Here is a 115,343-nt window from a genome sequence, read left to right on the forward strand (position 1 = left end):
CCTTCGGAGGTTTCGATCTGGTCGGCGCGCTGCAGCGTGCGGTTGATGCGCTTGACCAGTTCCGGTGCCGCATTGGCCGGATAAAGCGACTGGTCAGGATACATCGCCGAGGCGGTGTTGGCGTCGGCGGCAACCTGCCAGCCCGACAGGTAGATCGCCTTCAGTCCGGCGCGCACCTGCTGCATCGCCTGGTTGCCGGACATGGCGCCGAGCGCGTTGACGAAGTCCTCCTCGTGGATGAGCTTCCACAGCCGGTTGGCGCCCATTTCGGCGAGGCTCTGGCGGATCTGCACCGAACCGCGCAGCCGCTTCACATCCTCCGGCGAATAGGGGCGTTCAATGCCGTCGAAGCGACCTTCCGGCGCCGATGGGACGAGGTTGTAAAAATCAGTCATTGGTCACTCCGAAGGATTGCTGCGATGTGTCCGGGCGCCAGTTGTCTGGGCCTCGGGATGTGACTGAATTTACATTGCGGCGCGAAATGAGCCAGAGAATTCAAAGAAAACGGCCGAATATAAGGGAAAACCTGTGTTGTGTTTGACAGGGAGCTGCTGTAAATCTGTCATTGTTGTAAAAGGGCGACGGAGCGAAATTGCCGCGAAAGTCGTGTAAATTCCTGTCAAGGGCAGTCGATGGCTGATCAGAAGATATTCGCTGGGCCGCGCATCCGCCGCATCCGCAACGCCAAGGGCCTGACCCAGACGGCGATGGCCGAGGGGCTCGGCATCTCGCCGTCCTATCTCAACCTGATCGAGCGCAACCAGCGGCCTTTGACCGTGCAGCTGATCCTCAAGCTGGCGTCCGTCTACAAGGTCGATCCGCACGAACTGCAGGGCGAGGCAAGGGGGTCTGTCGCCGCCCTGAAGGAAGTGTTCACCGATCCCCTTTTGGTTGGCGAATTGCCGGGCGATCAGGAACTGATCGAGCTTGCCGAGGCGGCGCCCAATGCGTCGGCGGCTGTGATAAAGCTGTTTCGTGCCTATCGCGAACAGGCCGACCGCCTGTCCGACCTCAACGAGTTGCTGGCGCGCGAGGGGCGGGCGACGGCGCTTTCCGGTGCCCGCCTGCCGATCGACGAGGTGCACGAGATATTCGAGCGGCGGCCGAACCATTTCGCGGCGCTTGAAGAAGAAGCCGCGGCGTTCACCTCAGTGCTCGATCCCGGTGACGACCTGTTCGGTGCGCTGAAGGCCTGGCTGAAGCGCGAATACGGCATCGTGGTCAAGGTGCTGCCTGTCGCCACCATGCCGAACTGGCGCCGTCGCTATGATCGCCATTCGCAGCGCCTGTTCCTGTCCGAACGCCTGTCGCCGTTCGACCAGCTGCGCGAGGTCGCGATGGAAGCCTGCCTGATCCGCATGACGGTCGCGGTCGCCGGCGAGATCCAGGCGCTCAAGCTGAGCACGGACGAGGCCCGCCGCCTCGCCCGCTTCGAACTTGGCCGCTATGCGGCGCATGCGCTGATGATGCCCTACCAGGCCTTCCATGCGGCTGCCGTGCGCGCCCACTACGACATCGACGTCCTGCGTTCGCGTTTCGGCGTCTCCTTCGAGCAGGCGGCGAACCGGCTGACCATGCTGCAGCGGCAAGGCGCGCTCGGGGTGCCGTTCTTCATGCTGGAGGTCGACAATGCCGGCAACCGCTTTCGCAAGGCCGGTAGCCAGGGCTTTCCGCAAAGCCGCTTCGGCGGCGGCTGTCCCAAGCTCCCCGTGCACGTCGCCTTCACCCAGCCCGGCCAGATTTTCGTCGAGGCGGTGGAACTGCCCGACGGCGCCGAGTTCCTGTGCATTGCCCGCACGCTGGAGGGACCGCAAGGCGCCTTCTCCGAGCGTCCGCGCCGCACGGCGCTGCTGCTCGGTTGCGACATCGGCTTTCGTGACGACATCGTCTACGGCGCGGCACTTCCCGGCGCGGCAACCACCGCAAAGGTCGGCAACGTTGCGGCGACGCCGGTCGGACCTGCCTGCCGGCTTTGCGAGCGTGTCGGCTGTCTGGCGCGCGCCGAACCGCCGGTGACCCGTCCGCTCGGCCTCGACGAGATGGTGACGGGCTTGAGTGCCTTCGACTTTCAGTGACGCTGTGGCAAGGTGCCACAATTATCGCCGGTCTCTGGCTCACCCCTGGCCTTCGCCTTTGCGTTACGCGAACAGGGTACTTTTCTGTCGTCCCTTGCGCATCGTCCCGTCCACAAAAGCTCGACAGTCGCGCCCATGACCGACACAGCATCATCGCCGAGCCTTGTTTCATCGCCCGCCCCGCAGCGGGAGGAGCGGATCGGCTTCCTGCTGGTGTTCCTGTCGGCGCTGATGTGGAGTTTTGGCGGCACCATCGCCCGCTTCATCAGCGTCGACGACAGCTGGACCGTGGTGTTCTGGCGCTCCGTGTGGGCTGCCGCCTTCCTGCTCTGCTTCATGGTCTGGCGCGACGGCTGGCGCGGCACGCTGAAATTGTTCCGCGACATGGGCCTTCCAGGCCTTGCCGTGGGGTTCTGCTTCGCCACCGCATCGACCGCGTTCGTCGTGGCGCTTGCCTACACCACCGTCGCCAACATCCTGTTGATGCAGGCCGGCGTGCCGCTTCTGGCGGCGCTCTTTGCCTGGGCATTGTTTCGCGAAAGGGTGACTGTTTCGACCTGGCTGGCAATTGCCGCCGTCATCGCAGGCGTCGCCATCATGGTGTCGGAATCCCTTGACGGCGCCGTCTCGCCGATCGGCGACGGGCTGGCGCTGCTGATCGCGTTCATGTTCTCGATCGCCACCGTCATCACGCGGCGGTTTTCCAGCGTGCGCATGACGCCGGCGACCTGTCTCGGCACGATCCTGGCGGCGGGCTTTGCCGCCTCGCGGGCCTCGACCTTTACTGTATCGGCCGGCGACATGGGCTTTCTCTTCGCCTTCGGCGTGGTCAATCTCGGCCTCGGCCTCGCCTTCTTCGCCACCGGCGCACGGCTGATCCCGGCGGCCATCGCGGCGCTGCTCGGCACGTTCGAGCCGATCCTCGGGCCGATATGGGTCTGGCTCATTCATTCCGAGGTGCCATCCGGGCGCACCATCATTGGCGGCGCGGTGGTGGTCACGGCGCTGCTCGTCCATATCGGGCTCGAGTTCAAGCGCCAGACACGGCCCCAGCGCGCGGGGGTCACCGGGGTGCCATCGCCTAATTGACGCGGCCTGCAGCTTTGCCATTGACAACGTCGTTGCCGCGCGGGCAGGCTGGGAATACGGCAACAACAAGACAGGCGTATCTTGCCAAGTCTCCATGCCGGTCAGATCGAGACCGGACCACATCGTCGTATCTCTGCCCACGCCACGGCGAAAGCCTCTGACGGCATCGGCACGCCACCCAGGCCGAGACAGGGACACGGAGCCATCACCTGCCGCGCATCGAACCACCCCCATGGTGCCGGCAGTTCGCGCTTGTCGCCCCCTGGAAAGCCCAATAGTCTGAAACAAATGCCCGGTCGCGCGGGGTCCGCGACGAGCCGGCGAAGGAACACTCATCAAAGGAGAATAGCATGATCCGCAAAGCGCTCTGGCTTTCGGCGACCTCGGCATTTCTGACACTCTTCGCTGTCGGTAGTCACGCGGAGGACCGTGTCGTCAACGTCTTCAACTGGTCGGATTACATCGACAGCTCGATCATCGACGATTTCACCAAGGCAACCGGCATCAAGGTCGTCTACGACACCTTCGATTCCAACGAAATCCTTGAAACCAAGCTGCTCGCCGGCGGCAGCGGCTACGACGTCGTCGTGCCCAGCGGCAACTTCCTCGCGCGCCAGATCCAGGCCGGCGTGTTCCAGAAGCTAGACAAGTCGAAACTGCCGAACATTTCCAACATGTGGGACACGGTTTCGGAGCGAACCGCCAAATACGACCCCGGCAACGAATACTCGATCAACTACATGTGGGGCACGGTTGGTATCGGCTACAACATCAAGAAAGTGCAGACAGCGCTCGGCACCGACAAGATCGACAGCTGGGACGTGTTCTTCAATCCCGACAGCCTGGCCAAGTTGAAGGACTGCGGCGTCTACGTGCTGGACTCGCCTGCCGACATCATTCCGGCGGCATTGAAATATCTCGGCCTCGACCCGAACAGCACCTCGCCCGACGATATCGCCAAGGCCGAGGAGGCCTTGCTGAAGGTCCGGCCTTACATCAGAAAGTTCCATTCTTCCGAATACATCAACGCACTTGCCAACGGTGATATCTGCCTGGCGGTCGGCTGGTCGGGTGACGTCTTCCAGGCCCGCAACCGCGCGGTCGAGGCCAAGCAGGGCGTCGAGATCGGCTATTCCGTGCCGAAGGAAGGCGCGCAGATGTGGTTCGATCAGATGGCGATCCCTGCCGATGCGCCACATGTCGCCGAGGCGCTCGAGTTCATCAACTACATGATGAAGCCGGAAGTTATCGCCAAATCGTCGAACTACGTGCTTTACGCAAACGGCAACAAGGCCTCGCAGCAATTCATCGACAAGGCACTGTTGGATGATCCTTCGGTTTATCCCGATGCCGAGACCATAAAGAAGCTCTATACGGTCTCTCCCTACGACCCCAAGACCCAGCGCGTCATCACACGCACCTGGACCAAGATCGTCACTGGCCAGTAGGCAATCCGACACGGTCCCGGCAGCCCCCTGCCGGGACCGATTCTTTTCCGGGGCAAGAAGCAAGAACCAGGACGGAGTGGGACATGAAATCGCTTGGCAGCATCCGCAGGGATTTCGCGCCATGGAATGATCCGAACGCCAAGCCATACATCCAGTTCGACAACGTCACCAAGAAGTTCGGGGACTTCACCGCCGTCAACAATCTGTCGCTGACCATCTTCGAGCGCGAGTTTTTCGCTTTGCTCGGTGCCTCCGGTTGCGGAAAATCGACGCTGCTGCGCATGCTCGCCGGCTTCGAGGAACCGACGTCCGGCCGCATCCTGCTCGATGGCCAGGATTTGCGCGGCATCCCGCCCTATCGGCGGCCGGTCAACATGATGTTCCAGTCCTATGCCCTGTTTCCGCATATGACCGTCGAGAAGAACATCGCCTTTGGCCTCAAGCAGGAAGGCATGTCCGCGCCCGATATCGAAAAGCGCGTCGCCGAAATGCTCAGGCTGGTCAAGCTAGAGCAGTTCGCCAAGCGCAAGCCGCATCAACTGTCCGGCGGACAGCGCCAGCGTGTCGCGCTTGCCCGCTCGGTCGCCAAGCGGCCGAAGGTGCTGCTGCTCGATGAGCCGCTTGGCGCTCTCGACAAGAAGCTGCGCGAGGAAACGCAGTTCGAACTGATGGACCTGCAGCAGAATCTCGGCCTGACCTTCGTCGTCGTCACCCACGACCAGGAGGAAGCCATGACCATGGCCGATCGCATCGCCATCATCGACAAGGGCGAGGTGATGCAGGTGGCAACGCCGGCCGAAGTTTATGAAGCCCCGACCTCGCGCTTTGTCGCCCACTTCGTCGGCAACGTGAACATGTTCGAGGGCAAGGTTGCCGAGCGGACGGCAAAGACAACGCGCATCGCCGGCGCCAGCGGAGCCCAGATCGTCGTCGACAACGCCGTCGACACCGCCCCGGGCGCCGACATCGTCTTCGCCATCCGGCCGGAGAAGATCAAGATTTCGTCCAAGAAGCCGGTCGATGCCGTCAATGCGCTGGAGGGCGAAGTCTACGACATCGCCTATCTCGGCGACATGACCGTCTACCACGTCAGGCTCGACGACGGGCAGATGGTGCGGGCGAGCACGATGAACGCGGCACGCATCACCGAGGATCCGCTGAGCTGGAACGACCGGGCCTGGGTTTCTTTCCGGCCCGACGCCGGCGTCGTGCTGACGCGATAGGGGGCGATCATGTCGAACGCCGCCGTTACCGCCGCATCAGCCTCCCCGGCAACCAGTGCCGGAAAATCCATTCTGGCCAGGTTGGGGGCGGCCTTCGTCGGCCGTCTGGTCATCATCATCCCCTATGTCTGGCTGCTGTTCTTCTTTCTCATCCCCTTCATCATCGTCTTCAAGATTTCGCTGTCGCAGACGGCGATCGCCATGCCGCCCTATACACCGGTGCTTGATTTCAGTGGCGGCATTTCCGGTTTCTTCGGCCAGCTGAGGCAGCTCAGCATCGATAACTACGTGTGGTTGACGCAGGACGCGTTGTATTTCAATGCCTATGTGACAAGCCTTATCATTGCCGCGATCTCGACAGTCCTGACGCTGCTCGTCGGCTACCCAATCGCCTATGGCATGGCGCGCGCCCCGGCCACCATCCGCCCGACCTTGCTGATGCTTGTCATCCTGCCGTTCTGGACCTCGTTCCTGATCCGGGTCTATGCCTGGATCGGTATCCTCAAGCCCGAGGGCCTGCTCAACCAGCTGCTGCTCGCCACCGGCATCATCAGCCAGCCGCTGATCATCCTCAACACCTATACGGCGATCTTCATCGGCATCGTCTATTCCTACCTGCCCTTCATGGTGCTGCCGCTCTATTCGTCGCTCGAAAAGATGGATTATTCGCTGATCGAGGCGGCCAAGGATCTTGGCTGTCCGCCGACCAGCGCGTTCTGGAAGATCACCTTCCCGCTGTCACTGCCCGGCGTCATCGCCGGCTGTCTGCTGGTGTTCATCCCTGCCGTCGGCGAGTTCGTCATTCCCGACCTGCTTGGTGGATCGCAGACGCTGATGATCGGCAAGACGCTGTGGAACGAGTTCTTCGCCAATCGCGACTGGCCGGTGTCGTCGGCCGTTGCCGTCATCCTTTTGCTGTTGCTGACCGTGCCGATCATGCTCTTCCAGCAAGCCCAGGCACGTGCCCAGGAGCAGGACAAATGAACACCACCTGGAGCCGCTTCAACGTCACCTCGATCGTGCTGGGCTTTGCCTTTCTGTACCTGCCGATCGTCCTGCTTATCGTCTTTTCTTTCAACGAGTCGAAACTGGTCACCGTCTGGGGCGGCTTCTCGACCAAATGGTACGTGTCGCTGTTCCACAACCAGGGCCTGATGGACGCCACCTGGGTCACGGCACGCGTCGGCGTCATTTCGGCCACGGTGGCGACCGTGCTCGGCACGCTGGCGGCGCTGACCTTGACGCGCTACACGCGGTTCAGGGGCAGGGTGCTGTTTTCCGGCATGGTTTTTGCGCCGCTGGTCATGCCGGAAGTCATCACCGGCCTGTCGCTGCTGCTGCTCTTCGTGGCCGTCGGTCTCGACCGCGGCTTCCTCACCGTCACGCTCGCCCACATCACCTTGACCATGTGCTTCGTCGCCGTCGTCGTGCAGTCGCGCCTGATCAGCTTCGACCGCTCGCTGGAAGAAGCCGCGATGGATCTTGGCGCAACGCCGGTGAAGACCTTCTTCCAGATCACGCTGCCCGTCATCATGCCGGCGATCGTGTCCGGCTGGATGCTGGCCTTTACGCTTTCGCTCGACGATCTGGTCATCGCCAGCTTCACCTCCGGGCCTGGGGCCACCACGCTGCCGATGAAGATCTACAGCCAGGTCCGCCTCGGCGTGACGCCGGAGATCAACGCCGCCTGCACCATCCTGATCGCCGTTGTCGCGGTCGGCGTCATCATCGCTTCGATCGCCAACAAGCGGCGCGAGGTGCAGCGTCAGCTCGACGAACAGGCCGCGCAACGCGGGTGATGCGGTCTATTCCCCCGAAACGCCGCGGCTGATCGGGGAAATGAACGGCGTGCTCCAGGTCCCGCCGACAAAGAACGATGACTGGTTGGGGCCTTGCTGGCCGTTGGTCTGCCCTGCCGCCTGGTCCGCCTGAATGACACCGCCGGACAGGGCCAGTCCCCGTCCCGCGTAGGACGCGATCCCGGACAGCCAGATCTTGTGCTTCGCCGAATTGGCTTCGGCCTTGTCGATCCGCGCCACGCCTTTCGAAATGCTGGCCTTGATCTCGGCGCCGTCGATCGGCAGCGTTCCGTCGGAGACGTCGTCGAGCGCGAAGAAGCCGCCTTGTTCGGTGTGCTTGAGGAAGGCCGGCAGATTGAACCTGCTCAACGCACCGGGTCCGAAGGTTGCCGTGACCGAGCCGTCGGCATTGTCGAAGATGGAGTCCCAGGTTCTGCCGGGTCCCTTTAGGATGACCGAGACGGTTCCCGTGCCGACCGGCACCAGCCGCGTCATCCCCGCCGCGGTGGCGAAAGCACCGCCGTCTATGTCGGAGGCCAGCAGCCGGATCTCGACCTGCGTGCCTTCCGGTTTGCGGTCGAAACGAAGGCTGCTCTGGATGTTGCCGCCGAAGGCCGATGCATCGGAGATATCGAAGACGGAAAGTCCGTCCTTGACCTGGGCGGTGGCGGCGACGTCGGCGAGCTGAATGGTGCCCGCCGTGGCGTGCGCCGCCGACAATCTGAGATCAAGGTTGATCCGGTCGGCGAAACTTGTGTCGATTTCGGCCGGGCCGGTCCCTGCGGTTGGCGCCAGCGGCGTGAAGGCGGACAGGAACGACCTGAGGTCCAGTGTATCGAAGGCGAGCGTGCCGGAGATCACCGGTTGTGCCTCGCCGAGCGAGAGGTCCAGCGCCCCCATCCCCGGATTGTTGTCCAGGGAGATCGCGGTGTTATCGAACTTGACGCGCCCGGCCGTCGCCGTGACCTTGCTCGAAATGCTGACGGAGCCGATCGCGGCGCCCGGAGCGATGCCGGCCTGCGCCCATTCCAGAACCCGGCGCAAGGACGGCGCCGAGAACTTCGCCTGACCATCGAAATAGGCGTTTTCGGACATGCTGGCGGTGCCGTCGAAAGAGAAGGTCGCGGGCGCTGCCTTGAAGGACAGCGTGAGCGGTGCCGTGCCGCCGGCAAACAGCACCAGCGGCTTCGCCGAGGCAACGTCCAGGGCGACGCTTTCGCCGCGCCAGATCCCGGTCGCCGACAGCGTCGCATTGCTGTTCATCGCCGCCCAGGTCGCCTGGCCGGTCAGGCTGCTCAGCACCTCGACATCCTTGCCGCCGACGGAAGCCACCATGCGGCCGTCACGGAACTCCACCGTGCCGAAAGTGTCGGCCGGCAGCTTGTCCAGGTCCGGCTTGGCGGGGTCGGCATTGACCACGCCGCGCGCCGTGTCGATGGAACGCGCAATGCGTCCACCGGTCGGGACGGCGGGCAGGAAGAGGCCGGTCGCCATACGCTGGACCCGGATCGTCGGCCGCACCAGCCGCGCCGTCGAAAACACCACATCGCCACGCAGTGCCGCCATCGCGGAGAGATCGACCTCGACCCGTTCGGCCTCGACGACCGGCGGTGCGTCGGTGTCCGTCCATTGCGAAAGCGTCACATCGGTCAGGATCGCCCGGAAATTCGGCCAGACCTCGATGCGCGGCGAGCCTTCGATGGCGACCCGGAAGCCGCTCCACGCACTCATTTCCCAGGCGATGCGGTCGCGCACGATACGGGTGGAAGCGATCAGCGGCAGGGCGGCGACGATCAGCGCGATGACGATCACGGCGGTGCCGATCGCCCATACGCCGCGCCGGATCAAAGGGGATGGCATCTCGCCTCGTATGCTTTCATTCCGACAAAATCGCCTGACGGGTGTAACCCCAGTCGTCACTACGACTTAGGGCTGACGCATTTCAAGTCTTTATGGCCCGGCGATGGCATTTGCGCACATCTCGCCGTATCGGCCGAACAAAATCTTGCACAAAATCTTGCTCTGCTGCGCTGCGATATGCATAAGCGATGCAGCCTGATGCATGTGGCCCAAAGCCTGCGCCGAGAGGGTTCGCGGCGGTTTTGGGACAGCGGCGTGCATAAGCAGAGTTTAAAGCGTGTTGCATGGATTCTCTCGGACGCGACACGCTTTAAGGAGGAACGATCATGGCTGCCGACGCCCCGCTCTGGACCCCGACGCAAGACCAGATTGACGCCGCGCCGCTGACCGCTTTCATGAAGGCCGCCATGGCGAAAGCCGGCTTGCCCTTCCCCTCCTACGCCGACCTTCACCGCTGGTCGGTCGACGATCGCGAGGCATTCTGGAGCCTGCTGTGGGATTTCTGCGGCATTGTCGGCGACAAGGGTGAGCTCGTGCTCGTCGACGGCGACAAGATGCCCGGCGCCTCCTTCTTCCCTGACGCAACGCTGAACTTCGCCGAGAACCTGTTGAAGAAGACCGGGCCTGGTGACGCAATCGTCTTTCGCGGCGAGGACAAGGTCGAACGCCGGCTGTCGTGGAACGAGTTGCATGCGCTGACCTCGCGTTTGCAGCAGCTTTTCCTGTCGCTCAAGGTGAAAAAAGGTGATCGCATCGCGGCGATGATGCCCAACATGCCGGAGACGGTTGCCGCCATGCTGGCCGCCGCCTCGATTGGCGCCGTCTGGTCGTCCTGCTCTCCCGATTTCGGCGAGCAGGGCGTGCTCGACCGGTTCGGTCAGATCGAGCCTGTCATCTTCATCGCGCCCGACGGCTACTGGTACAATGGCAAGGCGATCGAGGTCGCCGACAAGATCGCCGCGGTTGCGGCCAAGCTTGGCACGGTCCGCAAGGTTCTGGTCGTCGACTATCTCGGCACCTCGACCGATGTTGCCGCAACCATCGACAAGGCGGTGGCGCTGGAAGAGGCACTGTCGCCGTTTGCCGCCAGGCCCGTCGGCTTCGAGCGGCTGCCGTTCGCGCACCCGCTCTACATCCTGTTTTCTTCCGGAACGACCGGCATTCCCAAATGCATCGTCCATTCGGCCGGCGGAACGCTGATCCAGCATGTCAAGGAACACCGGCTGCATGCCGGGCTGATCGAGGGCGACCGCTTCTTCTACTTCACCACCTGCGGCTGGATGATGTGGAACTGGCTGGTGTCGGGCCTCGCTTCAGGCACCACGCTGCTACTCTACGATGGCTCGCCCTTCTATCCCGACGGCAATGTGCTGTTCGACTTCGCCGATGCCGAGAAGATGACCTTTTTCGGCACCTCGGCCAAATTCATCGATTCCGTGCGCAAGGCCGGTCTCGAGCCGATCCGCACGCATGATCTGTCGACCGTGCGTGCGATTTCCTCCACCGGCTCGCCGCTGTCGCCGGAGGGTTTCCGCTTCGTCTATGACGGCATCAAGAAGGATGTCCACCTGGCCTCGGTCTCCGGCGGCACCGACATCGTCTCCTGCTTCGTGCTCGGCGTGCCGACGCAACCGGTGTGGACCGGCGAGATCCAGGGTCCCGGCCTCGGCCTCGCCGTCGATGTCTGGGATGACGACGGCAAGCCCGTCAGGCAGCAGAAGGGCGAACTGGTCTGCACCAGGGCCTTTCCGGCGATGCCGATCGGCTTCTGGAACGACCCTGAGGGCAAGAAGTACCAGGCGGCCTATTTCGAGCGCTTCGACAATGTCTGGTGTCACGGCGATTTCGCCGAATGGACCGACCATGGCGGCCTGATCATCCACGGCCGTTCCGATGCCACGCTCAATCCGGGCGGCGTGCGCATCGGCACGGCGGAGATCTACAATCAGGTCGAACAGATACCCGAGATTCTGGAGGCGCTGTGTATCGGCCAGGATTTCGACAATGACGTACGCGTCGTGCTGTTCGTGCGGCTGGCCGCGGGCGTGCGGCTCGACGCGGATCTGGAAAAAAGCATACGGGCGAAAATCCGCACGGGGGCGAGCCCCCGCCACGTGCCGGCCAGGATCGTCGCCGTTACCGACATCCCGCGTACCAAATCAGGCAAGATCACCGAGCTGGCGGTGCGCGACGTGGTGCATGGCCGCGCCATCAAGAACAAGGAGGCGCTGGCCAATCCCGAAGCGCTGGAGCTGTTCAAGAACCTGCCACAGCTGGCCGAGTGACCGGGCAGGCGTCATGGTTAACGAAATCTGTCGTTGGAATTTACCTAGATTTCATGAGTGGTACACATTCGTAAACTTTTCGCCGCGCCGGTAAGGAGTTGTTAAGGCCCGGCGTCGATAGTCGCATGTAACTTGAGGGAGAAATCCCGTTCCTCCACATCCCCGGAGGATCTGAATTCGCTCAAGCCCCCGTTGTGACAGCAATCCCATCTCTTAAGGCGTCCTTTGGGCGCCTTTTCTTTTGCCGGGGCAATTCCGGGAAAGTGCGAAACGGTCTTCCGTCCGGAATTGCGTGGGCGCGGTTATTCCGCGAGCACGCGGGTCGACGGAAACGCGACCTCGACCAGGGTGCCTTCCCCCGGCGTCGAATTGATGGTGAACCGGGCGCGGTTGGCCTCCACCATCGCCTTGGTCAGCGGCAATCCAAGCCCGGTTCCGTCGCCGCGTCCGCGCTTCAGGGCGTTGATCTGCTTGAACGGCTTCAGTGCCTGCTCGATCTCGGCCTGGCTCATGCCGATGCCGGTGTCGCGCACCCGCATGACGACGTCGCCCGACGTCTCATAGGCGGTCGAGACGATCACCTGGCCGCCAGCCTGGGTGTAACGGATGGCATTCGACAGGATGTTGAGCGCGATCTGGCGCACGCTGCGCAGGTCCGCCACCACTTCCGGCAGCCGCGAAGCGAAGCTGGAGCGGATGATGACACGTTCGCGATTGGCCTGCGGCTGCATCATTGCCACCGTCTCGGCCAGCGTGTCGTTGAGCGACACCGCCTCGTAAGCCATCTCCTGCTGGCCGGCCTCGATTTTCGAGATGTCGAGCAGGTCGTTGACAAGGTCGAGCACATGATTGCCCGAGCGGTTAATGTCGCGCAGATAGTCGCGGTAGCGGTCGTTGGCGACAGGGCCGAACTTCTCGTCGACCATCAATTCGGAAAACCCGATGATGGCATTGAGCGGCGTGCGGATTTCGTGGCTGATGCGAGCCAGGAAATCGGTCTTCTGCGACGACGCGCGTTCGGCCACCGCGCGTGCCTGCGTGAGGTCCTCTTCGGCCCGCTTCCACTGCGTGATGTCGCGCACGACGGCGCAGAAGCCGCTGTCGCTGGGCAGCCGGCCGATGGTCATGAACAGCGGAATGAAGCGCCCTTGCGCCTCGCGCCCGATCACCTCGCGGCCGTCATTCATCACACTCGCCACGCCGGGCTCGGACAGTCCGTTGAGATAGTCGCGCGCCGCGCGCTGGCTTTCGATGGCAAACAGCGAGGCGAACGGCTTGCCGGTCACCTCGTCGCTGTCGAAGCCGAACAGCGCTTCGGCCGGACGGCTGATCGAGCGGATGGTGCCGTCGCGAGCGATAAGCACGACGCCGTCGGTCGCGGTGTCGATGATGGTGCGCATCTCGGCGATGCGTGCCTTGAGCTCCGAAACGTCCGGCTGTGTCTGCTCGTCGCCAACGGCATGCAGGGCCGCCGGCGTGTCATCCTCGCCGGAGCGGCGCACGACCAGCATCAGCGCCTTGCCGTCGCGCCAGGGAACCGAGCGCAGGATGGCCTCGATCGGGAATTCCTGTCCGCCACGGGTCTTCAGCCGAAGCGCGCGATCGGTGCCGTCGGAAGCGCCGTCGTCGGCGTAGGGGTCGGCAAACAGTGCGCCGAGGCCACCAGCATCCGCCAGGTCATCGAGCGCCTCGTAGCCGGTCAGGTCGAGGAATTCCTCGTTCGCATAGTGCAGCTGATCGCCCGAATGGATCAGCAGCGGCACCGGCAACTTGCTGAGAAGCGAGGTATCAGGGTCCCGGTTTTCATCCCCGGCCGAAAACGCCGACGGCACGAACCCTTCGACCTTGAGCGGCGGCACCTGCAGGCGTGGCCGCTCGACGCGTGCCTCCAGGGCATCGCTCGCGTTGTCAGTCTCGTCGGCGGACGCAACGGCCGGTTTGTCAGGCGAGGCGGCGTCCTCGTCGGACTGCGCCCAATCCTCATTGTCCTCGGCGTCGCGAAAATCCGCCGACGTCATGCTGTCGTCGTCCGCTGCCGGGCCGTTCACCTGTGGTGTGCCGCCGGCCGCCGGTTGCGCTTCAGTGTCGCGAGCCCCGGCTTTGGCTGGACCCGCCTTCTCTTCCGCGGATACCGGCTCATCGTCGCTGTTGTCGGCGACATAGGTCGGTTCATCGTCGCGGTCGGCAAGGTCGAGCAGCGAGCCCGAAGGATTGGACCGGACTGTTTCCTCTCCCGCCGTCTCATCTGGATGTGCGCCGTCGAGCCGTGCCAGATCCTTTTCGTCCTCGGCATCGATATCGGCGGGCTCGGCTGCGCTTGCCTCGTCCGCGGCGTCAGTCGCCGGCTCGAGGTCCGCATCCACTGGTCCAGCATTCGGGGCGGCGGCGTCCTCTATGGGACCACCATCTTGCGTCGACAGGCTCGTGCCGGCCGCTTCGGATGGCAGCTCCGCTTGCCCTGCCGGCCCAGGCTTTTCGGCTTCCGGCGGTTCGACCGGGGAACTGTCCTTCTTCAGCCGTTCGCCGATCTCGCGGAACGCACTGCGTTCGAGTGTCGACAGGCCCTTGTCGTTGGCTGGCTGGCGATGTTCGGCCAGCCGGATCACCTTGTCGGCAAAGCGCCGTTCTGGTTTCGGCACGATGGTCAGCGCCGGCACCTCGCCCTTGAAGGGATCCGATGCCCTCGGCTCTTCAGCTTTCGGCGCCTCCGGCGCGGATTTGACGGCTTCCGGCGCCGCCGGCGTCTGGCCATTGGGAACGAGCGCCATGCCGATGGCCTCGGGATCGACGACCGCGTCGCCGGTGCGGGCAACGCCGAAGCCGCGGAAACCCTCGAAGGCACGGCTGCGGCCATAGACGGGCAGGGCGGCCAGGTCGACAGGGATCTTGAGATCGGTGCCGACGACCGGCCAAAGCACGGAGCGTCCGGACCAGGTGTCGCGCCGCTCCAGCAGACCGGCGATCTCGCCGGAGGCATCGAGGCCGAAGGCTGCAGCGACATCCTTGAAACGCCGGCCGATGACGTCGGCTGCGGGCTTGCCGACGATCTCGGCGAATTCCGGCGACAGCGCGCTGAACTTGCCGTCGGCATCGGTGCGCCAGACGAAGCGTATCGGCGCCGCGGTGCGGTCTATCGCCGGGGCGGCCGGGGTCGCGATCGGCGAGGGGGCTTGGACATCATTCCGTCTCGTGCTTTCCTCGGGGCGCTCCGGGACGGCCGATCCAGCCGGCGCTTTGGGTTCGGGCGCGGCCGGTTGGCGCGCCTGTTGCCCCTCGTCCTCGTCGGTGTTGAAGTACCAATGATCGTGTTGCGCCGGCGTGCTCCCTGCCGCCGGAGCTTGCCCGGCCGCGGCGACGATCTCATGCAGTTCCGATGCCGGGACAGCTTCGGCCGGTTGCGTGGCGCCCGGTTCGTCCGTCGCTGTCTCGGTGTGCTGGCTCGGCTCCGACTGGACAACAGCGTCGCCAGCCGGCGCGGCCTCGGCAATGGGTTCGGGGCGTTCGCCGGTTGTGGTCCTTTCGTCGAGTTGGTCCTCGTCGATCACCACCAGCAGATGCCGTTCCTCGGTCAATCTTGCCAGACCAGCCGGAAAGGACGCCGTGCGGCCGGGAACGAGGCGCTTGACGATGCGGTCGCTCTCCGCTGCGACGTCAGCGACGAGCGCAGTCAGCGTCCCGGGCAAGATGCCCAGGGCCGAAAACCCTTCCGATGCCGCCTCGATGTTGCCCTTGGCATCGATGAAGGCGATGAAATGGCCGTCTTCGGTGAAGCCGCTGATGGCGCGAGCGGCGATCTCGCCGGCACTGCGCGAACCTGTCTGTGCCGCCGGCACCGCCAGCATGATCGCTTTCTCGGCGTCCGGCATGGTCACCGCGCTGGCCAGGAAGCCGACCGCGCGGCTGGTCATGCCGGTTGCCAGCCGCACCATGATGGCGCGGTCGCGGCCGATCTCGGGAAATCCGCTTGTCGCCATGATCTGGCGTCTGGCGATCAACGGCAACCGCGCCGAGGCACCGATGATGGCCTCGATTTCGGGATAGCCGAACACCGCCGCACCTGGCCCGTTGGCCCAGATTACCTGCTCCAGATCCTCCGACAGGATCGCGATCGCGTCGCCGGCGGCAAAGCGCTGGCGGACTGCATCGAGCACGGCGACGTCGAGGAAGGAATATTCGGACGGCATGCGCTTGGTGAACCCTCACGGAGCGGCGAATTTGCAGTTAACACTTTGTTAATAAAAGCCGGCGGCGCGAAGGTCCACAAGCCAGAACGTGCAAAGGCTGGAATTTGGGCTCTTGGTTAACGGCCCAAAAGAAATTTATGGTGCACTGCAACAAAGATATTGCAATGCACAAAAATTGCCTTTATATTGCCATCATACATGAACGAGACGGCTTTCTGTCAAAGCCGCTGCCGCTGAAAAGGATGGAAAATGTCCAGGACCAAGACCGCCGAGACCATCGAAAACGTTGAATTCCCGAGCTTCGACGCTTCCAAGGCCACCGACCAGATCCGCGCTTTCGCCGAAAAGGGCGTTGAGCAGTCGAAAGAGGCCTATGCCAAGCTGAAGACCGGTGCCGAAGAGACCCAGAAGGCTCTGGAGTCGAGCTACGAGACCGCCAAGACCGTTTCCAACGATCTGTCGCTCAAGACCATTTCCGCCCTGCGCGCCAATGCCGAGGCCGGCTTCTCGCATCTCGAAGCCCTGATCGGCGCCAAGTCGCTGTCGGAAGTCGTAGAACTGCAGACCGCGTTCCTGCGCAAGCGCGTCGAGATGACCGTCGAGCAGGCCAAGGACTTCCAGACCGTTGCCAGCAAGGCGGCCGAGGATGTCTCCAAGCCGATCAAGACAGCCTTCGAGAAGGCGATGAAGGAAATCAAGGTTGCCTAATATTTGCGCATGACCGGAAGATGCAACAAAAGGTCGCATTTTCTTAAAAACGGTCAGGTGTATGAAGGTAGCCATCAAGGAATACCCGGCGAGTGGAACCTCCTCCCTCTGCTCCCCGGGGTGACCAGCCAGCACCTCCTCCCGCTGGCTCGTAACAGGAAAAGGCCGGCACCTCCTCCCGCCGGCCTTTTTCTTTGTCCGACGAAAAGTCGACGGCGTTGTGGGGAAGCGACCTTTGCCGAGCAAAAGTCTTGAATTAAGATCCATTAGCCCGTAAGGACGCATCGCCGAACGACAGAGCGGATCACGGAGAGCGAACTTTGCACCTTGGTCTGGCTCGGCAAACGTGCCGTTGTAGCTCAGATGGTTAGAGCGCCGGATTGTGGATCCGGAGGTCGCTGGTTCGATCCCAGCCAACGGTACCATTGGCTGATTCCGTAAATCATTGATTTAATTTGAGAATGTCGCGCAAAATGCTCGAAGGAGCGCGACTCCTTCACGACGCCGCGATGCAGGCGTGGGAAGATTGGTTCACCTTAGCCGGATTTCGACCTTCGCGTGTTACCCATGGTCCGGTTTGTCCAGACTTCAATTTCCTTTTCACCGCGGTCTTGGCAGGCCAATGGCGTAGCGCTCTGCCCGGTCGAGGTTTTCCGCCAGGAATAGAACATGGCGACCTCATCGTTCTGTCCGACATCGCGTCTCTCACAAACGAGGGCTATTATATCGTCACACCAGGACGACGGATTCCCACAGTCTCCAATTTTCTAAAGTGGTGTCTGGAGCGCGTGTCGACACGGGCCAGGTGACGATCCGAAATTCGGACGCGCGCGCGAGGGCTCACCACGCCTGCTGAGGCGGACATTCGATCCTATGGCTTAGGCTCCCCGCCTTCCCTTGTGCCTCCACTCGAGGGCGGCAGTGCCGCGGAATCGACCAAGAGTCTGTTCCTGATCAGGCCCTTCGCAACTTTGCCATAACCCGACTTCGGCAATTCCGACCAGAATTCGTATCGCTTTGGCAGCTTATAGCGCGCGATTTTTCCGTCGAGCCATTCGCCGAGTTGCTGGACACTCATCCGTCCGCCTTCCGCGAATACGCACACTGCGACACCAATTTCTCCCCAGAGCGGATCGGGCACGCCGACCACCGCAACCTCCCGAATGTCAGGGTGCGCCAGCAGCTTCTCCTCGATTTCCCTTGGATAGATGTTCGAGCCGCCGGAAATATACATGTCTGACGCCCGGCCGGTAATATAGAGGAAACCGTCGCGGTCGAGATGGCCTATATCGCCGGTCCTGAACCAGCCATCGCGGAACGCATTTTCGTTTGCCTCCGGATTGTTGTAATAACCCGCGAATACTGCGGGGCCGACCACGCATATCTCACCTGTCTGTCCGGCCGGCAGTTCGACGCCTTCTGGGGTCATGATGCAGATCTGCATTCCAGTGCGTGCAAATCCGCAGGTGCCGCTCCGGGCCTCCAAGGGGCCGTCCGGCATATGCTGGCTCGGGGGCAGGACAGTGATGTTGCCGGTGACCTCACCCAGGCCGTAGTACTGAACGAGTACCGGCCCGAGCTTCTGCAGCGCGGCCGTCTGGTCGACGCGATACATTGGCGCGCCGGCATAGATGACGTAGCGAAGGCTGGAATGATCGTACCGGTCGACCGCCGGATGTTCGATCATCATCTTCAGAATAGTGGGTACCGTGAATAGGTTCGAAATACGCCAGGTCTGAACCAGCGACCAAGCTTCCTCGATGTCGAGACGGTCAGAGGAAAGCAGCACCGTCGCCGCGCCGCGCGCCACCTGCGTCAGTTGATGAACGCCGGCGCCATGCGACAACGGCGCCGCGACCAGGGAGGCGTCCGCTTCCGTGGTGCCCGGCATCAGGTCGCAAAGATGGTTGTTGACTACGAAAGTCATCTGGCCGTGAGTCAGAACAGCTGCCTTCGGCCGACCCGTGGTGCCGGACGTGAACAGGAACCAGCACGGATCATCGCGCTCGACGGCTGCCACCTCGACGCGTTGGCCCATATGGTCGTCAGCAAGCGCGTCGAAGTCAGGCCCGAACGATGCTGCGCCAATCGAAATCCAGAAGCGGATGGCCACCACACTCTCACAGGCCGCCTGATGATCCGGAAAATCCGCCGAGCAGATCATGCCGATGGCGCCGCTCACCTCAGCCTGGTATGCGACTTCTTCAGGGGTCTGTCGGAAGTTGGTTGGCACCCAGACCGCGCCAAGGCGAAAGCAGGCGAACATCGATTCGAACATCTGGTTGCAGTTCTTGGACTGAACAAGGATTCGGTCGCCTTTCTGCACCCCGAACCGGGTCTTCAGCGCATAAGCGATGGCGCAGATGCGGCGATTGAGTTCGGCCCAGGTCCACGTTCTTTCGCCCCAGATGAAGGCGATTCGGCCGGCATGCCGATCCGCTGCCTGGTCAACGAAGCCGGCCAGGTTCATGACGCGAAGTGATTTCGGCACCATCGGGCCATGGGTCATTTCACCCGCTCCAGGATCGATGCGTAGTTGGTCACGGCTGCGCCGCCCATGTTGAACACGCCAGCGATTTCGGCGCCACCGACTTGCATGCCGCCGGCTTCGCCCACAAGCTGCATGGCCGCCATGATGTGCATAGACACCCCGGTGGCCCCGAGCGGGTGTCCGCGCGCTTTCAGGCCGCCGGACGGGTTGACGGGAAGTCGGCCGGATCTATGAGCGGTGCCCTCCCGGACGATCCGCCATCCTTGCCCCTGCTCGGCAAGGCCCATCGCTTCATATTCTATGAGTTCGGCGATGGTGAAACAGTCATGCGTCTCGATGAGGTCGATGTCGGCAAGCCCAAGCTTCGCATCGGCGAGCGCTTTCGCCCATGCCCGCCGCGCGCCCGCGAATTCGGTCGGATCGCGCCTGCTCAGCGCCATGTGGTCGTTGGCATGGCTGCGGCTCCGGAAGCCGACTGCGCGGCGCAGGCTGGCGGCAGTTTGATCATCGGCGATGACCAGCGCAGCCGCTCCGTCGGACACCGGCGAACAGTCGGTACGCCGCAGCGGAGGGGCAACCAGCGGGTTGCGCTCCGAGACTTTGTTGCAGAAATCGAAGCCGAGGTCAGTGCGCATATGCGCATAAGGATTGTCCAGCGCATTGCGGTGGTTCTTTGCGGCGATGTGCGCGAGCTCTTCTGACCTGTCCCCGTAGCGACGAAAGTAGCCCTTGGCGATCTGCGCGAAGACGCCGGCAAATCCGGCCTCGGTCTCCGCTTCTTCTTTCCGGTAACACCCCGACAACAGGATATTGCCAATGTCCCTGGCGGGAAGGGCGGTCATCTTTTCCGCGCCGACAATCAGTGCGATGCGTCCACGGCCGGCTTCGACGAAATCCAGGGCGGCGTAAACAGCTGCACTGCCGGTCGCGCACGCATTTTCGTGTCGCGTGGCTGGCACTGCACAAAGCTCGGGGGTTCCCATGCCGACCAGCGCGGCCTGGAAATCTTGACGCGAGAACCCGTTGTTGTAGACGCCGACGAAAATTGCGTCGACGTCGCTTGCTGAAACGCCGGCGTGGTCAAGTGCGGGAATGGCGACCTCGGCCATCAGTGCCTCGGTGTCCGGCGCAGCGCTCCTGCCGAAAGGGGAGTGATGCCAGCCGACAATCTGCGCTTTACGCATTGCGGATAGGGCCCCGATTGACGCTCATGCGGTCGCTTTCAACGCAGTGCCGGCAGCCTCGCGCTCGAATTCGTGCAAGCCTGCCTCGAATGATGTGAGCATTTCCTCGATCTCCGCCTCGTTGATGGTAAGCGGCGGGCATATCATCAACCATTCTCCGAAAGAGCCGCCTGCGGTGCGGCGGGAAAACAGGAGCAGGCCATGATCCCGGCACAGCATCCCGATGCGCTCGGCCGCGCGCATTGCCGCCGGGAAAGGTTCCTTCGAGGAATTGTCGGCAACGATCTCGACCGCCATGTGCAGGCCTAGCCCGCGTACATCTCCGATTATGGTGGACCGCCCCTTCATTGCTTCGAGCCGTGCCTTGATGATTGCGCCAAGGCTGGTAGCCCTTGCCATCAGACCGTCGTCCTCCACGACACGCAGGACCATATCGGACGCTGCGCAACTAACGGGATTGGCGGAATAGGTATGGCCATGCTTGAAGCCGCCGGCACGCCGAACGTCGGAAACCATGTCGGCCGACGCCAGCACCGCGCCAAGCGGCGCATACGATCCGCTAACGCCCTTCGCCAGCGTGACGATATCGGGCCGGCAATCCGGCCAATGATGCCCGGCGAGAAATTTGCCTGTACGTCCTGCGCCGCTCATGATTTCATCATAGATGAGCATGACACCGTAGCGGTCGCAGACTTGGCGGACACGCGTCGAGTAGCTTGCGGGGGAGACAAGCGCGCCGGTGGAGACGCCGCCGACAGGCTCGATCATGAACGCGAGGACCGTCTCCGGCCCCTCGCGCAGGATCGTGTCCTCGAGCTGGCTCAGGCAGCGGTCGACGACATCTTCCGCAGTCTCGCCGGCAGGACGGCGGTAGATCATAGGAACGTCGACCTTCGGCATGTCGACGAACATCGGTCTGTAGGCGGCCGCATAGTCGGGGTCGCCGGTAATCCCCAGCAGGGCGGTTGTGGCACCGTGGTAGGAAGGGATGCGGCTGACGATCTTGTATCGTGAGTCCTGGCCCCGCGACACGGCGACTTGCCTGGCTAACTTGATCGCCGCCTCGTTGGCCTCGGAGCCACCGGAAACGAAGAATGCGGCGCCGTAGCCCCAGTCGCTCATGCGTTCCAGGCGGGCGGCAAGCCGTTCGTTGGGATCGTTGTCCCAGCGCATGCTGTGGGCATAGATGATCTTGCCCATCTGGTCGCGCATCGCGTCCAGAACACGGGGATGCGCGTGGCCCACATTGACGGATATGGCTCCCGACGAGCCGTCAAGCAGGCGTCGCCCGGTGCTGTCCCAGATATACACACCCTCGCCCCGAACAACTTTGGGGAACTCGACGGTTCCGTGCGGCGTGATGAAGTGTTGGTAGCGGAGGGTCATTGGACGCCTTTTCTGAAAGATCGGTTAGCCGGTCAGCGCACGGCCGGCGGCGGTGGGGCGGCCAGCAGTTTCGGGTCGGGGTCCATTCCGAACAGCATGCGATGGCGCGCGAAGGCAAGCCACTCGGCGACCACCTCGTCGTTCGATGGATCGCCGGGGAACTCCGGACCGAAAATCTCATCGATATAGATGCGTGTCATGATTTCGTCGGCGAAAGCGGTCGTCGCATGACCGACGAAGCTGTTGAAGCCTTGGGGCATTGGGCCCGGATCGTGCTTCCTGGCGATTGCCGAAAGCGCGTCCGCCCACGACGCTGTAAGCCCGAGCCACACGGCATTGGCCGCGTCGTCCTGGCGTTTCATCTGGAACAATGAGCGGAAGAGCTTCCTGCGCCGTCGGAATGTGCGGACGATCTCGACGAAAGTGGCTTTCATACCGGTGTAGAGATCTGGAAGTGTTCCACCTTCCGGCATTGCAGGGGCAATGTCCACGGCGGCGAATTCGGAAAAGACTTCCAGTGCGAGATCGCGCGTACCGTTGAAATGCACATAGAACGTTCCCACGGCAACGCCCGCCCGGCCTGTGACGGCCGCGATGGTCAGTGACGACAGATCATCTTCGGACAGGATTTCCAGCGCGGCGAGCTTCAATGCAGCTCGCGTGCGCGCGGCACGGCGCAATCCGCGCTCTCCATTGACGGCGGCCTTCAATTCGGTCGCCAGGCGGTCGCCAAGAGGAATCCGCTCAAGAGCCGAATCGTCGGCTTGAGTTGATTGGCTTCGGGGGGTGGCTGAGGGGCTCATCGATCAAACCGCAAGCAATGTGCGATCCGGCAACGCCTCGCCAACGAGGTGTTCGAAGCGGCTGGCCAGTTCGGTGAAACCGATCGCGTTCTTTTCGTCTCCCGACAGGTCCATGACGATCCGCCCGCGGTGCATCATCAGCACACGATCGGAATGTTTGAGCGCGTGGCTCAGATCGTGGGTTACCATAACAGTGGTGATGGACTGCGCGCGAACGATGTCTTCGGTAACCTCGGCGACGACCTTCGCGCGTTTCGGATCAAGCGCGGAGACATGCTCGTCCAGCAGCAGCAATCTCGGATTTCGGACGGCCGCCATGGCTACGGCGACTGCTTGCCGCTGCCCACCCGAAAGGGTTCCGGCCGCTTCCGAAAGGCGGCTTTCGATCCCCATTCCAAATTTGGCCAGCGCTTGTGTGGCCGCGTGTCGCACCGCGTCGCGGTCGTAGCGACGCAGCCCGAACGCCCGTTCTCGTCCCATGATCGCCAATGCGAAGTTCTCCTCGATACTCAGCGCGGAGAGCACGTTGTGCTCGGGGTTCTGACGCACAAGCGCGATCTTGTCGGCGCGCTTCCAAGACGGCTGTTCGCCGACGTCCTGATGGTCGAGTTGCAGCACCCCCTCATCGAGCAACAGCGTGCCCATGAGGATTGAAAGTAGCGTGGATTTACCTGCGCCATTGGACCCAATGAGCGCCACGCAACTGCTTTCCTCAACGTCGAGATCGATCGAGTCGAGCGCCGTCAGAACCTCCTTTTTGCCCAGCCCCACAAATCGTTTCGTTGCACCGCGCAGACGGACAGCCGATAGGGAAGGGTGCATTCCTGCAGCGCTGGAATCAGAAGAGTGGTGCAACACGATCATTCTCCAGGAACTGCATATGCTTGCGCCGGCGAGCCTGCCAGCCGACAAAACTCGTGACGGTGAAGATGCCCTTGCCGTGGATGCGGGCGGCGACGAACGCAAACACCAAGATGGCGGTGATGAGCTTGACCGCGTTGGGTGGTATGCCCATGCGCAGGCTGAGCGCGACGATGCATCGATAGATCACGACGCCGGCAACCACCGACAGGACGCCAGCGGCTATGCGGTCACTGCGCATCACGCTCATTCCTATCGTTAAGGCGGCCAGACCGACCACGATGACGCCGCCCTGGATCGAGACATCCATGAATCCCTGGCTCTGCGCCACGAGAGCGCCTGACGCGGCTGCGAGGGCGTTCGCGAGCATCAGTCCGATCACCTGATGCATTTCAGTGCGAATGCCCATGCTTCGGGCGGTCTGGATGTTGAGCCCGGTGACCCTGGTGGCCAGCCCGAAACCCGTTCCCAGCAGCCAGGTCAGGAACAGGCCGAAGAGCAGCGTCACGACACCGCCGACAAGAATCGTCGCGGCCTGGTTGCCGAGCGGAATTGCCTCGGCCCAGACAAACAATGTCTCGGCGCGGACGAGCGAAATGTTGCCCGTCCCCATCACGATGATGGAGACGGACCAGGCTGCCGTTGTCATGAGGATCCCGGCGAGCAGCACATTCATCTGTAGTACGACATGCAAGATCGCCGTCGTCAGACCGGCTAGGGCTCCCGCGCACATTCCAAGCAGCAGGGCGCTGACAGGGTCGAGCCCGAGTACCAGGCCAGTCGCCGACGCGGCTCCGCCAAGTCCGAAAGACCCTTCGAGCGTCAGATCGGGCAGGCTAAGCACGTTGATCGCAAGATAGACACCGAGCGCCAACGGACCATACAGAAGCCCGATCTGGAGGCCGAGAAACAGAACGTCGCGAATCATCTGCTTCCCTCAATAAACATGAACCGCTGAAGACAGCATATCAGCTGGAATGGTCAGCCCGAGTTCACCTGCCGCGGTCTTGTTTACTTCGAAACCCGCGATCTTTGGAAACACGACAGGCATCGTTGCGGGATCGGCGCCCTTCAGAACTTTGACTATGAGGTCCGACGCGATAATTCCGACGTTTTCGTAACTGTAGCTTCCCGCCAGCAGGGCGCCGCCCTTGACGCCGTCGGAAGTGCATCCAAAAACCGGCAATTTGGCATCCTTCGCCACCTTGAGGGCGCCAGCCACGCCGGAGAGCGTCGTCGTATCGCAAGGCAACCCGATTGCCTGGACACGCCCGACAAGGGATTGCGCGGCCTGCGTTGTCTCTCCGGCATTGGCTATGCCGGCAACCACATACTTAAGGCCCTTGGCCTCGATATGAGCCTTCTCCTTGGCAGCGAGCGGATCGCCCCCCGGGTCGCCGACCTTGTAGATCAAGCCGATGGTTTCGATCGAGGGAAGTATACGGACCATACCATCGACTTCTGCTTCGACGGGCAGCGGATCTGAGACGCCGGTCATATTGCCGCCGGGATTGTCCAGTGAGGCTACGAGGCCGGCTTCGAGAGGGGTCGACACCGCGACGAAGACGACCGGAACAGTTTTGGTGGCTTGCTGTATGGATTGGGCCGCCGCTGTACCGATGGCGACAATGACATCGCACCCGCCGCCGGCAAACTGCTGAGCGATCGTCTGCTGGGTCGCGGCATCGGCCTCGGGGTTCTGGATGTTCTGATTGATTTTCTCGCCGCCGACCTTCGTGAACCCGGCGCTCATGCCCCTCAATATGTCGTCGATCACCGCTGCCGAAGCGAAGCGGTTTACACAGACCGTCTTGCCCGAAAGGGCTGCGTCTTCGGCTTGCGCCGCATTGGCGGACAAAAGCGCCACGCCGATTGATGCTGTCAGAGCTAACTTCATTACGGTTCCCCTATTGTAGATTGCTCTTTTCATCCAAAAATGAACATGAATTCATATTCGGAAAGAGTCAAGCCATACAGACTCTCGATCCTTGTTTTGCCCGCTTTGTCGCGAAGCAACTGGGCATCGAATTACCCCTGCGTGAACTTGACATCCAAACATAGCAGATCGTATACCATCTGCAATAAGTTAATTGCGAAAGGAATCGCGGCGATCGGCTTGGCACCCGCGGGCGTCTCTGAGGAGGGAGCCAGATACATTCGGTCATCGGCCGAACTGGCCCGCCGAATCCGTCCGCCGGACGCCGACAACCGTCATTTCGCGCGTCTTGCGGCGCGCGGCAACATGAACGTCTCGTCCTAGCCACATCAAGACTATGAGAGTTGAGAAATGGACCTGCATTCCAACGACACCGGGCTTCTCCAAGCCCGAATTGACCTGGCGGCCCTGCATCGAATAGCGCACACTCATCAATGGAACGAATCGGTCGTGAACCACATGACCTTCATGGTTCCGGGTCGTTCCGATCAGTATTTGATCATCCCCTATGGCCTTCACTGGGATGAAGTCAAAGCGTCCGACTTCTTGATCGTCGATATGGAAGGCAAGATCGTAAGTGGGACGGGCGAGGCCGAAGTCTCGGCTATTTCACTGCATGGCCCGATGCATCGACGACTGCCCCAGGCGCGGTGCGTTCTACACACGCACCAGCCCAACCTCACTGCACTAACGGCGCTGCGTGACCAAAGGCTGCTGATGGTACATCAGGACGCCACGCTGTTCCACGGCATCGTCGCCTATGTTGAAACTTATGGAGATCTGCCTCTCGACGGCACGGCTGGCGAGATGGTGGCGGACGCCATGAACGAAGCGTTTGTCCTCCTGATGGCCAATCACGGTCCGATGGTCGTCGGCCACACGATCGCGCAAACTTTCCAAACGCTCTACTATCTTGATCGCATAGCCGCCGTTCAGCTAAAGGCCATGTCAACTGGTCGCGAGATTCAGGAGATCGGCGATGATCTGGCTGCAAAAATGGCTCCGATCGTTCGAGATGTCTATCTCGGCAGGGAAGCTCAACTCCATTTCGACGCCCGGAAACGTCTGCTGGATCGCGAGGGTGCCGACTATGCTACCTGACGCGGACAGGCCTCGTGGCGGTATAGAGTATCCGAGGCCGCATCCGAGGAGCGCGCTTTATGGCTGATAGCGTGTCAGCGCGAATGCAGGCGCTGACAACCGTCGTTCTGGTTGATCAGGTCGTCGATTCAATCGTGCAGGCTGCCGCCGAAGGCCGCTTTCTTCCTGGTGACCGGCTAAAGGAGGCGGAGATTGGGAGGGAGCTGAATGTCAGCCGCGTTCCAGTTAGAGAAGCGTTGCTCGTCCTCGAGAGCCACAAACTAGCGGTAAGCGCGCCCTACAAGGGCATGCGACTCGTTGAATTTGATGATCGGCAGCTCCGCAACATAGCATCGGTTCGGGCAAGTCTGGAATTATTGGCGCTCTCGGAGGTTCTGGATCGCTCATCCAAGGACGGCACGGTGCTTGATGGCGTCAGGCTGGCTGTTCAAAAAATGGGGCAGGCGGCCCAAGCCGGCGAGAGCTTTGCCGTTGCACGTCATGACATGGAGTTCCATCGACAGCTTTGCCTTGCCTCCGGTAACGAGGTCCTGTCGCAATTGTGGGAGTCGCTGTCGCTGCGTCTGATGGTCGTCCTCGGACTGTGTATCAGGGATATGGACCTGATGGCTCTTCATAGGAGCCATGTCGAGCTTCTCGACCTGTTTGCCAGCGGGGATCGCGTGAAGGCGAAAGCGGCCCTGCGCGCGCATATCGTCGAAGATCTGATGAACGTAGATTATCAAGTCATAGTGGATCGCTTGCGTGCCCGCAGGACTTCCCGTTAGCTGCTGGCTGCGCAACGCGGTTCGCTGGGCAACTCGGCGCGATGTCGGCCATATGGGCCAACTGAGGAATGTTCGAGCTGGTTTAGTCGGCGGCTATAGATGGCGCCGGTTTCTTCCGGACTTTTTACCGCATAATCCTCCCGCTCTCGAAAGCGGTTTGGCCACACCCGCCGAAGAGCCGCTCGTCATGCATCGTTTCGGCGAACTAGCCGTCAAGCTCTGGGCAGCCGAGGAACTGCTCGGCCGGGCGGGCAGGACGCTCAACGCAGCCGAACGGAAGCTCGAGACAGCGGCCGCGTCAATTTGGCGATTCGATCCCCACGAGCATGGATGCAGAGCGGAGGCGGGTCCGCAACCACTAGTCAGTTTATGAGTTTGCTGCCTAAATCCAATGAAGCGGTTTTCCAGGTTCCGTCCTCTGTCAGTGCGCGGGCATCCTCTGCGATCATCTCTATGAGCTTTTTCGTCGCCGTCGACATGGCGCGTTCGCGCGAAACTGCGGTTACCCAGCCCCATCTGGCATTTCGAATAGGTGCTGCGGATACCTCGTTGCGTTGGAGCAGTTCATGGACACCGCTGTAAGGGAGTACGCAGTAACCCGTGCCGTATTTCGTAAGGCTGGTCATCAACGAGTTGGTGTCGACTTCCAACTTTGGCTCAGACACGCGGCCGGCTCGCACCAGGATTTCATCCACAGCACGACGCAAGCCGTTGGGAAAGGGCGTCAGGATCAGGTTGTGCCCTGTAAGGGATTTTGCGGACACCGGCCGGGACAGATCCAGACCAACGTCCAGAGGGGCGATCAAAAGCAGGCTTTCGGTGACGAGCGGCATCTTTGTGAGAGCAGTGAAAGACTCCCTGTCGGAAAGAAGAGCCACGTCAGCGCCATCATTTACGATCGATTCCCGCACCATCATCGAGGTGTTCTCGGTTACGTGCACGCGCACGTCTGGATAAGTGCGGCGATATCGCGCGACCACCCGAGCGGTCAGCAGTCCGCTTAGCGAATTCGATGCCGCCAGCCGCACGGTTCCGACCGGCTCGTCGGCGGACGACATGATTTCGCTCTTGATCCTGCCGACGCTGGCAAGAAGGACACGTGTCCTCTCGACCAGCCGCTGGCCTGTTTCCGTAAGGACGACCCCGCGTGCCTTGCGTTTGAACAGCCTGGTTCCGAGTTCCTGTTCAAGAAGCCTGATCTGTCGGCTGAGTGCCGGCTGCGACACGTGAGCCCGCATGGCGGCGTGTGTGATGTTGAGAGTGTTCGCAACGTGCAGGAAATACTCGAGTTGCCGAACGTCCACGATTCTTCTCCTGTCTGGAAGCCTCTTCAGCCATACACAAATCTAATGGCTGCTATGTGGCTTTTGTCTTAGTGTTGATATCTGTCGCGCGCTAGTAATGCCTCCGATACCAAAACGCCACAATGCATCGCGCAGTCGTTAGGCTGGCAGCAGTTAGCGGCGAAAGCCATGGGAGGGGCCTTTGGGACGTGATTTGAGCGGCCAAACCGCCGTGGTGACCGGCGGCTCGCAAGGGCTCGGCCTGGCAATTGCGCAAAGATTGTTGGCCGATGGCGCCAACCTCAGCCTCTGGGACGTCGAGGAGGAAAATCTCCATCGCGCCGTGAGCGCGCTCGGCGACAGCAAACGCATACACACCTCGGTCGTCGACGTGTCTTCCGAAAAGCTGGTCGAAGCGGCGCGAGACGCGACGGTCGACCGGTTCGGAACCGTGTCCATCCTTGTCAACAACGCCGGCGTGTCAGGCCCTCACGCGCAAGCATGGGACCTGTCGCTATCCGACTGGCAACGGGTCATCGACGTCAACATGACCGGTGTCTTTCTCTGCTGCCGCGCCATCACGCCTACCATGCTAGCGAGCGGTTACGGCCGCATCATCAACATAGCCTCGGTCGCCGGCAAGGAAGCAAGCCCGTCAATCAGCGCCTACGCCGCGTCGAAGGCCGGCGTCATCGGGTTCACCAAGACGCTCGGGCGTGAATTGTCGGGGACGAAGATCACCGTCAACTGCGTCACGCCCGCTGCCATCAAAACGGCGATTTTCGACAGATGGCCAGCCGACTATGTCGCCACGCTGCTGGCGAAGATACCGATGGGCCGGTTCGGAATGCCAGATGAACTGGCCGCGCTTGTTGCCTGGATCGCCTCGCCCGAAGCGTCCTTCAGTACCGGTGCAACATTCGATCTCTCCGGCGGCCGTTCCGATTACTGAGTTGATGACCGGCTTGCCGTCATGAGCTCTTGGAAGAGGGGTTGGACATGCAACACGAGATAACCGCTACGAACCATACGAGCTTCACGGTCGCCGACCTCGGCAGGGCGATCGCACTCTTCCGCGACGGTTTGGGCTTCACCTTGACGTCGCGGGCCGGGCGCGATCCCGCATCCATCCAAACGATAACCGGAGTTGATGGCGCCGAAGTCGAGATAGCCTATCTCCACAGGCCCGACCAGACCGTCGAACTGATCGAGTACAGCGCTCCCGCCAATCGGGTCACCGTGCACGCACGGCCCTGCGATGTCGGGTTTGCGCATATCGCCTTCGATGTTCGCGACATCGACTCCGTCATCACGCACCTCGCCGTGTTCGGCGCTGTCCCGATCTCGCCCCCTTACGTCAACAAGACGGGAGGACCGAATGCGGGCGTTCGCGTCTCCTACCTGCGCACTCCCGACAAGATCACCATCGAACTGATCGAGAGGCCTGCCTGACGAGAAAAGCCTCGCGGCACCAGGCAAAGCCCGGCAAATCGCGCGGGTTGGTGCGACTGGGTTGGCTGCTTGATCGGTATTGCAAAGCATGGCCAGGCACACCGGAAGGGAATGATTTCTCGATATGGGTAGAGTGGACAATGACGAGACAATCCATAACCAAAAGGCATTTCTGCCATATGCTATTTGTGTTTGTTTTGAGATCCCTATCGTGGAAGTCTCCGATCAAGGCATCCGATGAAATGACAAAGAGATGCCGGAATCGGGAAGAACGCCAATCGCATCGCGCGTGCAGAGACCGAGGCTTCTCCAGCCGGGCGGCACTGCGTATGGCAGTGGATGGGGCATGATGAAAAATAAAAATACTGAATCAGTTCAGGCCGTCGGTCTCCGCCGCGAGATTGGCAAAACGAGAGCCAAGGCTCCGAGCAAGCCGAAGGGCGTGGCCGCCAATGATGGCGCACCCTATCCGCTGGCGACGCGCAATGCGCCGAAGCTCGATGATGCCGAACTGAAGCAGCTTCTCAAAACGATGCTGGTCATCCGCTCCTTCGAGACAACCACGAGCGCGCTGTTCCAGAGCGGTCTCGTGAAGGGCACGGCGCATTCGTCGGTTGGACAAGAGGCGGTCGCGGCGGGAGGCGGTTATCCATTGCTACGCAGCGACTTCATCGCCACGCATCATCGCGGACACGGCCACTGCATTGCCAAGGGCGCCGATGTTTCCCGCATGATGGCCGAGCTTCTTGGTCGCCGCGATGGCATCTGTGGCGGCCTCGGTGGCTCCATGCACATCGCCGACATCGGTCTTAACATCATCGGTGCCAACGGCATCGTCGGCGCCAGCATGGGCCTCGGTGTCGGCGCGGCCCTGGCGGCCAAGCAGCGCAAGTCAACCGACGCAGGCATCGCCATCTTCGGGGACGGTGGTGCCAACGAAGGCATTTTCCACGAGGCACTCAACATGGCGGCGCTCTGGAAGCTGCCCATCGTCTTCCTGTGCGAGAATAACCAATACGGACTTTCGACGTCATTCGCGGAGGCGACGGCCGGTGGTTCGATCTCCGCGCGTGCCGCGGGCTATGGCGTGCCGGGCGAAACGATCGACGGCAACGACGTGGTCGCAGTCTATGCCGCTGTCGACGAAGCCATCGCCCGCGCCCGTGCCGGTGAAGGGCCGACGCTGATCGAAGCCATAACCTATAGGCATGGCGACCATTCGATGCGGGCGAATCTTCCTGGTTATCGCGAAGACGAGGAAGTCGAGCGATGGAAGGCGATGGACCCAATCACGCGTTGCGCCAAGCTGATGAAGGATCGGGGTGCGCTGACGGACGCCGAATTTGCCGACATGGTGGCAGAAGCCGAAGCAACGATTAATGCGGCCGTCGAGTTCGCCAAGAACTCGCCGGAGCCCGATCTCGACATGCTCATGCCCGCCGTATCGGCTCCCTCGAACTCGGCGAATGCGATCGAGCCGGCGCCGGGCACGCGCGAACTCACCTATCTCGAAGCGCTCAAGGAAGCGATGGCGCAGGAGATGGAGCGCGATGAAAGCGTCTTCGTCATCGGCGAGGACGTTGGCCATATCGGCGGCACGTTCGGCGTAACGCGGGGGCTGTTCCAGCGCTTCGGCAAGGATAGGCTCATCAACACGCCGATATCGGAGATGGCAATCGCCGGCGCCGCGGTCGGTTCGGCGATCTGCGGGCGCAGGCCGATCGCCGAAATACAGATCTTCGACTTCGTTACCTTCATGATGGACATGATCGTCAATCAGGCGGCGAAATTGCGCTACATGCTGGGTGGAACGCCAACTGTTCCGGTGGTGTTTCGCGGCCCGCAGGGCGGCGGTATCCGGCTCGCCGCGCAGCACTCGCAATCACTGGAAGCGTGGTTCGCTCACGTGCCCGGCCTGATCGTGGTGGCGCCGTCGACACCCTACGACGCCAAAGGGCTTCTGATCTCGTCGATCCGTGACGACAATCCGGTCATGTTCCTGGAACACAAGCTTCTCTATCTCGGCCAGACAGCACCGGTTCCAGAAGCGCCCTATCAAATTCCAATCGGCAAGGCTGACATCAAGCGTGCCGGCACCGATGTCACGGTCATCGCGACGCAAGTGATGGTCGAGCGCGCCTTGTCCGCGGCTGAGGTTCTGGCGCGCGAAAACATTTCCGTCGAGGTGATCGATCCGCGCACCTTGCGCCCCCTCGACATGGATTGCTTCATCAACAGTGTGAAGAAGACGCATCGATGCGTCGTGGTGCACGAGGCCTGGCGAACGGGAGGACTTGGTGGCGAGATTGCGGCGCAGATCAACGAGCTTGCCTTCGATTGGCTAGACGCCCCGGTCGAGCGCCTCGGCGCGATGGAAGTGCCGATGCCCTACAATGATAAACTCGAACGTGCGGTCATTCCCAGCCAGAACGCGATCGCCGATGCGATCCGTCGCGTCTGTTACCGTTGAGATGAGACAGGCAACGCCAGGAAAACCGGGGCTCTGATGCCGATCGACATAGTGATGCCAGCGCTTTCGCCGACGATGGAGAAGGGTAACCTGATCCAGTGGCTGAAGGCCGTCGGCGATCCGGTACGTTCCGGCGACGTACTCGCCGAAATAGAGACGGACAAGGCCACGATGGAGGTCGAGGCTGCGGCAGACGGCGTTCTGTCGCGAATTCTCGTCGCGGCGGGCACCCAGGATGTGCCGGTCAGCCAGATCATAGGTTCGATGACCACCGAGGATGACGCCCGCCCGGAGAGTCCGGATCCCCGTCAGGTGGAAATGCCAACCGCAGCTGCTTCAGCCCCTGTTCCAACACCGACGGTCGCCCGGCAAGCGCTGGCGGCCCCACCACTGGCCGAGCCGTCGCCCATGGCCAATGGTAATGACGCCGGCCGTGTCTTTGCCTCCCCGATCGCACGCCGACTGATGTCAGAGGCCGGCCTCGATGCAGAGTCGATTACCGGCACGGGGCCGCATGGCCGGATTCTCGAACGGGACGTGGGTGCCGCTCTGGCCGCCCGCGAGGTCGACGCAAAAGCGAATCGAGAAGCAGCAGCCCAAACGCAGATGCCGGGTCTCCCGGCCACGGCGCCGGTGGCAGAGGCGACCGGCGACGACAGGATCAAGGCGTTGTTCGAGGCCGGCAGTTTCGTGGAGGTTCCCCACGATTCCATACGGCTGACGATTGCGCGTCGTTTGTCCGAATCCAAGCGGACGGTGCCGCATTTCTATCTGTCCGCCGATTGCATGATCGATCCACTGTTGTCGCTGCGGCAGCAGTTCAACGAGGCGGCGCCTTCGGGGCGCGACGGCGAGCGCGCCTACCGCCTGTCGGTGAACGATTTCGTGGTGCGGGCGTTGGCGCTGGCGCTTCATCAGGTTCCCGATGCCAACGTGTCGTTCTCAGAAGCCGCGCTGCTGCAACATCGCCATGCCGACATAGGTGTCGCTGTCGCTATCGCGGGCGGCTTGATGACGCCGATCGTGCGGCGCGCGGAAACGAAGAGCCTCGCCACCATCTCGAATGAGATCAAGGAGCTTGCCGCCCGCGCCAAGGCCCGCAGGCTCAAGCCGGAAGAATATCAAGGCGGCACGGCGAGTGTTTCGAACCTGGGCATGTACGGGGTCAGGAACTTCGCCGCGATCGTCAATCCGCCCCAGGCATCGATCCTGGCGGTGGGCGCCGGGGAGCAGCGCGTGGTCATTCGCGACGGCATGCCGGCGGTGGGCACGGTGATGACAGTGACGCTGTCAGTCGACCATCGCGCCATCGATGGGGCAACGGGCGCAGAGTTGCTCTCCGCGTTCAAGGTATTGATCGAACAACCGATGACCATGCTTGTATAGAGACATGGCTAACGTTTCACACGTCAAGAGGCAGCGGCCAATGACAGAGGTAGTCGCAATGGCATCAGTCAAGGACGGTTCTTCCACGGCCAGGGGGCCGGCGACGTTTGCCCTGAAGAATGTCGGCCAGGAGACGCTGGTGGTGGCCACCACCGTCCTGATCTTCAGCCTGTGTGCGATTCTTGTTAGCGGGTTCTTCACATTGGCGAACATTTCGACACTCGCGCGCAGTGTCTCCGTGCTCGGTATCCTTGGCGTTGGCATGACTGTTGTGGTCATCGGCCGTGGCCTCGACCTGTCGCAGGTCGCCGTGCTGGCGATTTGCGCGGCATGGTCGCTCAAATTGATAGGCCTCGGTTACGGCCTCGCGGCCGGGCTGGCCATGGGCCTTGGATTTGCGATCGCGGTCGGCGCTTTCAATGGTTTTGCCATTTCGATCATCGGCATTCCGGCACTGTTCACCACACTCGCTTCCGGAACCCTGGTCTACGGCATCGGCCGATGGCTGATGTTGGATGGGATCATCACCTATGCCCCGGAAAACCAGCCGCTGCTCCTTGCACTCGGTCAAGGCGAACTCCTCGGCATTCCGATTCCGCTGGTGATCTTCGCGGCCGTCGCGCTTGTCGGCCATTTGGTACTGTCGCGCACCACAGCCGGACGCTTCGTCTACGCCTTCGGCGACAACGCGGAAGCGGCCCGGCTCACCGGCGTCTCGGTCCGCGTGCTGACCATCAGCCAGTATGCGTTTTCATCGGCGGTGGCATTCCTGGCAGGTCTGGTCACGGCAGGATCCGTCGCGTCGATCAACACTAACGTGTTCAGTTCGAGCCTGATCTTCGATGTCCTGCTGATCGTTGTTCTGGGCGGCGTCAGCCTGAGCGGCGGCCGTGGCTCGATTGCCAGCGTGCTGGCCGGAACGGCGCTGATCGGAACCTTGCTCAACGCGATGATCCTGCTGGACGTCCAGGGCGACGTCCAGAACATCGTCAAGAGCGTCGTGCTGCTTGGCGCGATCACGCTCGATCGCAAACTGCATCCCCGGGACGAGGAGACGGCCCGGCAAGGAGATCTTTAGGGGAGGCGTCTTCCTCGACAAGATTGAAACAATCAAGGCGCGCTATCTCGGGAGGAGAAGATGACGTTGATCAACCACTGCAGACGGCTGGTGAAGCCGATTGCGCTGACTCTGGGTGCCATGCTGTGCATCTCGACGCTGCCTGCCAGCGCGGCTGACGGCGGCGCTCAATTGAAGGAAATATACACCAAGTCGATCGAAGGGAAGACCATCGCATTCCTGCCGATGACGTTGGGCGCACCGCTGATGGACACATGGGAATATGTGATCCGCACGGAAGCCGAACGCAGTAACATGAAGTATTCCGTCAAGGATCCAGCATGGAACAGCACCGCGCTGGCGCAGGCTTTTGAAGGCGCCATTGCCGACAAGCCAGACGTCATCATCGTGCAGAACCCGAACGTCCAGCTGCTGGTCAAGCAGATCAAGCAGGCGCAGGAAGCCGGCATCTACGTCATCCAGCTCAGCATGATGTCGAACACGTTGAGCGACGGCTATGTCGGCGGTGACTGGACCGAGCAGGCGGAAGTCACCGGCAAGGATATCGTCAAGGAGTGCGGCACGGGCAGTGGCAAGTCGGGCAAGGTCGTCATCCTGCAAGGCGAACTCACCTCGGCGCAAAACGTCTACATGACCAACGCCCTAATGAAGGAGTTTGCTAAGGACACCGCCATCCAGGTCGTCTCCAGCCAGGCGACCAATTGGGACGCTACCAAGGCCTATGACATCACCACGGCGGTGCTGCAGCAGCATCCCGATGTCTGCGCCATCTTCGGCCCTTACGACATCATGACCATCGGCGGCGCGCAGGCCGTCAAGAAGGCCGGGCTGACCGGCAAGGTCCTCGTCTACTCGAATGGCGGCGGCTACAAGGAAGGCTGTGACGCAGTCCGGGCCGGCCTGATCGACAGGTACATGGACTGGGATGCCTGGAACCAGGGTCGCGAGGTCATGGTCATGGCCAAGAACCTGTTGATGGCCGGTGAAAAGCCGGGCTCGCACAATGTCGCTTCGTTCTCCAGCTTCTTCTGGGTGACGAAGGACAATGTCGACCAGGCGCGCTGCACCGACATTCCCAAGAAGAGCTGAAGGCACACGATAAAACAGAGCGGGCGGCCGCGATGTCGCCCGCGAAGCCAACCTAGGGAGGGATCGGATGGCCGACACCAGCTTCAGGGAGACACTGATCCGTCTTCGCTACAAATGGTCATTCCAGCAGTTCGTGGCCGAACTTCTGCAAAAACGATGGATGGAGCCCGTGGTGCCGTTCACCGCGGCCGTGCTGGTGATACTGGCCTTTGCATTCCTGATCCCCGGTTACCTGTCGGTCGGCAACATCGTTTCGACAGCGCGTCAGTTCGGCGAATTCGGCTTTGTCGCCATCGCCATCGCGGTTGTCATCATCTCAGGCGGCATCGATTTGTCCGTCGGCTCGATCTTTGCCATGGCCAATTTCATCGCGCTGATGATGTTCAACATGTACGAGCTGTCGGCGCCGCTTTCGATCGCCGTGACGCTTGGCGCCGGCGCCCTTATGGGCGCGGTCAACGGCATGTTGATCGGTTATATAGGCCTTGGTGCTTTCCTGACGACGCTCGTCACCATGCTGATCTTCCGCGCGATCTTGAACCTGCTCATTCTGCGTTATTCCATGGAAATGGCTATCTCGACGGGCGACAGCCGTTTCTGGGACTGGCTCGGCGGCGGCGACCTGCTCGGCGTGCCGGCCAACATCCTGGCGTTGGCGCTGGTGGCGATCGTCGGCCACATTTTCCTGAGCCGGGGCCGGCCTGGCTGGTACATTGCCGCCATCGGAGCCAATCGCAAGGCCGCCCGCCACGCGGGCATCCCGGTCGAACGGCACCTCTTCCTCACCTATGTCATCTCGGGCGTGCTCACTGCCCTTGGCGGTGTGTTCTATGCCGCACGCCTGAACAGCCCGAGTTCCGACACAGGCGTCGGCATGGAAGTGTTGGCGCTGACCGCCGTCGTGCTGGGCGGTGTCAACCTTTCCGGGGGCAAGGGCTCCATTGGCCAGTCGCTGATCGGCACCACCATCGTCCTGGTGCTCATCAACGGACTGGTTCGCTTCGGCTTGGTCGGCGGTGCCACGTCGGCATTCCTCGGGTTCATGATGCTGCTGGCCGTCGGCGTCGACGTCAAATGGTCGCGCAACCGCAACAAGGCGATCGAAAAGATCTATGTCGTGCCCAGCTACTTCAAGCTTGGCGCGCGGCACGACATCGCGCCCGACAGCGGTTCGGCCTACGCGCTGAACAACCGGCTGCGCGATGCCGAAGCCATCGGTCTTGGCAAGCTCGACGGTCCGGAGGACGTCATCTTCGACCGCGAAGGCAATCTCTATTGCGGGACACGCGAAGGATTCATCTGGCGCTTCAGCGGCAAGGACCTGGAGACGCAGGAGATCTTTGCGCGGACCGGCGGCCGGCCGCTCGGCATGGCATTCGACCGCGACGACAACCTCATCATCTGCGTGGCGGGCATGGGGGTCTACGGCGTGCGTCCCGACCGGTCGGTCTACAAGCTCACCGACGAGACGACGCGCACCTTCGGCAAGGTGATCGACGATTCCCGCCTCGTGCTTGCCGACGATCTCGATATCGCGCCGGACGGCAAGATCTACTTCAGTGAGGCAACGCTGCGCTACACCGCCCAGACCTGGGCAACGGACGCGCTCGAGGGCCGCGGCAACGGGCGAATCATCGTCTTCGATCCGTCGACCGGCAAGACCAGGACGCTTTTGCGCGATCAGATCTTTCCCAATGGCGTCTGCGTCTCTCACGACGGGCAGTCGGTGCTTTTCGCTCTCACCTGGGCTTGCCGTATTGAACGCTACTGGATCGCCGGACCGAAGGCCGGCAAGCTGGAAACGCTGATCGCCGACCTGCCGGGCATGCCCGACAACATCAACAGGGCATCCGACGGCAGCTATTGGCTGGCGCTGGTCGGTCTGCGGACGCCGGCCTACGACCTCGCCATGGAGGATCCGGGATTCCGCACTCGGATGATCAAGCGCATTCCCAACGACGAATGGCTTTATCCCAACATCAACAATGGCTGCGTCGTGAAGTTCGATGAGAGCGGCAAGATCATCGAGACGCTCGGCGACATCGGCGGCAAGTCACACCCCTCCGTCACCTCGATGCGCGAGGAGCGCGGCTATCTCTATATCGGCGGCCTTTCCAATGACCGGATCGGGCGCGTCAAGCTTTCGGGTGTCGACGAGCAGTGGAACGGACCTGCAGCCTACTGGGGCGAGCGGACATGAGTGCGGCACAAGGGGCATCTCTATGAGCAGCGTGGTCGTCGACATCCTGAAGGAATTGCTGTTCCGCAACCGCGACCGGCGCGCCAATCCGGTGCTTGACGGTCCGATGCGGCCGAACTCCGGTCTCGACGAGTGCCCGGTGCTTAGCAACGCCCTGCGGGAACCGGACGACATCGCGTTTGCCGCCGACGGCAGAGCCTATGTCACGGCCGGTCGCACGGTCTTTCGTTTCGAAAATTCCGATTTCTCAAACCCGCTTGCCGTCGCCGAGTTTGACGGTCTTGCAACCGGTATCGCCTCGCATCCGAAGGGCGGCGTCGTGGTTTGCATTGCTGGGCAAGGCATTGCCTTCCTGGGTGGGCCCGACGAAGGCCGCATGCTCAGGATCGAGGGACAGCACGGGCTCCGATGCCCGACCGCGATCGTCGCCGGCGCGCAAGGCGATCTCTATGTCTGCGATGGTTCGCGGGACAATACCCCCGACCGCTGGGCCTTTGACCTGATGGAAAAGCGCCGTTCAGGCCGGGTGCTGCGCATCGACGGCGATACCGGACAGGTAGAGGTGATCGCCGAGCAGCTCGCCTATCCGAACGGCATCTGCTTCAGTCTCGACGGACAAGCCCTGGTCGTCACGGAAGCCTGGACGCATGGCGTGTCAAGGTTGCCGCTTCGGGCGGGCGGCCGCGGCAGTGCTCAGGCAATGATGCAGAACCTGCCGGGTTATCCGGCGCGAATCGCTACCCATGGATCCGGCTACTGCCTGACCATGTTCGCGTTGCGCACGCAGCTGGTGGATTTCGTGCTGACGGAGGACGCTTACCGCCGCAAGATGATTGAGCGCATCGATCCGGCCTTCTGGATCGCGCCTGCGCTACGCTCGGAGGGCCACTATCTGGAGCCGGTGCAAGGCGGCGGCCTCAAGAAACACGGCAGCCTCAAGGCATGGGCGCCGCCGCGATCCTACGGACTGGTGGTCTTCCTCGACGACGAATTCGAGCCTGAAGCGAGCCTTCATAGCCGCGTCGGCGGCGCCCGTCACGGCATTACCGGGGTAGCCACCGAAGGCGGCTCGGTGTTCGTGACCTCGAAGGGCAACGGCAAGATCATCCAGGTGACAGCAGGTCCGAAGCAATGACGACGGAAAGACATGAAGAACCGATGCTGCGCGTGGTCAAGGGCACCAAGGTCTACGGAGGCGCGCGGGCGATCACCGATGTCGATTTCGACATCGGGCGTGGTGAGATCCATGGCCTTGTCGGTGAAAACGGCGCAGGCAAATCGACGCTCTGCAAGGCGTTGGCCGGCGCGATCACGCTATCATCGGGTGAGATCCTGCTCGACGAACAGAGACAGGTCTTCGCCACTCCGGCCGACGCGCTCAAGGCTGGCATCGTCATGGTCTATCAGGAAACCAGCCTGATCCCGACCATGACCGTGGCGCAGAACATCATTCTGGGTCGCGAAAAGTACATGACCCGGCTGCGCGGCATGTATATCGCCGCCCAGCAGTTGCTCCAGTCGATGAATTTCCATGTCGACCCGACAGCAATGGTCTCGACCCTCGGCGCGGCGCAAAAGCAGATGGTAGAGATCGCGCGCGCCGTCCACCATCGCGCCCGGCTCATCATCTTCGATGAGCCAACCGCAACGCTGACGCCCGAAGAAAAGCTGCATTTCTTCGACCTCATCCATAGGCTCAAGGCCGAAGGCGTCGCTATCATCTTCATTTCACATGCCCTTGAAGAAGCGCTGGAACTGACGGACCGTGTCACCGTGCTGCGCGATGGCGAGTGTGTTCACACGGGACCGACGAAGGATCTCACCCGTGAAATCCTCGTGAGGCATATGGTCGGTCGCGACCTGTCGCAGACCTACTACGCGGATGCGCGCAAGCCCGACATCAAGCAGACGCGACGGAAGAAAGTCCTTTCGGTCCAGAACGTCATCATGGGCAAGATGGTCCGCAACATGTCGTTCTCGGTCTACGCCGGAGAGATTACCGGGATTTCGGGGCTGATCGGCTCAGGCCGCACCGAGATCGCCAAGGTCGTGGCCGGAGCGCTGAAGCGCAACTTCATCTATGGCGGCATGATCTACCTGAACGGCAAGCCGATACGATATCGCATACCCCGCCAGGCGATCGCCGACGGCATCGTCTATGTCACCGAGGACCGCAAGCTGAACGGCTTCTTCGAGACCATGCGGATCGACGAGAACATCTATGTCGGACGATTGGCGACACCGGAAGGGCGTTCAACATTGCTGTCGCGCCGCGAGCAGACCCGGGTCGGGACCGAGTGGGTTCAGCGCATGAAGATCCGCGCCATCAACAGCCGCGCCAAGATTGTCGAGTTGTCGGGCGGAAACCAGCAGAAAGTTGTGGTGGCGAAATCGCTCGTTCAAAATCCTAAGGTCGTCTTCTTCGACGAGCCTACCCGCGGCGTCGATGTCGGCGCCATCCAGGAGATCCACGACTTCATCCGCTCGCTCGCCGCGCAAGGCATCGCGGTCGTCGTCATCTCGTCCTATCTCCCCGAGATACTCAGCCTCTCCGACCGCATTCTCGTCGCAAGGCAGGGCCGCATCGTTGAGGAATTCTCAGCCGCCGAAGCGACCGAAGAAAAAATCATGTACGCCGCAATCCACTGAGGTCAAGGCCATGTCGAAGATGCTGGAACAGCTTTTTTCCCTCTACGGCAAAGTTGCCCTGATCACCGGTGGGGGGCGTGGCATTGGCCAGGAAACGGCGCTGATGCTCAGTCAGGCCGGGGCAAAGGTAGCCGTTCTAGATCGTGACGAAAGCGCCGCGAAAGACGCGGTAGACGCGATTGTCTCGGCGGGTGGCGAAGCGGTCGTTCTGGTGGCGGATGTTTCCAAGCCCGAACAGATCAAGCAGGCGTTCGCCACCGCGCTCGACCGCTTCGGCCGGTTGGATATCCTCGTCAACAACGCGGCTCTGGTGAGACGCATTCCAGCACTGGAGACCAGCATCGACGTCTGGCGCGAAGTGATGGACGTCAACCTGAATGCGGCCTTTTTCTGTTCATGCGCCGCGGCCGAGCCAATGACAGCGGCCGGCGGCGGCGCTATCGTCAACATCGCATCGATCATGGGCATCTCCGGAGGAGGCATCTATCCGATCGCTTCCTATCATGCGAGCAAGGGCGGCCTTGTCAACCTGACGCGCGGCCTGGCTGTCGAATGGGCATCGCGGGGTATTCGCGTCAACGCTGTCGCGCCGACATGGGTCCGAACTGAGTTCACCAAGGCGCTGCTCGACGATCCGGAAATGTCGAAAACGCTGCTCGACCTGATGCCGCTTCGAAAATTCGCCGATACAATCGATGTCGCCGCTGCGGTCTTGTATCTGGCTTCACCTGCCGCGAAGGTGGTTACCGGCCATGTGCTTGCGGTCGATGGCGGCTACCTGGCCCGCTAAAATCTCGTAGTGCAATAGGAATTGCAAACGAGGCCTCTGCTGTCCCTGCATCAGCTTCTAGGTGCATGCCTTAATCAAACATCGCCGGGTCCGCGACAATCGGAACTGCGCCGATCAGCTCGAGACAGTACGGCACGGCGGGGAAAACAGCATTCAGGCACACGTCGATAGATGCCGGCTTGCCGGGCAGATTTATAATCAGCGAACGGCCGCGCACTCCAGCGGTCTGACGTGAAAGGATTGCGGTGCGGACCTGGCGCAGGCTGGCCTGCCGCATGAGTTCGCCAAAGCCGGGAAGCTCCTTGGTGATAACCTGCTGCATGGCCTCTGGGGTAAGGTCTCTCGGAGATGGACCGGTCCCTCCAGTCGTCAGGATCAGATCAACGCCGCATTGGTCGCAAAGCTCGATGAGCACATCCCGGACACTTTCCACGCCGTCAGGGACTATGCGACGGATGAAGACGCACGGCGATGCTACGACACGACGAAGCCAACGCTCGATTGCTGGACCGCCAAGGTCCTCGTAGTCGCCGCGGCTTGCACGGTCCGAGACCGTCACGATTGCAATCTGGGTCATTTTTTCCGTTCGAAATCCATCTTCAGATCGAAGTGGCTGCTTGCCAGCCGGGCTTGCCATGGGCGTATCCATCGACGCGCGTGCTGGGCAGATCGAGGCACGAAAGGATGAAGCGGGCAGCCTTGGGATCCTCTCTCCCGTCGGATGCCGGAGGTGCCCGCCAGCTCTGTTCGGACCGCGATCGGCGATCACCTGAACCGGACCGGCAGGGGCAGCTGCAGTCCTCGCCGACCGTTGCGGCCGAGCAGCTATGGCCCGGTCTGCACCGGGGACAAACTGAGTTGCCGCATCGAAAATGCGCCTTCCTTCGCGGTGTTCGCGATGTCGTCGAACAGGAGTGCGACATCCAGGTAGACGCTACGGTCCCGTTCGGTAGCCCCCATTTCGTCAAGGTCCTGCAGGAAGAAAAGAATGGCTTCGATGCGTTCGCGTTGGCTGCGGGCATTGGCAAGATGTTCGCGGGCGGTTCGTCGGATCTCCAGAGCTGCAAATCGCGCCAACATCTCGTCGAGCCTGGAGTGGCACTTACAATCCAGCTGGGCGTCCTTGATCAAGATTGCCAGCCGGCCGAAAACGGCCATGTCGGCAAATCGCCGGATGCCATCGTCAATGCCACTCGATGGAACGTTCCATTTCATATCTTGTTCGCTCCTGTTGCAAGGTCAATCACAACCTTGCTGGCGTCCGATCGAACCGTTGGCGCGGCGCGAGGGGAAACGTTTCGCGGCCGATCGCACAACGGACGGAGCGGTGCCTTCTTATCCACCGATCCGGTCTCGAAAACTGGTTTGATTATAGTCACCCGTTTTGAAACCTGTTTGCGTTTGAGCAAATACGGGGATCGATCACCGGCGGTATTGCCTTCGGGTCGGCTTTTTTCGACCACCGACCTTGCGAACGGCGAAGCAGAACGAGGATCTCGCATCGGCCATCGCCGTGGAGGAATTGTTGCATGGCTACTGACGGGAGCGCGCTCGCTGTCGATGCGAGGCGGATGCCGGCGCCGTTTCGGCCATTTTTTCTCATCGCCGGTCTGGACGCGATCGTAGGCGCGGCGGTCTGGCTGCCCTCGGCGTTCGGAATACAGGCCATCGGCCCAACCGGGATTTCTCCCGGCGATTGGCATCGTGACGTGCTTCTGTTCGGGATGGTTCCAGCCATCCTGACTGGTTTTCTGTTGACGGCGCTGCCCCGATGGACAGGACGTCGTGCGGTGTCGCCCCTCACCACGCGTTTGCTGGTCGCTCTATGGCTGTGCAGCCGGGGCACTTTCCTGTTTCTGTCGCTTTCGGCCGGACTTGCCCTCTCGGCGCTGTTGGTCCTGACACTCCTCTTGATCGCGGCGGGACATGTGATAGCCAGCCGGGACCGTCGCAACCTGAAGATAGTGTTTCTGCTGCTTGTCTTTTGTGGCGGCAACGTGCTCACGGCAGCGTCCTGCCAGGTAGAATTTGCACTGCGACTGGCCCTGGCTTCGATCATCGGCCTCCTCATGATCATTGGAGGACGGGTCGTGCCGGCTTTGACCATGGCTTATATCGAAAGCGCCGGCGGCCGGATCTTCATCGATCGCTCTGCTGTTTTGGAGTACGCGGCAGCCGTCGTGGCGGCATGCGCCCTTGGTTCGTGGGTTGTCGCGCCGCAGGCACAACTCACTGGCCTTGCCTGCGCCCTTGCCGCCTGCACTCAGGTGATGCGAGTCGCCCAGTGGAAAGGGTGGCGAATGGTGGCGTCGTCGTCAGTTCTCGCTCTTCATATCGGGTACGGCTGGATCACCGTCGGTTTCGGGCTTCTGGCGATCCACATTTTCGCGCCTGCAAGGCTGGGGCAGGCGGCTGCCGTTCATGCCTGGACGATCGGCGCCATCGGCACGATGGCTCTCGCCATCATGGCGAGCATGATCCGCAAGCACAGCCGCCGCGCCTTCGAGACCTCGGTTCCGGCGACAGGCGCCTTCGTGACGATGACAATTTGCTGCCTGTCGCGCCTCCTGGTCGAATTACTGCCCGTCTACGGCGCGGTTTTAACGGGTCTTTCAGGCACGTTGTGGGTTGTCGCCTACGGCCTGTTTCTCATGGCTTTCCGTCGAATGCTCTTACCGCAAATTTAAGGCAACGCCGGATTGCCGGAGCCAGAAAGGCAGGAGCCAGCCGGCATCGGTGGCTGGCAACCCACCTTGAAGAGGCATTCGTGCAAGGAAGGTCCTGTCCTCGAGATTCCCCTGAGAACAGGTCGCCATCTCATGTTCGGCGCTTCAGGCTTTCGGCTTGACTGAATTCTGGCGAGGTTTCTCGTCTAAATGCGTTTTGATCGGCGCGGGGCGTTGCCCGCGCAATCTATGACGCGATTCGAAAGAGGCGTACGCCAGCACGGCGAGGAAGGCAAAGACATCCAGCACCAAGACAGTGATCGTCGAGCTGTCCGTTGGCACACCTGTTCTCCTTCCTCAACTGGTTGAGGTGATGGCAAGAGTGACGGACAGGCGTTGACCTGGATCAACCAAAGGCAGTGATTGCCGCGACTTCGGTCAATCAGACTACGAAGTCATCGGCGTCTGGCCCGTCGGTAACGGGATCGTACCCGCATTCGGCGGCCAGCCGAGGAGCGTCATGAATCAGGACGATTTGGCCATGGACTTGAATGCCTGAGTTGCTCAGGCTGGACAATGCACGCGAAAAGGATTCACGAGTTATACCAAGTTCGGAGGCGATCAGCATCTTCTCAAACGGCAGGACTGCTTTGTCTGGAGTGCGCTGCCTCTGTGACAGGGCCAAGAGGTAACATCCGACACGCTGTATCGCGGTCCTCAGCTTGAGATTCTTGATCTGCCGAACCATGCGTCGGAACTGTTGTGCGAGGCTGCCGATCACGGCATGCGCCAGCAACGGATCTGCGTCGACGGCCGAGCGAAACGCTGCCGCATGAATCAACAGAAACCGCGAAGGCTCGGGCACCCTGGCCTGCATGAGATAAGGCGCACCGGTCAGCACAGCGGCAGGGATAATGAGATCCGGCGCCCGAACAGCCTCGATCAAGACTTCACCACCTTCGGCCGATCGTCCAAATAATTGCGCCGATCCCGCCAGCACGATCAGTTGGAAATTCGGCACGTCGCCTTGTTCGAACAAGACAGTGCCTGAGGACACGCTGTGCACCATTGCATTTTGCAGCAGGTCGGTCCGCCGGGACGCGGGTAGCCCCCGAAACACCGGGAGCGCTTCCGGTGCCAGTTCCTCATACGTCATGTCCCCCAACAAAATTTATCTTCTCCGATTTGAGGCTTGCCGTCGTCTCCGCATGGTCCGTGACAAATGTCACGTCGCGCCTTGATTTGGATCAATGCTGGATGACGGCGCCTTGGCCATCTTGGCCCGTGAGCGGGCGAGAGTCCGATCCTTGAGGCCAACTGTCGAAGGGGCAGCTGACAATGAAAACGCCCGTGTATCCGAAGTCCGGTCAAATCCTGGGCGCCAGCACGGCAGCATTTACGGTCTGCTTCGCGGTCTGGACCATTTTCTCCATCATCGGCATTCGCATCCGCCAGGAACTCGGCCTCAGCGAGACCCAGTTCGGCCTGCTCGTCGGCACGCCGATCCTGACGGGGTCTCTGCTCAGAGTCGCGCTTGGCATCTGGACCGACCGCTATGGCGGCCGGATGGTCTTCACGGCGAACATGCTCGCCGCCGCTGTCGCGACCTTTCTGCTGTCTTATGCCCACACTTATCCGCAAATGCTGGTGGCTGCCCTCGGCGTCGGTATAGCCGGCGGCTCCTTTGCAGTTGGTGTTGCCTATGTGTCGCGCTGGTTCCCGCCGGAGAGGCAGGGTACGGCGCTTGGCATCTTTGGTGCCGGCAATGTCGGCGCCGCGGTCACCAAATTCCTCGCTCCCTTCGTGCTCGTCGCCTTCGGATGGCAAACCGTGGCGCAAGTCTGGGCAGCGGCCCTGGTCGTCATGGCCGTCATCTTCTGGCTTACGACGCAGGACGACCCCATTATCGTCGAGCGGCGGCGATCCGGGATCAAGCCGAAAAGTGCGTGGCTCGAGCTCGAGCCCCTGAAGAATGTGCAGATCTGGCGCTTCGCGCTCTATTATTTCTTCGTTTTTGGCGCCTTCGTCGCGCTCGCGCTCTGGCTGCCGCAATATCTCATCAATGTCTACGGCCTCGACATCAAGACGGCCGGCATGATCGCAGCCTTCTTCTCGGTTCCGGCGAGCCTCTTTCGGGCCTATGGCGGACACCTGTCCGACAGCTTTGGCGCGCGGCGCGTGCTCTACTGGACCTTCTTGGTCTCGGTCGTGGCGACGTTCATTCTGGCCTATCCGCCGACCGACTACGTGGTCCACGGCATCAATGGCACGATCTCCTTCCACCTAGAGATGAGCCTCGTCGGCTTCATCATCGCAATCTTTGTGCTCGGCTTCTTCATGGCCCTCGGCAAGGCCGCTGTCTACAAGCACATCCCTGTCTACTATCCCGACCATGTCGGTTCGGTCGGCGGACTCGTTGGCATGATCGGCGGCCTCGGCGGTTTCGTCCTGCCGATCCTGTTCGGCTTGCTGCTGGACCTGACCGGCCTCTGGACGAGCTGCTTCATGGCGCTCTTCGTGCTGGTTTCCGGCGCGCTGCTGTGGATGCATATGGCCATCCGCCAGATGGAACGCGGAGCCGTTGGCGAAGCCCTCGCCAAGCTCCCGCCCTTCCCCGAAATGCAGGACATGCCCGCGCCTGTGGCCAAAACCCGGACGGGCGGTGCACTTACCGACTGGCGTCCGGAGGATAGAACCTTCTGGGTTGAAACCGGCCGCCGCATCGCACAGCGCAACCTGTGGCTTTCGATCCCGGCGCTTCTCCTTTCGTTTGCAATCTGGCAGGTATGGTCCGTCGTCGTCGCCAAGCTTCCGCTCGTCGGCTTCACCTTCACCACCGACCAGCTCTTCTGGCTCGCGGCCCTGCCCGGAATCTCGGGCGCGACACTGCGTATTTTCTATTCGTTCATGGTGCCGATCTTTGGCGGCAGGCTCTGGACGACCCTCACGACCTGGTCGCTCCTCATCCCGGCGGTCGGGATCGGCTATGCGGTGCAGAATCCTGACACGCCCTATGTCGTGCTGTTGATGCTGGCGTTGCTTTGCGGCCTGGGCGGCGGCAACTTCGCCTCTTCCATGGCCAACATCTCGTTCTTCTTCCCGAAGGCGGAAAAGGGAAACGCCCTAGCGCTCAACGCTGGCCTTGGCAATCTCGGCGTCAGCGTTGTCCAGTTTGTGGTTCCGCTGGCGATCACGGCTGGGATCTTCGGTTGGTTCGGCGGCGATCCGGCCATGGTCAAGGGACCGGCGGGCGAGGCGCCGTTATGGTTGCAGAATGCCGGGTTCGTATTCGTGCCGTTTATAGCGGTCTCTGCCTTTGCGACCTGGTTCGGCATGAACGACATCGCTTCGGCCAAGGCATCCTTCACCGAGCAGGCCGTGATCTTCCAGCGCCGGCACAACTGGATCATGTGCTGGCTCTACACCGGTACCTTTGGCTCCTTCATCGGCTATTCGGCTGGTTTTCCGCTGCTCACGAAGATGCTGTTCCCGGACGTCAACGCGCTTCAGTTCGCCTTCCTCGGCCCGCTCGTGGGCGCCCTGTCTCGCTCGGGCAGCGGCTGGCTGGCTGATAAATACGGCGGTGCGCGTGTCACCTTCTGGGCCTTCGTCCTGATGATCGCGGGTGTTGCGAGTGTTTTGTGGTTCATCGGCATCAAGGATCAACCCGGTGCATTCCTTGGGTTCTTCGCCGCGTTCCTGCTGCTGTTCTTCGCCACCGGTGTCGGCAACGCCTCCACCTTCCAGATGATCCCAGTGATCATGGCCAAGGAAATGGGCCGCTTGATGCCCGCGGCCGACGCGGAAACGCGTCGCAAGCAAGCGGAGAAGGAGTCCGCCGCCATCACCGGCTTCACCTCGGCTATTGCTGCCTTCGGCGCCTTCTTCATCCCGAAGAGCTATGGCACCTCGATCGCCTTGACGGGCGGGCCGGACGCCGCGCTCTGGGGTTTCTTGATCTTCTACGTGAGCTGCCTGGCTATCACCTGGGCCGTCTATACCCGTAAGGGCGGCCTTCTTCACGACATCGAGCGTGCCAAGCGCGGTGCGTCCGTCCATCCGGCGTAGCCGAATAATCAAGAGGCAAAAGCAATGTCGCATTTTCTCGACCGGCTAACCTTCTTCCGCAAGACCGTTGACAGCTTCTCGGACGGCCACGGCATCGTCACGAACGAGGATCGCTCCTGGGAGGACGGCTACCGCAAACGCTGGCAGCACGACAAGATCGTGCGCTCCACCCATGGCGTGAACTGCACCGGCTCCTGCTCGTGGAAGATCTATGTCAAAGGCGGCATCGTCACTTGGGAGACGCAGCAGACCGACTATCCGCGCACGCGGCCCGATCTTCCCAACCACGAACCGCGCGGCTGCGCGCGCGGCGCCTCCTACAGCTGGTACCTTTATTCCGGCGCGCGGGTGAAATACCCGATGATCCGCGGCCGGCTGCTGAAGCTGTGGCGTGCCGCGCGCGCCACCATGCCGCCCGTCGCCGCCTGGGCCTCGATCGTCGAGAATGCGGACAAGCGGAAATCCTACATCTCTATCCGCGGCCATGGCGGTTTCGTGCGCGCGACCTGGGACGAGGTGAACGAACTCATCGCGGCGGCCAATGCCTATACGGTAAAGGCTCATGGTCCCGACCGTGTCATCGGCTTCTCGCCGATCCCGGCCATGTCGATGGTCTCCTACGCGGCGGGCTCGCGCTACCTGTCGCTGATGGGCGGCGTGTGCATGTCGTTCTATGATTGGTATTGCGACCTGCCGCCGGCGAGCCCCCAGACCTGGGGCGAGCAGACCGACGTTCCTGAAAGCGCCGACTGGTACAATGCCGGCTTCATCATCGTCTGGGGTTCCAACGTGCCGCAGACACGCACGCCCGATGCGCACTTCTATACCGAAGTTCGATACAAGGGCACGAAGAGCGCGGTCGTCAGCCCGGACTACGCCGAGGCGACCAAGTTCGCCGACATCTGGCTCAACCCGAAGCAGGGGACCGACGCCGCGCTGGCACTTGCCATGGGCCACGTCATCCTGCGCGAATATTACCTCGATCGCACGGTTCCGTATTTCGACGATTACGCCCGCAAATACACCGACTTGCCGTTCCTGGTTCGCCTCACGGAACGCGATGGCCGGTTTGTTCCAGAACGGCTCCTGCGGGCTTCGGAGATCGCTGGTGGTCTGGGCGAGAGCAACAATCCGGAATGGAAAACGGTCGCGATCGACGAGGCCACGGACGCCCTCGTCTCGCCGCGCGGTTCGATCGGCTATCGCTGGGGCGAGGGCGCCAAATGGAACCTCGAGGAGAAGGACGGCAATGGCCAGGACATTCGGCTCAGGCTGACGCTTGCTGGTAAGAAATCCAAGATCGTACCTGTCGATTTTCCGTATTTTGGCGGGCGCGCCACCGAGCATTTCGTCTCGACCGATCATGGTGAAATTCTCACCCGCAACCTTCCGGTCCGGCGGATCAAGCTGAGCGACGGCTCCCAGGTGGCAGTCGCCACCGTGCACGACCTGATGATGGCCAATTACGGCCTCGACCGGGGCTTCGGCGGCGATCACGCGGCCAAGAGCTATGACGAGGATGTGCCGTTCACGCCCGCTTGGGCGGAGCGTATCACTGGCGTGAACCGCGATGCGATCATCACGGTTGCGCGTGAGTTCGCCACCAATGCGGAAAAGACCAACGGCCGCTCGATGGTGATCCTCGGCGCGGGCGTCAATCACTGGTACCACATGGACATGACCTACCGGGGGATCATCAATCTCCTGGTTTTCTGCGGAGCCATAGGCCAGTCAGGTGGCGGTTGGTCGCATTACGTCGGGCAGGAGAAGCTGCGACCGCAGACCGGCTGGACGCCGCTTGCTTTCGCGCTCGATTGGAACCGGCCGCCCCGGCACATGAACTCGACCTCCTTCTTCTATGCGCAGACCGACCAGTGGCGCTACGAGACCCTGACGGCCGCCGAAATACTGTCGCCGACCGCGCCCGAGGGCGACTGGAACAAGAGCTTTATCGACTACAATGTCCGCGCCGAACGCATGGGCTGGCTGCCCTCGGCGCCCCAGCTGAAGCAGAACCCGCTGGCGATCGCCGCCAAGGCCAAGGCCGCCGGCCTCGAGCCGAAGGACTATGTCGCCAAGGCGCTGAAATCCGGCGAACTGGAACTGTCCTGCCACGACCCCGATGATCCCGCCAACTGGCCGCGCAACATGTTCGTCTGGCGTTCGAACCTGCTCGGTTCATCCGGCAAGGGACATGAGTATTTCCTCAAGCATCTGCTCGGCACCACCCACGGTGTGATGGGTAAGGACCTCGGTCCGGAAGGCGCGGTCCGCAACACCGAAGTCGTCTGGCACGAGACGGCGCCGCAGGGAAAGCTCGACCTCCTGGTCACGCTGGACTTCCGCATGTCGACCACCTGCGTCTACTCCGACATCGTGCTGCCAACAGCGACCTGGTACGAGAAGAACGACCTCAACACGTCCGACATGCATCCCTTCATCCATCCGCTGTCGGCGGCGGTGGATCCGGCATGGGAGTCGCGCTCCGACTGGGAGATTTACAAGGGCCTCGCCAAGGCTTTCTCGGAAGTGTCGCCCGAGGTGCTGGGCATCGAGCAGGATGTGGTTCTCACTCCGATCCAGCATGACAGCCCGGCCGAGATGGCCCAGGCCCTCGACGTCAAGGACTGGAAGCTCGGCGAAGTCGAGCCGATCCCGGGCAAGACAATGCCGTCAGTGGCGCTCGTCACCCGTGATTATCCCAATCTCTACGCCCAGTTCACGGCGGTGGGACCGCTGATGGCGAAAGTGGGCAACGGGGGCAAAGGCATTTCCTGGGACACCAAGCACGAAGTCGAGGCGCTCGGAGCGCTGAACGGCGTGCACATCGAGGGTGCGGCCAAGGGCTTGCCGAAGATCGAGACCGACATCGACGCCGCCGAGGTGATTCTCATGCTCGCGCCGGAGACCAATGGCGAGGTCGCGATCAAGGCATGGGAAGCCCTGTCGGCAATCACCGGCCGGGAGCATGCACACCTTGCCTTGCCGAAGGAAGACGAGAAGATACGCTTTCGCGATATCCAGGCGCAGCCGCGCAAGATCATCTCTTCGCCAACCTGGTCCGGCATCGAAAGCGAGAAGGTCTGCTACAACGCCGGCTATACCAACGTCCATGAATTGATCCCGTGGCGGACATTGACCGGCCGCCAGCAGCTCTACCAGGATCACCTCTGGATGCGGGCCTTCGGCGAGGGGCTAGTCACCTGGAAGCCTCCAGTCGATCTCAAGACGATCCCGGGCATCAAGGATGTCCGACCCAACGGGCATAAGGAAATCGTCCTCAACTTCATCACGCCACACCAGAAGTGGGGCATCCATTCCACCTATACGGACAACCTGCTGATGCTGACGCTCAACCGCGGTGGCCCGGTGGTGTGGATCTCCGAGACCGACGCCAAGTCGGCGGGCCTGGTCGACAATGACTGGGTCGAGGTCTTCAACATCAACGGCGCGCTGACCGCGCGTGCCGTCGTCTCCCAGCGCATCAAGCCGGGCATGATGATGATGTATCACGCCCAGGAAAAGATCGTGAATACGCCCGGATCGGAGATGACCGGCAACCGGGGCGGCATCCACAACTCGGTCACCAGGACGGTGCTGAAACCCACCCACATGATCGGCGGCTACGCCCAGCAATCCTATGGCTTCAACTACTACGGCACCGTGGGTTCCAACCGCGATGAATTCATCGTCGTCCGCAAGATGGCCAATGTCGATTGGCTGGAAGGGCCGCTCGAGTCCGAAGCGCCGAAGGAGGCTGCAGAATGAAAATCCGCGCTCAGATCGCGATGGTGCTGAATCTCGACAAATGCATCGGGTGCCACACCTGCTCCGTCACCTGCAAGAACGTCTGGACCAACCGGGAAGGCGTCGAATACGCCTGGTTCAACAATGTCGAGACCAAGCCCGGCGTCGGCTATCCCAAGGAATGGGAGAACCAGAAGAAATGGAATGGCGGTTGGCGGCGCAAGAAGAACGGCCGCATTGAGCCGAAGATGGGTGCCAAATGGCGAATCCTCGCCAACATCTTCGCCAACCCGGACCTGCCGGAGATCGACGACTATTACGAGCCGTTCACTTTTGACTACGAACACCTGCATACGGCGAAAGAATCGAAGGCCTTCCCGACCGCTCGTCCGCGTTCGGCGATCACCGGCGAGCGCATGGAAAAGATCGAATGGGGCCCGAACTGGGAGGAGATCCTCGGCGGCGAGTTCGAGAAGCGTTCGAAGGACGTGAACTTCGAGGGCGTCCAGAAGGACATATACGGCCAGTTCGAAAACACCTTCATGATGTATCTGCCGCGGCTGTGCGAGCACTGCCTCAATCCGACCTGCGCGGCTGTATGTCCCTCGGGTGCCATCTACAAACGCGAGGAGGACGGCATCGTCCTGATCGACCAGGACAAATGCCGGGGATGGCGCATGTGCGTCTCCGGCTGCCCCTACAAGAAGATCTACTACAACTGGTCGTCGGGAAAATCGGAGAAGTGCATCTTCTGCTATCCCCGTATCGAGGCGGGGCAGCCGACGGTGTGTTCGGAAACCTGCGTCGGGCGCATCCGCTATCTCGGCGTGATCCTTTACGATGCGGATCGTATCGAGGCGGCCGCCAGCACTCCCGATGAGAAGGATCTCTATCAGGCGCAGCTCGACGTTTTCCTCAATCCGAACGACCCGGCCGTTATCGCCCAGGCCCGCGCTGACGGGGTTCCCGACAATTGGCTGGAAGCGGCCAAACTGTCGCCCGTCTGGAAGATGGCGATGGAATGGAAAATCGCCTTCCCGCTCCATCCGGAATACCGCACCCTGCCGATGGTCTGGTACGTACCGCCGCTGTCACCCATCCAGTCGGCGGCCGCCGCTGGCAAGATGGGCGTCGACGGCGACATGCCTGATGTGCGCAGCCTGCGCATCCCGCTCCAGTATCTCGCCAATCTGCTGACGGCGGGCAAGGAGGAGCCTGTTGCTCTCGCGCTCGAGCGCATGCTCGCGATGCGTAGCTACATGCGGGCGAAGACGATCGACGGCCGCCTCGACGAGTCGATCGCGGCGCGGGTCGGCCTGACGGGAACGGCTATCGACGAAATGTACAAGGTGATGGCGATCGCGAATTACGAGGATCGTTTTGTCATCCCGACGGCGCATCGCGAATGGAGTGAAGACGCGCAGGACATGCGCGGCTCCTGTGGCTTCTCCTTCGGAAACGGCTGCTCGGGCGGCTCCAGTGAGACGAACCTTTTTGGCACCAAGCAGACCAAGCGGCCAACGAACCCGATGGAGATCGCGTGATGACCGCCCCGGTTTCGAACAGGACCTTCAGGGCGCTCTCGGCGCTCCTTGCCTATCCGTCGGAGGACCTTTCCCCGGCGATCCCCGAAATTACCTCGGCGATCGAGGCCGAAGGGCTGATATCGGACGAAGCAAGGGAGCAACTGCGCCCTCTGCTTACCGATCTGGCCACTCTGGATCTGTACGATCTCCAGGAGCGCTATGTGGAGTTGTTCGACAAGACGCGCCGCCACTCCCTGCATCTGTTTGAACATATCCACGGCGAGAGCCGCGATCGCGGCCAGGCAATGGTCGATCTGGTCGAACATTATCGGCGCGGGGGGCTGCTCATCGCGGCGAATGAATTGCCCGATTTCATCCCGCTTTTCCTGGAGTTTCTGTCCGCTCGCCCGCTCGATGAGGCGCGCGGGCTGCTCAAGGAGACCGCTCATATCTTCTCGCTGCTCGAGGAAAGGCTGGCCAAGCGAAACGGAGGCTATGCTGCTGTGTTCGCGGCCGCGCTCTCGATCGTCAACGAAACGGCTGTTGTCGCCGACACAGTCGAGATCAATGACGAGCCCGACGACCTGGCGTCCATCGATGCCGCCTGGGAAGAAACAGCCGTCACTTTCGGCCCGGGAAATGCGACCGACGGCTGTTCCGTCGATCGGCTGAGAATCCAGATGCGCGCCGCGAACCGCGACGCGCGGCACAACGTGACCTGACCTGGAGGCAAGCGATGTCCACCGCAATCAACGACGCGCTTTTTGGCTGGTATCCCTATCTCTGCCTGACCGTCTTCCTGCTTGGGAGCCTGATCCGTTTCGACCGCGAGCAATATACGTGGAAGACGGGTTCGTCCCAGCTTCTGCGGCGGCGACAGCTCCGCTGGGGCTCCAATCTCTTCCATGTGGGCATCCTGGCGATTTTTGGCGGGCATTTCGTCGGTCTGCTGACGCCGATCTGGGTATTCGATGCGCTCGGCATCTCTCATAGCTTCAAGCAGGGGCTCGCCATCACGGTCGGCGGCATTGCCGGCATTGCCTGTTTTATCGGTATCGCGCTTCTCGCCCATCGTCGGCTGTTCGATGCCCGCATCCGCAACACGTCCGCCCCCGGCGACATCGCCATTCTGTTGCTGCTCTGGCTGCAACTCACTCTTGGCCTCTCCACCATCTTCGTTTCGCTCGGTCACATGGATGGCCACGAGATGGTGAAATTCATGAACTGGGCGCAGGGCATTCTCACTTTGCAGCCAGCGGCCGCGGCCTATGTCGCCGACGTCAACCCGATCTTCAAGGCGCATCTCCTGCTCGGTATGACCATCTTCCTGGTGTTCCCGTTCACAAGGCTGGTTCACGTATGGAGTGCTCCGATCTGGTATCTCGGGCGCCCCGGCTACCAGGTGGTGCGCACGCGTTTTGCGGGGCGGCGGGTGCCCACCCCCATGTCGCCAGCTCGGTCTCCTGCGTCGGTGCGGCCTGCAGTTGCTCGTCCCACCCGCCAACCTGCGGAGTAAGTCATGACCGCTCTCATCATCGATCACGCCGCCAGCCGCGCACCATCCTGCGAACATCCGCACGAGCACGGGCCCGCGACACCCGACACGACTCCGTCGCGCGAGCGCGTGGCGATGCCGCCAGTAACGGTCAATGGTGTGACGATCTCGCGTAAGGCGATTGCCGCCGAGGTGCAGAACTTTCCCGCGCGCAACCCCGGCGAGGGCTGGAAGGCGGCGACCCGAGCGCTGGTCATTCGCGAATTGCTGCTGCAGGAAGCGCGGCGGCTCGATGTCGGCGTCGAGCAGAAGACCGATGAGGACGGGCGCCAGGAAACGGTGGAGGACGCCCAGGTGCGCAGCCTCATCGAACACGAAGTTCGTGTTCCGGAAGCAGACGAAGAAACGCTGCGCCGCTTCTATGAGAACAACCTTCACCGCTTCGTGACGCCATCGCTCTACGAGGCCGATCACATTCTCATCGGCGCCCGCCGCGATGAAAGCGAAGCCTTCGCCGCGGCGCGAGAAAAGGCGCTATCGCTCAGAGCGGCGCTGGCAATTGCACCGGAGCGTTTCACGGCCCTGGCGCAGGACTGCTCGGATTGCCCATCGGGGGCCATCGGTGGCAGCCTCGGTCAGATCGGACCGGGCGACACGACCCCGGAATTCGAAGCCGCTCTGATCAATCTCGTCCCCGGCGACATCTCGCCTCCGGTGGAGACGCGTTACGGCTTCCACCTCATCCGCCTGACGCGGCGGATCGATGGCCGCCAGCTCCCGTTCGAGGCCGTGCGGGAGCGGATCGCCGCCTACTTGACCGAGCACGTCAATCGACAAGCGGCAGCGCAATACGTGTCCCTGCTCGTCGGCCAGGCGGATATACGCGGGATTGATCTCGACGGCTCATCTTCGCCGTTGGTGCAGTGAGGACGATGCGATGCTGGGGAACCTGATTGCCTCGCTGGATGACCCGAATGTCGCCATGGGTCTCGTCGCGGCATTCGACGAGCCCGCCTTGCTGGCCCGTTTGGCTGCGGCGGCTGATGCGTCCGGTCGCTTGCCAGCCGAGATCGTCGGCTCCGCCGTTCGTAATTTCGTGGACACCGCGTCCGATGAACATTGGACCCAGCTCATTGGTCTCATGAACCGGGCGGAAGATCCTGGCCTCGCGGCCATGCGCGCAATTCTCGAGAAGTCCCTACCGGGGACGAAGGCGGCCTGACGATGCGTGCACTACGCAATGGCTGCTTCGGTCAGGGCATCCAGATGGTGTCCTTCGAGACCGCGCGACAGGCGGCCGTTGCACTCGCTCAGCCGCTCTATCAGAAGGAAGACGTGTCGTTGGCGCATGCCGTAGGACGCATTCTGGCCGACACGATCGAAGCTCCGCGTGCACTTCCGCCATTCGACCAGGCGGCAATGGATGGATATGCGATCCGCCTTTCAGGCAAGAACGGCGTGCCTTTGGTCCTGCCGATTTCCGGACGCACCTGCGCTGGCGACAAACCGGACGTGTTGGCACCGGGGACAGCCCATCGCGTTATGACCGGTGCCGCATTGCCAAGCGGCGCGGATACCGTCGTCATGCAGGAGCACGCGACCCGCAGGGGTGATCTCCTGCAGTTCGGGCTCGACGTCGAAGCCGGCACCCATATTCGTCGGGTTGGCGAGGATGTAAAACAGGGCACGACTATCCTTCGTCCGGGCCGCGTGATCGGCTGGACCGAAGTTGCGCTTCTAACTGCGCTTGGCATTGCGACGGTTTCGGTTGCCTGCCCCCTGCGGATCGTGGTCGTCGTGACCGGTTCAGAGCTGCGCCATGCAGGCGAGCCACTTCCCTCCGGCGCCATTTACGACTCCAATGGCCCCATGCTCGCCGCGATGCTGGAAGCACCCAACGCCCATGTCTCGACGCTGACCGTTCGTGACGACCTGACCGCCATCACGCATGCGCTCGAAAGCATCGCGGGCTCGGCCGACCTTGTGATCGTCACCGCCGGCATGTCGGTAGGAGAAAAAGATCATGTGCGCGAAGCCGTCATACGTGCGGGGGGCCAACTCGACATCGTCAAGGTGGCGATGAAGCCTGGCAAGCCGCTGGCGTTCGGCACGCTTGGACGCGCGTATTTCGTCGGCCTGCCCGGCAACCCGCAAGCTGCGGCTTTTGGCGCGCTCGCCTTCGTGCGCCCGATGATGAAGGCCCTTCTTGGTCAAGCTCCAGCAACCCGCGTCACGGCCGAAATGAGCTTTACACACAGCCGCAAGCCGGATCGCACGGAACTGCTGCCGGTCCGCCTGAACGTCAAGCAGGGGCGATTGACCGCACATCGCAGCGGGCCGGGCGGCTCGCACAGAATGATGCCCATGGTGTTCGCCGACGCCGTTGCCGTCGTGCCCGGAGCATCAATGCGTGTCGACGTTGGCACACGCCTCGAGGTGCTTCCGTTCGACCAGCCGCGGTTCGAGGTTAACTGACGCAGATTCTTACGGGAAGGGAACTCCGCATGCAGACCGGCCGCCCTGGTTATCCAATCACCGCGATCGTTTATTCAGACGGTCCCAGGTTCGAGGCTTTTTTGCAGGAATTCACCGCAGCCATGTCCGAGCAAGGCATGCAATTGGCCGGCCTCATACAGCGTAGCGAGCGGAAACCGGGTCGCGTAAAATGCGACATGTTTCTGCGGGACCTCGCCACAGGCGTGCTTCACGCGATATCGGACGATCGAGGTCCTCACGCACGAGGCTGCGTATTGAATACCGACCGGCTGCTCCGCGCCTGCACGGCCGCCGAAGTGCAGTTGTCAACTCAAACCGATCTTCTGGTCCTCTGCAAATTCGGAAAGACCGAGGTTGAAGGCGGCGGGTTCAGGAGCCTGATCGCCAAGGCGCTCGAACTTTCCGTTCCCGTCCTGGTCGGCGTTCCCCTCATTAATCTCACACCATTTCGAGAATTCTCAGCCGATCTCGCACGAGAAATCGACCTGTCCCAGGTCGAATCCGATCCGTTCACGGCAGCGGAACGCCTGCTGTCGTATTGGCCGCCCTTGAGCGAGGCCCGGACCGAGGTTGCATGAATTCCGCGAAGGTTACAATTTGTCCTCGGCATGACAGAGCGCCAATCTAACAGGGATGCAATCCCTCGTGTGCTTGGCCGCGCAGGTAGTGAAGAACCGCATGGTTGTCGGGATTCATGCGAATGGCCGTGATGTCCGGCTTGGTCTTGTCGCAATCGCCCATCAGCACCGCCCGCCGGCCGAACGCGGGCGCGGAAGCGGAAGCGGAAGCGGAAGCGGAAGCGGAAGCGGAAGCGGAAGCGGAAGCGGAAGCGGAAGCTCCTCTGCCTCCATGGCGAGGAAGATTTATGCCCGTCAGCTTGACGAGGGCTTCCGACAGCGAGAGCGCCGGAAGCCCATGGGAAACCGCGCGCTTGCAGCATACCACGCCTCACGTCTTCGACGCGGCGTTTGAAATGGGCATGACGCGGGTTGGCTGCGCGACCGGTCTTCCCTCGCGGTAGAGCCGCTAGCCAACATAACTGATATTCCATGGACAGGTCTGTCTCGGCCTCTCCAAAAAAGGGATGTTCGTCCCAGCCCGATGCCGATCGCGCAGGTTCGCATCCACGGATCGACATCGGCCGGTCTGGGAGGTCCGAGATGGGGAAGATGCGATTGTCGCAAGAGGGCGTGGTGTTCGCGCTGGCCGTTGCGATGTTCGCGATCTTCGCGCTCACGCTCAACAATTTCCTGACCGCCGGCAACCTCATCGCGCTCGTGCGCAGCGTCTCGATCCTCGGCATCCTCGGGCTCGGCATGGGGCTGGTGGTCATCGGCCGGGGAATAGACCTTGCAATGGTGGCCACGATGGTGGTCTCGCTGTCGTGGGTCTTGTCCATGGCGCAGGCCGGCACGCCGTTCGAAACCGCCCTGGCATATGGCTTCCTGCTGGCTGTCGCCATTGGCTTGGCGAGCGGCATCCTGATTGCCTATGCGGACATCCCGGCGATCTTCACGACCCTGGCCATGGGGCTGGTGATCTACGGATCCGGGCGCGCCTTCCTGTTTCAGATCGACGTGCAGAACACCCCGGCGGGCGTCGCCTGGTTTGATTTTCTCGGACGCGGCTTGTTGTTCGGGCTGCCGATGCCGATCGCCGCCTTCGCCGTGCTTGCTGCGCTGATTGCCCTGCTGCTTTTGCGCACACGCTTCGGCCGGTTCATCTATGCGGCCGGAGACAATCCGCTGGCGGCCCGCATCACCGGTTTGCCACTGCGACCACTGATCGTGGTGCAGTATGTCGTGAGTTCGCTGATCGCCTTCCTTGCCGGCATCGTCATGGCGGCGGCCGTGTCCGGCATGAGCACCCGCGTCTACAACTCCACCATGATCTACGACGTTCTGCTCGTCGTGGTGCTGGGTGGAATCAGTCTGAGCGGCGGACGCGGCGGCGTGCGCAACGTGCTGGTGGGAACGCTGCTGGTCGGCGTGCTGCTCAACGGCATGACCATCCTCGACATCACCTACACCACGCAAAACCTGATCAAGAGCCTGATCCTTCTGCTCGCGATCATGGTGGACAGTTTCATCAACCCCAGGGACGAGCAGACCTCGCAACAGAGCCAAGGGGACATCTGACTACATCTTTTGTTTGCGATTCAACGGGAGGAAACCATGAAGATCCGCACTATTCTCGCCGCAGGCCTGATGGCCCTCGGGCTTGTTGGCGCCACGCATGCCGATGACGGGTTGGATAACCCGTCACGCAATCCATTCTACGACGGGCTGAAGGGAAAGCGCGTCGTCTTCATCCCCCTGGCGATGGGTTTCGACCTTACCGAGGGGTGGGCCGCGATCATGCGCAAGCAGGCGGCCGATCTCGGCTATACGCTCGAAATCCGCGATCCGAACTGGAGCACGGATGCGGGTACGCGAGCGCTGACCGCCCTGATCGCCGAAAAGCCCGACCTCATCATAGCGCACAATCCCGACGTTCAGTCCTACGCCCGCTTGCTGAAGCGGGCCATGGACGCCGGCATCAAAGTGATCCAGCTCAATCTCGAATCCGTCGTTCCGACCGACGCCTATGTCGGCGCCGACTGGTCCCGGGTCGGCTATATCGAGGCAGACGCGCTGGTGAAGCAGTGCGGCGCGGGGTCAGGCAAATCCGGCAAGATCGCCATTATCCGGGGCCAGCCTACAGCGGCCTCCGACCTTTATGAACTTTATGCCTACAAGCAAACCTTCGCCAAGGATCCGTCGATCAAGATCGTGTCGGAACAGGCCGCTCAGTACGACCCCGCGAAGGCCCGCGCGATCATGGAGACGGTGTTGCAGCAGCATCCCGATCTTTGTGGCGTCGTCGGAAACTGGGACAACCAGGACGTGGGCGCGGGTGCCGCGATCCAGGCGGCCGGGAAGGCCGACGACGTCTATGTCGTCACGTCCGGCGGCGGCAACCAGATCGGTTGCGACAACATCAGCAAAGGCCTGCTCGACCTGATCATCAGCTACGATGTCCCACTCCAGGGCAATGCGATCAACCAGCAGATCGTGCAGTCGCTGCTGTCGCCGGCCAAGGCCGGAGAGAGCAAGACCTCGTACTACACGCCGCTCACGCTGCTGACGAAGGACAATATCGGTGCGCGTACCTGCTGGCAGCTTGACCAGCTGAAGTAGGCCAACCGAGGAATATCAAAGATCATCATGGCCAGCAGCGACACACTTGCCTATCTGCGTTCGCGCTATCTCCCCGATCACCTGATCGGGGAGATCCTGTCGAAGCGCTGGATCGACAATGCGATCCCTTTTTCCGCCCTCGTGCTCACGATCGTGGTGCTGGGCTCGATCATTCCAGACTTTCTCTCCCTGTCGAGCCTTTCCGACCTCGCCCGGCAGTTCGCGGAATTCGGGCTCGTGGTGCTTGCCCTGACAGTCGTGATGATTTCAGGCGGCATCGACCTTTCGGTCGCTTCCGTCTTCTCTTTGGCGGTCCTGTTCTCTCTGATCGGGGTGAACGTCTACGCATTGCCGATACCGGCCGTCCTGGCCGGCATCCTGATCCTGGGCATGTGTTGCGGCGCCATCAACGGCGTTCTGGTCGGCTACCTGCGCCTGCGCGCCTTCCTGACCACCTTGGTCAGCCTGATCATCTTCCGCTCGATCTATGAAATCGTGTTCGTGAAGATGTCCACCTCGATGATGTCGGGCTTCTCGATGTCCGACCTCTGGCTGTTCATCGGCGAAGGCACGGTGTTCGGGGTTCCGACCTCGCTGGTGATCACGCTGGTTATCGCCCTTTCCTGGCACCTCGTCCTCTCACGGATGCGCCCCGGGTGGCGGCTCACCGCCGTCGGCGGGGCTCGACGCTCGGCATTCAACGCCGGCATCGACGTGCGCTTCATGGTGTTCCTCACCTATGTCGCCTCCAGCACGATGTGCGCGCTGGCCGGCTTCCTGTTCGCCGCGCGGCTGGGCAGCACCGGGTCCGACACCGGCGTCGGGCTCGAAGTGCAGGCGCTCACCGCGGCCGTCCTCGGCGGCACGGCGATCGGCGGCGGCCGGGGCTCGGTGGCGAAGGCGATCATCGGCAGCCTGCTGGTGCTGATGCTCACCAACGGCCTGATCAACCTCGGCATCAGCGGCCCGATCACCTCGACCATCCTTGGAGTGATCCTGCTCACCGCCGTCTTCGTCGATATGCGCTGGCAGAAGCACCGCCACCGCATTCTCGCCAAGGTCTATGTCTCGCCCGCCTACCTTTCCCTGCCGCCGGCGCCGAAGGTCGACGCGCCCGGCTCGCCCTATGTGCTGAACGACCGCTTGCGCTCCGTGGAGATCATCGGGCTCGGACAAATCGAGGGCCCCGAAGACGTCATCCTCGATCGCGACGACAATCTCTATTGCGGTACCCGGCATGGCGATATTGTCCGTTTCTTCGGTCCCGACCACAAACGCTCCGAGGTGTTCGCGCATATCGGCGGCCATCCGCTCGGCATGGCATTCGACCGCAGCGGAAACCTGCTCGTCTGCATCGGCGGCATGGGCCTGTTCCAGGTCGCACCCGACAGAACCGTTACCAAGCTCACCGACGAGACGAACAGGAGCTGGACGTCGGTCGTCGACGATTCGCGTCTTCGCCTGGCCGATGACGTCGATGTCGCGCCCGACGGCCGCATCTACTTCAGCGAGGCGACGATCCGTTACGAGCAGGAGGACTGGGCGACCGACGCGCTGGAAAGCCGGCCGAGCGGACGCATGATCTGCTACGATCCGAGGACGGGCAAGACGCACACCGAGATCCCGAAACTGGTCTTCGCGAACGGCGTCACGATGTGTCCCGACGGACAGTCTTTCATGTTCGCCGAGAGCTGGACCTGTTCCATCAGCAGATATTGGTTCGACGGACCCAAGAAGGGCAAGACTGAAAGTGTCATCTCCAGCCTGCCCGGCTACCCCGACAACATCAACCGGTCTTCGGACGGCAATTACTGGCTGGCGCTGCTCGGCATGCGCGGGCCAGCTCTCGATCTTGCGATGCGCATGCCCGGCTTCCGCAAGCGCATGGCCCGACGCGTCGCGCCCGATCAATGGCTCTATCCGAACATCAACACCGGCTGCGTGGTGAAGTTCAATGAAAAGGGAGAAATCCTCGACAATCTGTGGGATCTCGGAGGCCGCAACCACCCGATGATCACCTCGATGCGCGAGCACAGGGGATGGCTGTATCTGGGCGGCGTTTCAAACAACCGGATAGGCCGCTACAAGCTGCCCGATGCCGACCCTGACTGGTGCGCGCAGGATGCCTATTGGGGGCCGCGCCCATGATCGGTGCCATCAAGCGCGCCTGGGCGAACTTCCGTGGCTTCGATCTGACAGGCAGCACCGTGCCGCCGATGGACGGCCCGCTGCGGCCGAACGCGAAGCTCGACGCGGCTCCGGTGCTGCTGGATCTCGCCGACGTCGACAATCTCGTGCTCTGCGGGCAACAGATACTCTGCTCGGTCGCTGATGAGATCCACATGCTGGCGCCGACGGCTGGCCATGAAGGGCAGGGGCTTTCCATCAGCCGGGCAAGAGGCATGGGCAAACCCGTGACCAGCATGGCGGCGGGCGCAGAGCTGCTGGCTGTCGCCGTCGAAGGCGAGGGTATCCGCATCGAGAGCCCGGACGGCGCATCCTCGGAACTGATCAGGCTCGGGGCGCTCGATGCGCAGTGTGTGACGGCGATGGCTTTCGCCGACAGCTCCACCTTGCTCGTCGCGGTGGGATCCGACCGCAATCCAGCGCTCGGTTGGAAGCGCGATCTGATGACGAAGACGGCGGCGGGGTCGATCTGGCGTATCGACATTGGCTCGCGCACTGCCGTTTCGATCGCGTCGGGGCTCGCGTTTCCGTCCGGGATTGTCGTATCGAAGGACCGGCTCTTCGTCTCGGAGGCGTGGCGCCACCGTGTGATTTCGATGGGCATCGACGGCTCACGCCAACAGATCGCCCTCGGCTCGCTCCCCGCCTATCCGGGTCGCATCGCACCGGCATCGGAAGGCGGCTTCTGGCTGGCCATGTTTGCGCCGCGCAATCCACTTGTCGAATTCGTCCTGAAGGAGGACGAGTATCGCAGGCGCATGATCGAAACGATCGACCCGGACTATTGGATCGCGCCCTCGCTGGCCACCGGGAGAAGTTTCCTCGAGCCCATACAGGGCGGCGCACGCAAGAAGCTCAACATGCTGAAGCCCTGGTCGCCGACCTGGTCGACAGGCCTCGTCGTGCGCTGCGACAGGGACATGGCCATGGTGCGAAACTATCAAAGCCGCGCCGATGGCGACGTGCACGGCGTGACCTCCATGTGCGAAGCCGGTGGCCGGCTTCTCGTTGGGGCAAAGGGATCGGGAAAGATCGTGGCGATCCATGAACTGGCAGGGCACGTAGCATGACACCCCTTGTCCAATTGCGCGGCGTTTCGAAGGACTTCCGGGGCGTCCTGGCGATTTCGAACGTGGATTTCGAAATCCGTCCCGGCGAGATACACGCCATTTTGGGCGAGAACGGAGCGGGAAAATCGACGCTGATGAAAGTGCTCGCCGGCGTTTACCAGCCGAGCTCCGGCGAAATGCTGCTGGACGGCCAGCCGGCAACACTGAATTCCCCGTCCGACGCGCTGAACCGCGGCATAGCGATGGTCTTCCAGGAGACCAATCTGGTGCCATCCATGTCGGTGGCCCAGAATATCTACCTGGGCGACGAAAAGCTGTTCAACCGGCTGCGCGGATTGAACATCCAGGCGCAGCGCTACCTGCTGTCGCTCAATTTTTACGTCGATCCCACTGCGCAGGTCTCCTTCCTGGGGGCCGGAAAAAAGCAATTGGTCGAGATCGCGCGCGCCGTCCACCACAATGCGCGGCTCATCATCTTCGACGAGCCGACCGCCACGCTGACCCCCGAGGAGAAGTTCCACTTCTTCAACCTTGCCCGCCGCCTGAAGGAAGAGGGGATCGCGATCATTTTCATCAGCCATGCGCTCGAGGAGGCATTGCATCTGTCGGACCGCATCACCGTGATGCGCGACGCCAAAGTGGTCGTGACCGACGAAACGAGCAAGTTCGATCGCGAGCGGATCGTGCAGGCGATGGTCGGCCGCAGTCTTTCCGGCGAACTCTATTCCGGCCAGGCGCGCGTGGCGCGCCCGATGGGCAGAAAGATTCTCAGCGTCGAAAACCTGTCGATGGGCAATACGGTACGCAACACGTCGTTTTCCGTGTTCGCCGGACAGGTGACGGGCCTGTTCGGCCTTGTCGGCGCGGGACGCACTGAAACGATGAAGATCGTTGCCGGGGTGCTGAAGCGCGATTACTTCCACGGCGGCACGGTGCGCTTTGAAGACCGGCCCGTCCGCTACCGTACGCCGCGGCCGGCGGTGCGTGACGGCATCGTCTATGTCACCGAGGACCGCAAGATCGAAGGTTTCTTCGAAACCATGACGATTGCCGGCAACATCCAGCTTGGAGACCTCGCCAACGGCGACAATCCGCTGACGCCGGTAGCCCCCCGGCAGGGCCGGGAGCTGGCCGTCGAATGGACGAAGCGGCTGGGGGTCAAGGCGATCGACGCCGACGCCCGCGTCATCGAACTTTCCGGCGGCAACCAGCAGAAGGTGGTTCTGGCCAAGGCGCTGGTCCAGAAACCCAAGCTGGTCATCCTCGACGAACCGACACGTGGCGTCGATGTTGGAACGATCGTGGAGATTCACAACTTCATCAACGAGCTTGCCGACAGCGGCATGGCCGTCGTCGTCATTTCGTCCTACCTGCCCGAGATCATGACGCTTTCAGACCGCATCCTGGTGGCGAGGCAGGGACGGATCGTCGAGGAGATGGACGTCGCCGAGGCAACCGAAAGCCGGATCATGTATGCGGCGGTTCACTGAGAGCGTCGCAGCCTGCCGGAACCGGCCGGCCCGCGGGCGGCCAGCTATTGGCTTCGACCAAGACTGATCGTCAGGCGAGATTGGCCCCAGCGCGACACTGACGCGCCGGTTCGCCAGTTGCTATCCCCTGTTCGTGGGCAGGACGAACATCTGCGCGATCTGGACGTGAGGCGGCTGATCCAACGCGAACAAGACGCACCGGGCGATGTCTTCGGGGTCGAGCGCCATGCCGAACCGCTCGAAGTATTTTCGAGCCGCCTCCTCGTCGCCGCGATGGCGCGACGCGACTATGTTCGTACGGGTAAGCCCTGGCAGGATCTCGATCACGCGTATCGGCGTCTCCGCCAGTTCGGCGCGAATGATATCGCTCAGCATGTGTACGCCAGCCTTGCTGGCAGAGTATGGTGCCTGGTCCGGCACCATACGGATCGCGCTGATGGAACTCATGTTGACGACGTCGCCAACGCCGCGTTCGATCATTCCAGGCAGGATCGCCCGCGTCACGCGCATGAGGCCGATCAGATTGGTCTCGATGATCGCCGACCAGTCGTCCGCCGATCCGATGTCGAAGCGCGTACGCCCGCCGATGTCATGACCGGCATTGTTCACCAGTATGTCGATGTCGCGGAATTCAGGCGGCAGCCGGCCGAGGCAGTTGGCAACGGCCGCGCCGTCGGTAATGTCGAGGGCAAGCGGGAAGACGTCGGCGCCGAGCTCGCCAGCCAGGACGGCGAGGCGGTCTTCCTGACGATCCGCCAGCACGATACGGCAACCCTTGCCATGCAGGCTCACGCAAATCGCGCGTCCGATGCCGCTCGCGGCACCGGTGACGAAAGCGATCCTTTGGCGATCCGTCATGTCATCCGCCCGGCCTGGCTATCATGGCACGCAGCGCCAGGCGGTCACGCTTTGGCCGATCAACGGGATGCCGTGGCGATCGTCGTTCATGGTCGGGGCTTCAGCGCTGCACGAACGGATTGGGCACGCTGCCACTGATGTCGATCCAGACGCTCTTCTCCTGCAGATATTCCCGAATCGCGGACAGGCCGCTTTCGCGGCCGATGCCGGAACGCTTGAAACCGCCGAACGGCGACATGTAGCTCACCGCCCGGTAGGTGTTGATCCACACGGTGCCCGCCTTGAGCTTCTGCGACATGGTCAAAGCACGCGTTATGCTTTGCGTCCACACGCCTGCGGCCAGTCCATAGATCGTGCCGTTGGCGATCTCGATAGCCTCTTCGTCGCTTTCGAAGGGGATGATGGCCAGGACAGGACCGAAAACCTCCTCCTGCGCGATGCGCATCTTGGGGCCGACATCGGTGAAGATCGTTGGCTCGACGAACCAGCCTTCGCCGCAGGCCGGATCGGTGGCCCGCTTGCCGCCAAGCGCCAGCTTGGCGCCTTCTGCATTGGCGATCTCGATATATTCAAGGATCTTGGCGAGTTGCGGCCGCGTCGTGATCGGCCCGACCTGCGTGTCGTCGCGCGAGGGATCGCCGATCCGGGCGGTCCTGGCGAAAGCAACCAGCGCATCGACGAAAGCCGGATAGATCGAGCGGTGAACGAGCGCCCGCGATCCCGCGATGCAGGTCTGGCCGCTGGCCGCGAAAATGCCTGAGACAACGCCCTTGACGGCATCGTCCAGCACCGCGTCCTCGAAGACGATGTTGGCGGATTTTCCGCCGAGTTCCAGGGTGACGGGCTTTATCGAGCGCGCCGCGATCTGGTAGACGCTCTGGCCGGTGCGATCGCCGCCCGTGAACGCAATCTTGTCCACGCCCGGGTGAGACACCAGGTGCTCGCCAATCTCGTTGCCGAAGCCGGTGACGATGTTGACGACCCCGGGTGGGAAGCCGGCCTCCTCGAAAAGCGCTCCGAACTCGAGCGCCGAAGCGGACGAGAACTCGGAGGGCTTCCAGACGATGGTGTTGCCGGCCGCCAGCGCCGGGGCCAATTTCCATGTCGCCAGCATCAACGGCGAATTCCACGGGGTGATGGCGGCCACCACGCCCAGCGGCTCTTCGCGGGTAAAGTTGAACACGCCGGGCTTGTCGATCGGGATGACGCGTCCCTCGACCTTGTCGGCCAGCCCGGCGAAATAATAGTACCATTGCGGCATGTATCTGAGCTGGCCGCGCATCTCTGCGATCAGCTTGCCATTGTCGCGGGTTTCGATGTCGGCCAGACGGTCGGCATTGGTGGTGAGAAGATCGGCGAAACGCCGGATCAAGGCACCGCGGGCGCTTGCGCTCAACGCCGACCATGACGGCGCGTTGAAGGCTTGCGCGGCGGCCGCGACCGCACGGTCGACGTCCCTCGCACCGGCGCGTGGGATTTGAGCCCAGGCCGTGCCGGTGAAGGGATTTTCGGTGTCAAACGTCCGATCATCCAGCGCATCCACCCATTGGCCGCCGATCAGCATCTGATATTTTTTCATGTTGATCCCGTCTGCCGCTCCAACGGCCAAGAAGACGTTGGTCAGGCCTTTTCAGCATCGAACTCGGCAAAGGCCTCGCGCGCGATGCGGAACGAGTCCACCCCCGCGGGCACGCCGGCGTAGATCGCCACCTGCAAGAGGACTTCGCGGATCTCGTCGCGGCTGACACCATTCCGCAGGGCGCCTTTGGTGTGCATCTTAAGCTCGTGGGGCCTGTTGAGGCAGCTGAGCATGGCTAGGTTCAACATTGAGCGCGTCTTGCGCGGCAGCTCTTCGCGGCCCCAGACCGCACCCCAGCAGTACTCTGTGACGAGTTCCTGCATGGGGCGGTTGAAGTCGTCCGCCGCGGCAAACGACTTCTCGACGAACTCCTTGCCCAGCACTTCCTTGCGGATCGCCATGCCGCGTTCGAAGACTTCCTTAGACATATGAACTGCTCCTGTTTGGGAATGTTTATAAACTCTGCCTTGACGACAGACGCGTGCGTTTGCCAGCCCCTTGTGCCGGCGTTCGCGTTGCTTGTCTTCTGGCTACCCGCTTAGCCGCGCAGAGCGACAGCAGCCGACTGGCATCTTTCTTGGTGTCCAGCCTGTCGACAAATTCTTCGATGGCCTCGGCATCGGCGACGCCGAGGGTACTCGCCGCCGCCAAGCGGAAGCGCTCGCGCACCTGCGCCTCGGTGGCGGGCACGACATCGGGCAGTCCCATCGAGAGCTGGCGGCCGTCGCCGAGAACCACATTGATCGCCGCACCCTGCTGGCCAGGAAACAGCGCGGTCAGATCCGGGCTGGCAATCAGTTCGCTCACACTGATCAGGCGCAGCGTTTCGGGATCGGCGAGGTTGCTGTAGATGTCCTCGGACAGCCGGCCGTGTGCAAACACGGCTCCCACACCGAACGGAATGCTCATCTTCGCCTGCAGGGCTCTATCGAACGGTCCTGTCCGATCGCATCCTGGATATGCGGCGGCGGCGGCGGGTACGCTGATGCGGATGCGCTCGACCGGTGCGGCATCCGAGCCGATCATCTCGACGAGCTTCAGTGCGGTCTGGCAGGCCGTCTGGGCAAAATTGCAGGCTGGCGCCGCCTTGTGGTAGACATTGAAAATGTCCGCCTCTCCGTTGGGGAAGAGTTCGATCCGGCCAGGCATCGGCCGCCGTGCGAGCGCGGCAAAATATCCCGACCTGCCTTCAAGTATGTCAGGACTGCCGAAGGCTCCGGATTCGGCCAGCCGGACGGCCATCCAGGCATTCCGGACGGCAAAGCCTGGATGGAAGAACATGTCGGAGCCACCGCTTTGCGGCCACTGGTTCAGCCCGGAGGCGGTGTTCGCAGCGAGAGCAATCGCCGCCTCTATCTGCTGTGGGCCAAGCTTCAGCATCCAGGCGCCGCCGCATGCCGATCCGATGGGCGCGACCAGTCCTGTCGGCCTGAAAAGTGACGACAGCGTCGGATCGATCAGCATTCTTCCAAGGCGTCCGCCGACCTCATAGGCGACCACCGCTGACCGGAGCAGGTCCATGCCGGAAACCGTATCCGTCTCCGCCAAAGCCAGCAGCAGCGGCCAGACGACCACGCCATGGTGGCAGACCGATGCGGCGTGCATGTCTTCCCTGACGAGGCCGTGCCCCTTCACGGCATTCACAAAGGCGGCATCTGCTGGTGTCGCCGTCGCGCTTTCGCCGATCATGTGGCCGCCAGGCGCTGCCGACACTGCGGAGACCGCCTGCTGGCTGGGCTCCAGTTCGGAAGCCTCAAACGCACAGCCGAGGAAATCGAGCAGGCACAGCTTGGCCTTGCCGATGGCTGCCGGACTAAAAACCGGCGGGGCGAGGTTCGTCAACGCAACTGCCAATTCCATCGAGCGCGTCGTCATATGCTGCTCTCCACAAGGTGGGCTCTAGGCGCGTATCTCCACGCCAGCCCATTCCTCGATGATGCGAACCATCGAAGTGAAATCCGAATCCGGTCCGAAGCGCGCATTGGTAGCCGCAAGCATCTGCCGGACAACAGAGCCGCCGATCATGGGCACACCCAAATTCTCGCTTTCATCGACACACATGCGTACGTCCTTGTACGACAGGGCAGTGGAGAAACCGAAATCGAAGGTTCCCGGCAAGACGGCACGAGGGAATTTGTCCTGCGTCGCACTGTTTCGGCCGCTCGAAGCATTGATGATGTCGCACATGACCTGGGGATCCAAGCCAGCCTTGACGCCCATTGCGAGAGCCTCGGCCGACAGCAGAATGACGCCCGCGGCGATCATGTTGTTTCCGAGCTTGGCGACCTGCGCGCTTCCTGGCGTTTCTCCGCAATAAAACCTGCGGCCAAAATTGGCCAGGACCGGCTCGATTTCCTCATAAGTCTGCCTGGGGCAGGAGATCATCACGGCCAGCGTGCCGTTGCGCGCGCCTGCGATCCCACCCGATATCGGTGCGTCGACCCATGCAATGCTTTTGCTCGCCAGGGACTCCGCGATGATCTTGGCCATGGTCGGTCCGGTGGTCGACACGTCGACCACGATCTTGACCTTGGAGCCGGCCGCGATTCCGTCCGCACCCAAAACCACTTCCTTGACGACGGGGGGCGTCGGCAGGCTGCAGAATACGATGCTGGCTTCATCCGCGACCGCCTTGGGAGATACAGCAAATGTCGTGTGTTCCGCAGGCAGTTCCCGCGCGGCGTCCCGCCGCGTGTCGTAGACGACCACATGGTGGCCGGCCTCGGTCAGTCGGCGTACCATCGGCGCACCCATGCGGCCGAGGCCGATGAACCCAAGCGTTTGACGCTGCACGACTTTTCCTCTCGAATCGATATTGGATTTGGGCAGTTTTCGGATCGGCCCAGACTAGGCCAATTCCTGCACGCGGGATAATGCTCGCCGCGCGCATAACAGCTTTGCCAAGGGCCAGCCAAACGCTTGTCAACGGCTTCGATGTATCCCAAACTCCTGCCTTCGTTGCATGCCAACGGAAATACGCTCTTCCGCGTTGTGCGACGAGGCAAAGTCCATGTTCGACCTAAGGCAGCTACAACTGTTCACGGCAGTGGCCGAATTCGGGAGCTTTTCGCGGGCCGCCGTTGCACTGTCGGTCAGCCAGCCGGTTCTCAGCAGGCAAATCAAGTCGCTGGAGGAGAGCGTCGGGATCGCGCTTCTTTACCGCAACGGTCGTGGAATTGTCCTGACGGAGGCGGGCAAGCTTCTGCAAAGCTATGCGACCGCAATCCTCGAGCAGTCCTCGCGCGCGGCGAGCGAACTCGGAGCGCTGCGATCGAACCCGCGCGGTGCGATCGTGCTTGGAATGCCTCCATCCGTGGGAGTTGTCCTGACTGCGCCGCTCGTCCAACACTTTCGCGAGCAGTTCCCGCAGGTAAGCATGCGGGTGGTCGAAGGATTTAGCGGCCATCTTCTCGAATGGCTTGTCATGGGAAAGATCGACGTGGCGGTGCTTTACAACGCGCCGCGCATGAACAACCTTCTTGCAGAGCCTATCCTGCGCGACGAATTGTTCCTGCTCGGCGCCAAGGACGATCCCTGCAAGCTCGGTTCGTCGCCGGTCGATGCTGCCGTCGTCTCGAAGATACCGATGATCCTTCCAGCCCGACCGCATGGACTGCGGGTGCTGCTGGACCAAATCTTCGGCTCGGTCGGCATCGAGCCCAAGATCGAGGTCGAGGTCGAGGCGATGCCTTCGACGCTGCGCCTCGTGGAGGCAGGAATGGGCTATACGATCCTGTCCTATTCGAGCTGCCACGACTTGGTTGCGGAAGGCAGGATCAGCTACTGGCGCATCCAGAATCCGTCGATAGAAAGGGAGCTGCTGCTCGCGACGTCGAGTCAGCGGCCAACAACCACCGTCATCCGGGCGCTGACGACCCTGATAAGGGATGAGGTGCGCGCTCTGCGCAAAATGGGAATCTGGGAGCCGAAAGCGTAAGCGCGGCCAATCGTCTCCTGGTCATCGGTCGCCCTTCATGCCGGAAGCGATATATCTGTTATCCCGAACGCGAACAGTGAGTTCGCTTCACTTGGCCATATCTGAGCGTCACATTATGGCGAAGCGCGAGGAGGACCCGCGTGCGCACGTCGCCTGCTGGAGGAGGAGAACCATGACCGAAGAGCCAAGAAAGCAGAGTCCTGGCGTCTACCGACGAAGAGTGGGCGACGCGATGGTGACTGTGATCAACGATGGCTTTCTCGATATCCCGCTGGCCATTCTGCGCGGGACCGAGCGCGGTGACATGGAAGGATTGATGCGGGAGCACTTCCACGAGGGCGGGCCCCGTCTCACGGTCAATGCATTTGTCATCGAGACCGGCGGCAACACGATACTCGTCGACGCCGGCGGCGGGTCGACGACGGTGTATTCGATGGGGCAACTGCCGCGCAACTTGTCCGCTGCGGGCTTCGATCCCTCGGACTTCGACACTGTTCTCCTGACACATATCCACCCTGATCATTCGAGTGGACTGATGGACGAATCCGGCAAGCCACTCTTCCCGCGCGCCGATATCATCATCCACAAGGATGACTTCGACTTCTGGTCCGATCCCGAACGGCGCGGCCGCTCGGCGGCTGCGGTACCCTACACGGGTTCCGCCGACGCCCTGCTTTCAAGCCACCACGGCCGCTTCCGCCCCACGGAGGGAGGCGAAGTCATGCCGGGCATCACCCAGTTGCCGCTTCCCGGCCATACGCCAGGCCACAGCGGCTATCAGCTCGATTCTGCCGGCGAGACACTGGTGATGTGGGGCGACACAGTGCATGTTCCGGAGCTCCAGATTCCTCGGCCGCAGATCACCAGCGAATTCGATGTCGACGAGACGCTTGCGGCTGCCAACCGTCGCAAGATTTTCAACCATGTCGCAAGTGAACGTCTGCTCGTCACCGGCGGCCACCTGCACCTGCCGGGTTTTGCCCATGTCGTGAAAGCTGGTGACGGCTTCCGACTTGTCCCGGAGACCTGGCGGGTCGAACTCTAGAGCGGCGGCGATTGCTGAAAATGCCGAGGGCCGGCTCCAATGGGGCCGGCCCTTTTCTGTACGCGCTTGGGAGGGGCGACAGAACGATCAGTCGGTGACTTCGACCCAGGTCTTGCTCTTGGCGTCGTGCTTGACGAGAGTAACCTGGGCCGCGGTGATGGTGATGTGGCTTGTCTCCGAGAAGCCGATGTTGCCCGTCATGCCCTTGAAGTCCTTCACGGCGTTGAAGCCTTTCTGCAAGTCTTCCGGCTTCGTTGACTTCACGTCCTTGATCACCTGCGCCAGCATTTTGATGCTGTCATAGGCGCCTGCCGAGAAGGGTGTGGCATCGACACTGAATTTCTTCTTGTAGGCGTCGCGGAAAGCCAGAAGTTCCGGGCTGGGATGAAGCTCGGTGGTCAGCATGGCCGTGATCATGCCGTCGGACAGGTCGCCCGCCAGGCTTGAAAAGGTGTCGTCGGCGTTCGTCTCGTCATTGCCGTACACGATCGCTTCATAGCCTATCGAATGAAGGTCCTGCATGAAGGCGGCCTGGTCCTGCGGCGTCAGCCACACATCCACGCATTTGATGCCTGCCGCCTTGATGGCGTTGACTTCGGGCATCAGGCCGGCGGTGGCGCCTGTCGACCAGTTCTCGGTGATGGTGTGATCCATCGCGATCTTCTTGCCAGCCTTGTCATAGGCCAATTGTATGCCGAAAAGTCCGCCCTGTCCGTAGGTCGAGGGATCGTGCAGCACGGCAAGCCCGTCGGGGCAATGTTTCAGGGCATGCTCGCCGATCTTCTCTCCCCAGGCAAAGGTGTTGAGCCCGAAGTCGAACACCCACGGATTGGGCGGGCTCGTCGGTCCGTTCGGGTTGACGGTAAGGCCGCCGTCGTCGACGACGCCGATGGTCGGGAACCTGTGGCGCTCGGCAAGCTGCGCGGTCACCGGACCCGTATCGGGCGAACCCGCGATGACGATGGCGCCGGCCGACATCAGCTTTTGGTAGAGCTGGCCGGACAGTGTCGCCGACGCGTTGTCGTTATGCGCGTCGAGCTTGAGCATGTGGCCGTCGACGCCTCCAGCGGCGTTGATCTCATCGACCGCCATCTGCGAGCCGTTGACGGTGGCAATACCTGTCGATCCATAGGCGCCAGTTGTGCCGGCAATCAGACCGATAAGATAGTCGTCGGCAGCATTCGTCTGGATGGTCGCACCGCACAAGGCCGTTGCGGCCAACAGCAAGGTGGACGTCGTCGCGAGCTTTCTCATATTCGTTCCCTCCCTGCGATCGGGGGCTTATCTTCGACAATCCGATCGCTGCTTTTTAGCCCTGCGCTTCACCGGGACGCGCGTGTCTTCGCTTTGAATTTGCCACCCACGACCCCCTTCTTGTCAACGCGAGGTCAGCCCCCCGAGGGCATGCCCAACAGCTCCCTCAAATGCGGCCACGAAGCGGATTTGCAGACGCCATCGCAACCTCGGAGGTTCCGCCACGACATCTCTTTCCTGTTCACTAAACTATTGATATAAAATGGATTTTTATTCCAATTCGATGGGGCTTTGGAGAGCCCGCCTCGCGGTGCCGATGGGCCTGTGGCCGGCGCCACGGGGCAGGCCAGGGCGCCGTTCGTCGCGTTCCTCATAGCTGTTATGTCACCCGCACAAGCTATTTCCCCACGGGCTTTTTCGACTAGGTGTTCGGTATCGGCGCAACGTGCCAAATCCGGATGTTGCGACAGGAAAGCCCGGCCCAACAGTTCCTGCGAAACATGCTAGCGTCGACCCGACGGACGCGATTTCCGGGGAACCGTTGAAGCGGCAAAAATACCCGGCGACGGCCGGATGATGGGGGAAGCCAACAGTGCTGCAGTTCTTGCTGAGTGGCATTGCCATAGGATCGATATACGGTCTCATCGGTATGGCATTGGCTATTTCGTTCTATGTCACCCGCATCATCAATTTCGCTCAAGGACAGCTGATGATGGTGACGGTGATGATCACCGCCGAGCTGGTATCGTCCGGCTATCCTGTCTGTCTGGCCGCGGCTGCCGGCCTGGTCTCATCATGCGTGATCGGCATTCTGTCCTACCTTATCGCCGTGCGGCCAATTCTGCTGTCAAACCGTTCCAGTTTCGGTTGGCTGGTATCAACGCTGGGTTTCGCGGTGATCGTCGAGAACGCGGCCGCCTACATATGGGGCCCGACTTCGCAGGCCTTCCCGCCAATCCTGAACAATATCAGCGTGCCGATCGGCAGTGCCGTACTCACAGGCCAGCAGCTTCTCTCGATCGTCGCTGCCACCATTCTTGCGGCTGGCTTCGAAATCGTGCGGCGGCATACGCTGTTCGGCAAGCTCGGCATGGCGACGGCGGCCGATCCCGAAATGGCGTCGGCCATCGGCGCCAACACCACCGTGGTCGCCATCGTCGCTTTCGCGGTCTCGGCCGCCTTTGCCGGCATTGCCGGATTGCTTATCGGACCGACGACCTTTGCCAACCCCTATCTGGGCGATACGTTCGGCACCTACGGCTTCATCGCCATGATGATTGGCGGCGGCACGGAACGGCCGATCGCTGCCATGTTCGGCGGTTTGGTGTTGGGCGTCTGTGCCGAAGGCGCAAACGGGCTCATCAACTCGCAGGCTTCGGACTGGTTTCCCTTCATCGTGCTCGTCGTCATCCTGATCGTCTCGCCCAAGGGATTGTTCAGCGCCAGCAATCCTCTTTTCCGCCCGCGCCGCCCGGCCGCGGCGAGCCGCTGAGGTCTGGGGATGAAGTCCACGACCGATCACCAGGCATCGGCCGCCATCCCGGCGTCGCGAGCCGGCGGCTGGCGCGCCGTGATGTTTCTTGTCGTCGTTCTCGCCTACCTGGCGGCGACGGGCTATGTGGCACAATCTGATCTCGGCCTTCAGAACCTCGTGCTGGTGGCCGCCGTCTTCGGCATCCTCGCCATCAGCCTCGACCTCGTCGCCGGCATGCTGGGGCTGTATTCCCTTGGCCAAGGCGGCTTTTTCGGGATCGGCGCCTATATGACGACAATCCTTGCCAATGACTATGGCTGGAATGTCTTCGGGCTGCTTGTCTTCGTCCTCGTCGCGACCGGCCTCGTCGGCGTGGCGGTGGGCGCCATGTCCTTGCGCGTCAGCGGCCTTTACTTCGCCATCACCACCTTCATCTTCACGCTGGTGCTGACCGTCCTCGCGACCGATATGGTCGATGTCACAGGCGGCCTCCAGGGCTGGCTTGGCCCGGCCTTTCCAGATTTTCCGGGCGGCTTGCAATGGCTCGGCACGCCGCTGGTCTGGTGCACCATGGCCGGGCTTTTCCTCAGTCTCACGCTGGTCTGGAACGTCAGGCATTCGCCGTTCTATCCGATCCTCCTTTCAATCCGCGATGCCGAGCCGTTTGCAGAGGCCGCAGGCGTGCGGACAGCCGCGATCAAGATCGGTGTCTTCGGCGTCTCGGCCGCGATGGCAGGAGGAGCGGGCTGGCTGTTTTCTTTCCTTGGCGTCGTATCTCCGGGCCAGTTCGACTGGTCGGTGTCGCTCAACGTGCTGGTGATGGTGCTTATCGGCGGCATCAACACCACCATCGGTCCCGTGATTGGCGCGATGTTCGTCTCGATGTTCCCCAACGTCGTCAACATCAATCCATGGCTGCAGGAGATCGTCTACGGCGCACTCTCCATCCTCGCCATTACTCTTTTGCCGAATGGCGTCGTCGGTATCGCCAAGCGTGTCCTGGCGCCGCTGGTTGGAAGTCTGGATCCGAAAACCGACATCGTCGCTGTTGATGTGGCGACCGCCGCGGCAACGCTTCCTGCTCCCTCGGCTTTAGCCACCGGGTCGGAGATCATCGTCGAATGTCGCGGCATCGAATTCGGCTACGGGCTCGGACCGAAGGTACTGCGCAATGTCGATCTCGCGGTTCAGCGCGGCCACATCCACGGCCTCATAGGTCCGAACGGCTCCGGAAAGAGCACGCTCGCCAACGTCATTTCAGGCCGTCTAACCCCTCATGCCGGCCAGGTTCTGGTCAAAGGGACACGTGCCGACGGCATGCCTGCGAGCAGCCGCTCGAAACTCGGGCTTCGGCGGACCTTCCAGGCCGCGCAACTGGTCAAGGAATTGACACTGACGCAGAACGTGATGGTCGGCCTGTTCGATCGGGTGCCGCGCATTGTGAGCCGTGCCGCGCTCTGGCCGATGCTTGCGTCCGGGCGCCGCGATCTGGCGGCGATGCATCGTCGCTCTGCCGAAACACTTGCCCTTGTCGGGGCGGGCGAATGGACGTCCCGGCAGGTCGGGGACGTTCCGCATGGCATCGAACAACTCACCCAACTCGCGTCGGTCTGTGTGGCGGGGCCGGATGTCATCGTTCTCGATGAACCGGCAACCGGCCTCTCCGCGAAGGAGGTGAGGCATCTGGCAACGATCCTCGCCAATCTCAAGACCCAGGGCGTCACGATGATCATCATCGAGCATCAGACGCGCTTTCTTTTTCCGCTGTGCGATCGCGTCACCGTGCTCAACGCCGGCGAAGTGATCCTAACCGGTTCGGCCGACGAGGTGCGTGCCGATCCCGTGGTCAGACAGGTTTATCTCGGCGAATGAACGAACAATCGTCCCCCGTACTGGAGATCAGCTCGCTGAGTGCAGGCTACGGCCGCTTCGACGTCGTGCGCGACATCGGGCTCTCGGTTGGCAAGGGTGAGGCGGTCGCATTGCTTGGCCCTAACGGCGCTGGCAAGACCACGGTGCTGCGCGCGATCATGGGCCTGGTCAAACAGCGGCGCGGCCTGATCCGCATCGGCGACACCGACGTGTCGGATCTGCCAACCCATCGCATAGCGCGCGGCCTCGCCGCCATTGCGCCGGAGGGACGGCGCCTGTTTCTCGACCAGTCGGTGGAAGACAATCTGCTGCTGGGCGCGCTGCACTTGCGGCATGACCGGACCAGAGTCGAGAGGCTGCTGACCTCGGTCTACGATCTTTTCCCGGTGCTCAGGAATTATCGTCATCGGCTGTCGTCATTCCTCAGCGGGGGAGAGCAGCAGATGGTTGCCATCGGCCGCATGCTGATGAGCGATCCCGAGATTATGCTGCTCGACGAACCCTCCGTCGCGCTTTCGCCTGTCGCCGTCGACATCGTGGTCAAAGCGATGCTGGAATTGCGCAAGCGCGGCGCATCGCTGCTGCTCGTCGAACAGCGCATCGATGTGGCGACCCGGGTCTGCGACCGGCTCTATGTCATGGCGCATGGCGAGATCGTCGAGGAAATGACGCCGGAAATCGTCCGTTCCGGCGGTATGTCGATACTCAACAAATATCTCGGCTAGAATCCGGGCGCAGTCTGAAACGTCGCGGCGCCGGGCTTTCGGTCAGGCCGAAGCGGCATAGCGCCGCGCGAGCGCGGACATCCCGACCGCGAGCACGAGTATCCCACCCTTGAAGATTGGCTGGAAATGGGTGGGCGCGCCGAAGATACTGAGCCCGTTGAATCCCACTGCCAGGATGAGCACGCCGATCAAAGTCCCGGAGATATGGAATTCGCCTTCCCTTAACGTGGCGGAGCCCAGGAAAACGGCGGCGAAGGCATCAAGGAGATAGCCGTCGGCCGCCGCCAATGTTCCGCTGCCGAGCAGCGAGGACAGCAGCGTTCCGGTCAATGCGGCGCAGAAGCCGGCAGTGGCAAAGGAAAAGATCTTGATGCGGTCCACCCGGATGCCGGAGAGCCTCGCTGCCTCCAGATTGCCGCCGACGGCCTGCATCTTCTGGCCGATATCGGTCTTGTTCAGGATGACCCAAAGCGCAATCAGCACGATCACCATGATGATTACCGGATTGGGAAGGCCGAAGACGAGGCGGCCGAGGGCAATATCGGTGAAGGCACGAGGAATTCCGGTCGCGATCGGGAAGGAACTGTAGGTGAACCCTATTCCCGTCAGCATTGTTCCGACGCCCAACGTAGAGATCACGGCATTGATCCTCACCTTCGTCACGAGCACGCCGTTGAAGGCGCCGATCGCGGCCCCGAGGAGCAGTGCGCAGACAATGCTGAGCCAGATCGGAAAACCCTGGTAAGCCATCAGGCCGGTAACGATCAGGCCGACGAAGCTCGCCACATAGCCGATGCTCAGGTCGAACTCGCCCACGACGAGCGTATAGGTCAGCCCGGAGGCAATGATCGCGGTCAGGGACGCCTGGCTAAGGATATTGAGGAAGTTGGCGCGGGAAAGGAAGATTCCAGGTGCGTTCGCCGAGAAAAAAACCACCATCAGCAGGAGCCCGACGATCGTGCCGTAGCGAGAGAGCCAGATCAACGCGGTCCGCTTCCACGAGGACTTTCGGAGCGATGCCGCGTCCTTCGCCGCGGTTCCGGCCTGGGCCATCATGCGATGTCTCCTTCTTCGTCATTGCTATCATGGTAGCTGAGTTCGATGATCCGGGCCTCGGTGATATCGGCGCCAGTCAACTCGCCGGTAATGCGGCCTTCGCGCATGACAAGGACGCGGTCGGCGAGAAGCGTGAGTTCCTCGACGTCCGATGAGATCGCAAGGATGCCGACGCCTGACCGGGCGAGTGCGCGGATTGCATCGTGTATCTCTTCACGCGCGCCCACATCGACCCCTCGCGACGGCTCGTCGAGAATGAGGAGCTTGGTTCCGGCATTTAGCCAGCGGCCGATCAGCGCCTTTTGCTGGTTGCCGCCTGAAAGGCCGCCGATCTTCGCCTCGACGCTGGGTGTTTTGATCCCCAACCGAGCCACGAGTCCCTCCGCCTGCCGGCGGGCCTTCTTGTCGGAGACAAACGGGAGACCTGGAATGGCGCGCAGCTTCTTCAAGGTGGATATGTTGATGTTGAAGGCTACCGACTGCTGCAGCATCACCCCCTGGGAGCGGCGTTCCTCCGGAACCAGCGCTATACCGGCGCGAACCGCCTGAGCCTCGTTGGCGATATCGAGCCGTTTGCCGTCGAGCTCGAAATGACCGGCATCCGGCCGGGTCACACCGGCCATGAGATGGGCAAGTTCGGTCCGTCCGGCCCCGACAAGGCCGCCGAGCGCAAGGACTTCACCCTGGTAGAGATCGAAGCTCACGCCCTTCACGGCGCTCTTCCAGGCAATGTCGCGGACAGAGAAGATCGGCTGCTGGCTACGGTCGGTCGCGAAGCGGTCGCGCTCATCCGGTGGGCGCATGTCATGGCCGATGATGGCTCTGACCAGGCCCTTCTTGTTGAGCGCTCCGCGCTCCGCGGCATCGACGATCCGCCCGTCGCGCAACACCGTGATCCTGTCGCAGAGCTGAAGCACCTCTTCCAGCCGGTGAGAGACATAGAGGATGGCAACGCCCTGGGTGGAGAGATCGCGGATGATGGCGAAGAGTTGCTCGCTCTCCGGACCAGAGAGCGACGCCGTGGGCTCATCCATCGCGATCATGCTGGCGTCGCGCACGAGAGCCTTGCTGATCATGACGAGCCAGCGCTGGGCCACCGAGAGTTCGGAGACCTTCGTCTCGAGTGGAAAGCGAATGCCGACACGTTCGGCGGCGGCGCGGGCGGCGACGCCGGAGCGCCGCCAGTCGATCATGCCGAAACGAGTGACCTTGGGTGCGCCCAGCAATATGTTCTGCAGCGCGTTGAAATGCGGGATCAGGTTCAGTTCCTGATGGATGAAGGCAAGGCCGGCCTGTTCCGAAGCCCGCGGCGACCCCTTTTGCAGATCTTCGCCGGCAATCGTCACGCTGCCCTCGTCAGCCACCGTTACCCCGGCGAGACAGCGTATCAGCGTGGACTTGCCGGCGCCGTTGGCGCCGACCAGGCCATGCACCTTGCCGCGCTCGATGTCGAGATCGGCGTGGTCGAGAGCGAGTTCTCCAGCGAAGGATTTGGTCAGGCCGCGGATGCGCATCCAGGGCCCGACTGATGCGGCGGACGGCATCTAGCAGTGCCAACCCGCCAGGTGCTTCAAACTGGTCTCACATTCCATTGGGATGTTCGGCCATGAATTTGTCGACGTTGTCCTTGGTGACGACGATCCCGGGGATCTGGATGTCCTTCGGCTGCCAGGACGCGCCGGCCTTGATCGAATCGAGGACCGCCTGGAACACTTCCTTGCCCTCCTGGAAGGCCGGCTGCCAGACGGTCGCCGTCAGGTCTCCTTCCTTGACCAGTTGCAGCGCTTGCGGGCTGCCGTTGATCGAGACGGTGGTGACGTCGGTGCGGCCGGCCTGGCGCATGGCAGCCACCGCCCCCTGCATCGGCTCGTCCCAGCAGGCCCAGATGGCCAGTGGCTTATCCCCGCCGGCGGGATGTGCGGTGAGCCAGGCCGCGGCGGTTGCGTTTCCAAACTGGACCTGTCCCGGCGCAGTCACTTCGCTGTAGTCGACCTTGACGTCGGACTTGCCCTTCACGCCCTCGTCGAACGCAATACCACGATCGATGCAGAGCTTTCCCGGGTGGAAGGTCATCGCCAGGACGTTGGCCTTCTCGCCAATTTTATCGGTCAAGAACTTCACCGAGTCGTCGCCGACCTGGCGGCCGCTGGTCGTCACCACGATGCCGGGAACGATTTCGCCGCCCCACGTTGCGACGGGAATGCCTGCGTCGCGCGCTGCGGCGAGACCAGAGCCAATGGAACTGCTGGCGAAGGCAAGCACGAAGATCGCGTCGACGTGTTGTGCGGCGAAAGAATTCATTGCCGCGTTGGCCTGGTCGGCGCTGGCCTGGGTATCAGTCACCTTGACATCCCAGCCGGCAGCCTTGGCGGCCTCGGTCGCACCGCCAATAACGGCTATATTGAGAGCATCGTTGGCCAGAAGTGCAACGACGCCAAGCGTTTTCGCCTCGGCGACGGTCGCAACCATCATGGCGCTGGCCGTCAAGGCGGCAAGCAGCAGTTTGTACATTTGGAAACTCCTCCCTTTCGTTTCAGGCCGTCCCCACGACGGAGCCGGCGCCTTCCTTGTACGAGGTTCAGTGAATTCGTTTGTCCTCGCATCCTAAAGACCCGCCCAGCGGCCAAAGAGCCTCGTACGGGTAGTCTATCCAGAGGTCGAGCAGCGCCGGCGGATCAGGTTCTGCGGTTTTGCTCAGGGTCTGGACCTCACGTGTTTGATAGCGGTATCACGTTCGCATTCGGAAGTTCGGCAGCCAGATGGCCTGAAATCGCTCGAAAACCCACCTTTCGCCCAGAACGAACAACCGCTGTCACCTTCTTTGCATCTTTCCTTATTTTTGCTTGTTAGCGGTATCACGTCAAGGCTATGGATGGCGAGGGCGCAGATGAATTTTGCCGCGAATATCTTGCGGTCGTGGCTACAGGAGGACCAACCATGCAAGTGAAGTACGATTTCTCCGGCAAGAACGTCATCTTGATCGGCGCAACCACCGGCATTGGCCGCGCCACCGCGCTGGCCTTCGCCGGGGCGGGCGCAAATCTCTATGTTTCGGGCATTGGCGCCGAACTCGGAGAGAGCCTCAAAAAAGAGGTGAGGCCGCTGGGCGTCGAGATCGAGTTCCTGGAAACCGATGTACGCGACAGCAAAGCGATGGCCGTGTTGCACCAGAAGGCCTTCGATCGCTTTGGCAGGATCGATGTCGCCTTCAACAATGCGGGCGTGCCAGGCAAGACGGCGCCCGTGCACGAACTCGACGACGCGGACTACGATCTGCTGATGGACGTCAATTTGCGTGGGATTTTCAATGGGCTAAGGCATCAGATCCCGCATATGATTGCAAAGGGTGGCGGCGCAATCGTCAACACGTCTTCGCTGTTCGGTGTCATGGGTTTCGCCACCACCGCCGTCTACTGCGCAAGCAAGTGGGGCGTGATCGGGCTGACCAATTCGGTAGCGCTGGAAGTGGCTCGCAAGAACATCCGTGTCAACGCCATCGCGCCCGGCTCGGTGATGACTCCGCTGTTGAGCGGCATGTTCGGCAGCGAGCAGGGCGCGAAAGACACCGTCTTGCCGATGATTCCCATGGGACGTATCAGCGATCCGTCGGAGATCGCACAGCTTGTGCTGTTCCTCGCCTCGGACGCGGCCTCATTCATCACCGGCCAGGCCATCGTGATCGATGGTGGCGGCTTCGTCGCTGGCGCGGACCAACTTTGAATATGGCAAGCAAGGATCCAGTTCGAGGCTATGCAACTGCCGGACTTCAGGCCCATACGTGGTCTGGGGCCTGGCAGCGCGGCTTCGTTTGAGATCTGGCACCGGTTGCGCGGGGGCCTGAGCGGCCCCCGCTCAGGCTCAGTCGACCCTGCTTTTCTCGCCCTTTGCAAGCGCGATCTCCACCACCTGCAAACCCTTGTCGGTGAGCCGTGAAGGAAATGTGGTGCGCAGCCGATCCTCGTGGACAGGAATCACCCGCCGCACCTCGCCACCCACCGACTTCAGCATTTGCGCGCTGGAGAATATCAAATTGTGCTGGCTTCCGACCGCCAGGCCGATCGGCACGATCTGCGGCGCCTCGGGATCAAGGCCAGTCAGATTGTCGTACGTATAGATGAGGTCGCCCGCAAAGATCCACTTGTCCTCACCTTCCGTGACACCGTCGTTGCGCACGGTGACGTACATGCTGCCGTAGGTGTGGGTATCTGCCGCCAGATGGACGTCGATGCCCGGCAGGACATCCGCCTGGTCGCCGTCGATGCAGATCATCCGCCCTTCCTTCGCTGCCTCGACGGCGCGAACGATATCCGCCGGATCGCCGCCGCCAGTCAGGAAACGATATTCCGGGCTCAAGGTCAGAGCCCAGACCCATTTGTCCAGTTCACTCTTCTGAACATAGAATTTTGCGTTTGGAAACAGATGGATGGCACCCATGTGGTCGAAATGGGCATGCGTAATGAACACGCTGGTCACGTCTTCCGGGCTGACGCCGCACTCGGCCAGAACCTCGCGCGGCCCGTGATAGTTCGAGACACCATAGGCGGTCGCCAATTGTTCGCCATAGGCAACGTGGTCGTAGCCGGTGTCGATCAGGATCGTCTCGCCTTTTCCCTTAAGCAGCACATAGGCATAAGGCAGCTTGCGTGTGCCTTGGTGCTGGGGCCCATACATCATGACGCTGAAGGGGAACTTCTCCACCGCCGCGTATTCGAGCACCCAAATCGAGTAGTCCGCCATACTGTCCTCCCTGGTACCATTGGCCTAAGTGACGTCCTGCGGCAGGCGCCGCGGTGCGTGGGCCGCGCAGCACGCCTGCCCGAAATCGACAAGTTCAAATCCCGGCAACAGGTGTGCCGTCGTTCGAAGGTGATCGCTCGACGACCGCAACGTCCGCACAAGCGCATCGCTTTGCCCGGAGGCGTCGACCCGGAGGCAATCCAAGGTCGCGACGCAGGCTTGGAGGAGTGCGGCGGCGGCAGCGCGCAGGTGATGATGATGATGTGCAGCAATCTCAGGGACCACAAGCGCGCGCGCCTCCTCGGATGCTCGCATTGCTGCCTCCCGGGCACTGGCGAGCGCGCCTTCGGCGAGCGAGGCACGGTTGCGCGAGGTCATCAGAAGCAGCGCAAAGCCGGCGACCTGCGTCAGCGTATCGCTGATAAGCTGCTGGACTGGACGGGCGGCCGCCACATAGCGCAGCACCACCTGGTCCGCCCGGCTGTTCGCTGTTTTGTCCATTGCGATCTCCCCGGCATTCTGAAGGCGCGCACCTGTTAGCAATAGCTGTTTTTGGTAGCGGTAACAATAGAATCTCGAAATTCTGCGGTGAAGGCTTGTTTGTGCGCGCGCGCAATGATTTGATTTCTGCCGCCACGTCGGACTGTGACAGGAATGCCGAAAAAATCATCTGGAGACGGAAACACGCACGGTGGGAGCGCAAGGATGCGCGACGTGGCGGTCCGCGCCGGCGTCTCCACCATGACCGTTTCACGAGTGCTGAACGAGCCCGGCAAAGTCTCCGAGGAGATGCGCGAAAGGGTGCTCCGTGTGGTTCGCGAGATCGGCTATCTGCCGAACCACCTGGCAGGCAACCTCTCGTCGAGCCGCTCCACGACGATCGGCCTTATCGTCCCGAGCATCGACAATTCTATCTATACGCAAACGGTCAAAGGCCTTTCGGAAGTGCTCAAGCGCTCGGGCTTCCAGCTGATGATCGCAGAGTCTGGCTATGACCCCAACGAAGAGGAAGAACTGATTACGATCTTCCTCAGTCAGCGTGTGAGTGGCTTGGTCCTGCACAGCACCGAGCATACACCGCAAGCCGCGGAGAAGATCCGGAAATCTGGCATTCCCGTCGTCGAAAACGGCAATATACCGGAAGAACCACTGGATATGGTGGTCAGTTTTTCCAACCACGATGCATCCTACGCGATGACGATGCATCTCGGCCGGCTTGGATACCGCAAGATTGCTTTCGCCAGTCTTTACTCGGTGCATAACGACCGCTCGAAAGACCGGCTGCAAGGTTATCAAGCCGCGCTGAAGCAGCTTGGACTGGATCCCGACCCTCGTATCGTGCTGGAGACCGAGCGAGGCCTCGCCGCCGGGGCGGAAGTGGTGGCACGCGTGGTGCAGAGCGTACCAGAAGTCGACGCCCTGTTTTGTGCGGGAGACGTGCTGGCGGTTGGCGCCCTCTTTGAATGCCAGAAACGCGGCTGGCCGGTCCCCGGCCGGCTTGCTCTGGCAAGCTTCGACGATGTGGACCTTCTGCGCCACGTCAGCCCATCCGTCAGCACCCTAAGGCTGCCTCGCTATGACATCGGCGAGCGGACGGCGCGAATCCTGCTGAGCCGAATCATGGACGGCGCTGAGCATCTGCGCGGCAGCGTGATCGACCTGAAATTCGAATTGATCCAGCGCGAGAGCACCTGACCTCAGATATCCGGTATCACCCGTTGCATCGCTGACGTCGCTGCTCTAGACTTAAAATCTGTTACCGGTAACAGAATGAGGTCGCTGCATTAGCCCGACAATCGGGCCAGGGCGAGGACCTTGGTGATGCTCACAAAAGCAGCGGGGCAAGGTATGAGCGTGTCGAAGGAAACAGCACAGCCGATGCTTCCTGTTCCGACAAAGGTCCTGAGCGAACGCCGCGCGCTGATCACCGGCTCCACGGCGGGGTTGGGACAAGCAATCGCCGCTCGGCTTGCCGAGGCCGGCTGCAGCGTGATGCTGCATGGGCTCGAAGCGCCCGACGCGGTCGAGTCGCAGCGTCAAGCACTGGCCCAAAGGACAGGCGCGCAGGTTGCCTATCACAGGGCTGATCTGTCCACGCCCGCCGGTGTCGAGACGCTTGTTGCAGCCGCGAGCGCCGAACTTGGCGGGGTGGATATTCTTATCAACAACGCGGTCGTACGGCATTTTGCGTCGATCATGGATTTTCCACCCGAGCAATGGGATTTGGCGCTGGCCGTGAACCTTTCGGCCATTTTCCATGCCGTCCGGCTGTTGCTGCCACGGATGCGGGCGCAGAACTTCGGGCGCATCTTCAACATAACCTCCGTCTACGGTCTGCGCGGCACACCAGGCCGAGTCGGCTATGTGACGACGAAATCGGCCATACTGGGCCTTACCCGGGCAGTGGCGTTGGAGAACCTGGACGTTGACGTCACCTGCCATAGTCTCTGCCCGGGTTCGGTTCTGACACCCGGTACCGAGAGCCGGGTGGAAGAATTGATGGCGGATCGACGCATTGACCGCGGTGCGGCAGAGCGCCTCTTCCTGGAAGGCAAGCAGCCCGGCGGCAGCTTCGTCTCACCGCAGAGCGTCTCCGATCTCCTGGTTTTTCTCTGCGGGCCGATTGCCCGTGACATGACGGGAGCCATGCTTCCGGTCGAGGGAGGATGGCTTGCCAGCTAAGCGGACCCGATCGACGTGATTTGGCGCCATACCGGCTTGGCAGCGAAAGGAGCCACGCATGGATGATACTTATGAACTCTACGCGGTTCGCTACGGTCACCACGACCGCAATGCAGCCGCGAATTTTATCGGCGGCGATCCGCATGATGGCCCGATGCCTCTCGACTACTTTGTCTGGGCCATCGTCGGCAAGACGCGGACCTTTGTGTTCGACACCGGCTTTGACGCCAAGGTGGCGCAGAAGCGGCAACGGCATTTGCTGCGGCCGGTCGGCGAGGGTCTGAAGATGATCGGGATCGAACCTGATAAGGTCGAGGACGTCATCCTGTCGCATATGCATTTCGATCACGCGGGCAACCACGACCTGTTTCCGAATGCCCGCTACCACGTCCAGGACGTGGAGATGGCCTATTGCACCGGGCGTTGCATGTGCCACGACTATCTGCGCCACCCCTTCGCCTACGAGGACGTGGCCAGCATGGTAGCCAAACTCTTCGCCGGGCGGGTAACCTTCCATGACGGGGTCAGTGAGATCGCTCCCAATCTCACGGTGCATCGCGTCGGTGGCCACTCGAAGGGATTGCAGGTCGTCCGGGTGAAGACAGCGCGCGGCTGGGTGGTGCTCGGCTCAGACGCTTCGCACTTCTATGCCAATTTCGAGCAGAACCGACCCTTCCCGGTGCTGGAGAGCGCGACCGATATGCTGGAAGGCTATGCCACGATGCGCAAGCTCGCGAGTTCGCCCAAGCATGTCATTCCCGGCCATGACCCGCTCGTCCTGACGCGCTATCCGGCCGCATTGCCGGGGGTCGACGATATCGTGCGCCTGGATCTCAATCCGATCGCGGAAGCGCCCTGAGCGCGCGGACCCGAGCAGCACTCGACCTTTAAAGGAGTTCACGATGACCAACCTCAGACTGGGTTTTGCCGGTATTGGACGCATGGGAACGCCGATGGTGAAACGGCTCATGGCGGCCGGGTACACAGTAAGCGTTTACGACACCAACGACGTCGCTGTTTCGGCGTTGACAAGAGAGGGAGCGGGAAGGGCCAAGACGCCGGCGGAGCTCATGGGCCTGTCCGACGTGGTCCTTTTGTCGCTTCCGACGCCTGAGATTGTGTACGCCGTGGCGCTCGGCCCCGATGGGCTTGCCTCGGGCAAGGGAGCGAAAATCGTCATCGATCTGTCGACCACCGGCCCGCGCGCCGAGCGGCAGGTGGCGGAAGGCTTGAGGGCCGCCGGCATTACGACAGTCGACTGTCCGGTAAGCGGTGGCGTCGGCGGCGCCGGGAAGGGCACGCTCGCCATGATGGTTGCCTGCGATGTTTCGATGATGGAGACGGTGCGACCAATTCTCGAGACGCTCGGGAAGCCTATCCACGTCGGCGCCGAGCCGGGCATGGGGCAAATGGTCAAAGTGATCAACAACCTGATGTCGGTCACGGCGCTGTCCATTGCCTCCGAAGCGCTGGTGCTCGCCACCAAGGCCGGGCTCGATCCCGATGTCCTGATCGAAGTTGTCAATTCGGGCAGCGGAAGCTCCAATGCAACGATGACCAAGATTCCGAAATTTGTCCTGCCCCGCAGCTTCGATTTCGGCTTCTCGATTGGTCTGTCGGCGAAGGATATTCGTCTCTGCCTCGAGGAGAGCGACGCGCTCGGCGTGCCCATGATCGTGGGCGGCGCGGTCAGGCAGCTTCTGACGGTGGCAAAGAGCGATCTTGGCGCGGATGCGGACCTTACCGAAATCATCAAGCCGATAGAGAACTGGGCCGGCGTGACGGTCGCCGGCAGGAAGGCGAGGGGCTGATTCCTGGCAACTTGCAGATCGGAGGCTCGCTCATGACCGGCGATGTATCACAGCCTTTCGCGGCAGGCCTGTCGCGCCGGCTCGCCGCCTTCGTGCATCGCTCCCGGTGGGAGGATGTCCCGGAGCCAGTCCGCGCGCACGCGATGAGGGCGATCTTCAATGGCTTCGGAACAGCGCTCGGCGGGTCGTCCGATCAGGCGGTGCTGCGGCTGACCAAAAGCCTCGCGCCTTTTTCGGCTGGCGAGAACGCGACCGTGATCGGCCATGCCCAGCGGCGGGACGCATTGACGGCCGCTTTCCTGAACGCAGCGGCCATGAATGTCTTCGACTTCGACGATACCCATGCTGGCACTATCATCCATCCCACCGCGCCCGTTGCGCCCGTCGTGCTCGCGCTGGCTGAAACGCGGCCGACCAGTGGTGCGGAACTCCTTCACGCTTTTACTCTTGGAGTGGAAGTCGCTTGCCGCATCGGCAATGCAGTCTCCCCTGGCCATTATGACCGCGGCTGGCATATCACGTCCACATGTGGAATCTTCGGTGCCGCCGTGGCCGCCGCGAAGCTCCTCAAGCTCGGCGAGAACGAGATACTGTGGGCGCTCGGCAATGCTTCCGCGCAAGCTTCAGGTCTCGTCGAGACCCTCGGCTTCATGGCCAAGAGCACTGGCGTCGGCAATGCGGCCCGCGGCGGTCTCATCTCGGCCCTGATGGCGCAGTGCGGCGTCGAAGGGCCGCCACAGCCGCTCGAGGGACCGCGCGGCTTCCTCAAAGTCTGCTCGGATCACCCAAGGCCTGAACTGATCGAGGGCGGACTGGGGAGGGACTGGGAAATTCTGCGCACTATGTTCAAGCCCTATCCCTGTGGAGTGGTGTTGAACCCCGTAATTGATGCTTGCCTTGCTGCTCGTGCCACCCCCAATTTCTCCGCCAATCAGATTGCCGAGGTTGTCGTGCGCGGTGCCCCCTTGCTCAAGGCTCGTGCCGACCGACCGGAAGTCACCACGGGGCGCGAGGCGCAGGTGAGCGCCCAGCATGCGGTGGCTGTCAGTCTGCTGCGCGGTCATGCCGGCGCTGAAGAATTCAGTGATGCGGCGGTCAACGATCCGCTTGTCAGGGGCCTGCGCGCCAAGGTTCGCCCTGTTGAGATCGATGCCAACACGGCGGTTGAGGCCGCTCATGTCTCGATCCGGTTTGCGGATGGCTCTTCACTGGTCGTGTCCGAAAAAGCTGCTACTGGCAGCCTCGCTCGACCTATGTCTGACTCAGCACTCCGAGAGAAATTTGCCGCCCTCGCGCGTTACGGCTGTCCGACGCTCGGCGTGGCTCCACTTGCCCGTACGCTGTGGACGCTTGCCGATCAAAAAAACTCTGGTGATCTCATGGTTCTCGCTCGGCCGAGCTCCGGGGTTGTCCGCGAATAAACGTCCTTCAGTGCGGATCGCTGTCCATGCTTGGTAACGTCCTCGAAGAAGGCCGAGGTGACGGAGCGCGACCGAACGGTGATGCGATTGCCGACCGCCTCGTGTCTTGTCCTGCCTGCGAAGGTCCATCTCCGGTGATGTATATGCCCGAGGGGACATCCCGTTGAATCCTCATGCAGCAGGCTGCATGGCCGCCCTCAGCAGCATGCCGAACAGGTCTCGAGGCTCGTCGGGGTCAGCGAGCAGATCGAGTTCCTCATAGAGGCCGGTCGCCTGCAGCTGGTCGCGCACATAGCGCAGCGCCGAAAAATCCTCGATCGCGAAACCGACTGAATCGAACAGCGTGATCTGCTTGGCGTCCCGGCGTCCTTGGGCTTTGGCGACGATCACTTCCCAGAGCTCGGTCACCGGATGGTTGGCATCCAGCTGCTGGATCTCGCCCTCAATGCGTGTCTGTGGCGGGAACTCGACGAAAATGTCCGAGCGCAGCAGGATGTCTTTGTGCAGTTCGGTCTTGCCGGGACAGTCGCCGCCGACGGCGTTGATGTGGACGCCGGAGCCGACCATGTTGTCGGTGAGGATGGTGGCGCACTGCTTGTCGGCGGTAACGGTCGTGATGATCCCGGCCCCTTCAACCGCCTCCTGCGCGGTCCCGCAGATGGTGATGTCGAACCCCATGCCGGCCAGGTTCCTCGCGCATTTCAGCGAGGCGGAACGGTCGATGTCGTAGAGCCTGAGCCGATCGATGCCGGTCAACGCCTTGAAGGCGATCGCCTGGAATTCCGACTGGGCGCCGTTGCCGATGATGGCCATGGTTCGCGCGCCGCTCGGCGCCAGATACTTGGCCGCGACAGCTGACGTAGCGGCGGTGCGAAGCGCGGTCAGGATGGTCATCTCGGTGAGCAGCATCGGGTAGCCGCTCCCAACATCGGCGAGCACGCCGAAGGCGGTGACCGTCTGCAAACCCTGGCGCATGTTCTTGGGGTGGCCGTTGACATATTTGAAGCCATAGAGGCGCCCGTCGCTTGTCGGCATCAGTTCGATGACGCCGTCGTGGCTGTGAGAGGCGATGCGAGGCGTCTTGTCGAAGAGTTCCCAGCGGCGGAAGTCTTCCTCGATGTAGCCGGCGAGTTCAGTCAGGAAGCGCTCCACGCCGATGGCGATCACCAGCTTCATCATGCGGTCGACGCTGACGAAGGGGACGATGTTCAGTTTTGCCGTGGTCATTGTCAAAAGCTCCCGGAGTGGCTGCGAGTCGGGCGGTCCATGATGCGGCGACCCATCAGGCTCGCCGTCAGGTCGACCATCAGCGTCGCGGTTCGGCCGCGCTCGTCGAGGAACGGGTTCAACTCGACCAGGTCGAGGCTGGAGACGAGGCCGCTGTCGGACAGCATCTCCATCACCAGATGCGCCTCACGGAACGTCGCGCCGCCGGGAACCGTGGTGCCGACTGCGGGCGCGATCGACGGGTCGAGGAAGTCGACGTCGAGACTGACATGCAGCAGCCCGTCTTCATCCGACACGCGCGCCAGGAAGGCGCGCAGCAGCGGCGCGATGCCATGCTCGTCGATGGCGCGCATGTCGTGCACGGTGACCCCCGCCTGGTTGAGCGCGCTACGCTCGGCCGGGTCGACGCTGCGCAGGCCCATGGCGCAGATACGCTTGGGGTCGACCGCTGCCGGCAGATCCGGGAAATAGCCGCTAAAACCTGGCTGGCCGCTGGCATAAGCGAGCGGGACACCGTGCAGGTTGCCGCTGGCGGTGGTGTCGAGCGTATGGAAGTCCGGATGCGCGTCGAGCCACAGCACGAACAGCGGGCGTCCGGTCTCGGTGGCGCGGCGGGCGAGGCCCGACAAGGTCCCGGCCGAGATCGAATGATCACCGCCGAGAAAGATCGGCATGCAGTCCTTGCTGGCCGCGTAGGCGGCCTCCGCAATGGCCGATGTCCAGGCCGATACCTCAGGCAGGGCCTTCAGCGCCAAATTGCCATGCACAACGCGCCGCACCGGAATTGCCTGGACGGCGCCCATATCCTCGACGGAGTGGCCGAGGCCGGACAGCACCTCGGCGAGTCCGGCGGTCCTCAGGGCACTTGGCCCCATCTCGCATCCCATTCTGCCAGCGCCGTCCTGCACCGGCGCTCCGACGATTCTGCAACGCATTGTTTTTTCCGCGGTTCAAGTTCGAATGGCCGCAAGGGAACCATGGCGAGCCGGCGATATGAACAGGCACAATTGGCAATTCGAAAAGCATACTTTATCATAATGGCACTCAAGTTGATCAGATTGGCAAGACTATGGATGCGCTGGACGAACGTCTCGTGACCTTGCTGCGGCATGATGCGCGTCGCAGCGTGTCGGACCTCGCCGTCGATCTCGGCGTCTCGCGCGCCACGGTCAGGGCGCGTATGGAGCGGCTGGAACGATCTGGCGAGATCATCGGCTACACGGTGGTTCTGCGCGCCGACGCCGTCGATCAGCGCATCCGCGGGATCATGCTGATCGAGATAGAGGGTCATGCCGCCGACCGCGTGGTTCGGGCGCTGGGCGGCTTCCCCGAAGTCTCGACCATCCATACCACCAATGGCCGCTGGGACCTGGTGGTCGAACTCGGGACCGCCTCGCTGACGGATTTCGATGCCGTGCTACGGCGCATCCGGCTCATAGCCGGCATAACGGGCAGCGAAACGAGCCTGCTCCTTGCCACGCCGCGCACGACACGGGCACGACTGACCTAGCTGCCGCGAGATGACGAAGACTGACGGCCAGCTCGAAAAGCCGAACTCGAAGCTTGTGGCAGGATAGATGGGAGGCGATCTCCTGGGGAAACACTCAAGCGGCCAGCCACTCTGGAAATCGTGATCAGACCGCGGCAAGGATCGTCAATACGCCCGCATTTTCCGGCCAGACCACCTTTGACTGCAATTCGACTCCAGCCGGCTCCGCCATGGGATCACCCCTCGGCGAAGGAGCCGTCCTTGTGGCGCCGGATCGGGTTACGTCAGTGGCGTCCTTCCCTGGCGCGCTCCTTGACATAGTCCTCGTCGATCTCGATACCCGGGAGATCGTTGCCTGGTTGAGCTCGGCCGGCATTTCCGTCCGCATGGATCAGGCGCTCGCCTCCATCGGAACCGAGGTTCTCGAGCGATTAGGCCGTCGTTCGACCGCAATGGCAACCGAGAGGATGAAATCGAAGTACGAGGAGGCGGCACGTTGAATCACGAGCGCATTGGGTGTGACGAACTACGCGGCAAGATAACGAGCGCGGAACACGCGGCCTCGTTTATCGAATCCGGCACCACGGTCGGAATGAGCGGGTTCACGGGGTCCGGCTATCCCAAAGCCGTTCCGCTCGCGCTTGCCACCCGGATCAAGGCCGAGCACGCGGCCGGGAACCCGTTTCGTATTCGCGTGTGGACCGGCGCCTCGACCGGGCCGGAACTCGATGGCGCCCTGGCCAAGGCGGACGGCATAGAATTCCGCCTGCCTTACAATTCCGATCCGGTCGCCCGCGAGATGATCAACCGCGGCGAGATGGAGTATTTCGACATGCATCTGAGCCAGGTCGCGCCGATGGCGTGGCAGGGCTTTCTCGGGCCGCTCGATACGGCAGTCATCGAAGTCGCCGGGATCAGGCCCGATGGCTCGCTTATTCCATCCTCCTCGGTCGGCAACAACAAGACTTGGCTCGACCGCGCACGGCAGGTGATCCTGGAGGTCAACAATTGGCAGAATGCCGCCCTCGAAGGCATGCACGACATTTACTACGGCACCGCATTGCCGCCCCACCGCCTCCCCATCCCACTCGTTCGCCCCGACCAGCGCATCGGCGAGCCTTACTTCCGCTGTGACCCCGAAAAGATCGTCGCAATCGTCGAGACCCAGGCGCCAGACCGCAACCTTCCTTTCGCGCCGCCGGACGAGACGGCTCGGTCCATCGCCGGGCATCTCCTGGAGTTCTTCCGTCATGAGGTGGCGAAGGGAAGACTTCCCGCATCCCTGCTTCCGATCCAGTCGGGTGTCGGCAACATTGCCAATGCCGTGCTTGGCGGTCTCGTCGATGCGGCCTTTGAGGACATGACCGCCTATACCGAGGTGATCCAGGACGGCATGCTGGACCTGCTCGAGTCCGGCAAGCTTCGCATGGCTTCCGCCACGGCGTTTTCGCTGAGCCCCGAGGCTGCAGCACGGCTCAATGCCGACATGGCGCGCTTTCGCGACAAGATGATCCTCCGGCCCCAGGAAATCAGCAATCATCCGGAACTGATCCGGCGTCTGGGCTGCATCGCGATGAACGGGCTGATCGAGGCCGACATCTACGGCAACGTCAATTCCACGCACATCATGGGGTCGCGGATCCAGAACGGCATTGGCGGGTCAGGTGATTTCGCGCGCAACGCCTATGTTTCCGTCTTCATGACTCCCTCGACGGCCAAGGGCGGGAAGATATCCGCCATCGTGCCGCAAGCGAGCCACGTGGATCACATCACCCAGGATGTGCAGGTGATCGTGACCGAACAGGGCCTCGCCGACCTGCGCGGTCTCTCGCCCAAGCAGCGCGCCGAGGTCATCATCGCCAATTGCGCGCATCCTGACTACAGGCCGGCATTGTCCGACTATTATCGGAGGGCCAGGGAGCATTCCTACGGTCAGCAGTCACCGTCGCTGCCCGGCGAAGCGCTTTCCTGGCACCAGCGGTTCATCGAAACGGGATCCATGTTGGCTTGAAACCGCAGCATGGGTGCCGTGGCCCCCTTGCTTGTTCTTTCGGCGGGGGTCTCATGGGCTTGGCGGGTCAGCAACAATGGTCCATCATCGACAACTGGCAGTCAGGCGTGGACGATGCCGCGGCCTGCGATCTGCCGCTGATCGTGGTAGAGCTTTTGCCGAGACCCTGTTAGAGTTCCCGGCACGACAGGACGGCATCGCGTCGCACCTGCCGAGGATCTTCTCCCAGCAAAGCGGCGAAATGTTCAGGAGCGGGTAGTTGCCTGGGCTGGGGCAGAACCAGAAGGGACCGGGGGCACGAACATGGCTGAACGGAATTACACCCGTCAGCTGGCGACAATCATTTCTATCGATGCCGTCGGATTCTCGCGGCTGATGGGTCTTGACGATGAATCGGCTGTCGCCGCATTCGAGGAACGGCGCGACATCATCGCCGACAGCTGCAGCACCTTTGGCGGCCGCACTTTCGGTGATGCCGGCGACAGCATCATGGCTGAATTCGGCAGTCCAATCGAGGCGTTGCGCGCGGCGTTCGATTTTCAGGACCGCATTGTCGCGCTCAATTCATCGGTCGCCGAAGCCATGCGCATGCCGTTTCGCGTCGGCATCAACACCGGTGACGTCATCGTTCGGGACGGCCGGCTCTACGGTGACGACGTCAACATCGCCGCCAGGATCCAGGAGTTCGCGCCGCACGGTGGTCTCACCGTCTCGGAAACGACCTGGCACCACGTGAAGGACCACACGGCGGCCGAATTCATCGATCTTGGCGAATTCATGCTCAAGAACATCGCGCTGCCGGTGCGCGTTCTGATCGCGGGGCGCATTGGGAGCGGGTTGTCGCCCGCGCCGTTGGTCGCGGCCGTGCCCCCCGTCAATGGTCAGCAGAAGCTGTCGTCCAAAGGTCCGCCCGCGATCGCCGTACTGCCGTTCCAGGGCGATGGAGGCGAGCGCGATGTCGGTTATATGGCCGACGGCATAGCCGAAGACATCATCTATGGCCTTTCCAACAGCAGATGGCTCTCGGTGATCGCCAAGAGCTCCAGCTTCCAGTTTCGCGATGACACCTTGGGAACGCGGGTAATCGGCAACGCCCTTGGTGCGCGCTACATCGTCAGCGGCACGCTGATGCGCAATGGCGGGCATATCCGCCTGAGCACCTCGCTTGCCGACGTCTCAAACGGGCGATTGGTGTGGTCGCAGCGCTTCGATCGCGACCTGGTCGACATCTTCAGCCTGCGCGACCAGATCGGCGAGGAGATCGTCTCGATCCTCGACAAGGAGGTCGACCGCGCCGAACAGGCGCGGACCTTCCAGGTGCCGTGGGAAAGCCTGGAAACATGGCAATTGGTGCGGCGCGGACGCTGGCATATGAACCGGCGCACGCGCGGCGACACCGAAATCGCGCTGGAGTTCTTCGAAAAGGCCTACCGGGAAGACCCGAACTCGAGCGCGGTGCTGAATGAACTGGCATGGTGGTATTTCTGGCGGGCCTGGCTGCGGTTCGGCGACAGCGACGATCTGGACAAGGTCCAGCAATATGCGCGCAAGGCCTTGCTGATGGACAGCCTGGATGCCCGCCCGCACGCTCATCTCGGCGTCACCGACATCATGAGGGGACAGCCCGGATCGGCGGTCGATCATCTCGAGGAAGCGCTCCATATCAATCCGAGCTTCGCCTTTGCGCGCTCGGCGATGGGCAGTGCGCGCCTGCTGCTCGGCGATGCCGCCGGCGCGATACCGTTCTTTATCGACACGGAGCGGCTGAGCCCCTTCGACCTCTACCGGTTCCACAATCTGGGGGAATTGGCCGCCGCTTACAGCTTCGTCGAGGATTGGCCATCCGCGATCTCCACAGCGGACCGATCGCTCGATCTGTCGCCCGGCTATTTCTATGCCCGGTTCCTGAAGATCGGCGCCTTGGCCAGAAGCGGGCGCAAGGAAGAGGCCAGGCGGGAACTGACCATATTCACGACGAGACATCCGGATTTTTCGGAGCAAAGAGTGCGCTGGATACCGTTCGCGGACAAGGCGGCAAACGAATTTCTCTTGGCCAATTTCGAACTGGCCAGATAATGCGTCGCGAGCGATGCGCAATCGAGGTGGCCGAAGACCGATAACTGTGAAAATATTCACATACGCGGGACGGCTGCAAACCTAGGCCATGGGTAGCCGGCATCGCAATGACGTGGACAGCCGGGGGGCCTGAACGCGCATGATCAGGATAAAGTACTTCGACGCCATCCGCGCGGCAGAGAAAAGCCAGCGTCCGCTGTCTGAAATGCCGCCATTCGACCTGGGACGTCTCCGCGCCAAGGGCGTTGCGTCGCGTATCGCTGGTTTTCTCTTCAATGATCCGCGCTGGGCGCTGGCGCTGCTGCGCCGGTTCTGGCCCAATCTCGCCATAGGCAATTTCCTGCTCGTGACCAGGAATGCCGACGTTCGCGACATATTGGAGCGCGGCGATGAATTCGAGACGCCTTACGGGCCGGAGATGACCGAACTGGCGCGCGGATCGAACTTCATTCTCGGCATGCAAGACGGCGCCGATTACCGGCGCATGAAATCGTCGGTGCTGAGCGCTTTCCCACCGGCAGAAATCGAGGCCCTGGTCAGACCGATCGCCGCGCGGCATTCACAAGAAATCATGACGCGCGCCAGCCCCGGCTTCGACGCGATCGCGGACCTGATGAAGATCGTTCCGGTGCGCATCTGCCGCGATTATTTCGGTCTCGAGATCGACGACGAATCCGAGTTTGCCGATTGGGCCATAGCATTGAGCGCGCTGTTTTTTTCGGATCCGACGGCGAGCCCCGCCACGCGCCAGCTCGCGGTGGTGGCTGGCGACCGCCTGATCAAGGTCATCGACCGCTCCATCGGCGCGATCCGGGAGAAGGGAGCCAAGGATGAGCAGCCGCTGGCAAGGCTGGTCCGCCTGCTGGACCAGGATCGCCTGTCGCTGCCCGACATTCATTCGATCATGCTCGGCATGGTCGCCGGCTTTGTTCCAACCAATGTGCTCGCCGGCAGCAACTGCCTCGACGTGATCCTGTCCCGGTCCGATGCGCGGCAAGCTGTCGATGCGGCCCTGGCCAACAACGACACAGGCAGGCTGGACAAGGCGATTTTGGAGGCCATGCGCTTCAAGCCGATCTGGGTTGGTCCCTGGCGCTACACCGCGCGCGACGCAACCATAGCCAGGGGCACGCGCCGCGAGCGCTTGGTGAAGGCCGGAACCGTGGTCATGCCGTCAACGCTGTCGGCGATGTTCGATCCCGAGGCCGTGCAAAGGCCCAACCACTTCGACACGTCGCGCCCGCATCGCGACTACCTGGTCTTCGGCTACGGTATTCATCAGTGCATCGGCGCCGAAATCGCCAGGATCCAGATTGGCGAAAGTCTTCGCGCCCTGTTCCAGAAGCACAATGTCCGCCGCGCGCGCGGCAAAGCCGGGAGGATGACGCAGGTCGGCGCTTACCCGGAAAGCCTCAAGGTCGATTTCGATCGGCCCGCGCTTTGCAGCACGGTAACCCATTCGATGGTGACCGTGGTCTGCCCGATCACCCAGGCTGCGTCGCTGGACGCCATCCGCGACAGGGTTACCGGGCTCGGCAACCCGGCCAGCGACGAGGTCCGCGCCGCGCTCGATACCGCCGGCATCATCCATTTCGCCAGCCTGGCTGTTGTTGCCACAGGTGAGTCCAACGACGTCTCCGGCGGTGAGAAAGGAGCGCTTGTTCTCGAAATCTCTGGCGACGGCAGCACCGGGGACGTCATCAGCGCCATGACGCATGCCATCGGACATAGGCTGCAGCCTATCTTCAAGGACGTGTGCGACCTACGTGACGGCGATGCGCTGGACAATTTCCTGCGCAAGCACAGTGTCGAGATATCACCGTCTTTCGGCAGCAACGCCGGACTGGTCTTTTCCGGCACGCCGGGCCATTCCGTGCAGCGCATCCTGGCAGAAGCCGAGCTTGCCGACGCGGTTCGGCCCGTGGTCGAGCAGCCGCGCGCCACCAATGGCGGGGCGGCCGCCGTGCTTGACGAAGCCCGCCGGCACGTCCGGTCCCTGGGAAAGTTCGACTGGGCATTCCAGCCCGCCGAAAGCCTGCTCGAACGGCCACCCGGAAAATGGTGGCAAGCCATAACGACAACGCTGCTGGCGCCTGCCGTGCTGGCCACGGTCGCCTTGCTGGTGCTCGCCTGCTGGCGGATGACCTATGTGCTGGTGTTCGGCAATCCGGCCGGCATCACCTTTGGCACCATTGTCATAGCCGGCACGGCGCTTCTGTTGACCGTGCTTGGAATTCTGGCGCTGGCGGCGCTGATCCTTGGCCTGTGCTTTCTCGCCTTGCGGCGCATGGAAGACATTGATCGCCCGCACAGCACGCCGGTCGACCTCGGCGCCCTCGACAAGATCCTGGTCCACGAAGACCAGCCAGGACAAGCCCAGAACCATCTGACGGCGATCTCGACGATGAAAGTTGGAATCTTGCGGAGGCTGGCGCTCAGGCTGTCGTTCTACCTGATCTCGATCTCGGCACAGAAGGTCTTCAAGCCGGGGTTCCTTGCCACCATCAACACCATCCATTTCGCCCGCTGGGTCCTGTTGCCCGGCACCAATAGGCTGATGTTCTTCTCCAATTATGGTGGCAGCTGGGAAAGCTATCTCGAGGATTTCATCGCCAAGGCCGCTGCCGGCCTGACTGGCGTATGGAGCAACACCGAGGGCTATCCGCGCACGCGCTGGCTCTTCCTCGACGGCGCCCGCGACGGCGACCGTTTCAAGCGCTGGGCGCGCCGGCAGCAGATACCGACCCTGTTCTGGTATTCGGCCTACCCTGGTCTCAACACCACGCGCATCCGGGCCAATTCGAGGATCAGGCGCGGGATCGCCACTGCAACGGGCAATGAGGCGCGCGACTGGTTGAGCCTGTTCGGATCGTTGCCGCGCCCGCAGGCCAGGAAGGCGGAGGCCGTCGGCCCCGCGGCGCCCGCGCCGTTGCCCGTCGAACAATTGGAAACCGGCGAGATCCAGTCCTTGTTCTTCGGTCCGTTCGGATCACTGGGTCATGCCCATATGCTGGCGATCGCCGTGCCGGAAAGCCTTTCCAGGGCCAGGCGCAAGGCCTGGTTGGAATTCATCGTCGAGCAGACCAGCTTCGGGGACGGCGTGCCGCCTGCACGGGCGATGACCGTTGCGTTCGGTCCCGATGGCCTTCGCCGCCTCGGGTTGGAAGGCGATGTCGACGGCAATCCGCTTGACACATTCCCCGTCGCCTTTCGCCATGGCATGGGCAATCCCGAGCGCAGTCGCATTCTGGACGATCTCGGCGAAAGCGTGCCTCAAAAGTGGCAATGGGGTTCGCCGCAGAAACCAGTCGATGTGGTGGTTGTTTGCTATGCCGAGAGTCCGGAGAAGCTGAAGACCGAGATCGGTACCGCAAAGAGAAAAATGACGGCCGCGGGCATGAACCTCGTCTCGGAATTGCCGCTGGCGGTAAACCGAGACGGCAAGCGCGCGGTTGAGCATTTCGGCTTCGTCGACGGCGTCTCGCAGCCGATCGTCAGGGGAACCGCCCGCGCCAACATCGGTGCGGCGCCCATGCATCTTGTCGCGCCCGGCGAGTTTCTGTTCGGCTATCGCGACGAGCATGGTTTCTATCCGTCGTCGCCCTCCGTCGACGCGTCGCTCGACCGGACCGGCATCCTGTCGCCAGTGCGCCGCAACCGGCAGATACCAGGTCTGCCGCCGCCGCCGCGCGACTTTGGCCGCAACGGCACCTTCCTCGTCGTGCGACAGTTCGAGCAACACGTCGACACCTTCCACGACTATTGCAAAGCGGCGGCCATGCAGGCGGCCAGCGAAACCGACGACCCGGCGATTACCCCGCGCTGGGTCGCCGCCAAGATGCTCGGCCGCTGGCCCGACGGCACCTCGCTGGTGCGCAATCCCGACGGCCGCCCGGGTCGCAGTGCCGATAATGATTTTGCTTTTGGCGTCGAGGACCCCCAAGGGCATCGCTGCCCGCTTGGCGCCCATGTCCGGCGGTCGAATCCCCGCGATTCGCTGGGCGAGGACCGTGAAACGCAGATCAGGATCGGCAAGCGCCACCGGATCATCCGGGTGGGTCGCAGCTACCAGAAGCAAGACAGGAAGGGCGGCAAGGTCGAAAAGGGACTGCTCTTCATGTGTCTCAACGCCGATATCGAGCGGCAGTATGAATTCATCCAGCAAACCTGGGTGTCGTCGACCGCATTCCAGGGACTTGTTGCCGAAAAGGACCCGACGATCGGTTCGCGCGACAGCGCCGGCAGGTTCACCATACCATCCTGGGAAAAGGTCACGGTGCTGAAAGGCATCCCGCAATTCGTTACCACCCGGGGAGGCGGATATTTCTTCATGCCGAGCCGGTCGGCACTGCGCTTTCTGATTTCGCGACTCTGATTCGCCCCGGCGCCTCCGCTGTCAGTCGTCGTCCTGCGACTCGGCGATATGGCGAAGCGCGCCGGCATCGGCTATGCGCAAGCCCCCGCGCTTGATGGCGATGATCTGCCGGTTGCGCCAGTCGTTGAGCGTCTTGTTGACCGACTCGCGCGTGGCGCCAAGGAACTCACCCAGTTCTGACTGCGAGATCGGTATCCAGCCCGCGCCGTCGGCCAAGATGCCGCCCAGAAAGCCCAGCCGTTTCGCCAGCCTTGCTTCGATGCCGAAGAAGGCCTGATCCCCGAGTTCGCCGCTGACCCAGCGCAGCCGCGCGCACAGAAGTTCGATCATGGCCCGCGCCAGGGATGGGTTTTTCTCAATTCGATCAAACAGTTGTGTTCGGCTGAGCGAGACCAGCTCACATGCGGTAAGACAGATCGCGGTGGCCGTGCGTGGGCGCCCGTCAAGCGCCCCGATCTCTCCGACCAGGCTGCGCGACAGCTCGATATTGGCCACCAGTTTTTGGCCGCCAGGCGAATAGAGCGAGATTTCCACCGTGCCCTTCATCACACCGTAGATGCGGTCGGCGGCATCTTCCTGGACGAACAAATGCTGGCCGGCGGCGTAGCGTTCGAGTTTGCAGCCAGCGAAAAGGAGATCGAACTGGCGCGGATCGATCCGCGCCGGGCGCGGCAGATCATTTCTGTCGTTCGCGCTGGCGGTTGGCATGCGGCTTCCCGGTGTTGTTGTGACATGGACAACTGTAGGGCAACGGCGCGACCGATCAAAGCAAATGTGTTTTGAGGCGGCGCTTCGAGGATCCGACCTCTCAAGCTCTCTGCAAATATCGCCGCCCGACAGGATGGGGAAGACAACAAGGAGACGCAACACGTCATCCCCGTCGGCAGACCCACTTTGGACTACACCCTGTCGAAAACGTCGTTGCGAGGTTAACCATGTCGCCATGTGCATGGGACCCAAAGCGGGTGTTGAACGTTTCTCGATCATGGCAAATCACCAACACAGATTTTATTGTCACATGGAGACAGGCGGAACCTGGGCGGTTTGGGACCGCATTACCGATGCCCCGGCAAGCTTGGGAGGGCGTGACCTGCTTGGTTGCACATCCCAGCGGGCAAACGTTGCGGAAAGCGTGCTGACGCGAATCTATGACAACGGATTGGATGCGCTTGCCGTTCGCATATCAGGGATAGCGCATTCTCGACCCGGCTGACGCTGGCTGCCACCGGCAATGGCGCGACGTGCGGTTGGCGCGGTCATTCCGCGATCGCACTATTTTCCCTTTTATTTAGAATCGGCTAATTTTAGAGAACGGCGGGGCCCCAATCCCGCCGAAGGCCAGCGCGGGTTTCAGGCAACTGTCCATAGGTACCGCGCTGGCCGCCAGCGGCTCTTCGCCTTCTTCGGAAGCCATGGGCGAAAAGTCATCTGCGAGAAAGCAAGAAGATCGGCGCACGTCATTGATGCCAGAGCGCAACCGGGTCACGCGCGGTGCGCCGGATCGTGGCAGGCTCAATTCTTCTTGGGTGGCAAGTTTTCTGAGCTCATGGGTGTCCTAGAGCCGTGGACCTACATATCGGGCGGCTTCCATCCACAATGCAAGCGCGATTGCGGGGGACCGTCCCTTCACTTCGAAGTCGCGGCCCCGATAGCTTCCTGCCGCGATCCACACCGTCTTTGAACGTTGGTAGATCGTTATGCCCTGGGCACTCGCCCAATCACACAGTTCTTCGCCCTTTCGATACATTATAGCGCCGGCCCAGCTCGGTGCCCCTCGAACCGGCAATGCCGCTTCACAGTTTGGCAAAAACCACACTCCGCCGCCACGCAAGCGATGCGCTCTTGGTCTTTCCTCGCTGCCACCATTTTTCCTGTTCCACCCCAAAACTCCTGCAAGGATGCAGCGCGCGGCTTCTCCCGCCTATGAAGAACTTCACATTGTCAGGCAACCTTGGCCGTGATCCACGTGCTGATCTCGATAGGAATCGAGGGCAGGTGGCAGGGCAAATCAGCGAGAACTCAACCGCCTTCGCGCCCCGGCGATGGTCAGCCACAAGCGGATATTTGATGCCGGCTTCGTCGATGACGGCGCGCGGCCATCGACGGGCTGGCGAGATCAATCCCGATCATCCCACAGTTATCGGGCGCGCTCCTTTCGGAGCCATACGCCCGCAATTGCGCTTGCGTCCTGGCGGAACCGGCTGATCGAGCGCTGCGTGGCTAGGCATGGACCGACACCTTGTCCGATAGTTAACAAATCGTTGCAGGTGAACTCAAGGCGTTGTCAGCCGAGGGGCAAGAATGTGCCGAACAGTCAGGCCACCCTGGTGACCGAAGTCTCGGAAATTCATAATAGATAGGCCAGTTTCTACTTTACGGTGGGGCGCGCTAGACCTCTGACCATCGCTGTCGATGCAGACGACTGTTGCCGCCAGCCACATTGATTGGCAAATTCCAAGCCGTTATCTCAGATGCAGCTAATATTCATATTTCGAAGAGGAAGTAAATAAATTTTCGTCTAAAATTTGTTTCATCAATTATAAAACGGTCTGATAACCTCGACATCGAGCAAGACTCGATCTTCCCCAAAAAATACACCACAAGCTTCTCGGGGCTGATTGTCGCCCAGTTATGGAGGCCTATCGTGATCATTCGCATTCTTATCGCAATTTCTCTTGCCGCGTCTGTCGCATCCTTCTCGACGGCCAGCTTTGCTGAGTCTTCGGTCAAGGTTAAGTCTGTCGAGGCGGGTAAGTCGGGTGGCGCCGGCGAAACCGGTGGTAAAGCTGGTGGTGCTGGCGAAACCGGCGGCAAGGCCGGCGGAGCCGGTGAGTCCGGCGGCAAGGCCGGCGGCGCTGGAGAAGGTGGCGGCAAGGGCGGCAAGGGCGGCTGATAGCCCTTGTAGTTCCTGCCAGGACAAGAAGCGCACCCCTGCTGGCGTGAATGCTGGCGGGGGTGTTTTCACAGCGTGCGAGAGTCCCGCCGCGCACGATCCAGGGCTGGCGCCCCAGGATTGGGGTCCCAATCGACCGGTGATTGTCGTGGCGCGGTGCGGCAGGCTGGGCCGATCAGCGCGGCCGACACTGCGCCGAACGCCTGTTGCCAACTCCAATTCACTGACGAAGATCATTCTGGACCGGGATCCTGCGATTGAACCGCGGCGCCTGGAAGGGTCCAGCTAGTGCTCTCGACCCACGCACAGTGATTCAAATTGGATATCCACATACGCTCATGCGCGCGTCGAAATTCCAGCAACGCCTGCAATTCCGGCTTGCCCCGCTCGTAGCTGGAGTCCGGATCGCCGAGCGTAAGTTTGCTGGCAGCTTGCGAGCACAGCTTCGCGTGCTGCAGTCCCAATTGAAGGAACTTCACCCGCATGGAGGCTTCCTGGTCCCCCTTCGCAGAGGAGACCGCGCGGTCGAGCAGGGCTTCGGCTGGCGCGAAGCTCTCCTCCGGATAGATCGCATGCGCCGCTTTCGCCCAGCTTCGCCAACGGGAGGCCCCGAGGGCCTCGAACGTGTCATGCAGCCGTGTGCGCCCATTCGACGTATACGCCTCCCAGAAATCGAAATATTTCTTCACGTCATCCGCCGCGGGTCCGAAGGCCGAATAATATTCTGACAAGATCGAGCTGGCGGATACGTCTGGATGCATCTGCAGGCGCATCAATAGGTAGATATTTGGACCTTGTGTCGCCCAATGACCTGTTAGTGAGTCAAAATCAGTTCCGATCATTCCGTTACTGGATGCTTTTTGAAACTCATCAGAGAACTGATTTGTAAAGATATGCGGCATGCAATAGCCATCAAGAAAGTAGTTCGTCCTCATAAGAAGGCTTGCATCCGTTTTCGCCCATCCTTGCCACTGATCCTTGATCCATCCTTGATCTTCATCGCTTCTTGGATAAAACCACGATGACGGGCAAAAGCCGATTATGATATTCGAGCCCAGCTTTACGCCCGAGGTCGGCGCGGCGAAGTAGTTCATATAGGCGTAGCCCACGACGACCGCGTTCGAATTGTATTTCGCGGCGATCTGCTGGATCGCTTGCCATGAACGCGCGTACCGGTCCGACACGAAAGGCTTGCCAGCGATCTTCGACTTCGACGGAATGAACTTTCGATAGTTCGACGGCTCAGGACCATCCAGCGCCTTGCACACGTCGCATTCGCATTGGCCAGGGATGTCATTTTCAACCGCGTTCACGAAAATTGGAGGGTGTTCCTGGGATCCGTTTCCATGCTGGCGCCACTGTGAGACAATCTCTTCGTGCAAGCCCGGATTGGAAATGCACATCGAGAAGCGCCCGCCGGGCCTCGAAGGTCCCCGTTTGCCGTTGACCAACTGAAACCACTCGGGATGCTCTCCGCCATACTGTTGCCACCAGTCGACGAAGGCATGTCCGTAGTTCGCCGGGATTCGGCGGCCCATGCGGTTGCGGCGCAGAAATGCAGCCTGTGCGCTCATGTATTCTTCAGCCGCAGCGGCGGTGAAGCCCATTTCTGGATGATCTTTAGCCCTCAAGCCCGCGGCTGAGCGCACGTGACGCTGCACGAGCCGGGGCGTTACGACGCAATCCTGAGCAGGGACGACTACGGACTCTGCTCTTGGAACAAACGTTCCCAGTTCGCCTGGCCACAGCCACCGAACCGCGAAGTAGCGATCGAGAAGCTCGTATGCGCCGAAAAGTGTTCCCGCGGACGTGTTTTCATCGAGAGGGCTGCCGGGCGTGTCGTGCCCTGCGATGCACAGGTGGCGGCCGATGGTCCGAATAGCGCACGACTCCGGCCCCAAAGCGTCGAAATTGATTCCGGCCTTTCGGGCAAAATGGGTATCGCCCAGAAAGACGTGGGCTTTGTCCAGGCTGGCCGACCTCACCTTGCTCTCGGTCACTATCGCAGGTTGGAAGCCGGTCGCTTTCTGAATATGCCAGCCGAGTTCCACGGCGGCATACCGTACGGAATCATTCGGCCTGTCCGATGTGACAAGTGTGAAGGCCGGTCTGCCTCTTGCCACCAATGTCACGCCATCGCCTGGCTGATCGTGCGCGCCGGCTGGTTGATCGTGCGCGCCAGCTGGCCCGCAAACGCCCAGCCAGTGTAACAGGCTTAGGAGGGTTCCCTGCGCAAACGTTCTTCGCGACAATGCTTGCATGCCAGGATCTTACCTACACACGGTCATACAGCAAGGTAACCATGTCTGTGTCGGCTCGCGCATCGGTGCCATCTCGCTAAAGAGACCCGCCGCACAGTCTGGTGCGGCGGGCGATCAAGCGTTGCGCATCAAGCGGGGGTGGGTGCCTGCTGCGTGCAGATCATGACATGAACGGTACCGCGATTAGGCGACGTGATTCCAGATAGGCCTCTGGGCGTCCTCGCTAAACTTTCGGGTAGGGGCGAAGGATATCCCTGCTTCAAGGCTTCGGCGCACCCTATGTCGAGTGGGCGACTGGCTCGTGTCCAACGCCGAAGGCCTCAGATCCGCGTGGCAAAGGTTTTCGGCGGCTACGCGTTACAAAATGGTGGTGACCGTCAGAGAGCCTTGAGCAGTCAGGTCGATGTCGCGGCGGCAAGGCGGGTGACGCTGGCCAAGCCGGGGGCAATTCTGGCGGGTGGTGTCCGATTCATCTCGATTTGGGTCAAAGGCCACGGCCGCGTGATCGATGTGACAGTATGATGTAACCAATCTCAACTGCGTGGTTTCATGTTCACCTTGCGCGGTGTTTTCGCAGCGGGGGGTTGTCGCTGGCTGTTGCCGCAATAGCTGTTGTGGCTGGGGCCGAAGAAAACGGTTCCAGTTGCGGCCTCGCCCGAGGGGGGCCGAATGATGACGGGCCAATGGGTATGGGCAGCCTGAGGGGTGGGCGGGGCTCGGACCGGATGTCCGATCGAGTTGACGACGCCCTGCAACGGAGCCCGAATGAATGCCTCGAAATTATGAAGAATGGCGGATGCTAGCTAACGCTCTTGGCGTTACTGTCTACCAGCGTTCAAAGACCGTGTGGATCGCGGCCGGACGCTACCGAGGCCGAGATATCGAAGTGAAAGGCCGGTCGCCAACAATTGCGCTGGCTTTGTGGAAGGAAGCAGCGCGTTACGCCGGCTCGGACAGGTAGTTCGGAACGGGGCAAACAATGCAGGGACGGTTATCCCGCGCCCCGCTCGAAATCAAATTCACCTGGTATCGCTCGCGAACCCATTTTGTTCTGGTGAAGCTGCCTGACTGTCGAGTTCGGCAACGGATGCCGGCGGGCGGGTATCCGCGCGCCGGCATCCGATAAGCTTCGGATTTTGTCGGTCTAGCCAGCGCCGCCGGTCTTGCCGCCGCTCTCGCCAGCGCCTCCGGCCTTGCCGCCGGTTTCGCCAGCGCCTCCAGCCTTGCCACCGGTCTCGCCAGCGCCGCCGGCCTTGCCGCCGGTTTCGCCAGCGCCTCCAGCCTTGCCACCGGTCTCGCCAGCACCTCCGGTCTCGCTCAACGTAGCGGCCGTGCTAAGGGTGGCGCCGCCGCCGGTCTCGCCGGCCTTGCCGCTGGTCTCGCCAGTGCCTCCGGCCTTGCCACCGGTCTCGCCAGCGCCTCCGGCCTTGCCACCGGTCTCGCCAGCGCCTCCGGCCTTGCCGCCGGTCTCGCCAGCGCCTCCAGCCTTGCCGCCGGTCTCACCGGACGAACTGACCTTGACACTGGACTCGCCAACGGCGCCGGCATGAGAAATCCCGACCGTTCCCAGAGCAAAGAATGCCCCCACCAGCAACTTCGCCGTAGATGCAATTTTAATGGTCATATCATCTCCTGATATCCGAGCCCCCCACATAATTACTAATAGGATTCTCTCGTGAAGGTTATTCAAAACCTTGATCGAATTGGACACATTTAATGACAGTATGATACAAGCTTATTTTTGCCATCATGCCGATTTGATTGAGTAATCAAAAGACATGATTTATCATATGTTTCTGGTATTTGTGTAGCAGTCGGCGAAAGTGGCAACTTTGACGCTTTCAAAAGGCCAAACATATATGGAATATTTGATGTTTTTTCGCGTATAAGGCGTGTTTTGAGCAGCAATTTCCAAGAAAACGTCGAGCAAGCGCAGCACGACGCGCTCAGCCACCAGCGGACGGTGTAGCTTGACCATCACGACGGGTTACCACTTTTGGGTGGATTCAATACCACCAAGGGCAATTGACAGAAGTGGCACCCAGGGATGCCATTGGAGGCTCTAAACGCGGGGGGATCGGGAGCATATGCTCCCGATTTGATGTTTGGATAATTCGGCAAACGAGTGATCCAAAACCTGCTCCGCATTTGCCACGGACGACAGCCAACGTCAGTCGAGAGCGGATTATGGATCCTGACCCCGTCGATCATCTGGAATTAACCGTCAAGATCGTTTCGGCCTTTGTCAGCAGGAATCAGGCCTCCCGTTCTGATCTGGTGGATCTGGTCCAGAATGTCGGCCGCACGTTGCAGGCCCTCTCGGCAGGCGCGGAAAAACCCAAACCAAAACTCGTTCCCGCCGTGCCGATCAGCAAGTCGGTGACCCCCGATTTCATCATCAGCCTGGAGGACGGACGCAGGATGAAATCATTGAAGCGGTACCTGGCTTCGATGGGAATGACACCGGCGGATTATCGCAGGAAATGGGGTTTGCCGCCGGACTACCCATTGGTCGCGCCGAATTTCACCCAATTGCGTTCGCAAGCGGCCAAGAGGATCAGGCTTGGACAGCGGAATGCCAGTGATCAGACTTCCGCAACCTGAGCAAATGGGCTCCCGCCTCAGGCCTCGACGGCTATGACAGCTTCGGTCGTATTGGTGCAACTGTCTCATGCGAATTACATTCGCTCCGCTGTCCGATGCAATGTCAGCAAACAGCTGGATCGGGGGTGGCGGAAATGTGAAGATGGCCGCCCACTGTCTCGTAAGCCTGTTGCTGTTTCCTTCCGATCGGCACCGCCATGATTGAAGACTGCAAGGACTTTCCAGAAGGCGTCCGGCTGGAGACGGATTTGTGCATAGTCGGAGCGGGCGCGGCTGGTCTTGCGATGGCCTCGCAGTTGGCGGAAACGCGGCATCGCGTCTGCGTCATTGAAAGCGGCGGCCTCAACTATGAGCATCGGCGTCAGCGACTGTCGCGGGGTCAATCTGTAGGCAGGCCCTATGAGGCGCTGGACCTTTGCCGAATCCGCCAGTTTGGCGGCAGCACCGGCAAGGCTGGTTGGGGCGGATGGTGCAAGATGCTTGATAGCGTCGATTTCGAGCATCGGCATTGGATCCCGATGAGCGGGTGGCCTGTCGATCGCAAGTCGCTGCTTCCCCACTACGAATCGGCCGCCGACTTGCTGGGGATCAAGAACCTGCTGGCTGATGAGCCGGCCTCCGCGGCCCTTCGCACGAATGGACCGCTTTTTTCCGAACGCTGCTTTCTCAGCCCCGTCCCGGATCTCGGGGCAACGATGCATGCGAGATTACGCACGGCAAGGAACGTGCAGGTTATCCTGCACGCCACCGCCCTTCGGCTTGACACCGACGTTTCTGGGAGACGGGTTCGCTCCATCGAGGTAGCCAGCGCACCGAACAATCGATTCCAGATAGAAGCGCGTTTCTTTGTGCTGGCCTGTGGCGGGATCGAAAACGCGCGCCTCCTTTTGGTTTCAAACCGACAGATGCCGAATGGGATCGGCAACCAGCATGACCTGGTTGGACGCTATTTCATGGAGCATCCACGAGTAAGATGGGGCAGTTTGCAGGTCAGTCGACCTGACAAAACCGTCGCCCTTCACGTACCCTCGGTCGCGACCCGCATGGTTGATTTGCCGGGGCCCGCGGGCGGCGGCATCAATGATGCATTCGGGCTTGTTCTGCGCCCAGAGATCCGCGCAAGCGAAGGCCTTCTCGGCTCCCGGACGTGGATCAAGCCGGGGCCTTGCGTCAACGATATGGATGGCTCCGAGGCCCTGCAGTATCTTGCCTTCTGGCTGCGCAGGGGTCGCCTGCATCGCGACCTTATCAAGAGTGGCTGTACGATCTTTCGCCATCCCGCGGGATCAATCTCGTCAGGCATCGAACGCATCTGGCACTCACGCCACCGCGCCAGGCATTTTCACTTTGACACCATCCTCGAACAGGAGCCGGACCCGGAAAGCCGGGTTACCCTGGATACAAAGCGTGACGAATTCAATCTCCCGCGCGTGAAGCTGGAATGGAAGGTGGGACCTCTGGTTCGGCGCACACTTGAGCGGATGCAGTCCATCATCACGGAAGAGATGCGGCTGCTGGGCCATAGAAGCGACGTCCAGGCCGGCACCGACGAAACCCCGACCGGCGGGGAAGACATCCCATACCGCTGGGTCAGGCACCACATGGGTACAACGAGGATGAGCAACGATCCGCGAACGGGTGTGGTCGACGGCAAATGCCAAGTGCACGGCCTCGCGAACCTTTTTATCGCCGGCAGCTCGGTCTTCCCAACCGGGGGAAACGATATGCCCACCCTGACCATTGTGGCACTCGCCATTAAATTGGGCCAGAATCTCCAACAATGGCTTGAGTAAAGAGCAATTCCTCGTTGGCGGAGCGCCCGATTGACATGGGGCGACGGTTGTCTGGAGATCGGACCGCGAGCATTTCTGAAGTTGCCACTTCGCTTCACAATGGTAAATTTGCAGCTTTGCTTGCGCCCTTTGGATAAGGCGGCGGGCGTTGCAGCTTTGAAAGTGGCAATGCGTCAAATATCGGTTTGCAGTATGGGGCATAGACTGCATCCGGCGTAGCCGGCTATCCATCCTGTTGATGGGTACGCCTTTTGGTGGGGCCGACTCGACGCTTCGACACCTGTCCCGCCTCGGTACAGACGCTCACAAATACGCGATTATATTCACGCTGTGCGTTTTGTCACACCGCGCTCCCAATCCACAAGTTATTACTAATGCATTAAGAAGGTGGGTTCCTAATGCATTAAGGAGGTGTGTTTCGAAGTCGAATTCTACGTTGGGGTGAATTCTACGTCGCAGTGAAAATTCGGGTTGGGGGTAAGCCATGACGATTCTGTCGAACAACGATCAGCCGATCAATACCGATCTGGCTCTCTATTCAGCTGTTGCCAATACCAATCATATAGGACCTTCTCCCTTACGGGAGGGGATGGAGATAGCGATCATCGATGACAGGCCGCTGATGTGCGACTGCTTCGCCAGAAGCCTCGAGCTCATCGAGCCGTCATTTCGCATCCAACGCTATGCGACCGTCGAAGCGTTCGACGCCGCTAGTCCGGAGGAGACCGAACGGGTTTCGACGGTCTTGCTGTGCGTCATGTGGTCGAATTCTCACGCGGACTATCATCTTTCGCGGATTGCCCATCTCAAGGCAACCAGACCGTCTCTCGGAATCGTGATGCTGTCGGATATCGAGAACTTTGACGATATTGTCAAAGCGGTGGAAAGCGGGACGCGTGGCTACATTCCCACGAGCGTCAGCTTGCAGGTTGCGGCAAAGGCGATCCAGCTTGTCGCGGCGGGCGGGACCTTCATACCGCCCAGTGTTCTCTTCAGTTCGGGCCAGGCAATCAAGGACAGCCAGCCAGCCAAGCAACCGCAGGGCGACAATGTTTTCACGTCACGCCAGATGTCGGTGATCGAAGCATTGCGTCGGGGCAAGGCAAACAAGGTTATCGCATACGAACTCAACATGTGCGAAAGCACAGTCAAGGTGCACATCCGCAATGTGATGAAAAAGCTGCGTGCCAGAAATCGTACCGAGGTAGCTTATATCCTTAACACCACGCCATATGATGGTGTTACCATGCGAAACTGAGGTATGGCTGCCGCCTCGGTCAAAGAGTGATGTCTTTTTGCCCGCGGCAACCATGCTGGATGGCTTTATCGGGCCCTCGACCTAGAGGGCCTGCAGGGGGGGTCGACATTTTGCGAGGGGCGAGGATAGGTGAAACAGCCGCCTGAGCGATATTCCGTTCCGCGGACTGAGAGGGAGGCCGCTCCCGCGGCTGATCGGAACACGTTACAAAGCCTGGATTTGAACGGTATCGAACATTTCCGCGCGGTTCGGGCATCCACGCTGGCCGAGATGAACCGTCGCTGTCATTGGTTCCATCTCGATGACGGTGATGTCTTGATCCCGGCCGGCGAAAAAGTCGATCGGGTTTTCTTTCTTCTGGATGGCGAACTCCGCTTCCCTGTTTATACCCGCACGGGCAAGATCGTGTGGCTCCCATCGGCGCACCAGGGATCACTCGTCAACGGGGCTGCTTTGAGCGGCGAACTTCCCCTGATGCCGTATTCGATTGAGGCGGCGGGACCGTGCACGATCGCTTCCATCGGAAGTCGGACCTTCCTGGACATAATCAAGAACGATCCCGAGGCGCTTCAGGCCCTCGTTCAAATGTTGGTCGAGCGCCAGCGCCTGATTGTCGAGCATATCGTTGAACTCTCGACACTCAGCGTGCGATCGCGCGTTCATAGCGAATTGCTGCGTTTGTGTGCTGAAAATATCGAAACCGGCGGTTCGGCCGTCATCTCTCCCATTCCCACACACACGGATTTGGCCAATCGCATCGGCACGCATCGTGAAGCCGTGGCCCGCGAACTCAGCTACCTGCAGAGTGTCGGAATAGTCCTGCGCCGCGCAAAAGAGCTTCTTGTGCCCGATGTGTCCCGCCTGACGGACTTGCTGGCAAGGTCCGACGATTAATCAAATCGGCTATGACGGCTTCAAACCAGTGCCGTGGCGGCGCACTTATCCCCGCAGCCAGGCAGATCGTTTGGTGTTTAAGGCCAGCCACAGCCGCGCGGCACTGGGTTGCGATGTCGAGCGGTAGATCTTCTGATGATAGACGAACTCATAGGGCCACAGTTCGAGGGTACGGTTCGCGAAATGCGTGAGGATCCAGGTGATCGCGCCTGTCACAACAATGAAGGCGCCCATCGAGACTGGGACGTTGGCGGTGAAGAGATGAGCGTGCGAGAAGGCCGCGCGGGATAAGAAATACGTGTAGGGATGCACCAGATAAAGGCTGTAGCTGACCGTCCCGAAGTAGCGAAGGAGCCGGTTGCCGAGCAACAGCGCCGTCAAGCTGTTCCGTGATACCGCGAGGCAGAAGTAAAGCGCCGTCGCCGCAACCAGCAAGGGTACCTCGGCATTCTGGAAATCGGACCAATGATAGTCGTAGTGGCCGCGGGTCGAAAGAAAGACGCAGGCTGCCAGGGCCGCGCTCTCGGCAAGGCGGTGGTGACCGCGACTTACCCATTCATATCGGTCGTGGGCGAGGCGGATCAGGCCCCCCGCGACAAAATACAGGGCGATCGGATACCTGGCGATAAAGAGCGCGGCAAGGAGGCTTAGGACGACCAGGCCGAGCCTGCTAGGGCGACGGACAGCCACAAACACGAACGCTGCCATGAACACATAGAACCAGACTTCGAAAGTCAGGCTCCATGCATTCGGAGTCAGCTGCTCGGTGCGGGAGAGAAGATTCAGGAAGGTCAATCCGGCCAGAACCGATGTGAGATTGTTGGTTTCGGGATAAAGGTTCGTCGTGGCGTTCAGCAGGATGAAAAGCACGCTGAACGCGAAAAACAGGGGGTAGAGGCGCATGAAGCGTCGGGCGGCAAATTCAGTTGGACTGTAGCGTATCGCGCTCGGCAGGATAACGAAGCCGCTGATGACGAAGAAAAGGCAAACCCCGAAGGTGCCGAAATTCCAGAACGGCGTGATGCCGTCGACATAGGCCGAATTGGACGCGTAGACGTGCTCTGCCGTGCCACCCAGGAGATGCGCGAAGAACACCATGAGCGAAGCGATGCCGCGCAGCCCATGCGCGGCTATATTGAACGAATTGTCGCCAATTGGCTTCGCTGATGGCTTCGCTGACGCTTCAGCGGTCAAATGCTGGCTATCCGATAGTCTCACAGGGCTGGAATGGGTGGCAGCCATCTTGAGCTTTCAAACCTGACCTTGGCAGATCGTTTCACCCTACAGCAAGTCCATGTCCTGCAATCCTTGGGGAAATAGGCGGATACCCCCAGCCCAAAAGTGGGGGTCACCCAGGAACAGTTGACCGGATTGGTTAGCCTGGGCGGACTGCGGCGGCCTTCGACGGAAGATCAGGTCGCGACACGGATCAAGATCGTCCAGCGTGGTGATCGCGGCATGCCCGATGGCGGTCGTCGGGAGCTGTCGCGAGAGGGGATGCGCTGCAGCCGCCGGATGTGGACGGTGCCCAACCGCGGCTTCGCCCGCTAGTCCGATTTAAGGCATGGACTACCCCTTTATTGCGGGCCGGCATCAGCGCGTAGGCGCGCTATACAGGACCAGTATGCCAAGCTACCAAGGTCATAGGCCCAGCCCCGCTGCTGGCGTGATGTTGGACTCTGGGAAATCCCCGGGGTCGGCATCGCGGCATGCGGCCCTGGCGGCTCCAGCCTACCGAGCCGACATCGATGGTTTACGCGCCATCGCTGTCGTTTCGGTTGTGCTGTTCCACGCCGGTTTCACCGTATCCAGCGGCGGATATGTTGGCGTCGATATCTTCTTTGTCATCTCCGGCTACCTGATAACCCAATTGATCGCCAGGGACTTGCGAGCAGGCGAGTTCTCGGTCTGGCATTTCTATGAGCGGCGTATACGCCGCATTTTTCCGGCGCTGTTCGCCATGCTGGCGGTCTGTACGTTGGCATGCGCCTTCATCTTCCTGCCCGATGACTTCAGGCGCTTCGGTCGCAACTCCGTCGCCACGGCCCTCTTCTCGTCCAACATCGGGTTTTGGCTGAAGACGGGTTATTTTGAAGGGGAAACTTACGACCAGCCACTCATCCACACATGGTCACTGGCGGTGGAGGAGCAGTTCTACATCCTATTTCCATTGTTTTTGATATCCATCTGGTGGCTGGGAGTTCGCAATGTTCGCATCCTCCTGGCGGGCGTGGCAGGAATTTCGTTCCTCGTGACTGTGATGGTGATGCAGTACGACGCTACTGCCGCCTTTTACCTCACCCCGTTCAGGGCGTGGGAGTTGCTGTTGGGCAGCCTCCTGGCGCTTGGAACCTTCCCACGCCTCGCCAGGCGCTGGCAGTGCGAGGTGGCGACAGGGGTCGGATTGCTGATGATCCTTGCCGCCGTGCTGCGCTATTCCGATGTGACTTCATTCCCCGGCGTCGCGGCACTCCTTCCATGCATCGGCGC

General features: G+C 61.6%; 92 protein-coding genes and 1 tRNA gene (2 of these 93 only partly in view). 60 read left to right on the forward strand and 33 right to left on the reverse strand.

The features are described from left to right. Positions 1-395: the 5' portion of an isocitrate lyase gene (gene aceA, locus OOJ09_RS20035; RefSeq protein WP_269906845.1), read on the reverse strand. Its footprint begins 895 nt before the window's first position; only the first 395 of its 1,290 coding nucleotides appear in the window; its start codon is at positions 393-395; its stop codon lies beyond the left edge, outside the window. A 237-nt stretch (positions 396-632) separates the two neighbouring features. Between aceA and OOJ09_RS20040 the strand changes: the two genes are divergently transcribed. The 6 genes from OOJ09_RS20040 (at position 633) to OOJ09_RS20065 (ending at position 7,634) form a co-directional block, all read left to right on the forward strand. After that, positions 633-2,075 carry a helix-turn-helix domain-containing protein gene (locus OOJ09_RS20040; protein WP_269906846.1) on the forward strand — a complete coding sequence of 481 codons (1,443 nt, stop codon included), beginning with the start codon at positions 633-635 and terminating at the stop codon, positions 2,073-2,075. Positions 2,076-2,210: 135 nt separating this feature from the next. Then, positions 2,211-3,164, forward strand: coding sequence for a DMT family transporter (locus tag OOJ09_RS20045; RefSeq protein ID WP_269906847.1), 954 nt, complete (start codon positions 2,211-2,213; stop codon positions 3,162-3,164). A 350-nt stretch (positions 3,165-3,514) separates the two neighbouring features. Further along, positions 3,515-4,612: a polyamine ABC transporter substrate-binding protein gene (locus OOJ09_RS20050; RefSeq protein ID WP_269906848.1), complete on the forward strand. Its 1,098-nt coding sequence runs from the start codon at positions 3,515-3,517 to the stop codon at positions 4,610-4,612. An 83-nt stretch (positions 4,613-4,695) separates the two neighbouring features. Continuing rightward, on the forward strand, positions 4,696-5,835 hold the full coding sequence (locus OOJ09_RS20055; protein WP_269906849.1) for an ABC transporter ATP-binding protein: 1,140 nt from the start codon (positions 4,696-4,698) through the stop codon (positions 5,833-5,835). Positions 5,836-5,844: 9 nt separating this feature from the next. Next, on the forward strand, positions 5,845-6,819 hold the full coding sequence (locus tag OOJ09_RS20060; RefSeq protein ID WP_269906850.1) for an ABC transporter permease subunit: 975 nt from the start codon (positions 5,845-5,847) through the stop codon (positions 6,817-6,819). Further along, positions 6,816-7,634, forward strand: a complete 819-nt coding sequence (locus OOJ09_RS20065; RefSeq protein WP_269906851.1) for an ABC transporter permease — start codon at positions 6,816-6,818, stop codon at positions 7,632-7,634. The genes OOJ09_RS20060 and OOJ09_RS20065 overlap by 4 nt, the downstream gene beginning before the upstream one ends. 6 nt (positions 7,635-7,640) lie before the next feature. On the opposite strand, the gene OOJ09_RS20070 is transcribed toward OOJ09_RS20065, so the two are convergent. Beyond that, the gene (locus OOJ09_RS20070; protein WP_269906852.1) at positions 7,641-9,494 is read right to left on the reverse strand and encodes an AsmA family protein; all 1,854 of its coding nucleotides are present in this window, start codon (positions 9,492-9,494) and stop codon (positions 7,641-7,643) included. Between the two features lie 326 nt (positions 9,495-9,820). Here OOJ09_RS20070 and OOJ09_RS20075 point away from each other — a divergent pair, with 326 nt between their 5' ends. Then, positions 9,821-11,779 carry an acetoacetate--CoA ligase gene (locus OOJ09_RS20075; protein ID WP_269906853.1) on the forward strand — a complete coding sequence of 653 codons (1,959 nt, stop codon included), beginning with the start codon at positions 9,821-9,823 and terminating at the stop codon, positions 11,777-11,779. Positions 11,780-12,081: 302 nt separating this feature from the next. On the opposite strand, the gene OOJ09_RS20080 is transcribed toward OOJ09_RS20075, so the two are convergent. Next, positions 12,082-15,963, reverse strand: a complete 3,882-nt coding sequence (locus OOJ09_RS20080; protein WP_269906854.1) for a PAS domain S-box protein — start codon at positions 15,961-15,963, stop codon at positions 12,082-12,084. A gap of 249 nt (positions 15,964-16,212) precedes the next feature. On the opposite strand from OOJ09_RS20080, the gene OOJ09_RS20085 reads away from it, so the two are divergent. The 3 genes from OOJ09_RS20085 (at position 16,213) to OOJ09_RS32060 (ending at position 17,480) form a co-directional block, all read left to right on the forward strand. Next, on the forward strand, positions 16,213-16,671 hold the full coding sequence (locus OOJ09_RS20085; RefSeq protein ID WP_269906855.1) for a phasin: 459 nt from the start codon (positions 16,213-16,215) through the stop codon (positions 16,669-16,671). Between the two features lie 348 nt (positions 16,672-17,019). Next, positions 17,020-17,096 (forward strand) — tRNA-His (locus tag OOJ09_RS20090). Between the two features lie 84 nt (positions 17,097-17,180). Then, positions 17,181-17,480 carry a LysR substrate-binding domain-containing protein gene (locus OOJ09_RS32060; RefSeq protein ID WP_420107527.1) on the forward strand — a complete coding sequence of 100 codons (300 nt, stop codon included), beginning with the start codon at positions 17,181-17,183 and terminating at the stop codon, positions 17,478-17,480. A 62-nt stretch (positions 17,481-17,542) separates the two neighbouring features. On the opposite strand, the gene OOJ09_RS20095 is transcribed toward OOJ09_RS32060, so the two are convergent. The 7 genes from OOJ09_RS20095 to OOJ09_RS20125 all read right to left on the reverse strand — a co-directional run bounded on the left by OOJ09_RS20095 (position 17,543) and on the right by OOJ09_RS20125 (position 25,293). Next, positions 17,543-19,180 carry an acyl-CoA synthetase gene (locus tag OOJ09_RS20095; protein ID WP_269906856.1) on the reverse strand — a complete coding sequence of 546 codons (1,638 nt, stop codon included), beginning with the start codon at positions 19,178-19,180 and terminating at the stop codon, positions 17,543-17,545. Further along, positions 19,177-20,346 carry an acetyl-CoA acetyltransferase gene (locus tag OOJ09_RS20100; protein WP_269906857.1) on the reverse strand — a complete coding sequence of 390 codons (1,170 nt, stop codon included), beginning with the start codon at positions 20,344-20,346 and terminating at the stop codon, positions 19,177-19,179. Before OOJ09_RS20100 ends, OOJ09_RS20095 begins: the two co-directional genes overlap by 4 nt. 24 nt (positions 20,347-20,370) lie before the next feature. Then, a complete protein-coding gene (locus tag OOJ09_RS20105; RefSeq protein WP_269906858.1) occupies positions 20,371-21,732 on the reverse strand; it encodes an aspartate aminotransferase family protein in 1,362 nt (453 codons plus the stop codon). Between the two features lie 32 nt (positions 21,733-21,764). Continuing rightward, positions 21,765-22,412 (reverse strand): TetR/AcrR family transcriptional regulator, encoded by a 648-nt coding sequence (locus tag OOJ09_RS20110; protein ID WP_269906859.1) that lies wholly within the window; start codon positions 22,410-22,412, stop codon positions 21,765-21,767. A 126-nt stretch (positions 22,413-22,538) separates the two neighbouring features. Then, a complete protein-coding gene (locus tag OOJ09_RS20115; RefSeq protein WP_269906860.1) occupies positions 22,539-23,399 on the reverse strand; it encodes an ATP-binding cassette domain-containing protein in 861 nt (286 codons plus the stop codon). Then, positions 23,374-24,324 carry an ABC transporter permease gene (locus OOJ09_RS20120; protein WP_269906861.1) on the reverse strand — a complete coding sequence of 317 codons (951 nt, stop codon included), beginning with the start codon at positions 24,322-24,324 and terminating at the stop codon, positions 23,374-23,376. Before OOJ09_RS20120 ends, OOJ09_RS20115 begins: the two co-directional genes overlap by 26 nt. Positions 24,325-24,333: 9 nt before the next feature. Beyond that, a complete protein-coding gene (locus OOJ09_RS20125) occupies positions 24,334-25,293 on the reverse strand; it encodes an ABC transporter substrate-binding protein (RefSeq protein WP_269906862.1) in 960 nt (319 codons plus the stop codon). Positions 25,294-25,683: 390 nt separating this feature from the next. Between OOJ09_RS20125 and OOJ09_RS20130 the strand changes: the two genes are divergently transcribed. Both OOJ09_RS20130 and OOJ09_RS20135 read left to right on the forward strand, forming a co-directional pair. Continuing rightward, on the forward strand, positions 25,684-26,433 hold the full coding sequence (locus OOJ09_RS20130) for a class II aldolase/adducin family protein (RefSeq protein ID WP_269906863.1): 750 nt from the start codon (positions 25,684-25,686) through the stop codon (positions 26,431-26,433). 59 nt (positions 26,434-26,492) lie between these two features. Then, positions 26,493-27,200: a GntR family transcriptional regulator gene (locus tag OOJ09_RS20135; protein WP_269906864.1), complete on the forward strand. Its 708-nt coding sequence runs from the start codon at positions 26,493-26,495 to the stop codon at positions 27,198-27,200. A gap of 362 nt (positions 27,201-27,562) precedes the next feature. Here the strand turns inward: OOJ09_RS20135 and OOJ09_RS20140 are convergent, their stop codons facing one another. Next, the gene (locus tag OOJ09_RS20140) at positions 27,563-28,504 is read right to left on the reverse strand and encodes a LysR family transcriptional regulator (RefSeq protein ID WP_269906865.1); all 942 of its coding nucleotides are present in this window, start codon (positions 28,502-28,504) and stop codon (positions 27,563-27,565) included. 193 nt (positions 28,505-28,697) lie between these two features. Between OOJ09_RS20140 and OOJ09_RS20145 the strand changes: the two genes are divergently transcribed. From OOJ09_RS20145 to OOJ09_RS20190, 10 genes are all read left to right on the forward strand, one after another. Continuing rightward, complete coding sequence (locus OOJ09_RS20145) at positions 28,698-29,435, forward strand: SDR family oxidoreductase (RefSeq protein ID WP_269906866.1); 738 nt, start codon at positions 28,698-28,700, stop codon at positions 29,433-29,435. 47 nt (positions 29,436-29,482) lie between these two features. Then, positions 29,483-29,935 carry a VOC family protein gene (locus OOJ09_RS20150; RefSeq protein WP_269906867.1) on the forward strand — a complete coding sequence of 151 codons (453 nt, stop codon included), beginning with the start codon at positions 29,483-29,485 and terminating at the stop codon, positions 29,933-29,935. Between the two features lie 442 nt (positions 29,936-30,377). Further along, positions 30,378-32,405, forward strand: a complete 2,028-nt coding sequence (locus OOJ09_RS20155) for an alpha-ketoacid dehydrogenase subunit alpha/beta (RefSeq protein WP_269906868.1) — start codon at positions 30,378-30,380, stop codon at positions 32,403-32,405. A 36-nt stretch (positions 32,406-32,441) separates the two neighbouring features. Then, on the forward strand, positions 32,442-33,791 hold the full coding sequence (locus tag OOJ09_RS20160; RefSeq protein WP_269906869.1) for a pyruvate dehydrogenase complex dihydrolipoamide acetyltransferase: 1,350 nt from the start codon (positions 32,442-32,444) through the stop codon (positions 33,789-33,791). A 58-nt stretch (positions 33,792-33,849) separates the two neighbouring features. Next, positions 33,850-34,869, forward strand: a complete 1,020-nt coding sequence (locus OOJ09_RS20165; RefSeq protein WP_269906870.1) for an ABC transporter permease — start codon at positions 33,850-33,852, stop codon at positions 34,867-34,869. 60 nt (positions 34,870-34,929) lie between these two features. Further along, on the forward strand, positions 34,930-35,958 hold the full coding sequence (locus OOJ09_RS20170) for a sugar ABC transporter substrate-binding protein (RefSeq protein ID WP_269906871.1): 1,029 nt from the start codon (positions 34,930-34,932) through the stop codon (positions 35,956-35,958). Between the two features lie 67 nt (positions 35,959-36,025). Then, on the forward strand, positions 36,026-38,158 hold the full coding sequence (locus tag OOJ09_RS20175) for an ABC transporter permease (protein ID WP_269906872.1): 2,133 nt from the start codon (positions 36,026-36,028) through the stop codon (positions 38,156-38,158). Positions 38,159-38,180: 22 nt separating this feature from the next. Further along, the gene (locus tag OOJ09_RS20180) at positions 38,181-39,293 is read left to right on the forward strand and encodes an SMP-30/gluconolactonase/LRE family protein (RefSeq protein WP_269906873.1); all 1,113 of its coding nucleotides are present in this window, start codon (positions 38,181-38,183) and stop codon (positions 39,291-39,293) included. Further along, a complete protein-coding gene (locus OOJ09_RS20185) occupies positions 39,290-40,807 on the forward strand; it encodes a sugar ABC transporter ATP-binding protein (RefSeq protein ID WP_269906874.1) in 1,518 nt (505 codons plus the stop codon). Before OOJ09_RS20180 ends, OOJ09_RS20185 begins: the two co-directional genes overlap by 4 nt. A 10-nt stretch (positions 40,808-40,817) precedes the next feature. Further along, positions 40,818-41,597: an SDR family NAD(P)-dependent oxidoreductase gene (locus tag OOJ09_RS20190; RefSeq protein WP_269906875.1), complete on the forward strand. Its 780-nt coding sequence runs from the start codon at positions 40,818-40,820 to the stop codon at positions 41,595-41,597. 70 nt (positions 41,598-41,667) lie between these two features. On the opposite strand, the gene mog is transcribed toward OOJ09_RS20190, so the two are convergent. Continuing rightward, positions 41,668-42,174, reverse strand: coding sequence for a molybdopterin adenylyltransferase (mog, locus tag OOJ09_RS20195; protein WP_269906955.1), 507 nt, complete (start codon positions 42,172-42,174; stop codon positions 41,668-41,670). Positions 42,175-42,422: 248 nt separating this feature from the next. Further along, the gene (locus OOJ09_RS20200) at positions 42,423-42,812 is read right to left on the reverse strand and encodes a hypothetical protein (protein ID WP_269906876.1); all 390 of its coding nucleotides are present in this window, start codon (positions 42,810-42,812) and stop codon (positions 42,423-42,425) included. 314 nt (positions 42,813-43,126) lie between these two features. Here OOJ09_RS20200 and OOJ09_RS20205 point away from each other — a divergent pair, with 314 nt between their 5' ends. Further along, on the forward strand, positions 43,127-44,284 hold the full coding sequence (locus OOJ09_RS20205) for an NnrS family protein (protein WP_269906877.1): 1,158 nt from the start codon (positions 43,127-43,129) through the stop codon (positions 44,282-44,284). A gap of 144 nt (positions 44,285-44,428) precedes the next feature. On the opposite strand, the gene OOJ09_RS20210 is transcribed toward OOJ09_RS20205, so the two are convergent. After that, positions 44,429-44,605, reverse strand: a complete 177-nt coding sequence (locus OOJ09_RS20210) for a hypothetical protein (protein WP_269906878.1) — start codon at positions 44,603-44,605, stop codon at positions 44,429-44,431. A 100-nt stretch (positions 44,606-44,705) separates the two neighbouring features. After that, positions 44,706-45,419: a helix-turn-helix domain-containing protein gene (locus tag OOJ09_RS20215; RefSeq protein ID WP_269906879.1), complete on the reverse strand. Its 714-nt coding sequence runs from the start codon at positions 45,417-45,419 to the stop codon at positions 44,706-44,708. A 182-nt stretch (positions 45,420-45,601) separates the two neighbouring features. On the opposite strand from OOJ09_RS20215, the gene OOJ09_RS20220 reads away from it, so the two are divergent. The 15 genes from OOJ09_RS20220 to OOJ09_RS20290 all read left to right on the forward strand — a co-directional run bounded on the left by OOJ09_RS20220 (position 45,602) and on the right by OOJ09_RS20290 (position 65,521). Then, a complete protein-coding gene (locus OOJ09_RS20220; RefSeq protein WP_269906880.1) occupies positions 45,602-48,331 on the forward strand; it encodes a nitrate/nitrite transporter in 2,730 nt (909 codons plus the stop codon). Between the two features lie 24 nt (positions 48,332-48,355). Next, complete coding sequence (locus tag OOJ09_RS20225) at positions 48,356-52,099, forward strand: nitrate reductase subunit alpha (RefSeq protein WP_269906881.1); 3,744 nt, start codon at positions 48,356-48,358, stop codon at positions 52,097-52,099. Then, on the forward strand, positions 52,096-53,622 hold the full coding sequence (narH, locus tag OOJ09_RS20230) for a nitrate reductase subunit beta (RefSeq protein WP_269906882.1): 1,527 nt from the start codon (positions 52,096-52,098) through the stop codon (positions 53,620-53,622). Before OOJ09_RS20225 ends, narH begins: the two co-directional genes overlap by 4 nt. Beyond that, on the forward strand, positions 53,622-54,326 hold the full coding sequence (gene narJ, locus OOJ09_RS20235) for a nitrate reductase molybdenum cofactor assembly chaperone (protein ID WP_269906883.1): 705 nt from the start codon (positions 53,622-53,624) through the stop codon (positions 54,324-54,326). The genes narH and narJ overlap by 1 nt, the downstream gene beginning before the upstream one ends. A 14-nt stretch (positions 54,327-54,340) precedes the next feature. Further along, positions 54,341-55,120, forward strand: a complete 780-nt coding sequence (gene narI, locus OOJ09_RS20240) for a respiratory nitrate reductase subunit gamma (RefSeq protein ID WP_269906884.1) — start codon at positions 54,341-54,343, stop codon at positions 55,118-55,120. A 3-nt stretch (positions 55,121-55,123) separates the two neighbouring features. Continuing rightward, positions 55,124-56,026, forward strand: a complete 903-nt coding sequence (locus OOJ09_RS20245) for a peptidylprolyl isomerase (protein WP_269906885.1) — start codon at positions 55,124-55,126, stop codon at positions 56,024-56,026. Positions 56,027-56,036: 10 nt separating this feature from the next. Further along, entirely contained in the window at positions 56,037-56,321 is a 285-nt protein-coding gene (locus OOJ09_RS20250) for a hypothetical protein (RefSeq protein WP_269906886.1), read from the forward strand. A 2-nt stretch (positions 56,322-56,323) separates the two neighbouring features. Further along, positions 56,324-57,574, forward strand: coding sequence for a gephyrin-like molybdotransferase Glp (gene glp, locus OOJ09_RS20255; protein ID WP_269906887.1), 1,251 nt, complete (start codon positions 56,324-56,326; stop codon positions 57,572-57,574). A 29-nt stretch (positions 57,575-57,603) separates the two neighbouring features. Beyond that, positions 57,604-58,173 (forward strand): DUF2478 domain-containing protein, encoded by a 570-nt coding sequence (locus tag OOJ09_RS20260; RefSeq protein WP_269906888.1) that lies wholly within the window; start codon positions 57,604-57,606, stop codon positions 58,171-58,173. A gap of 122 nt (positions 58,174-58,295) precedes the next feature. After that, positions 58,296-58,616 (forward strand): hypothetical protein, encoded by a 321-nt coding sequence (locus tag OOJ09_RS20265; RefSeq protein WP_269906889.1) that lies wholly within the window; start codon positions 58,296-58,298, stop codon positions 58,614-58,616. Between the two features lie 139 nt (positions 58,617-58,755). Continuing rightward, positions 58,756-59,733 (forward strand): ABC transporter permease, encoded by a 978-nt coding sequence (locus tag OOJ09_RS20270; protein ID WP_269906890.1) that lies wholly within the window; start codon positions 58,756-58,758, stop codon positions 59,731-59,733. Positions 59,734-59,769: 36 nt separating this feature from the next. Then, positions 59,770-60,774, forward strand: coding sequence for a sugar ABC transporter substrate-binding protein (locus OOJ09_RS20275; RefSeq protein WP_269906891.1), 1,005 nt, complete (start codon positions 59,770-59,772; stop codon positions 60,772-60,774). 27 nt (positions 60,775-60,801) lie between these two features. Further along, a complete protein-coding gene (locus OOJ09_RS20280; RefSeq protein WP_269906892.1) occupies positions 60,802-62,922 on the forward strand; it encodes an ABC transporter permease in 2,121 nt (706 codons plus the stop codon). Continuing rightward, positions 62,919-64,031: a strictosidine synthase gene (locus OOJ09_RS20285; protein WP_269906893.1), complete on the forward strand. Its 1,113-nt coding sequence runs from the start codon at positions 62,919-62,921 to the stop codon at positions 64,029-64,031. Before OOJ09_RS20280 ends, OOJ09_RS20285 begins: the two co-directional genes overlap by 4 nt. Further along, complete coding sequence (locus tag OOJ09_RS20290) at positions 64,028-65,521, forward strand: sugar ABC transporter ATP-binding protein (protein WP_269906894.1); 1,494 nt, start codon at positions 64,028-64,030, stop codon at positions 65,519-65,521. The genes OOJ09_RS20285 and OOJ09_RS20290 overlap by 4 nt, the downstream gene beginning before the upstream one ends. 120 nt (positions 65,522-65,641) lie before the next feature. On the opposite strand, the gene OOJ09_RS20295 is transcribed toward OOJ09_RS20290, so the two are convergent. The 5 genes from OOJ09_RS20295 to OOJ09_RS20315 all read right to left on the reverse strand — a co-directional run bounded on the left by OOJ09_RS20295 (position 65,642) and on the right by OOJ09_RS20315 (position 70,796). Continuing rightward, positions 65,642-66,379: an SDR family oxidoreductase gene (locus OOJ09_RS20295; RefSeq protein ID WP_269906895.1), complete on the reverse strand. Its 738-nt coding sequence runs from the start codon at positions 66,377-66,379 to the stop codon at positions 65,642-65,644. A gap of 100 nt (positions 66,380-66,479) precedes the next feature. Beyond that, on the reverse strand, positions 66,480-67,958 hold the full coding sequence (locus tag OOJ09_RS20300) for an aldehyde dehydrogenase (protein ID WP_269906896.1): 1,479 nt from the start codon (positions 67,956-67,958) through the stop codon (positions 66,480-66,482). Positions 67,959-67,999: 41 nt separating this feature from the next. Then, complete coding sequence (locus tag OOJ09_RS20305; RefSeq protein WP_269906897.1) at positions 68,000-68,386, reverse strand: carboxymuconolactone decarboxylase family protein; 387 nt, start codon at positions 68,384-68,386, stop codon at positions 68,000-68,002. Positions 68,387-68,411: 25 nt separating this feature from the next. Further along, positions 68,412-69,833 carry an MmgE/PrpD family protein gene (locus tag OOJ09_RS20310; RefSeq protein ID WP_269906898.1) on the reverse strand — a complete coding sequence of 474 codons (1,422 nt, stop codon included), beginning with the start codon at positions 69,831-69,833 and terminating at the stop codon, positions 68,412-68,414. Between the two features lie 24 nt (positions 69,834-69,857). Continuing rightward, on the reverse strand, positions 69,858-70,796 hold the full coding sequence (locus tag OOJ09_RS20315) for an NAD(P)-dependent oxidoreductase (protein WP_333474477.1): 939 nt from the start codon (positions 70,794-70,796) through the stop codon (positions 69,858-69,860). A gap of 151 nt (positions 70,797-70,947) precedes the next feature. Here OOJ09_RS20315 and OOJ09_RS20320 point away from each other — a divergent pair, with 151 nt between their 5' ends. Then, positions 70,948-71,895: a LysR substrate-binding domain-containing protein gene (locus tag OOJ09_RS20320; protein WP_269906899.1), complete on the forward strand. Its 948-nt coding sequence runs from the start codon at positions 70,948-70,950 to the stop codon at positions 71,893-71,895. 172 nt (positions 71,896-72,067) lie between these two features. Then, entirely contained in the window at positions 72,068-72,940 is an 873-nt protein-coding gene (locus OOJ09_RS20325) for an MBL fold metallo-hydrolase (RefSeq protein WP_269906900.1), read from the forward strand. 87 nt (positions 72,941-73,027) lie between these two features. Here the strand turns inward: OOJ09_RS20325 and OOJ09_RS20330 are convergent, their stop codons facing one another. Next, positions 73,028-74,194, reverse strand: a complete 1,167-nt coding sequence (locus tag OOJ09_RS20330) for an ABC transporter substrate-binding protein (RefSeq protein WP_269906901.1) — start codon at positions 74,192-74,194, stop codon at positions 73,028-73,030. 592 nt (positions 74,195-74,786) lie between these two features. On the opposite strand from OOJ09_RS20330, the gene OOJ09_RS20335 reads away from it, so the two are divergent. Genes OOJ09_RS20335 through OOJ09_RS20345 form a run of 3 tightly spaced genes read left to right on the forward strand, consistent with a single transcriptional unit; the run spans position 74,787 to position 78,265 of the window. Then, entirely contained in the window at positions 74,787-75,686 is a 900-nt protein-coding gene (locus OOJ09_RS20335) for a branched-chain amino acid ABC transporter permease (RefSeq protein WP_269906902.1), read from the forward strand. A 9-nt stretch (positions 75,687-75,695) separates the two neighbouring features. Next, a complete protein-coding gene (locus tag OOJ09_RS20340; protein ID WP_269906903.1) occupies positions 75,696-77,540 on the forward strand; it encodes a branched-chain amino acid ABC transporter ATP-binding protein/permease in 1,845 nt (614 codons plus the stop codon). Beyond that, positions 77,537-78,265 carry an ABC transporter ATP-binding protein gene (locus tag OOJ09_RS20345; RefSeq protein ID WP_269906904.1) on the forward strand — a complete coding sequence of 243 codons (729 nt, stop codon included), beginning with the start codon at positions 77,537-77,539 and terminating at the stop codon, positions 78,263-78,265. Before OOJ09_RS20340 ends, OOJ09_RS20345 begins: the two co-directional genes overlap by 4 nt. Positions 78,266-78,307: 42 nt before the next feature. Here the strand turns inward: OOJ09_RS20345 and OOJ09_RS20350 are convergent, their stop codons facing one another. From OOJ09_RS20350 to OOJ09_RS20360, 3 genes are read right to left on the reverse strand one after another with little or no spacing between them, the layout of a single operon-like run. Further along, the gene (locus tag OOJ09_RS20350; protein WP_269906905.1) at positions 78,308-79,321 is read right to left on the reverse strand and encodes an ABC transporter permease; all 1,014 of its coding nucleotides are present in this window, start codon (positions 79,319-79,321) and stop codon (positions 78,308-78,310) included. Then, positions 79,318-80,865 (reverse strand): sugar ABC transporter ATP-binding protein, encoded by a 1,548-nt coding sequence (locus OOJ09_RS20355; RefSeq protein ID WP_269906906.1) that lies wholly within the window; start codon positions 80,863-80,865, stop codon positions 79,318-79,320. Before OOJ09_RS20355 ends, OOJ09_RS20350 begins: the two co-directional genes overlap by 4 nt. Positions 80,866-80,902: 37 nt before the next feature. Beyond that, positions 80,903-81,832, reverse strand: coding sequence for a sugar ABC transporter substrate-binding protein (locus OOJ09_RS20360; protein WP_269906907.1), 930 nt, complete (start codon positions 81,830-81,832; stop codon positions 80,903-80,905). 426 nt (positions 81,833-82,258) lie between these two features. Between OOJ09_RS20360 and OOJ09_RS20365 the strand changes: the two genes are divergently transcribed. Next, positions 82,259-83,041 (forward strand): SDR family NAD(P)-dependent oxidoreductase, encoded by a 783-nt coding sequence (locus OOJ09_RS20365; RefSeq protein WP_269906908.1) that lies wholly within the window; start codon positions 82,259-82,261, stop codon positions 83,039-83,041. Between the two features lie 138 nt (positions 83,042-83,179). On the opposite strand, the gene OOJ09_RS20370 is transcribed toward OOJ09_RS20365, so the two are convergent. Then, the gene (locus tag OOJ09_RS20370; protein ID WP_269906909.1) at positions 83,180-84,058 is read right to left on the reverse strand and encodes an N-acyl homoserine lactonase family protein; all 879 of its coding nucleotides are present in this window, start codon (positions 84,056-84,058) and stop codon (positions 83,180-83,182) included. 24 nt (positions 84,059-84,082) lie between these two features. Next, positions 84,083-84,559 (reverse strand): hypothetical protein, encoded by a 477-nt coding sequence (locus OOJ09_RS20375; RefSeq protein WP_269906910.1) that lies wholly within the window; start codon positions 84,557-84,559, stop codon positions 84,083-84,085. A 204-nt stretch (positions 84,560-84,763) separates the two neighbouring features. Between OOJ09_RS20375 and OOJ09_RS20380 the strand changes: the two genes are divergently transcribed. The 5 genes from OOJ09_RS20380 (at position 84,764) to OOJ09_RS20400 (ending at position 89,972) form a co-directional block, all read left to right on the forward strand. After that, positions 84,764-85,753: a LacI family DNA-binding transcriptional regulator gene (locus OOJ09_RS20380; RefSeq protein ID WP_269906911.1), complete on the forward strand. Its 990-nt coding sequence runs from the start codon at positions 84,764-84,766 to the stop codon at positions 85,751-85,753. Positions 85,754-85,879: 126 nt separating this feature from the next. Then, positions 85,880-86,740 carry an SDR family NAD(P)-dependent oxidoreductase gene (locus OOJ09_RS20385; protein ID WP_269906912.1) on the forward strand — a complete coding sequence of 287 codons (861 nt, stop codon included), beginning with the start codon at positions 85,880-85,882 and terminating at the stop codon, positions 86,738-86,740. A gap of 58 nt (positions 86,741-86,798) precedes the next feature. Beyond that, complete coding sequence (locus tag OOJ09_RS20390; protein WP_269906913.1) at positions 86,799-87,599, forward strand: N-acyl homoserine lactonase family protein; 801 nt, start codon at positions 86,799-86,801, stop codon at positions 87,597-87,599. After that, positions 87,577-88,551 (forward strand): NAD(P)-dependent oxidoreductase, encoded by a 975-nt coding sequence (locus OOJ09_RS20395; protein WP_269906957.1) that lies wholly within the window; start codon positions 87,577-87,579, stop codon positions 88,549-88,551. Before OOJ09_RS20390 ends, OOJ09_RS20395 begins: the two co-directional genes overlap by 23 nt. Before the next feature lie 32 nt (positions 88,552-88,583). Further along, a complete protein-coding gene (locus tag OOJ09_RS20400) occupies positions 88,584-89,972 on the forward strand; it encodes an MmgE/PrpD family protein (protein ID WP_269906914.1) in 1,389 nt (462 codons plus the stop codon). Positions 89,973-90,143: 171 nt separating this feature from the next. On the opposite strand, the gene OOJ09_RS20405 is transcribed toward OOJ09_RS20400, so the two are convergent. Continuing rightward, on the reverse strand, positions 90,144-91,199 hold the full coding sequence (locus OOJ09_RS20405) for an ornithine cyclodeaminase (protein ID WP_269906915.1): 1,056 nt from the start codon (positions 91,197-91,199) through the stop codon (positions 90,144-90,146). Between the two features lie 2 nt (positions 91,200-91,201). Beyond that, positions 91,202-92,134, reverse strand: a complete 933-nt coding sequence (rocF, locus tag OOJ09_RS20410; RefSeq protein ID WP_269906916.1) for an arginase — start codon at positions 92,132-92,134, stop codon at positions 91,202-91,204. 134 nt (positions 92,135-92,268) lie between these two features. Here rocF and OOJ09_RS20415 point away from each other — a divergent pair, with 134 nt between their 5' ends. From OOJ09_RS20415 to OOJ09_RS20430, 4 genes are all read left to right on the forward strand, one after another. Continuing rightward, on the forward strand, positions 92,269-92,709 hold the full coding sequence (locus OOJ09_RS20415) for an Lrp/AsnC family transcriptional regulator (protein ID WP_091582685.1): 441 nt from the start codon (positions 92,269-92,271) through the stop codon (positions 92,707-92,709). Between the two features lie 475 nt (positions 92,710-93,184). Further along, the gene (locus OOJ09_RS20420) at positions 93,185-94,699 is read left to right on the forward strand and encodes an acetyl-CoA hydrolase/transferase family protein (RefSeq protein ID WP_269906917.1); all 1,515 of its coding nucleotides are present in this window, start codon (positions 93,185-93,187) and stop codon (positions 94,697-94,699) included. Positions 94,700-95,002: 303 nt separating this feature from the next. Then, a complete protein-coding gene (locus tag OOJ09_RS20425) occupies positions 95,003-96,775 on the forward strand; it encodes an adenylate/guanylate cyclase domain-containing protein (RefSeq protein ID WP_269906918.1) in 1,773 nt (590 codons plus the stop codon). A gap of 139 nt (positions 96,776-96,914) precedes the next feature. Then, positions 96,915-101,150, forward strand: coding sequence for a cytochrome P450 (locus OOJ09_RS20430; protein WP_269906919.1), 4,236 nt, complete (start codon positions 96,915-96,917; stop codon positions 101,148-101,150). A 21-nt stretch (positions 101,151-101,171) separates the two neighbouring features. Here OOJ09_RS20430 and OOJ09_RS20435 read toward each other — a convergent pair whose 3' ends face one another. Continuing rightward, a complete protein-coding gene (locus OOJ09_RS20435; protein WP_269906958.1) occupies positions 101,172-101,858 on the reverse strand; it encodes a Crp/Fnr family transcriptional regulator in 687 nt (228 codons plus the stop codon). Between the two features lie 1,936 nt (positions 101,859-103,794). On the opposite strand from OOJ09_RS20435, the gene OOJ09_RS20440 reads away from it, so the two are divergent. Then, positions 103,795-104,043 carry a hypothetical protein gene (locus OOJ09_RS20440; RefSeq protein ID WP_269906920.1) on the forward strand — a complete coding sequence of 83 codons (249 nt, stop codon included), beginning with the start codon at positions 103,795-103,797 and terminating at the stop codon, positions 104,041-104,043. Between the two features lie 233 nt (positions 104,044-104,276). On the opposite strand, the gene OOJ09_RS20445 is transcribed toward OOJ09_RS20440, so the two are convergent. Next, positions 104,277-106,094: a DUF4838 domain-containing protein gene (locus OOJ09_RS20445; RefSeq protein WP_269906921.1), complete on the reverse strand. Its 1,818-nt coding sequence runs from the start codon at positions 106,092-106,094 to the stop codon at positions 104,277-104,279. Between the two features lie 540 nt (positions 106,095-106,634). Here OOJ09_RS20445 and OOJ09_RS20450 point away from each other — a divergent pair. Continuing rightward, positions 106,635-106,826, forward strand: coding sequence for a hypothetical protein (locus OOJ09_RS20450; RefSeq protein ID WP_269906922.1), 192 nt, complete (start codon positions 106,635-106,637; stop codon positions 106,824-106,826). Positions 106,827-107,448: 622 nt separating this feature from the next. On the opposite strand, the gene OOJ09_RS20455 is transcribed toward OOJ09_RS20450, so the two are convergent. Next, a complete protein-coding gene (locus tag OOJ09_RS20455; protein ID WP_269906923.1) occupies positions 107,449-107,928 on the reverse strand; it encodes a hypothetical protein in 480 nt (159 codons plus the stop codon). 162 nt (positions 107,929-108,090) lie between these two features. Next, positions 108,091-108,285 (reverse strand): hypothetical protein, encoded by a 195-nt coding sequence (locus OOJ09_RS20460; protein WP_269906924.1) that lies wholly within the window; start codon positions 108,283-108,285, stop codon positions 108,091-108,093. A gap of 206 nt (positions 108,286-108,491) precedes the next feature. Between OOJ09_RS20460 and OOJ09_RS20465 the strand changes: the two genes are divergently transcribed. The 4 genes from OOJ09_RS20465 to OOJ09_RS20480 all read left to right on the forward strand — a co-directional run bounded on the left by OOJ09_RS20465 (position 108,492) and on the right by OOJ09_RS20480 (position 112,853). Continuing rightward, complete coding sequence (locus OOJ09_RS20465; RefSeq protein ID WP_269906925.1) at positions 108,492-108,908, forward strand: MucR family transcriptional regulator; 417 nt, start codon at positions 108,492-108,494, stop codon at positions 108,906-108,908. 197 nt (positions 108,909-109,105) lie between these two features. Continuing rightward, entirely contained in the window at positions 109,106-110,701 is a 1,596-nt protein-coding gene (locus tag OOJ09_RS20470) for an FAD-dependent oxidoreductase (protein ID WP_269906926.1), read from the forward strand. A 484-nt stretch (positions 110,702-111,185) separates the two neighbouring features. Further along, positions 111,186-111,959, forward strand: coding sequence for a LuxR C-terminal-related transcriptional regulator (locus OOJ09_RS20475; RefSeq protein WP_269906927.1), 774 nt, complete (start codon positions 111,186-111,188; stop codon positions 111,957-111,959). Positions 111,960-112,178: 219 nt separating this feature from the next. Beyond that, positions 112,179-112,853 (forward strand): Crp/Fnr family transcriptional regulator, encoded by a 675-nt coding sequence (locus tag OOJ09_RS20480; protein ID WP_269906928.1) that lies wholly within the window; start codon positions 112,179-112,181, stop codon positions 112,851-112,853. Positions 112,854-112,898: 45 nt separating this feature from the next. Here OOJ09_RS20480 and OOJ09_RS20485 read toward each other — a convergent pair whose 3' ends face one another. Further along, a complete protein-coding gene (locus OOJ09_RS20485; protein ID WP_269906929.1) occupies positions 112,899-114,047 on the reverse strand; it encodes an acyltransferase family protein in 1,149 nt (382 codons plus the stop codon). Between the two features lie 430 nt (positions 114,048-114,477). Here OOJ09_RS20485 and OOJ09_RS20490 point away from each other — a divergent pair, with 430 nt between their 5' ends. After that, positions 114,478-115,343, forward strand: partial view of an acyltransferase family protein gene (locus tag OOJ09_RS20490; protein ID WP_269906930.1) — the 5' end (the start) only. The gene runs 1,225 nt beyond the window's last position; 866 of the gene's 2,091 nt are visible here — the first part of the coding sequence; the start codon lies at positions 114,478-114,480; its stop codon lies off the right edge, out of view.

It is taken from the genome of Mesorhizobium qingshengii, from assembly GCF_027563465.1.
GTDB classification, from domain to species: domain Bacteria; phylum Pseudomonadota; class Alphaproteobacteria; order Rhizobiales; family Rhizobiaceae; genus Mesorhizobium; species Mesorhizobium qingshengii_A.

Bases quoted from the DNA above. Each gene is read 5' to 3' on its own strand.
- OOJ09_RS20380 (WP_269906911.1), top strand. From the start codon at position 84,764: ATGCGCGACGTGGCGGTCCGCGCCGGCGTCTCCACCATGACCGTTTCA.
- OOJ09_RS20270 (WP_269906890.1), top strand. From the start codon at position 58,756: ATGGGGAAGATGCGATTGTCGCAAGAGGGCGTGGTGTTCGCGCTGGCC.
- OOJ09_RS20125 (WP_269906862.1), bottom strand. From the start codon at position 25,293: ATGAAGTTAGCTCTGACAGCATCAATCGGCGTGGCGCTTTTGTCCGCC.
- OOJ09_RS20120 (WP_269906861.1), bottom strand. From the start codon at position 24,324: ATGATTCGCGACGTTCTGTTTCTCGGCCTCCAGATCGGGCTTCTGTAT.
- OOJ09_RS20175 (WP_269906872.1), top strand. From the start codon at position 36,026: ATGGCCGACACCAGCTTCAGGGAGACACTGATCCGTCTTCGCTACAAA.
- OOJ09_RS20220 (WP_269906880.1), top strand. From the start codon at position 45,602: ATGAAAACGCCCGTGTATCCGAAGTCCGGTCAAATCCTGGGCGCCAGC.
- OOJ09_RS20070 (WP_269906852.1), bottom strand. From the start codon at position 9,494: ATGCCATCCCCTTTGATCCGGCGCGGCGTATGGGCGATCGGCACCGCC.
- OOJ09_RS20355 (WP_269906906.1), bottom strand. From the start codon at position 80,865: ATGCCGTCCGCCGCATCAGTCGGGCCCTGGATGCGCATCCGCGGCCTG.
- narJ (WP_269906883.1), top strand. From the start codon at position 53,622: ATGACCGCCCCGGTTTCGAACAGGACCTTCAGGGCGCTCTCGGCGCTC.
- OOJ09_RS20065 (WP_269906851.1), top strand. From the start codon at position 6,816: ATGAACACCACCTGGAGCCGCTTCAACGTCACCTCGATCGTGCTGGGC.
- OOJ09_RS20115 (WP_269906860.1), bottom strand. From the start codon at position 23,399: ATGATCGTGTTGCACCACTCTTCTGATTCCAGCGCTGCAGGAATGCAC.
- OOJ09_RS20180 (WP_269906873.1), top strand. From the start codon at position 38,181: ATGAGCAGCGTGGTCGTCGACATCCTGAAGGAATTGCTGTTCCGCAAC.
- OOJ09_RS20200 (WP_269906876.1), bottom strand. From the start codon at position 42,812: ATGAAATGGAACGTTCCATCGAGTGGCATTGACGATGGCATCCGGCGA.
- OOJ09_RS20285 (WP_269906893.1), top strand. From the start codon at position 62,919: ATGATCGGTGCCATCAAGCGCGCCTGGGCGAACTTCCGTGGCTTCGAT.
- rocF (WP_269906916.1), bottom strand. From the start codon at position 92,134: ATGCGTTGCAGAATCGTCGGAGCGCCGGTGCAGGACGGCGCTGGCAGA.
- OOJ09_RS20130 (WP_269906863.1), top strand. From the start codon at position 25,684: ATGGACCTGCATTCCAACGACACCGGGCTTCTCCAAGCCCGAATTGAC.
- OOJ09_RS20330 (WP_269906901.1), bottom strand. From the start codon at position 74,194: ATGAGAAAGCTCGCGACGACGTCCACCTTGCTGTTGGCCGCAACGGCC.
- OOJ09_RS20385 (WP_269906912.1), top strand. From the start codon at position 85,880: ATGCTCACAAAAGCAGCGGGGCAAGGTATGAGCGTGTCGAAGGAAACA.
- OOJ09_RS20325 (WP_269906900.1), top strand. From the start codon at position 72,068: ATGACCGAAGAGCCAAGAAAGCAGAGTCCTGGCGTCTACCGACGAAGA.
- glp (WP_269906887.1), top strand. From the start codon at position 56,324: ATGCGTGCACTACGCAATGGCTGCTTCGGTCAGGGCATCCAGATGGTG.
- OOJ09_RS20160 (WP_269906869.1), top strand. From the start codon at position 32,442: ATGCCGATCGACATAGTGATGCCAGCGCTTTCGCCGACGATGGAGAAG.
- OOJ09_RS20375 (WP_269906910.1), bottom strand. From the start codon at position 84,559: ATGGACAAAACAGCGAACAGCCGGGCGGACCAGGTGGTGCTGCGCTAT.
- OOJ09_RS20430 (WP_269906919.1), top strand. From the start codon at position 96,915: ATGATCAGGATAAAGTACTTCGACGCCATCCGCGCGGCAGAGAAAAGC.
- narI (WP_269906884.1), top strand. From the start codon at position 54,341: ATGTCCACCGCAATCAACGACGCGCTTTTTGGCTGGTATCCCTATCTC.
- OOJ09_RS20150 (WP_269906867.1), top strand. From the start codon at position 29,483: ATGCAACACGAGATAACCGCTACGAACCATACGAGCTTCACGGTCGCC.
- OOJ09_RS20135 (WP_269906864.1), top strand. From the start codon at position 26,493: ATGGCTGATAGCGTGTCAGCGCGAATGCAGGCGCTGACAACCGTCGTT.
- OOJ09_RS20310 (WP_269906898.1), bottom strand. From the start codon at position 69,833: ATGACGACGCGCTCGATGGAATTGGCAGTTGCGTTGACGAACCTCGCC.
- OOJ09_RS20250 (WP_269906886.1), top strand. From the start codon at position 56,037: ATGCTGGGGAACCTGATTGCCTCGCTGGATGACCCGAATGTCGCCATG.
- mog (WP_269906955.1), bottom strand. From the start codon at position 42,174: ATGACCCAGATTGCAATCGTGACGGTCTCGGACCGTGCAAGCCGCGGC.
- OOJ09_RS20095 (WP_269906856.1), bottom strand. From the start codon at position 19,180: ATGACCCATGGCCCGATGGTGCCGAAATCACTTCGCGTCATGAACCTG.
- OOJ09_RS20425 (WP_269906918.1), top strand. From the start codon at position 95,003: ATGGCTGAACGGAATTACACCCGTCAGCTGGCGACAATCATTTCTATC.
- OOJ09_RS20075 (WP_269906853.1), top strand. From the start codon at position 9,821: ATGGCTGCCGACGCCCCGCTCTGGACCCCGACGCAAGACCAGATTGAC.
- OOJ09_RS32060 (WP_420107527.1), top strand. From the start codon at position 17,181: ATGCAGGCGTGGGAAGATTGGTTCACCTTAGCCGGATTTCGACCTTCG.
- OOJ09_RS20260 (WP_269906888.1), top strand. From the start codon at position 57,604: ATGCAGACCGGCCGCCCTGGTTATCCAATCACCGCGATCGTTTATTCA.
- OOJ09_RS20280 (WP_269906892.1), top strand. From the start codon at position 60,802: ATGGCCAGCAGCGACACACTTGCCTATCTGCGTTCGCGCTATCTCCCC.
- OOJ09_RS20185 (WP_269906874.1), top strand. From the start codon at position 39,290: ATGACGACGGAAAGACATGAAGAACCGATGCTGCGCGTGGTCAAGGGC.
- OOJ09_RS20100 (WP_269906857.1), bottom strand. From the start codon at position 20,346: ATGCGTAAAGCGCAGATTGTCGGCTGGCATCACTCCCCTTTCGGCAGG.
- OOJ09_RS20470 (WP_269906926.1), top strand. From the start codon at position 109,106: ATGATTGAAGACTGCAAGGACTTTCCAGAAGGCGTCCGGCTGGAGACG.
- OOJ09_RS20085 (WP_269906855.1), top strand. From the start codon at position 16,213: ATGTCCAGGACCAAGACCGCCGAGACCATCGAAAACGTTGAATTCCCG.
- OOJ09_RS20465 (WP_269906925.1), top strand. From the start codon at position 108,492: ATGGATCCTGACCCCGTCGATCATCTGGAATTAACCGTCAAGATCGTT.
- OOJ09_RS20190 (WP_269906875.1), top strand. From the start codon at position 40,818: ATGTCGAAGATGCTGGAACAGCTTTTTTCCCTCTACGGCAAAGTTGCC.
- OOJ09_RS20350 (WP_269906905.1), bottom strand. From the start codon at position 79,321: ATGATGGCCCAGGCCGGAACCGCGGCGAAGGACGCGGCATCGCTCCGA.
- OOJ09_RS20215 (WP_269906879.1), bottom strand. From the start codon at position 45,419: ATGACGTATGAGGAACTGGCACCGGAAGCGCTCCCGGTGTTTCGGGGG.
- OOJ09_RS20225 (WP_269906881.1), top strand. From the start codon at position 48,356: ATGTCGCATTTTCTCGACCGGCTAACCTTCTTCCGCAAGACCGTTGAC.
- OOJ09_RS20275 (WP_269906891.1), top strand. From the start codon at position 59,770: ATGAAGATCCGCACTATTCTCGCCGCAGGCCTGATGGCCCTCGGGCTT.
- OOJ09_RS20060 (WP_269906850.1), top strand. From the start codon at position 5,845: ATGTCGAACGCCGCCGTTACCGCCGCATCAGCCTCCCCGGCAACCAGT.
- OOJ09_RS20305 (WP_269906897.1), bottom strand. From the start codon at position 68,386: ATGTCTAAGGAAGTCTTCGAACGCGGCATGGCGATCCGCAAGGAAGTG.
- OOJ09_RS20080 (WP_269906854.1), bottom strand. From the start codon at position 15,963: ATGCCGTCCGAATATTCCTTCCTCGACGTCGCCGTGCTCGATGCAGTC.
- OOJ09_RS20165 (WP_269906870.1), top strand. From the start codon at position 33,850: ATGGCATCAGTCAAGGACGGTTCTTCCACGGCCAGGGGGCCGGCGACG.
- OOJ09_RS20170 (WP_269906871.1), top strand. From the start codon at position 34,930: ATGACGTTGATCAACCACTGCAGACGGCTGGTGAAGCCGATTGCGCTG.
- OOJ09_RS20265 (WP_269906889.1), top strand. From the start codon at position 58,296: ATGGCCGTGATGTCCGGCTTGGTCTTGTCGCAATCGCCCATCAGCACC.
- OOJ09_RS20390 (WP_269906913.1), top strand. From the start codon at position 86,799: ATGGATGATACTTATGAACTCTACGCGGTTCGCTACGGTCACCACGAC.
- OOJ09_RS20245 (WP_269906885.1), top strand. From the start codon at position 55,124: ATGACCGCTCTCATCATCGATCACGCCGCCAGCCGCGCACCATCCTGC.
- OOJ09_RS20405 (WP_269906915.1), bottom strand. From the start codon at position 91,199: ATGACCACGGCAAAACTGAACATCGTCCCCTTCGTCAGCGTCGACCGC.
- OOJ09_RS20040 (WP_269906846.1), top strand. From the start codon at position 633: ATGGCTGATCAGAAGATATTCGCTGGGCCGCGCATCCGCCGCATCCGC.
- OOJ09_RS20205 (WP_269906877.1), top strand. From the start codon at position 43,127: ATGGCTACTGACGGGAGCGCGCTCGCTGTCGATGCGAGGCGGATGCCG.
- OOJ09_RS20400 (WP_269906914.1), top strand. From the start codon at position 88,584: ATGACCGGCGATGTATCACAGCCTTTCGCGGCAGGCCTGTCGCGCCGG.
- OOJ09_RS20345 (WP_269906904.1), top strand. From the start codon at position 77,537: ATGAACGAACAATCGTCCCCCGTACTGGAGATCAGCTCGCTGAGTGCA.
- OOJ09_RS20365 (WP_269906908.1), top strand. From the start codon at position 82,259: ATGCAAGTGAAGTACGATTTCTCCGGCAAGAACGTCATCTTGATCGGC.
- narH (WP_269906882.1), top strand. From the start codon at position 52,096: ATGAAAATCCGCGCTCAGATCGCGATGGTGCTGAATCTCGACAAATGC.
- OOJ09_RS20045 (WP_269906847.1), top strand. From the start codon at position 2,211: ATGACCGACACAGCATCATCGCCGAGCCTTGTTTCATCGCCCGCCCCG.
- OOJ09_RS20455 (WP_269906923.1), bottom strand. From the start codon at position 107,928: ATGACCATTAAAATTGCATCTACGGCGAAGTTGCTGGTGGGGGCATTC.
- OOJ09_RS20105 (WP_269906858.1), bottom strand. From the start codon at position 21,732: ATGACCCTCCGCTACCAACACTTCATCACGCCGCACGGAACCGTCGAG.
- OOJ09_RS20475 (WP_269906927.1), top strand. From the start codon at position 111,186: ATGACGATTCTGTCGAACAACGATCAGCCGATCAATACCGATCTGGCT.
- OOJ09_RS20370 (WP_269906909.1), bottom strand. From the start codon at position 84,058: ATGGCGGACTACTCGATTTGGGTGCTCGAATACGCGGCGGTGGAGAAG.
- OOJ09_RS20300 (WP_269906896.1), bottom strand. From the start codon at position 67,958: ATGAAAAAATATCAGATGCTGATCGGCGGCCAATGGGTGGATGCGCTG.
- OOJ09_RS20290 (WP_269906894.1), top strand. From the start codon at position 64,028: ATGACACCCCTTGTCCAATTGCGCGGCGTTTCGAAGGACTTCCGGGGC.
- OOJ09_RS20055 (WP_269906849.1), top strand. From the start codon at position 4,696: ATGAAATCGCTTGGCAGCATCCGCAGGGATTTCGCGCCATGGAATGAT.
- OOJ09_RS20415 (WP_091582685.1), top strand. From the start codon at position 92,269: ATGGATGCGCTGGACGAACGTCTCGTGACCTTGCTGCGGCATGATGCG.
- OOJ09_RS20050 (WP_269906848.1), top strand. From the start codon at position 3,515: ATGATCCGCAAAGCGCTCTGGCTTTCGGCGACCTCGGCATTTCTGACA.
- OOJ09_RS20340 (WP_269906903.1), top strand. From the start codon at position 75,696: ATGAAGTCCACGACCGATCACCAGGCATCGGCCGCCATCCCGGCGTCG.
- OOJ09_RS20435 (WP_269906958.1), bottom strand. From the start codon at position 101,858: ATGCCAACCGCCAGCGCGAACGACAGAAATGATCTGCCGCGCCCGGCG.
- OOJ09_RS20360 (WP_269906907.1), bottom strand. From the start codon at position 81,832: ATGTACAAACTGCTGCTTGCCGCCTTGACGGCCAGCGCCATGATGGTT.
- OOJ09_RS20295 (WP_269906895.1), bottom strand. From the start codon at position 66,379: ATGACGGATCGCCAAAGGATCGCTTTCGTCACCGGTGCCGCGAGCGGC.